This window comes from Brachybacterium hainanense, from assembly GCF_042434575.1.
In the GTDB taxonomy this organism is placed as follows: domain Bacteria; phylum Actinomycetota; class Actinomycetes; order Actinomycetales; family Dermabacteraceae; genus Brachybacterium; species Brachybacterium hainanense.
This window is the reverse complement of sequence record NZ_JBHLSV010000011.1, coordinates 1-111,691: the sequence shown is the minus strand read 5'-3', so window position 1 is coordinate 111,691 and position 111,691 is coordinate 1. Positions and strand designations below refer to the sequence as shown.

The 111,691-nt window shown below is 72.6% G+C and carries 97 protein-coding genes and 1 pseudogene (1 of these 98 cut by a window edge); 42 read left to right on the top strand and 56 right to left on the bottom strand.

The features are described 5' to 3' along the window. Window positions 1-457, bottom strand: the 5' end (the start) of a protein-coding gene (locus ACFFF6_RS10900) for a sensor histidine kinase (RefSeq protein WP_376980579.1). Its footprint begins 908 nt before the window's first position; only the first 457 of its 1,365 coding nucleotides appear in the window; the start codon lies at window positions 455-457; its stop codon lies beyond the left edge, outside the window. Between the two features lie 130 nt (window positions 458-587). Here ACFFF6_RS10900 and ACFFF6_RS10895 point away from each other — a divergent pair, with 130 nt between their 5' ends. Continuing rightward, window positions 588-1,664, top strand: coding sequence for an ABC transporter permease (locus ACFFF6_RS10895; RefSeq protein WP_376980577.1), 1,077 nt, complete (start codon window positions 588-590; stop codon window positions 1,662-1,664). Between the two features lies 1 nt (window position 1,665). After that, window positions 1,666-2,427: an ABC transporter ATP-binding protein gene (locus tag ACFFF6_RS10890; RefSeq protein WP_376980575.1), complete on the top strand. Its 762-nt coding sequence runs from the start codon at window positions 1,666-1,668 to the stop codon at window positions 2,425-2,427. Between the two features lie 117 nt (window positions 2,428-2,544). On the opposite strand, the gene ACFFF6_RS10885 is transcribed toward ACFFF6_RS10890, so the two are convergent. The 6 genes from ACFFF6_RS10885 to ACFFF6_RS10860 form a co-directional block, all read right to left on the bottom strand. Further along, on the bottom strand, window positions 2,545-4,191 hold the full coding sequence (locus ACFFF6_RS10885; RefSeq protein WP_376980573.1) for a cation:proton antiporter: 1,647 nt from the start codon (window positions 4,189-4,191) through the stop codon (window positions 2,545-2,547). A 197-nt stretch (window positions 4,192-4,388) separates the two neighbouring features. Continuing rightward, window positions 4,389-6,215, bottom strand: a complete 1,827-nt coding sequence (locus tag ACFFF6_RS10880) for an ABC transporter ATP-binding protein (RefSeq protein WP_376980571.1) — start codon at window positions 6,213-6,215, stop codon at window positions 4,389-4,391. Further along, on the bottom strand, window positions 6,212-8,047 hold the full coding sequence (locus ACFFF6_RS10875) for an ABC transporter ATP-binding protein (protein WP_376980569.1): 1,836 nt from the start codon (window positions 8,045-8,047) through the stop codon (window positions 6,212-6,214). Before ACFFF6_RS10875 ends, ACFFF6_RS10880 begins: the two co-directional genes overlap by 4 nt. 294 nt (window positions 8,048-8,341) lie before the next feature. Continuing rightward, window positions 8,342-8,701: a hypothetical protein gene (locus ACFFF6_RS10870; protein WP_376980567.1), complete on the bottom strand. Its 360-nt coding sequence runs from the start codon at window positions 8,699-8,701 to the stop codon at window positions 8,342-8,344. Window positions 8,702-8,710: 9 nt separating this feature from the next. Continuing rightward, entirely contained in the window at window positions 8,711-9,439 is a 729-nt protein-coding gene (locus tag ACFFF6_RS10865; protein WP_376980566.1) for a Fic family protein, read from the bottom strand. A 225-nt stretch (window positions 9,440-9,664) separates the two neighbouring features. Next, window positions 9,665-11,050 carry an alpha-amylase family glycosyl hydrolase gene (locus ACFFF6_RS10860; RefSeq protein ID WP_376980564.1) on the bottom strand — a complete coding sequence of 462 codons (1,386 nt, stop codon included), beginning with the start codon at window positions 11,048-11,050 and terminating at the stop codon, window positions 9,665-9,667. Window positions 11,051-11,166: 116 nt separating this feature from the next. Here ACFFF6_RS10860 and ACFFF6_RS10855 point away from each other — a divergent pair, with 116 nt between their 5' ends. Together ACFFF6_RS10855 and ACFFF6_RS10850 are read left to right on the top strand one after the other, a co-directional pair. Further along, entirely contained in the window at window positions 11,167-11,946 is a 780-nt protein-coding gene (locus ACFFF6_RS10855; protein WP_376980562.1) for an alpha/beta hydrolase, read from the top strand. Window positions 11,947-12,234: 288 nt separating this feature from the next. Beyond that, window positions 12,235-13,326 (top strand): 3-deoxy-7-phosphoheptulonate synthase, encoded by a 1,092-nt coding sequence (locus ACFFF6_RS10850; RefSeq protein ID WP_376980560.1) that lies wholly within the window; start codon window positions 12,235-12,237, stop codon window positions 13,324-13,326. A 124-nt stretch (window positions 13,327-13,450) separates the two neighbouring features. Here ACFFF6_RS10850 and ACFFF6_RS10845 read toward each other — a convergent pair whose 3' ends face one another. From ACFFF6_RS10845 to ACFFF6_RS10795, 11 genes are all read right to left on the bottom strand, one after another. Continuing rightward, complete coding sequence (locus tag ACFFF6_RS10845) at window positions 13,451-13,834, bottom strand: hypothetical protein (protein ID WP_376980558.1); 384 nt, start codon at window positions 13,832-13,834, stop codon at window positions 13,451-13,453. Continuing rightward, window positions 13,831-14,979, bottom strand: a complete 1,149-nt coding sequence (locus ACFFF6_RS10840; RefSeq protein WP_376980556.1) for a serine hydrolase domain-containing protein — start codon at window positions 14,977-14,979, stop codon at window positions 13,831-13,833. Before ACFFF6_RS10840 ends, ACFFF6_RS10845 begins: the two co-directional genes overlap by 4 nt. A 10-nt stretch (window positions 14,980-14,989) precedes the next feature. Then, complete coding sequence (locus ACFFF6_RS10835; protein ID WP_376980554.1) at window positions 14,990-15,613, bottom strand: ArsR family transcriptional regulator; 624 nt, start codon at window positions 15,611-15,613, stop codon at window positions 14,990-14,992. 220 nt (window positions 15,614-15,833) lie between these two features. Next, a complete protein-coding gene (gene dhaM, locus ACFFF6_RS10830) occupies window positions 15,834-16,250 on the bottom strand; it encodes a dihydroxyacetone kinase phosphoryl donor subunit DhaM (RefSeq protein WP_376980552.1) in 417 nt (138 codons plus the stop codon). Continuing rightward, entirely contained in the window at window positions 16,247-16,945 is a 699-nt protein-coding gene (gene dhaL / locus ACFFF6_RS10825) for a dihydroxyacetone kinase subunit DhaL (RefSeq protein ID WP_376980550.1), read from the bottom strand. The genes dhaM and dhaL overlap by 4 nt, the downstream gene beginning before the upstream one ends. Before the next feature lie 5 nt (window positions 16,946-16,950). After that, complete coding sequence (gene dhaK, locus ACFFF6_RS10820; protein WP_376980548.1) at window positions 16,951-17,949, bottom strand: dihydroxyacetone kinase subunit DhaK; 999 nt, start codon at window positions 17,947-17,949, stop codon at window positions 16,951-16,953. A 78-nt stretch (window positions 17,950-18,027) separates the two neighbouring features. Next, complete coding sequence (locus ACFFF6_RS10815; RefSeq protein ID WP_376980546.1) at window positions 18,028-19,407, bottom strand: sulfatase-like hydrolase/transferase; 1,380 nt, start codon at window positions 19,405-19,407, stop codon at window positions 18,028-18,030. A gap of 56 nt (window positions 19,408-19,463) precedes the next feature. Next, window positions 19,464-20,912 carry a sulfatase family protein gene (locus ACFFF6_RS10810; protein WP_376980544.1) on the bottom strand — a complete coding sequence of 483 codons (1,449 nt, stop codon included), beginning with the start codon at window positions 20,910-20,912 and terminating at the stop codon, window positions 19,464-19,466. A 74-nt stretch (window positions 20,913-20,986) separates the two neighbouring features. Next, window positions 20,987-21,907 carry a carbohydrate ABC transporter permease gene (locus ACFFF6_RS10805; protein ID WP_376980542.1) on the bottom strand — a complete coding sequence of 307 codons (921 nt, stop codon included), beginning with the start codon at window positions 21,905-21,907 and terminating at the stop codon, window positions 20,987-20,989. 11 nt (window positions 21,908-21,918) lie between these two features. Beyond that, complete coding sequence (locus ACFFF6_RS10800; RefSeq protein WP_376980540.1) at window positions 21,919-22,914, bottom strand: carbohydrate ABC transporter permease; 996 nt, start codon at window positions 22,912-22,914, stop codon at window positions 21,919-21,921. After that, a complete protein-coding gene (locus ACFFF6_RS10795; protein ID WP_376980537.1) occupies window positions 22,911-24,521 on the bottom strand; it encodes an ABC transporter substrate-binding protein in 1,611 nt (536 codons plus the stop codon). Before ACFFF6_RS10795 ends, ACFFF6_RS10800 begins: the two co-directional genes overlap by 4 nt. A 277-nt stretch (window positions 24,522-24,798) precedes the next feature. On the opposite strand from ACFFF6_RS10795, the gene ACFFF6_RS10790 reads away from it, so the two are divergent. After that, window positions 24,799-25,593, top strand: coding sequence for a GntR family transcriptional regulator (locus tag ACFFF6_RS10790; RefSeq protein ID WP_376980535.1), 795 nt, complete (start codon window positions 24,799-24,801; stop codon window positions 25,591-25,593). Window positions 25,594-25,618: 25 nt separating this feature from the next. On the opposite strand, the gene ACFFF6_RS10785 is transcribed toward ACFFF6_RS10790, so the two are convergent. The 6 genes from ACFFF6_RS10785 to ACFFF6_RS10760 form a co-directional block, all read right to left on the bottom strand. Continuing rightward, on the bottom strand, window positions 25,619-26,023 hold the full coding sequence (locus ACFFF6_RS10785; protein ID WP_376980533.1) for a Rid family detoxifying hydrolase: 405 nt from the start codon (window positions 26,021-26,023) through the stop codon (window positions 25,619-25,621). A 100-nt stretch (window positions 26,024-26,123) separates the two neighbouring features. Next, window positions 26,124-28,838: a sugar-binding protein gene (locus ACFFF6_RS10780; protein ID WP_376980531.1), complete on the bottom strand. Its 2,715-nt coding sequence runs from the start codon at window positions 28,836-28,838 to the stop codon at window positions 26,124-26,126. A gap of 86 nt (window positions 28,839-28,924) precedes the next feature. Continuing rightward, window positions 28,925-30,121 (bottom strand): carbohydrate kinase family protein, encoded by a 1,197-nt coding sequence (locus tag ACFFF6_RS10775; RefSeq protein ID WP_376980529.1) that lies wholly within the window; start codon window positions 30,119-30,121, stop codon window positions 28,925-28,927. After that, complete coding sequence (locus ACFFF6_RS10770; protein ID WP_376980527.1) at window positions 30,118-30,924, bottom strand: carbohydrate ABC transporter permease; 807 nt, start codon at window positions 30,922-30,924, stop codon at window positions 30,118-30,120. The genes ACFFF6_RS10775 and ACFFF6_RS10770 overlap by 4 nt, the downstream gene beginning before the upstream one ends. Further along, on the bottom strand, window positions 30,921-31,847 hold the full coding sequence (locus tag ACFFF6_RS10765; protein WP_376980525.1) for a carbohydrate ABC transporter permease: 927 nt from the start codon (window positions 31,845-31,847) through the stop codon (window positions 30,921-30,923). The genes ACFFF6_RS10770 and ACFFF6_RS10765 overlap by 4 nt, the downstream gene beginning before the upstream one ends. Before the next feature lies 1 nt (window position 31,848). Further along, window positions 31,849-33,222 carry a sugar ABC transporter substrate-binding protein gene (locus ACFFF6_RS10760; protein ID WP_376980524.1) on the bottom strand — a complete coding sequence of 458 codons (1,374 nt, stop codon included), beginning with the start codon at window positions 33,220-33,222 and terminating at the stop codon, window positions 31,849-31,851. Between the two features lie 130 nt (window positions 33,223-33,352). On the opposite strand from ACFFF6_RS10760, the gene ACFFF6_RS10755 reads away from it, so the two are divergent. Together ACFFF6_RS10755 and ACFFF6_RS10750 are read left to right on the top strand one after the other, a co-directional pair. Continuing rightward, window positions 33,353-34,123, top strand: a complete 771-nt coding sequence (locus tag ACFFF6_RS10755) for a DeoR/GlpR family DNA-binding transcription regulator (protein ID WP_376980522.1) — start codon at window positions 33,353-33,355, stop codon at window positions 34,121-34,123. After that, on the top strand, window positions 34,120-35,625 hold the full coding sequence (locus tag ACFFF6_RS10750; protein WP_376980520.1) for a family 4 glycosyl hydrolase: 1,506 nt from the start codon (window positions 34,120-34,122) through the stop codon (window positions 35,623-35,625). Before ACFFF6_RS10755 ends, ACFFF6_RS10750 begins: the two co-directional genes overlap by 4 nt. A gap of 28 nt (window positions 35,626-35,653) precedes the next feature. On the opposite strand, the gene ACFFF6_RS10745 is transcribed toward ACFFF6_RS10750, so the two are convergent. Continuing rightward, window positions 35,654-37,063, bottom strand: coding sequence for an alpha-L-fucosidase (locus ACFFF6_RS10745; protein WP_376980518.1), 1,410 nt, complete (start codon window positions 37,061-37,063; stop codon window positions 35,654-35,656). A gap of 230 nt (window positions 37,064-37,293) precedes the next feature. On the opposite strand from ACFFF6_RS10745, the gene ACFFF6_RS10740 reads away from it, so the two are divergent. Then, window positions 37,294-38,823 carry a M81 family metallopeptidase gene (locus ACFFF6_RS10740; RefSeq protein ID WP_376980516.1) on the top strand — a complete coding sequence of 510 codons (1,530 nt, stop codon included), beginning with the start codon at window positions 37,294-37,296 and terminating at the stop codon, window positions 38,821-38,823. A gap of 162 nt (window positions 38,824-38,985) precedes the next feature. Next, on the top strand, window positions 38,986-39,273 hold the full coding sequence (locus tag ACFFF6_RS10735; protein WP_376980514.1) for a YciI family protein: 288 nt from the start codon (window positions 38,986-38,988) through the stop codon (window positions 39,271-39,273). A gap of 79 nt (window positions 39,274-39,352) precedes the next feature. Here ACFFF6_RS10735 and ACFFF6_RS10730 read toward each other — a convergent pair whose 3' ends face one another. Further along, window positions 39,353-39,925 (bottom strand): hypothetical protein, encoded by a 573-nt coding sequence (locus ACFFF6_RS10730; protein WP_376980512.1) that lies wholly within the window; start codon window positions 39,923-39,925, stop codon window positions 39,353-39,355. Further along, window positions 39,925-40,839, bottom strand: coding sequence for a LysR family transcriptional regulator (locus tag ACFFF6_RS10725; protein WP_376980510.1), 915 nt, complete (start codon window positions 40,837-40,839; stop codon window positions 39,925-39,927). Before ACFFF6_RS10725 ends, ACFFF6_RS10730 begins: the two co-directional genes overlap by 1 nt. Before the next feature lie 581 nt (window positions 40,840-41,420). On the opposite strand from ACFFF6_RS10725, the gene ACFFF6_RS10720 reads away from it, so the two are divergent. Next, on the top strand, window positions 41,421-43,349 hold the full coding sequence (locus tag ACFFF6_RS10720) for an HNH endonuclease signature motif containing protein (protein ID WP_376980508.1): 1,929 nt from the start codon (window positions 41,421-41,423) through the stop codon (window positions 43,347-43,349). A 33-nt stretch (window positions 43,350-43,382) separates the two neighbouring features. On the opposite strand, the gene ACFFF6_RS10715 is transcribed toward ACFFF6_RS10720, so the two are convergent. The 5 genes from ACFFF6_RS10715 to ACFFF6_RS10695 are packed head-to-tail and all read right to left on the bottom strand — an operon-like array spanning window position 43,383 to window position 48,730. Further along, window positions 43,383-44,741, bottom strand: coding sequence for an LLM class flavin-dependent oxidoreductase (locus ACFFF6_RS10715; RefSeq protein WP_376980506.1), 1,359 nt, complete (start codon window positions 44,739-44,741; stop codon window positions 43,383-43,385). Continuing rightward, window positions 44,738-45,835 (bottom strand): LLM class flavin-dependent oxidoreductase, encoded by a 1,098-nt coding sequence (locus ACFFF6_RS10710; protein WP_376980504.1) that lies wholly within the window; start codon window positions 45,833-45,835, stop codon window positions 44,738-44,740. Before ACFFF6_RS10710 ends, ACFFF6_RS10715 begins: the two co-directional genes overlap by 4 nt. Further along, complete coding sequence (locus ACFFF6_RS10705; protein ID WP_376980502.1) at window positions 45,832-46,827, bottom strand: transporter substrate-binding domain-containing protein; 996 nt, start codon at window positions 46,825-46,827, stop codon at window positions 45,832-45,834. The genes ACFFF6_RS10710 and ACFFF6_RS10705 overlap by 4 nt, the downstream gene beginning before the upstream one ends. Before the next feature lie 41 nt (window positions 46,828-46,868). Then, window positions 46,869-47,714 carry an amino acid ABC transporter ATP-binding protein gene (locus ACFFF6_RS10700; protein ID WP_376980500.1) on the bottom strand — a complete coding sequence of 282 codons (846 nt, stop codon included), beginning with the start codon at window positions 47,712-47,714 and terminating at the stop codon, window positions 46,869-46,871. Next, window positions 47,711-48,730 carry an amino acid ABC transporter permease gene (locus ACFFF6_RS10695; protein ID WP_376980498.1) on the bottom strand — a complete coding sequence of 340 codons (1,020 nt, stop codon included), beginning with the start codon at window positions 48,728-48,730 and terminating at the stop codon, window positions 47,711-47,713. The genes ACFFF6_RS10700 and ACFFF6_RS10695 overlap by 4 nt, the downstream gene beginning before the upstream one ends. A 148-nt stretch (window positions 48,731-48,878) precedes the next feature. Here ACFFF6_RS10695 and ACFFF6_RS10690 point away from each other — a divergent pair, with 148 nt between their 5' ends. Then, the gene (locus ACFFF6_RS10690) at window positions 48,879-51,452 is read left to right on the top strand and encodes an FAD/NAD(P)-binding protein (RefSeq protein WP_376980496.1); all 2,574 of its coding nucleotides are present in this window, start codon (window positions 48,879-48,881) and stop codon (window positions 51,450-51,452) included. Between the two features lie 30 nt (window positions 51,453-51,482). Here the strand turns inward: ACFFF6_RS10690 and ACFFF6_RS10685 are convergent, their stop codons facing one another. Then, window positions 51,483-51,692, bottom strand: a complete 210-nt coding sequence (locus ACFFF6_RS10685; RefSeq protein WP_376980494.1) for a hypothetical protein — start codon at window positions 51,690-51,692, stop codon at window positions 51,483-51,485. Window positions 51,693-51,872: 180 nt separating this feature from the next. Between ACFFF6_RS10685 and ACFFF6_RS10680 the strand changes: the two genes are divergently transcribed. The 5 genes from ACFFF6_RS10680 to crcB all read left to right on the top strand — a co-directional run bounded on the left by ACFFF6_RS10680 (window position 51,873) and on the right by crcB (window position 56,330). Next, window positions 51,873-53,867 (top strand): GMC oxidoreductase, encoded by a 1,995-nt coding sequence (locus ACFFF6_RS10680; RefSeq protein ID WP_376980492.1) that lies wholly within the window; start codon window positions 51,873-51,875, stop codon window positions 53,865-53,867. Window positions 53,868-53,997: 130 nt separating this feature from the next. After that, a complete protein-coding gene (locus tag ACFFF6_RS10675; protein WP_376980491.1) occupies window positions 53,998-54,864 on the top strand; it encodes a sigma-70 family RNA polymerase sigma factor in 867 nt (288 codons plus the stop codon). A gap of 191 nt (window positions 54,865-55,055) precedes the next feature. Then, window positions 55,056-55,292, top strand: a complete 237-nt coding sequence (locus ACFFF6_RS10670; protein ID WP_376980489.1) for a hypothetical protein — start codon at window positions 55,056-55,058, stop codon at window positions 55,290-55,292. Window positions 55,293-55,428: 136 nt separating this feature from the next. Continuing rightward, complete coding sequence (locus ACFFF6_RS10665) at window positions 55,429-55,950, top strand: CrcB family protein (RefSeq protein ID WP_376980487.1); 522 nt, start codon at window positions 55,429-55,431, stop codon at window positions 55,948-55,950. Beyond that, a complete protein-coding gene (gene crcB / locus ACFFF6_RS10660; RefSeq protein ID WP_376980485.1) occupies window positions 55,947-56,330 on the top strand; it encodes a fluoride efflux transporter CrcB in 384 nt (127 codons plus the stop codon). The genes ACFFF6_RS10665 and crcB overlap by 4 nt, the downstream gene beginning before the upstream one ends. 32 nt (window positions 56,331-56,362) lie before the next feature. Here the strand turns inward: crcB and ACFFF6_RS10655 are convergent, their stop codons facing one another. Together ACFFF6_RS10655 and ACFFF6_RS10650 are read right to left on the bottom strand one after the other, a co-directional pair. After that, window positions 56,363-56,623 carry a hypothetical protein gene (locus tag ACFFF6_RS10655; RefSeq protein ID WP_376980483.1) on the bottom strand — a complete coding sequence of 87 codons (261 nt, stop codon included), beginning with the start codon at window positions 56,621-56,623 and terminating at the stop codon, window positions 56,363-56,365. 505 nt (window positions 56,624-57,128) lie between these two features. Then, window positions 57,129-57,410 (bottom strand): hypothetical protein, encoded by a 282-nt coding sequence (locus ACFFF6_RS10650; protein WP_376980481.1) that lies wholly within the window; start codon window positions 57,408-57,410, stop codon window positions 57,129-57,131. 334 nt (window positions 57,411-57,744) lie between these two features. Here ACFFF6_RS10650 and ACFFF6_RS10645 point away from each other — a divergent pair, with 334 nt between their 5' ends. Next, complete coding sequence (locus tag ACFFF6_RS10645; RefSeq protein ID WP_376980479.1) at window positions 57,745-58,665, top strand: hypothetical protein; 921 nt, start codon at window positions 57,745-57,747, stop codon at window positions 58,663-58,665. Here ACFFF6_RS10645 and ACFFF6_RS10640 read toward each other — a convergent pair. Continuing rightward, on the bottom strand, window positions 58,644-59,219 hold the full coding sequence (locus ACFFF6_RS10640; RefSeq protein WP_376980477.1) for an AAA family ATPase: 576 nt from the start codon (window positions 59,217-59,219) through the stop codon (window positions 58,644-58,646). The genes ACFFF6_RS10645 and ACFFF6_RS10640 overlap by 22 nt on opposite strands. Before the next feature lie 41 nt (window positions 59,220-59,260). Here ACFFF6_RS10640 and ACFFF6_RS10635 point away from each other — a divergent pair, with 41 nt between their 5' ends. The 3 genes from ACFFF6_RS10635 (at window position 59,261) to ACFFF6_RS10625 (ending at window position 61,644) form a co-directional block, all read left to right on the top strand. Next, the gene (locus tag ACFFF6_RS10635) at window positions 59,261-59,407 is read left to right on the top strand and encodes a hypothetical protein (protein ID WP_376980475.1); all 147 of its coding nucleotides are present in this window, start codon (window positions 59,261-59,263) and stop codon (window positions 59,405-59,407) included. Window positions 59,408-59,977: 570 nt separating this feature from the next. Further along, the gene (locus ACFFF6_RS10630; protein ID WP_376980473.1) at window positions 59,978-60,322 is read left to right on the top strand and encodes a VOC family protein; all 345 of its coding nucleotides are present in this window, start codon (window positions 59,978-59,980) and stop codon (window positions 60,320-60,322) included. A gap of 203 nt (window positions 60,323-60,525) precedes the next feature. Next, window positions 60,526-61,644: a DUF1266 domain-containing protein gene (locus ACFFF6_RS10625; RefSeq protein ID WP_376980472.1), complete on the top strand. Its 1,119-nt coding sequence runs from the start codon at window positions 60,526-60,528 to the stop codon at window positions 61,642-61,644. A 55-nt stretch (window positions 61,645-61,699) separates the two neighbouring features. On the opposite strand, the gene ACFFF6_RS10620 is transcribed toward ACFFF6_RS10625, so the two are convergent. The 8 genes from ACFFF6_RS10620 to ACFFF6_RS10585 form a co-directional block, all read right to left on the bottom strand. Next, a complete protein-coding gene (locus ACFFF6_RS10620) occupies window positions 61,700-62,461 on the bottom strand; it encodes a TVP38/TMEM64 family protein (protein ID WP_376980470.1) in 762 nt (253 codons plus the stop codon). A 25-nt stretch (window positions 62,462-62,486) separates the two neighbouring features. Further along, window positions 62,487-63,527, bottom strand: a complete 1,041-nt coding sequence (locus ACFFF6_RS10615; RefSeq protein ID WP_376980468.1) for a LacI family DNA-binding transcriptional regulator — start codon at window positions 63,525-63,527, stop codon at window positions 62,487-62,489. A gap of 31 nt (window positions 63,528-63,558) precedes the next feature. Then, window positions 63,559-64,839, bottom strand: a complete 1,281-nt coding sequence (locus tag ACFFF6_RS10610) for an ABC transporter substrate-binding protein (RefSeq protein ID WP_376980466.1) — start codon at window positions 64,837-64,839, stop codon at window positions 63,559-63,561. Between the two features lie 69 nt (window positions 64,840-64,908). Beyond that, complete coding sequence (locus ACFFF6_RS10605; RefSeq protein ID WP_376980464.1) at window positions 64,909-66,459, bottom strand: sulfatase-like hydrolase/transferase; 1,551 nt, start codon at window positions 66,457-66,459, stop codon at window positions 64,909-64,911. Window positions 66,460-66,519: 60 nt separating this feature from the next. Further along, a complete protein-coding gene (locus ACFFF6_RS10600; RefSeq protein WP_376980462.1) occupies window positions 66,520-68,490 on the bottom strand; it encodes an inositol polyphosphate kinase family protein in 1,971 nt (656 codons plus the stop codon). A 50-nt stretch (window positions 68,491-68,540) separates the two neighbouring features. Beyond that, window positions 68,541-70,190, bottom strand: a complete 1,650-nt coding sequence (locus tag ACFFF6_RS10595) for an extracellular solute-binding protein (RefSeq protein ID WP_376980460.1) — start codon at window positions 70,188-70,190, stop codon at window positions 68,541-68,543. Between the two features lie 82 nt (window positions 70,191-70,272). Beyond that, window positions 70,273-71,154: a carbohydrate ABC transporter permease gene (locus tag ACFFF6_RS10590; protein WP_376980458.1), complete on the bottom strand. Its 882-nt coding sequence runs from the start codon at window positions 71,152-71,154 to the stop codon at window positions 70,273-70,275. An 80-nt stretch (window positions 71,155-71,234) separates the two neighbouring features. Further along, window positions 71,235-72,242: an ABC transporter permease gene (locus ACFFF6_RS10585; RefSeq protein WP_376980456.1), complete on the bottom strand. Its 1,008-nt coding sequence runs from the start codon at window positions 72,240-72,242 to the stop codon at window positions 71,235-71,237. Between the two features lie 842 nt (window positions 72,243-73,084). Here ACFFF6_RS10585 and ACFFF6_RS10580 point away from each other — a divergent pair. The 6 genes from ACFFF6_RS10580 (at window position 73,085) to ACFFF6_RS10555 (ending at window position 80,189) form a co-directional block, all read left to right on the top strand. Then, on the top strand, window positions 73,085-74,110 hold the full coding sequence (locus ACFFF6_RS10580) for a class II glutamine amidotransferase (protein ID WP_376980454.1): 1,026 nt from the start codon (window positions 73,085-73,087) through the stop codon (window positions 74,108-74,110). Beyond that, window positions 74,107-75,147 (top strand): CPBP family glutamic-type intramembrane protease, encoded by a 1,041-nt coding sequence (locus ACFFF6_RS10575; protein WP_376980452.1) that lies wholly within the window; start codon window positions 74,107-74,109, stop codon window positions 75,145-75,147. The genes ACFFF6_RS10580 and ACFFF6_RS10575 overlap by 4 nt, the downstream gene beginning before the upstream one ends. A 764-nt stretch (window positions 75,148-75,911) precedes the next feature. Next, the gene (locus tag ACFFF6_RS10570) at window positions 75,912-76,862 is read left to right on the top strand and encodes a sugar phosphate isomerase/epimerase family protein (RefSeq protein WP_376980450.1); all 951 of its coding nucleotides are present in this window, start codon (window positions 75,912-75,914) and stop codon (window positions 76,860-76,862) included. Further along, window positions 76,859-77,611, top strand: coding sequence for a TIM barrel protein (locus tag ACFFF6_RS10565; protein WP_376980448.1), 753 nt, complete (start codon window positions 76,859-76,861; stop codon window positions 77,609-77,611). The genes ACFFF6_RS10570 and ACFFF6_RS10565 overlap by 4 nt, the downstream gene beginning before the upstream one ends. A gap of 84 nt (window positions 77,612-77,695) precedes the next feature. After that, on the top strand, window positions 77,696-78,748 hold the full coding sequence (locus ACFFF6_RS10560) for a zinc-dependent alcohol dehydrogenase (protein ID WP_376980446.1): 1,053 nt from the start codon (window positions 77,696-77,698) through the stop codon (window positions 78,746-78,748). A gap of 28 nt (window positions 78,749-78,776) precedes the next feature. Beyond that, window positions 78,777-80,189, top strand: coding sequence for an Nramp family divalent metal transporter (locus ACFFF6_RS10555; protein ID WP_376980444.1), 1,413 nt, complete (start codon window positions 78,777-78,779; stop codon window positions 80,187-80,189). A gap of 56 nt (window positions 80,190-80,245) precedes the next feature. On the opposite strand, the gene ACFFF6_RS10550 is transcribed toward ACFFF6_RS10555, so the two are convergent. After that, window positions 80,246-80,980 carry a GntR family transcriptional regulator gene (locus tag ACFFF6_RS10550; protein WP_376980443.1) on the bottom strand — a complete coding sequence of 245 codons (735 nt, stop codon included), beginning with the start codon at window positions 80,978-80,980 and terminating at the stop codon, window positions 80,246-80,248. Window positions 80,981-81,140: 160 nt separating this feature from the next. Between ACFFF6_RS10550 and ACFFF6_RS10545 the strand changes: the two genes are divergently transcribed. Beyond that, the gene (locus ACFFF6_RS10545) at window positions 81,141-83,321 is read left to right on the top strand and encodes an MMPL family transporter (RefSeq protein WP_376980441.1); all 2,181 of its coding nucleotides are present in this window, start codon (window positions 81,141-81,143) and stop codon (window positions 83,319-83,321) included. Then, the gene (locus ACFFF6_RS10540; protein WP_376980439.1) at window positions 83,302-83,793 is read left to right on the top strand and encodes a TspO/MBR family protein; all 492 of its coding nucleotides are present in this window, start codon (window positions 83,302-83,304) and stop codon (window positions 83,791-83,793) included. Before ACFFF6_RS10545 ends, ACFFF6_RS10540 begins: the two co-directional genes overlap by 20 nt. A 43-nt stretch (window positions 83,794-83,836) precedes the next feature. Here ACFFF6_RS10540 and ACFFF6_RS10535 read toward each other — a convergent pair whose 3' ends face one another. Then, window positions 83,837-85,390: an SDR family oxidoreductase gene (locus ACFFF6_RS10535; RefSeq protein ID WP_376980437.1), complete on the bottom strand. Its 1,554-nt coding sequence runs from the start codon at window positions 85,388-85,390 to the stop codon at window positions 83,837-83,839. Next, window positions 85,387-86,667 carry a ferrochelatase gene (locus ACFFF6_RS10530; RefSeq protein WP_376980435.1) on the bottom strand — a complete coding sequence of 427 codons (1,281 nt, stop codon included), beginning with the start codon at window positions 86,665-86,667 and terminating at the stop codon, window positions 85,387-85,389. The genes ACFFF6_RS10535 and ACFFF6_RS10530 overlap by 4 nt, the downstream gene beginning before the upstream one ends. 112 nt (window positions 86,668-86,779) lie before the next feature. Here ACFFF6_RS10530 and ACFFF6_RS10525 point away from each other — a divergent pair, with 112 nt between their 5' ends. The 3 genes from ACFFF6_RS10525 (at window position 86,780) to crtI (ending at window position 89,999) form a co-directional block, all read left to right on the top strand. After that, the gene (locus ACFFF6_RS10525) at window positions 86,780-87,289 is read left to right on the top strand and encodes a MarR family winged helix-turn-helix transcriptional regulator (protein WP_376980433.1); all 510 of its coding nucleotides are present in this window, start codon (window positions 86,780-86,782) and stop codon (window positions 87,287-87,289) included. Window positions 87,290-87,360: 71 nt separating this feature from the next. Further along, the gene (locus ACFFF6_RS10520) at window positions 87,361-88,266 is read left to right on the top strand and encodes a phytoene/squalene synthase family protein (protein WP_376980431.1); all 906 of its coding nucleotides are present in this window, start codon (window positions 87,361-87,363) and stop codon (window positions 88,264-88,266) included. After that, entirely contained in the window at window positions 88,263-89,999 is a 1,737-nt protein-coding gene (gene crtI, locus ACFFF6_RS10515; RefSeq protein WP_376980429.1) for a phytoene desaturase family protein, read from the top strand. The genes ACFFF6_RS10520 and crtI overlap by 4 nt, the downstream gene beginning before the upstream one ends. Before the next feature lie 28 nt (window positions 90,000-90,027). On the opposite strand, the pseudogene ACFFF6_RS10510 reads toward crtI, so the two are convergent. From ACFFF6_RS10510 to ACFFF6_RS10495, 4 genes and pseudogenes are all read right to left on the bottom strand, one after another. Then, window positions 90,028-91,401, bottom strand: a pseudogene (locus ACFFF6_RS10510) (FAD-dependent oxidoreductase); the annotation flags it as partial. Further along, complete coding sequence (locus ACFFF6_RS10505; protein ID WP_376980427.1) at window positions 91,398-91,745, bottom strand: lycopene cyclase domain-containing protein; 348 nt, start codon at window positions 91,743-91,745, stop codon at window positions 91,398-91,400. The gene ACFFF6_RS10505 and the pseudogene ACFFF6_RS10510, both read right to left, overlap by 4 nt. Beyond that, complete coding sequence (locus ACFFF6_RS10500; protein ID WP_376980425.1) at window positions 91,738-92,112, bottom strand: lycopene cyclase domain-containing protein; 375 nt, start codon at window positions 92,110-92,112, stop codon at window positions 91,738-91,740. Before ACFFF6_RS10500 ends, ACFFF6_RS10505 begins: the two co-directional genes overlap by 8 nt. Then, window positions 92,102-92,692, bottom strand: a complete 591-nt coding sequence (locus tag ACFFF6_RS10495; protein ID WP_376980423.1) for a MarR family winged helix-turn-helix transcriptional regulator — start codon at window positions 92,690-92,692, stop codon at window positions 92,102-92,104. Before ACFFF6_RS10495 ends, ACFFF6_RS10500 begins: the two co-directional genes overlap by 11 nt. A gap of 77 nt (window positions 92,693-92,769) precedes the next feature. Between ACFFF6_RS10495 and ACFFF6_RS10490 the strand changes: the two genes are divergently transcribed. After that, a complete protein-coding gene (locus ACFFF6_RS10490; protein WP_376980421.1) occupies window positions 92,770-93,879 on the top strand; it encodes a polyprenyl synthetase family protein in 1,110 nt (369 codons plus the stop codon). Continuing rightward, entirely contained in the window at window positions 93,876-95,096 is a 1,221-nt protein-coding gene (locus tag ACFFF6_RS10485; RefSeq protein WP_376980419.1) for a cytochrome P450, read from the top strand. Before ACFFF6_RS10490 ends, ACFFF6_RS10485 begins: the two co-directional genes overlap by 4 nt. Here the strand turns inward: ACFFF6_RS10485 and ACFFF6_RS10480 are convergent. The 4 genes from ACFFF6_RS10480 to ACFFF6_RS10465 form a co-directional block, all read right to left on the bottom strand. Then, a complete protein-coding gene (locus tag ACFFF6_RS10480) occupies window positions 95,065-95,589 on the bottom strand; it encodes a Dps family protein (protein WP_376980418.1) in 525 nt (174 codons plus the stop codon). The genes ACFFF6_RS10485 and ACFFF6_RS10480 overlap by 32 nt on opposite strands. Window positions 95,590-95,751: 162 nt before the next feature. Then, window positions 95,752-96,957, bottom strand: a complete 1,206-nt coding sequence (locus tag ACFFF6_RS10475; RefSeq protein WP_376980416.1) for an ABC transporter permease — start codon at window positions 96,955-96,957, stop codon at window positions 95,752-95,754. Next, window positions 96,954-97,802, bottom strand: a complete 849-nt coding sequence (locus tag ACFFF6_RS10470) for an ABC transporter ATP-binding protein (RefSeq protein ID WP_376980414.1) — start codon at window positions 97,800-97,802, stop codon at window positions 96,954-96,956. The genes ACFFF6_RS10475 and ACFFF6_RS10470 overlap by 4 nt, the downstream gene beginning before the upstream one ends. Next, window positions 97,799-98,881, bottom strand: coding sequence for an efflux RND transporter periplasmic adaptor subunit (locus ACFFF6_RS10465; RefSeq protein WP_376980412.1), 1,083 nt, complete (start codon window positions 98,879-98,881; stop codon window positions 97,799-97,801). Before ACFFF6_RS10465 ends, ACFFF6_RS10470 begins: the two co-directional genes overlap by 4 nt. Before the next feature lie 123 nt (window positions 98,882-99,004). On the opposite strand from ACFFF6_RS10465, the gene ACFFF6_RS10460 reads away from it, so the two are divergent. Continuing rightward, window positions 99,005-99,991 (top strand): serine hydrolase domain-containing protein, encoded by a 987-nt coding sequence (locus tag ACFFF6_RS10460; protein ID WP_376980410.1) that lies wholly within the window; start codon window positions 99,005-99,007, stop codon window positions 99,989-99,991. 97 nt (window positions 99,992-100,088) lie between these two features. On the opposite strand, the gene ACFFF6_RS10455 is transcribed toward ACFFF6_RS10460, so the two are convergent. Further along, a complete protein-coding gene (locus tag ACFFF6_RS10455; protein WP_376980408.1) occupies window positions 100,089-101,204 on the bottom strand; it encodes a PLP-dependent cysteine synthase family protein in 1,116 nt (371 codons plus the stop codon). A 208-nt stretch (window positions 101,205-101,412) separates the two neighbouring features. On the opposite strand from ACFFF6_RS10455, the gene ACFFF6_RS10450 reads away from it, so the two are divergent. The 8 genes from ACFFF6_RS10450 to ACFFF6_RS10415 all read left to right on the top strand — a co-directional run. After that, complete coding sequence (locus ACFFF6_RS10450; protein ID WP_376980406.1) at window positions 101,413-103,155, top strand: pyruvate dehydrogenase; 1,743 nt, start codon at window positions 101,413-101,415, stop codon at window positions 103,153-103,155. Window positions 103,156-103,369: 214 nt separating this feature from the next. Continuing rightward, window positions 103,370-104,431 (top strand): transglycosylase family protein, encoded by a 1,062-nt coding sequence (locus ACFFF6_RS10445; RefSeq protein WP_376980404.1) that lies wholly within the window; start codon window positions 103,370-103,372, stop codon window positions 104,429-104,431. 542 nt (window positions 104,432-104,973) lie between these two features. Beyond that, entirely contained in the window at window positions 104,974-105,399 is a 426-nt protein-coding gene (locus ACFFF6_RS10440; protein ID WP_376980402.1) for a TOBE domain-containing protein, read from the top strand. Next, window positions 105,396-106,298 (top strand): molybdate ABC transporter substrate-binding protein, encoded by a 903-nt coding sequence (gene modA, locus ACFFF6_RS10435; RefSeq protein ID WP_376980400.1) that lies wholly within the window; start codon window positions 105,396-105,398, stop codon window positions 106,296-106,298. Before ACFFF6_RS10440 ends, modA begins: the two co-directional genes overlap by 4 nt. A gap of 1 nt (window position 106,299) precedes the next feature. After that, window positions 106,300-107,070, top strand: a complete 771-nt coding sequence (locus ACFFF6_RS10430) for an ABC transporter permease (protein WP_376980398.1) — start codon at window positions 106,300-106,302, stop codon at window positions 107,068-107,070. Beyond that, the gene (locus tag ACFFF6_RS10425; RefSeq protein WP_376980396.1) at window positions 107,067-108,149 is read left to right on the top strand and encodes a sulfate/molybdate ABC transporter ATP-binding protein; all 1,083 of its coding nucleotides are present in this window, start codon (window positions 107,067-107,069) and stop codon (window positions 108,147-108,149) included. The genes ACFFF6_RS10430 and ACFFF6_RS10425 overlap by 4 nt, the downstream gene beginning before the upstream one ends. 235 nt (window positions 108,150-108,384) lie before the next feature. Continuing rightward, window positions 108,385-109,863: a phosphohexomutase domain-containing protein gene (locus ACFFF6_RS10420; protein ID WP_376980394.1), complete on the top strand. Its 1,479-nt coding sequence runs from the start codon at window positions 108,385-108,387 to the stop codon at window positions 109,861-109,863. Window positions 109,864-110,110: 247 nt separating this feature from the next. Continuing rightward, on the top strand, window positions 110,111-111,691 hold a 1,581-nt coding region (locus ACFFF6_RS10415; RefSeq protein WP_376980392.1), incomplete at its 3' end, for a tyrosine-protein kinase domain-containing protein.

Genomic DNA, 111,691 nt, shown 5'->3' with positions numbered 1-111,691 from the left:
GCGTGAGGATCGCCCAGACCGCGACCGCGGCCAGCATCAGCGAGCCCGCCGGAGCGCGCAGAGCGAACAGCGCGAGGAAGAACAGCGGGAAGGCGAGCCAGACGAAGGACGCCGAGACCAGGCACGCCGCCGCCCACGCGAGGGCGATGGCGAGCACCCAGGGGCCGCTCGGCAGCAGCAGCGCGAGCGGGGAACGGGATCGGCCCTCCGCCGAGTCCTCCGATCCGCCGCGCGCTGCGCGCAGGGCCCGCCACGATCCCGCCGCATACAGCGCGAGGATCAGCGCCGCCGCCCCGATCGTCGCCGCGACCGAGGAGCCGTCCGACGCGGTCGCCCGCGTGACGGCGAGCACGGGCAGCAGCACGAACGCTCCATGCATCGCCCAGCGCAGGGACATGGCCAGTGCCCGCGGCCCCGGATCGGCGTCCGGCGGGAAGGGCGGGCGTGCGGGGTGCATCCCGCCACTGTAGAGGCGTGCCGGCGTGCCGGGCATCGTCCGAAAGGACCGTCCGGGATGGTCCGTGCGGTCCGGGAGCCGGTCCGGCGGGGCCGATGCGTCCCGTGCCCGTCCGCGATGCCATGGAGCCATGTTCGTCGCACTTCGAGACATCGTCCGCGCCAAGGGCCGCTTCGCCCTCATGATCGGGGTGATCGCCCTGCTCACCCTGCTGCTGGTGCTGCTGACCGGGCTCACCCGGGGCCTCGCCCACCAGAACATCTCCGCGATCTCGGGCCTGCCGGCGGATCGGATCGTCCTCGCCCCCACCCTGGGCGAGGACGTGTCCTGGTCCGATTCCCAGATCGACGCCGCCCAGGCCGCTGCGATCGCCGCCGTCCCCGGGATCGCCTCGGAACCCCTCTCCGTCGCCCAGATGCGCATCGAGGCAGGTGGATCCGTCACCTCCCTCGCCGTGCTCGGGATCGAGCCGGGCGGCGAGGTCGCCCGCGGCCTCGCGGCCGTGCCCGCGGCCGGGCAGGTCGTGCTGCCCGCCGACACCGCGACCGACCTGGGCGTCCGTGCGGGGGACACGGTCACCATGAACGGGCAGGACCTGACCGTCGCCGGCACCGCGCCCGTGGACTGGTACTCGCACTCCCCGGTCGGCTACGTCGTGCAGGATACCTTCGCGGACCTCGCCCACCAGGCGGAGGGCGCCGCCGGGTCCGCCCTCCTGCTGCGCGGGGACGAGGCGGCGCTGCAGGCCGCCGCTGCGACCGCCGCGGACACCGGCACCCGCGCCCTCACCGTCCGCGCATCTCTCGCGGGCCTGCCGTCCTATTCCTCGGAGAACGGCTCCCTCAGCCTCATCCAGGCCTTCCTGTACGGGATCTCCGCCCTGGTCACCATCGCGTTCCTGTCCGTGTGGACGATCCAGCGCACCCGCGACCTCGCGGTGCTGCGCGCCCTCGGAGCGAGCTCCCGCTACGTCCTCGCCGACACCGTCGGCCAGGCCGCCGTGCTGCTCGGCGCGGGCGTCCTGCTGGGCGGGGTCCTCGGCGGCGGCGGAGGGGCCGCGCTCGCCGCGGTCGCGCCCTTCGACGTCTCCGCCCTCACCGTCGCCGGGCCCGTCGTCGGCGTCCTTGCGATCGGCCTGATCGGCTCCCTCGCGGCGACCGCCCGCGTCACCCGCATCGACCCTCTCCTCGCCCTCGGAGGCAACTGACATGACCAGCACGCGCACCGCCGCCGCCCCCGCGCCCGCCGATTCCCGTCCCCCGGGCGAGGTCCTCCGCCTGGACGGGGTGCGGGTCACCTACCCCGACGGCCGCGAGGCCGACGGCACGCCCCGCACCGCCACCGTCCTGGACGCGGCGAGCGCGGACATCGGCCGCGGCGAGCTCGCCGCGGTGCTGGGCCCCTCCGGGTCCGGGAAGTCGACGCTGCTGAGCGTCGCCGCCGGCCTCGTCGTCCCCGATGCCGGCACGGTCCGCGTCGACGGCAGAGAGCTGACGGGCCTGCCCGAGGCGGAGCGGACGCGTCTGCGCCGGGAGACGATCGGCATCGTCTTCCAGCAGCCGAACCTGCTGCCGTCCCTGCGCGTCGCCGAGCAGTTGCTGGTCACCGCGCATCTCGCGGGCGTGCGGGGACGTGCGCTGCGGGCACAGCGCGAGGGTGCCGCGGAGATGCTGGAGCGCGTGGGGATGGGCGCCTACGCCCGGCGTCTCCCGCACGAGCTGTCCGGCGGGCAGCGCCAGCGCGTGAACATCGCTCGTGCCCTGGTCGCGAGACCGGCGGTGCTGCTGGTGGATGAGCCCACCAGCGCTCTGGACCGCGAGCGCTCCCGCGCCGTCGTCGACCTCCTGCTCGCCGTCACCCGGGAGCTGCGGGTCGCGACGGTCATGGTCACTCACGACACGGAGTTCGCGGAGGACGCCGACCAGGTGATCCGCCTCCGCGACGGGCGGATCCAGGAGGCCATGGAATGAACAGCGCCGGAAGCGTCCTGTCGTCCGGGCGGGATGGCACGGCGCGACGTGCCGGTCCCTGCCCGCGAAGGACGGGTGATTCCGGCCTGCCGCCCAGCGCGCACGGCCCGTCCGTCCTCAGTGCTTCCGCGCCCGGGTCCGCGGCGCCGCGGCCATGATCTGCAGGTCCAGCTGCCGCAGCACGTGGTCGGCGGCCTCGGGGTCGATGCCCGGCTCGGAGCGGGCCGCGAGGATCTCCGTGCGCGCCGCGTCCAGGCCCACGGTCTGCGCGACGACCATGAGCTCGCGGCCCCTAGCGATCTTCTTCCGGGCCGCGGCCTGCTTCCGGGCGGCCTCCGGATCGACCGGCTGCCCCTCCGCATCGACGGCGATCATCGCCTGCGTCGAGGTGTCCAGCTCCTTGCGCAGCCCCTGGAAGCGCTTCTTGAGCAGACGGATCTGGTCCTCGGACAGCTCCCCGGACTCCCCGAATCGCTCCCGGATCGCGTCCATCGAGGCGGCCCGCGCCCGCTCGGTCAGCTCGTGGATCTCCGCCGCGGTGACCGAGCCGTCGTCCTGCAGGCCCAGCAGGCGCAGCAGGGCGCCGACCGCGAGGCCCGTGGGCACGAGGGTCGCCAGCAGCGCCGCGCAGGCCAGCACGATCACCAGCCCCCGATGCTCCACGATCGCCCCGCTCGTCTCCGTCGCCGGGACCGACAGCGCGAGCGCGAGGGTCGCGAGCCCTCGCATCCCGCACCAGGTCAGGACGACGCTCTCGCGCCAGTCGCGCGGGATCGGATCGGAGCGGCGGGTCGCGGCGGCGAGCACCGTCATCCCCAGGAACCGCACGAGGATCACGACGATGCACACGACGACCGCGGGGATCACGTAGTCCAGGACCGCGGGCCCCTCCTCGAGCATCACCGAGCGCAGCTCGATGCCCATCAGCCCGAAGGCCAGACCGGTCAGCCCCAGGTTCACGACGTCCCAGAACGCCGTGCGGGTGATGCGGGCCTCGCCGTCGGCCACCCGGGCGTTCCGGTTGGTCTCGAGCGCGGTGACGACGACGGCGATGACGCCGGAGGCGTGCACCTCCTCGGCGAGGATGTAGGCGGCGAAGGGCGCGACGACGCTGATGACCGTGCGCGCCCCGATCGAGGTGACCGCCCGGTCCGCGACCCGGTACAGGAATCCGACGAGGAAGCCGATCCCGACCGCGAGCGCGGCACCGCCGACGAAGCTCAGCACGATCCCCGGGCCGATGGACGGCTCATGCGCGAGCACCGCCGCAAGGGCCGTCTGGAACAGGACGATCGCGACCGCATCGTTGAACAGGCCCTCCGTCTGCAGGACCGTGAGCAGGCGTCGCGGCATCTTCGCCGGCCCCGCGACCGACTCGACCGCGACGGGGTCCGGCGGGGCGACCATGGCGCCCAGCATGATCGCGAGCGGCAGCCCGATCCCGGGCACGATCCACAGGACGGTCCCGGCGACCGCGGCCGCCGTCACCGCCGTCAGTCCCACCGCGAGCAGCAGCAGCGTCCGCCAGCGGGTGCGGAACACCGACCAGCTCGAGGTGCGCGCCGCCTGGAACAGCAGCGGCGGGAGGAAGAGGGGGAGGATCAGCTCGTCGTCGATCGCGATGTCCGGCACCCAGGGGAGCCAGGCGATCCCCGCCGTCGCGGCGAGCATGAGGATCGGGTACGGCAGCTTGAAGCGCTCGCCGAGCGCCACGCACGCGGCGGTCACGGCCAGCAGCCCGACGACGATGACGATGGTCTCCACGGACCGATGCTACCGGCGGGGGAAGGGGCCGATGCGCGGGCCGCGGCAGCAGCGGATCCGCCACCCGTGGGAATGAGCCTGTTGCCGCCCCGCTCCTGCGCCCGGAGATATGACGATGGCGAACCAGAATCCGCGGATCCTGGTTCGCCATCGTCATATCTCGGCTGGCACGGCTCGCGGCCGCCGCCGCGCGGCGGTCAGAGGGAGTCCTGCCAGGCCTGGTAGAGGGCGGCGAAGCGGCCGCCGGCGGCCACCAGCTCGGCGGGTGAGCCGTCCTCGACGACCTCGCCGCCGTGGACCACGAGCACCCGGTCGGCGATCATGACCGTCGACAGGCGGTGGGCGATGATGAACGCCGTCCGCTGTCCCAGCAGCTTCGTGAGGCCCTCCTGGACCATCCGCTCCGAGGGGATGTCCAGAGAGCTGGTGGCCTCGTCGAGGATGAGCACCTTCGGGTCGGCGAGGAACGCGCGCGCGAAGGAGATCAGCTGCCGCTGGCCTGCGGAGACGCGCCCACCTCGCTTGTTCACATCGGTGTCGTAGCCGTAGGGGAGCGCCTCGATGAAGGAGTCCGCGCCGATCGCCCGGGCGGCGGCCTCGATCTCCTCGCGGGGTGCGCCGGGGCGGCCCAGCTCGATGTTGTCCGCCACGGTGCCGGAGAACAGGTACGCCTCCTGCGTGACCATGACGATGTTGCGTGTCAGGTCCGCCATGGAGATGTCGCGCAGGTCCACGCCGTCGAGCGTCACCTGTCCCTCGGTCGCGTCGTAGAAGCGGGAGATGAGCTTCGCGACCGTGGACTTGCCCGCGCCCGTCTGCCCCACGAGCGCGACCGTCTGCCCGGCGGGGATGTGCAGGCTCATCGGCTTCAGGACGAGGGGTCCCTCGGCGGTGTAGCGGAAGGACACGTCCTCGAAGTCGACCTGGCCGGTGGAGTCCGGCATCGGCACGGGGCGCGGGGACTCCTTGACGGCCGGCTGCTCGGCCAGCAGCTGCGCGATCTTCTCGAGCGCGGAGACGCCCGACTGGAAGGAGTTGTAGAAGTTCGCGAGCTCGTCGATCGGCTGGAAGAAGCGCCGCGCATACAGCACGAGCGCGATCAGGGCGCCGACCGCGAGGTCTCCCGACAGCACGCGCACGCCGCCGACCAGCAGCACCACGGCGACCGTCGCATTGGCGAGGATCCGCAGAGCCGGCTGGTAGATGCCGAACACGTTGATGGAGCGCAGGGAGGCGTCGCGGTAGTCCTGGGCGAGCCGGTCGAAGCGGTCCTGGTCGCGGTCCTCCTTGCGGAAGGCCTTGACCGCACGGATCCCGGCCATCGCCTCGACGAAGTGGACGATCAGCCGCGCCGAGTGGGTGCGGATCGCCCGGTACTCCTCCCGCGAGCGCCTCTGGAACCAGATGGTCAGCAGCACCCCGGGGATCAGCATGAGGAGCATGACCGCGCCGGTCACCCAGTCCATGCTGACCAGCAGCACGACGGTGAAGATCATCGACAAGGAGGAGCCGAAGATGATGTTCACGCCGAAGTCGAGCACCTCGCGCAGCGCCTCCATGTCGGAGGTCTGGCGCGAGACGATGCGCCCGGAGGTGTACCGCTCATGGAACTCGAGGTCCTGCTTCTGCGTGAAGCGGAAGACCTTCCGGCGCAGGGCGAGCAGCATCCGCTGCCCCACGACGGTGCCCTGGCGGACGTAGCCGAAGGTCAGCACGCCGCCGACGATCGCGGCCGAGATGTGCAGCGCCGCCGCCTGGATCGCGGGCATCGGATCGCCCTCGAGCAGGGCCGGCAGGCCGTGGTCGATGCCCCAGGCGATGATCGTGGGGCCGGCGACGACCGCCGCCTGCGCGACGATCACCATGAGCCCCATCAGCAGGAACTGCATCTTCACGGGGGACAGGAGCTCGCGCAGCAGGCCGAGGGAGCGGCGCCGGGCCGCCCGGTTCTCCTCCGCGGACAGGGTGCGCTGCTCGGCGTCCTCCTCGCGCTCGGCGGGCTCGCTCGCAGGTGCCTGGTTCATCGGACCTCCTCCCCGGCCTTGCGGATCGCGCTCAGCTCGAGCTCCCCGGTGAGGGTCTCGATGTCGCGGTCGCGACGGGCCTCCTCGGCCTGGTTGGCGATGACGTAGCGGTAGCGGGAGGAGCTCGCCATGAGCTCCTGGTGGGTGCCCACCGCGGTGATGCGGCCGCCGTCGATGAGGGCGACGCGGTCCGCGAGCGCGACCGTCGAGGTGCGGTGCGCGACGATCAGCGTCGTCGTGCCGGACAGCACCGAGCGCAGACGCTCGGTCACCCGCTCCTCCGTCTTGGTGTCCAGGGCGGACAGCGGGTCGTCCAGCAGCAGCACCGCCGGCTGGGCGGCGATCGCGCGGGCGAGGGCCAGGCGCTGGCGCTGCCCGCCGGAGAGGCTCATGCCCTCCTCGCCGATGCGCGTGTCCACGCCCAGCGGCAGGTCATGGGCGAAGCCCGCATCGGCCGTCTCGAGGGCCAGCTGGAGCAGGGCCTCGGCCTCCTCGGGCGACAGGGACTGGTCCGCGCCGATCAGCACGTTCGAGCGCACCGAGTCGGAGAAGAGCGTCGCGTCCTCGAAGGCGACCGCGGTGAGGGTGCGCAGGTCCGTGAGGGACATGTCGCGCACGTCGATCCCGTCGATCGTGATGCGGCCCTGCGTCGTGTCGTACAGGCGCGGGATGAGCTGCAGGAGCGTGGACTTGCCGCTGCCGGTCACACCGACCAGCGCCATCGTCTCGCCGGGGCGGACATGCAGGTCCACCCCGTCGATCACATCGCCCACGTGGGCGGGGGCGTCGGCGAAGCGGAAGTGGGCGCCGGTGAGGCGGATCTCGCCGCGAGCGGCCCCGGGCGTGAGAGCCGTCGGCGCCTCCGGCGAGGTGATGGTGTTCTCCTCGTCCATCACCTCGTAGTGGCGGTCCAGCGCGGTCATCGTGTTCACCGCCTGGCCCAGCAGGTTCCCGAGCTGACGGACAGGTCCGATGACCAGGGTGGCGGTCGCGAAGTACGAGGCCAGCTGTCCGGTGTTCATGTTGCCCTCGGCGGTCTGGAACAGCCCCACCAGGAGGGCGGTGCCGAGGGCGAGCTCCGGCAGCATGAACATGAACATGTCGAAGCGGGCCATCGAGGTGGCCTTGCGGACCTCGGTGCGGCGCAGCTCGTCGGCCTGCTCGGTGAAGCCCTCGAGGGCCGTGGGGCCGCGGCCGAAGGCCTTGAGCACGCGGATGCCCTGCACGGACTGCTCGATGGTGGTGGCGAGGTCGCCGTTCTGGTCCTGGGAGAGGCGGGACAGGGTCGCGTAGCGGCGGTTGAACCCGTAGGCGATGATCGTCACGGGGATCGCCGCGACGAGGAAGATCAGCGCGAGCAGCACGCTCGAGCGGAAGAGCAGGACGAGTCCCACGGCGATGGTCACGGCGTTGGTGACCACCATGATCATGCCGAAGGCGATCCACCGGCGGATCAGGGAGATGTCGCTCATCATGCGCGAGAGCAGCTGGCCGGAGCCCCACGCGTCGTGGAAGGCGACCGGCATGTGCTGGACCTTGCGGTAGAAGTCGACGCGGATGCCCTTCTCGACCGAGGTCGAGGGGGCGACGGCGAAGGTGCGGCGCAGGTAGATGAGGGCGGCCTCGACGAGGCCGAGCCCGAGGGCGATCGCCGCGCCGGTCCACACGGCGGCGGCGGTCGGCGAGACGTCGAGGCGGTTCACCACCATCTCGAGCACCTGCGGGATCAGGAGGGCGACGAGGGAGGCGACGAGGGCGCTGAGCAGGCCCAGGAAGAGACGGAATCGGATGGGGCGGACCGTGTGCCACAGACGGGCGAGGGTCGCAATCATGGAGGGAGACCTCGATCGAGGAAGCGCGAAGTGCGCGAAGGGTGGGGTTTTCGGTGTGGTCCGCCACGCAGACCCTGGGAGCCAGCCTAGTGCGAAGGTCCGACGTCTGAAAGAGTCCTGACAGGATTTCTGCACACGATGCAGACTTCTCCGGAGCCGGGATCCGTCGGGAGGCGAGCTCCCCGAGGGGATGCGTGAAGGGCGGAGGGTGCCGGGAGGCCGAACGGTCTTCCGCGACCGCTGCGGCGGGCAGGACGAGGCGCGCAGGATCCCGCGGACGCGGGACTGCGAGGATCAGGGCTGCGGGTTCTCCGGGAACCAGTCCTGCTCTGCGGCATCGCAGAGCACGGCGGCGGCGCCGGTCGCGACCGCGGCGACGGTCAGCACGGCCGGCCAGGAGCCGATCTTCTTGGCGAGCGGATGCGACAGGCCGAAGCCCAGCACATAGGTCGCCCCGAGCACGGCGGTGGTCGCCGGACCGCGCCGGGCCAGCCAGGTGCGGCCCGCGTAGATCCCGGCGGCTGCGAGCACGACGCCGCCCAGCGGACGGATCCCCGTCTCCCGCGCGGTGAGCCAGCCTCCGACCAGTCCGACGGCGACGACGGGGGCGGTGGCGACGGTCCGGGCGGGCTTCAGGGTCATCGCGGTGCTCATGGGACGAGCCTACGCTCCTCGGGGTGCCCGATGTGAAGCGCTTCCCACGGGGCGGGACGGCGGATCCTGGAGGATCGCGGGGGCCATGCCCAGCGCGTCGAGCTCGGCGAAGACGAAGGGGGTCAGGTCGTTCGGCGAGAGGCGGACACGGTACACGCGTCCGCCCTCGTGGACCCGTTCGATGAGACGCCGGTCCAGGAGGCCGGCGATGAGGCGGGAGCGTCCGGACGGATCCATGCCGATGGCTCCGGCGAGGTCGCCGGCCTTGAAGGCCGTGCCGTCTGCGACTCTGGTCAGGGCGCGGGCGGCGACGTCGTCGAGCATCGCGGACCGCCGTGCACGATCGACGGCGCGGGCTACCAGATCCTCCAGGGCCCCAGCCCGCGTGAGCCGATGCATGGCGTCCATGTCGCGCTGCAGCCCGCCGAGGACGAAGTCGACCCACTCCACGAGCCCATCGTCCTCCAGCGAGTCCGCTGCTGCGAGGCGTGCGTAGTACTGCTCCCTGTCGGCTCCGAAGACCGTCGTCGGGTTCACGGTCTGGTACTCGATATCCGGGGCGAAGCCGTAGGAGCGGATCATCGCGTACGAGAACAGGCGCGCGACGCGCCCGTTGCCGTTCGTGAACGGGTGGATCCAGACGAAGCGGTGATGGGCGACCGCCATGCGGGTCAGCTGCATGTGGGGGGCTGTCCGCTGGTTCGCGAAATCCAGGAGATCGCTCATCTGCGCGTGCACGGTCGACGCGAGGGGTCCTCGAGGCGCAGGATCTCCTGCACGATGCGTGCGGAGACGATGCTCGACATGAGTCGGTGCAGCTCGCCCCGGGATTTGTCGAGGGCTACCGTGAGTCTTGCATCATCTCCCGCGAATCCGCAGGTCACGTGGTCACCAGAGGAATCGTCGAGCGTGCATGATTTGCGGCTTGCGGCCGACGCACGTGCACAGGGCGGTGCCGCGCCGTCAGCGCAGCACGGCCGCACCGTGGGCGGGGACCGTCCCGGGGGCGGGGGCGGGGAGCCCGTCGATGATGGCCGCCCCGGAGAGGACCTCGACCACCTCGCCCGCAGCGGGTGCGTCCTCCTCTCCCAGGTTCAGGGCGAGCGTGAGCGGCGGGATCGGCAGCCGTGCGGAGGGGGAGAGCACGATCTCCGCGTAGGTGCTGGTCAGCGTCTCCTCGCGCACCTCGATCCGGGCATCGGCCAGCCAGGGCTCCCGGCGGCGCAGGGCGAGCATCCGCCGATGCGCCTCGAGGATCCGCGGAGCCGCGGCCTCCTTCAGCAGCGCGAGGGTGGTCGGCGCATCCGCCGGGTCGTCGGGGAAGACCGGACGCACCGCGTCGTCGCCGCCCGCCCGCTGCTCCTTCACGCCCACGGCGCCCAGCTCGTCCCCCGCGTAGACGGCCGGGATCCCCGGCAGCAGCGCGAGCAGGCAGATCGCGGCGGCGAGGTCGCGGCTGTCCGGGAGCTGCGAGGCGATCCGGGTCGTGTCGTGGTTGCCGAGGAAGATGAGCGGGAACCGGCCACCGGCCTGCTCCCGGAAGGCCTGGTGGCGTCCCAGCGCATGCGCGAGCTCGAAGAGGTTGTGGTCGTGCAGCGAGGACCAGATCCCCTTCCACAGCTCGTACTGGGTGACGGAATCGGCGCCCGATGCCGCTGCGAAGGCCGGGTAGTCCCCGTGGATCACCTCGCCCAGGATCCACGCCTCCGGATGCCGGTCGCGCAGTCGGGCGAGGATCGGCGCCCATGCCTGCGGGCCCGCCGCGTACATGGCATCCAGCCGCCACCCGTCCGCCCCGCGCTGCAGCCAGGAGCTCATCACCTCGAGCACGGCCTCCTGGACGCCCTCGTCGGCGAGGTCCATCTCGACCAGGTCGGCATTGCCCTCGAAGCCGTAGGGGTGCTCGCCCGCCCAGCGGATCCGGCCGCCCTCGACCGTGCCGGGGCCTGCGGCGACGGCGGCACGCGCGACCGCATGATGCTCGCTGACGTGGTTGAACACGCCGTCCAGCACGATCCGGATGCCTCGCTCATGGCAGGCGGTCACGAGCGCCTGGAAGTCGTGCTGGTCCCCCAGCCGCGGGTCCACGCGCTGATGATCGAGGGTGTCGTAGCCGTGGCTGACCGAATCCGCGATGGGGTTCAGGATCAGCACGTTCGCGCCCAGGGAGACCAGGTGGTCGAGCCAGCCCATGAGCCGACCCAGCCGGTGGACGACGTTCTCCCCCGCACCCTCCCCGTAGGACTGGCCCACGAGGTCCTCCCGGCGCCGCGGCGCCCCGCAGAATCCGAGCGGGTAGACCTGCCAGCAGATCGCGTCCCGCACCCATGCCGGTGTGCTCGCCCTCATGGGCCCATCGTAGGCGGGCCTGGTCCCGCCCGGGTCCGATGCGGTTCAATGTCAGCGGCGGCATCGCTGCCGCCTGCTCGTGCTCCGCCCCGCCGCCCCGTCTTCTGGAGGCCCCCGTGATCCGCCTGCGCACCGACTTCTTCGCCGAATCCCTCGGGATGGGCACCAGCATGAACGTCCTCATGCCGCAGGCTGCGGCCGGGATCGGGATGGTCGGCGGGGGCCCGGACACAGGGCCGGGCGACGGCGTGCCCGTCCTGTACCTGCTGCACGGGCTCAGCGACGACTGCACCATCTGGGAGCGGCGCACCGCGATCGAGCGGTATGCGAGCGAGAAGGGCATCGCGGTCGTCATGCCGGAGGTGCGCCGCTCCTTCTACTGCGACGAGGTCTACGGCGAGGCGTACTGGACGTTCATCTCCGAAGAGCTTCCCCAGCTGCTCGCGCGCACCTTCCGCGTGTCCACGGCCCGCGAGGACACCTTCGTCGCAGGTCTGTCGATGGGCGGCTTCGGCGCCTTCAAGCTCGCGCTGAACCGGCCGGATCGCTTCGCCGCCGCGGCCAGCCTCTCCGGAGCGGTGGACATGCTGGGCGACCGGATCTTCGAGGCCGAGGATCCTCTGGCCCAGCGGATCTGGGGCGGCCGCGAGCTCGCCGGAACCGCCGATGACCTGGTGGGCCTGGTCCGCGCCGCGGATCCGCGGACCCTCCCGCAGCTGTTCCTGGACTGCGGCACCGAGGACTTCCTCGTGAACCAGAACCGGGCCTTCCTGGCCGCGGCGGAGGAGTCGGGCGTGGCCGTGACGTCCCGCCTGCGCCCCGGCGACCACGCCTGGGAGTTCTGGGACACGGGCATCCAGGACGTCCTGGACTGGCTGCCGATCCGCACCGCCTGAGCGGGCCCCGCAGGTCCGGTGCGCGAGCGCCTGCTCACGGGCCGGGGGCGCGCGGACGGCTCATGAGGCGGCGCTCGCGGACGGGACGCGGGGGCGGCTGCGGGCCTGTGCTATCTTCTGCGGCATGATCACCCGTCGATATGCGTATGACTGCTCGGCTCTGGAGGGGCCGCTGCGGGCATAGGCGCACGTCGACTTCCAGAGCCAGAGGGCAGAGCGAGAGCTCTGCCCTTCGCCGTTCCCGGCGGGCTCTGCACAGGGGTCCGCCTCCCCCGAAGGAGCAGACCCATGACCGCCATCGCCCCCGAATCCTTGCTCGGCACCACTGCTGACCTGCATGTCTCCTCGTTCACGCGGCTGCCGAGCCCTGCGGACGTGCACGCCGAGCTCCCTGCCGAACCGACCGACGCGGCTCTCGTCCGCCGCAGCCGCGCCGAGGTCCGCGCCGTCCTCGACGGGCGCGACGACCGCCTGCTGGTCATCGTCGGCCCCTGCTCGATCCACGATCCCGATGCGGCCCTCGACTACGCCCGTCACCTGCTGGGCGAGGCGATCCGCCATCGCGGGGACCTGCTGGTGGTCATGCGCGCCTACTTCGAGAAGCCCCGCACGACCATCGGCTGGAAGGGGCTCATCAACGATCCGCACCTCGACGGCAGCCATGACATCGCCACGGGTCTGCGCCGGGCCCGCGCGCTGCTGCGCGACGTCGTCGGGATGGGTCTGCCGTGCGCGACCGAGTTCCTCGAGCCCATCAGCCCCCAGTACATCGCGGACCTCGTGACCTGGGGCGCGATCGGTGCCCGTACCGCGGAGAGCCAGATCCACCGCCAGCTCGCCTCGGGGCTCTCGATGCCCATCGGGATCAAGAACGGCACCGACGGCTCGCTGCAGGTCGCCCTCGACGCGGCATCCGCGGCGCGGCAGGCGCAGGCCTTCCTCGGCATCGGCGCGGACGGCCGGGCGAGCCTGGTCGCCTCGACGGGGAACCCCGATGTCGGCGTGATCCTGCGCGGCGGCGCCGACGGCCCCAACCACGGACCCGCCCCGGTCGCCGGCGCCGCGGCCCGCCTCGCCGCCGCCGGGCTGCCCCCGCGGCTGATCATCGACGCGAGCCACGACAACAGCGGCAAGGATCATGTGCGCCAGGCCGTCGTCGCCGAGGAGATCGCACAGCAGGTGGCGGATGGCTCGGCGGCGATCGCGGGGGTCATGCTCGAGAGCAACCTCGTCGCCGGTGCGCAGCGCCTCGACGTCGCGGCCGGGCCCGCGGGCCTCGTCCGGGGGCAGAGCGTGACGGACGCCTGCATGGGCTGGGAGGCGAGCGTCCGGGCCCTCGACACGCTCGCCGCCGCGGTCCGAGCACGGCGCGGCTCCTGAGGTGAGGCCGGAGCGGACGGGGCGTGGCCTCTGAGGCGCGGCGGGAGCAGGAGGGAGCAGAGCGGCGTCCCGCGTGCCCCTGCGCATGCGGGATGCCGCTCTGCGCCCGTCCGCTCCCGGGCCCTCAGCCGGCCAGCAGCGCGAGCACGAGGACCCCTGCCCACAGGAGGGCCTCGAGCACGAGCGTCGGTCGGCTCGGGGGTCGCATCCTGATGGCGCCCGGGCCGGCCGCCGCCGCGGGGGCGGCCGTGGGCGCGCCCGCGGACAGGCTGCGCCGCAGGGACGCACCGAGGCCCAGCAGCGTGAGGACGAGCACCGCCCACCAGGCGAGTCCCCACCAGCCCGGAAGGCCGATCACTCCGCCGACGACCAGCAGCAGGAAGCCGGAGCTGAGCGCCTCGGACAGCAGGCGCAGCGGATGCGCGGGCCCGCGCATCTGCCGGATCGCCGGGACGGCCGCGCTGACCAGCAGCAGGAGCGGGATGCCCAGGGAGACCACGGTGCTCACGCCGCCACCGCCCCGGTGAGGACGCCGGCCGCGAGCTCGTCGAGGCTGCGGGCCGTGTCGGAGAGCAGCACGACGCCGCGGCCGGTCTCCGGCAGCCAGCCGCAGAAGGAGGAGAAGCCGCCGGTCATGCCGTTGTGCCAGATCATCTCGCCGGCCCCGTCGGGGAGCGGGGAGCGCACCCAGACGACCGCGGTCGAGGACCCGCCCTCCTCGGCGGGGGTCGAGATCGGGTCGAGCCCCGCGGCTCCCGGGTTGGTGCCGGAGACCATGGACTCGAGCCATCGGCCCATGTCCGCGATGGTCGACCGCATCCCGCCGGCGGGGGCGAAGCCGTCCATCGCCCAGGGCTGGGCGGGCAGGCCTGCCGCCGTCCGCCCGCGCGGCGCATCGGCGGGGAGCTGTGCGGCGGTGACCGGGGCACTGCTCGCGGAGAGCCTCAGCGGGGCGAGGAGACGCGCATCCAGCAGCTCCTGCCAGGTCGTCCCGGCCGCCCGGGCGAGGAGCTGCCCCAGCAGCGCGACCCCGAGGTTCGAGTAGGCCTCCTCGCCGCGGCCCGACGGCTCCGCGGTGAGCGCGGCATCGACGACGTCCTGCGGGGACCAGCCGCGGTAGGGGTCCCTGCGCAGGAGGTTCGCGCCGATCGAGGGGAGCGTCATGGCCGCGGGCAGGCGCGGCAGCCCCGAGGTGTGGGAGGCGAGCTCGTCCAGGCGCACGTCCGCGATCGGCGAGCCCTCCGCCTGCGTGCCCAGCACCTCCGCCACGGTCGAGCCGAGCGTCAGCTCGCCTCGGGCCGCGCCCTCCATGAGCAGGGCCCCCGTGAAGGTCTTGGTGAGCGATCCGATCTCGAACGCGGTGTTCTCGTCCGCGCCGAACCCGGCGGTACGGTGCGTGCCGTCCGCCTCGCGCAGCACGGCCGCGACCCGCCGATGCTCGCGGAGATGCGGGGCGAGGGCGGTGCCGAGCTCGGCATCGCCCCCGGCCTCCCGCAGCCAGCCGGGGCGGGGGGCGGCCACGGCCGCGGTCAGCCCCAGCACGCCGATCCCCGCGAGCGCCGCGGTGATCGCGGCGCGTCGGGAGGGCGGGCGGACAGGTGCTCCGGGCGGGGGAGCGGCGGTGATCGGGTCATCCGGTGCGTCAGCGGCCACGGCGGTCTCCTCAGGCGTCCTCGAGGGCGGTGATGATCGCGAGCAGGGGGATCACGCGGCGCGGCGGGATGGTCCAGCGTCCGCGCTGCGGGCTGCTCGCCCAGCCGGCGCCCTGCAGCTGATGCAGGTGGTGGTAGGCGATGCCGGTCGAGGCGAGCTCCAGCTCGTCGACGAGCTGCGCGACCGTGCGCTCGCCGTCCAGGAGCAGGCGCAGGATCGCCAGGCGCAGCGGATGGCCGAGCGCGCCGATCGGCTCGGCCCGCTCCGCCCAGTCCGCGCGCAGCAGGTCTTCGGTGGTCCGTCCCCACTGGTACTCGACCTGGCCGAGCCCCACCGCGACCGTCCCGGCGTAGACGACCGCACCGGGCGGCGGCGCCTGGCGGCGCAGCTCGGTGATCGCCCACAGCTCCGGGGGGAGGTCGGGGAGGGCGGCGGCGGGACCGGCTGTCGTGGGGCCGGAGGCGGCGGGCGCGGCTGCGGTGGCCGGGGCCGCGGGTTCCGTCGCCGGATCGGTCAGCGCCGCGAGCTGCTGCTGCACGGCCGCGAGCGCCTCCTCCACCCTGCCCAGGCGTTCCGCGAGCTGCTCGGCTCCGCCCGGCTCCGGCGGGGTCCCGTCCCGGTGGGGCGTCTGCATGACCCGTCCCTCCTCCATAGTCCGATGCTACGGATCTACGAAATACCGTAACAAAGGGTGAGAGGGAGCGGGATCCGACCTTCGTCGGAGATGCGCGGGTCGGAGCGGGACATCGCCCGCCGTCCCCGCCCGCGCGGGAAGCCCGGCCCGCCCCCGGCGGCCGGGGAGCCCCGCGGACGGCGGGCGCCCGGGAGCCCCCGGGGCCGGGAGGCGCGGCGGCTCAGATGCCCAGCTGAAGGCGTTTGGCCTCGACCGCGATCTCCGCCTGGCCGGCGACCTCGTCGGCGTCCGCTCCCGCGGCGGCCGCGACGACGGCGCCCACCATCCCCTCGACCAGCGGCGCGCAGCTGAGGTGCACGCGGCCGGCGAGGTCCGGGTCGAGGAACTCGAGGGCCGTCTGCGCGGACAGGACCGCGGAGCCGAGGTCCATGAGCACGACGACGCCCTGCGCATCGGCGACCTCGTCGATCGCCCCGGCGATCGCCGCCGCATCCGTGCCGATCGCGACCGCGCCCTCGTCCTCGATGCCGGCGGCGATCGCGAGGGGCGGTGCCCCGTCGCGGACCATCTCGAGGGCCAGGTCCACCGCGGCGTGGGCGAGCGGCCGGGAATGGGAGACGACGACGATGCCGGTCATGCGAGGACCTCCCGCAGCGCCTGCCACAGGATGGCGGTCGAGGCGGCGCCCGGGTCGATGTGCCCGATCGAGCGCTCGCCCAGGTAGGAGGCACGGCCCTTCGAGGCCTGCAGCGGCTCGGTCGCATCGCGGCCCTCCGCGGCGGCCCGTGCGCCGGCGTCGACCGCGGCGGCGAGGGCGCGGCGCCCGGTGACGAGAGCATCGGTCCCCTCGGCCGGGGAGGCGGGGCTCTCGAGGTCGTCGAGCTCCTCGCGGTAGGCCTCGAGCGCGGGCAGCCAGGCGTCCAGCATCGTCTTCTCCCCGGCGACGGCCCTGCCGCGCTGCGCGATGCCCTCGACCCCGGCTTCGAGGGCCGCGAGCAGGGCATCGGCCCCGAGCTCCGTCTCCCCGGCCTGCGAGGTGCCCAGACGCAGGAAGAACGTGCCGTACAGGGGCCCGGAGGCGCCGCCCACGCTCGAGACGAGGGTCATGCCGACCTTCTTCATGAGCGCGGCGACGTCGGGGAACTCGCCGGCGTCCAGGGCCGCCTCGACGGCTGCGAAGCCGCGGCGCATGTTCGAGCCGTGATCGGCGTCGCCGATCGCGGCGTCCAGCTCGTTCAGGTGCCCGCTCGCCTCGGCGAGCAGGGTGCTCGCGCGGCGCAGCCAGGTCCCGAGCTCGGCGAGGGTCAGGTTCTGGGAGGTCGGATGCGTCATCGCGCTCACCGCCCCTTCCGCAGCGCCGGGGTGTGCACGGGCGCGTCCCAGAGCCGGGTCAGCTCCTCGTCCAGCCGCAGCAGGGTGAGGGAGGCCCCGGCCATGTCCAGGCTCGTGATCCAGTTGCCGACCAGGTGCCGGGAGACCTCGATGCCGTGCTCGGCGAGGATCTCCTGCGCATCGGCGAGCAGGATGTACAGCTCGAGCAGGGGCGTGCCACCCAGCCCGTTGACCAGCAGCAGGGCAGGGCCCTCGCCCGGCAGCTCGGCGAGGATCGGCTCGAGCATGGTGCGGGCGAGCTCCTTCGCGGGGGCGATCTTCTCGCGGCGTCGTCCCGGCTCGCCGTGGATGCCCACGCCGATCTCGACCTCGTCCTCGCCCAGCTCGAAGGAGGGCTTCCCGTTCGCGGGGACGGTCGCGCTGGTCAGGGCGACTCCCAGGGAGCGGGAGCCGTCGCTGACGCGCTGCGCGAGGGCGGTCACGGCCGCGAGGTCCCGGCCCTCCTCGGCGGCGGCGCCCGCGATCTTCTCGACGAGGATCGTGCCGCCGACGCCGCGGCGCCCCGCCGTGTAGGTGGAGTCCTCGACGGCGACGTCGTCCTGCGTGAGGACGGAGGTGACCTGCGTGCCGGATTCCGCCTCCGCGAGCTCCGCCGCCATCTCGAAGTTCATGACGTCGCCGGTGTAGTTCTTGACGATCTGCAGGACCCCGGCGCCCCGGTCGACCCGCGTGATCGCGGCGGCGATCTGATCGGGCACGGGAGAGGTGAAGACCTCGCCGGCGCAGGCGGCGTCCAGCATGCCGTGGCCGACGAAGCCGCCGTGCAGGGGCTCGTGCCCGCTGCCGCCGCCGGAGATGATCGCGACCTTCCCGTCGTCCTTGGGGCGGGCGCGCAGCACGATCCGGTGCTCGAGATCCACGTGCAGGGTGTCGGGGTGGGCGAGGGACATGCCGCGCAGGGCGTCGACGACGACGTCGTCGACCGCGTCGATGATCTTCTTCATGCCCCCGACGCTACCCCTCCGCGTGAGCCGCGTCACCGGTTCGCGCGGAGGGGCGGGGACGGTCTCCGGGGCCGATGCTCAGGCCGTCGGCGCGAACGGGTCGCCGCTCGTGCGCTGCCAGGCGCCCAGGGAGGCGGACAACCGCCCGATGATCTGCGCGGAGCCCTCCGCGGCGGCGATGTCCGTGGTCTCGCCGGGGTCCGCGACCAGGTCGTACAGCTCGTCGCGGCGGATCGGGTCGAGGTGGCGGATGAGCTTGTGCCGTCCGTCCGAGGCCATGCGGGCGCGGTGCACGTAGGCGGCGTGCACGATCTCGCGAGGCCCCTGCCGGGCCGCGCCCTCGAGCACGGGGGCCTCGAGCACGGATGCGAGGTCGCGGCCCTCGGCCGTCGCGGGGACCGGTGCCCCGGCCAGGCCCAGCAGGGTCGGCATGAGATCGGCGTGCAGGGTCAGCGGATCCCGCCGCTGCCCGGCGGGCACGCCCGGCCCCGCGAGGATCAGAGGAACGCGGATCGAGTGGTCGTACAGGCTCTGCTTGCCCATCATCCCGTGCTGTCCGATCGCGAGGCCGTGGTCCGCGGTGTAGACGACGATCGTGTCCTCCGCCAGGCCCGTCTGCTCGAGGTGCGCGAGGATCCGGCCGATCCCGGCGTCGAGGTGGCTGATCATCCCGTAGTAGTCGGCGAGGTGGCCGCGCACCTCCGCGGGATCGCGGGGGAGGGCGGCGAGGTTCTCGTCCCGCTCGCCGAGGTTGATGGTGTCCACCGGGTCGGCGCGGAAGTTCGCGGGCAGGTCCAGCTGCTCGGGGTCGTACAGGTCCGCGAACTCGGCCGGTGGGGTGCGCGGGTCGTGCGGGGCGGTGAAGGCGGCCCACAGGAAGAACGGCTCGTCCTGCCCGTCCTCCGCGAGGCGGCCGGTCCGGCGCTCGCGGTGCCGGTCCAGCAGTCCGATCGCGGCATCGGCGAAGACGTCCGTGGAGAAGCCGTCCGCGGTGCGGATCGCGGAGGCGGGGTAGGCGCCGGTGGGGTCGAAGTCGTGGACGGGGACGGCGGTGTGCTCGCTCATGCCGCCGAAGAAGATGTCCGCGCCGTCGTCGAAGGAGCGGTGGAAGGCGGCGGTGCCGTTGTGCCACTTGCCCACGCCGTAGGTGCGGTAGCCCTGGGAGCGCAGCGCCTGCGGGAGGGTGATCGCGTCGGGTGCGAGGTCATGGGCCTCCGGCGTGCCGATCCCGAGCCCGGCGGTGGCCCGCAGCACCTCCCGGCCGGCGAGGATGCTGGCCCGGCTGGGGGCGCAGATCGCCCCGGTCATCCCGCCCTGGCAGTGGTGGCGGGTCAGGTGCGTCCCGCGGGACGCGAGCGCGTCCAGGTGCGGGGTGCGCACCTCGCTCGCGCCGACGAGGCCCAGCAGGTCGTGGCGGTGGTCATCGGCGATGAGGAACAGGATGTTGGGGCGGGGCATGGCGGCCTTCCGGGATGCGGGCGGTGCGGGACGGGATCGGCGGATCGGGTGCGGGGTCAGGACGCCCGGCCGGCGGGGGCGACGTACGGCTCGTCGCGGTAGTGCGCCTGCAGGCGGGCGAGCTCCGCCTCGAGCTCGCGGCGCAGCGGGGCATGCGCGGGGTCGTCCGCGATGTTGTGCAGCTCGTGCGGGTCGGCCTCGAGGTCGTACATCTCCCACTCCGGCGGATAGGCGGTGTCCGCGGCGGCATCGGTGCCGAGCCCCGCGTTGTAGAAGTACACCAGCTTGTGGCGCGTGGTGCGGACGCCGTAGTGGGACCACACGTGGTGCGGCTCGCTGTCGTGCTCCCAGTAGCGGTAGTACATCGACTGCGGCCAGGACTCGTCCTGCTCGCCCGCGAGCAGGTGCAGGAAGCTGCGTCCCTGCTGCTGGGGCAGCTCCTCCGCGAGGGCGTCGGCGCCGATGCCGCAGGCGTCCAGAAGCGTCGCCGCGAGGTCCACGTTGGTGAGGATCTCGCCGAGCTCCGTACCGGCGGGCAGGCGCGCGGGCCAGCGGATCAGCAGCGGCATCTGCAGCGACTCGTCGTAGATGAAGCGCTTGTCGTACCAGCCGTGATCGCCCAGGAAGAAGCCCTGGTCGGAGGTGTAGACGACGATCGTGTTCTCCGCGCGGCCGGTCCGCTCGAGGTGGTCCAGGAGGCGTCCCACGTTGTCGTCGATCGACTGCACGCACTGCAGGTAGTCGCGCAGGTAGCGCTGGTACACCCAGCGGATCCGGGCCTCGCGGTTCTCCGGGCCCTGCAGGTGCTCGGGGACGGGCTCCTTGATGTCGACGGCGATGTCGAGGTCGTCGGCGAGGGTCATGGTCGCCTCGCGGACGGCGCGGGAGCGGGTCGCGTAGTCGTCCAGCAGCGTCTCCGGCTCCGGGATCGAGCCGACCGGGTACAGATCGGCGTGCTTCGGGTCGGGCTGCCAGGGCCGATGCGGCGCCTTGTGGTGCACGAGCGCGCAGAAGGGCTGATCGGCGTCCTGCGCGTCGATCCAGTCCAGGCTCATGTCGGTGACGACGTCCGTCGCGTAGCCGGGCACGCGCTCCTCGCCCGCGGGGGTGATCATCATCGGATCGTGGTACTCGCCCTGGCCGGGGAAGACGCACCAGGCATCGAAGTCCTGGGGCAGGGATACCCCGGACTCGCCCAGGTGCCATTTGCCGAACATCCCGGTCGCGTAGCCGTGCTCGCGCAGCACCGCCGGGAAGGTGCGGGTGGCGTGGTCGAAGCGGGAGACGATCGAGGTGACGCCGTTGACGTGGCTGTAGGTGCCGGTGAGGATGCTGGCCCGGGAGGGGGAGCAGATCGAGTTGGTGCAGAAGGCGGCGTCGCAGCGGACCCCCTCGCGGGCGATCCGGTCCAGGTGCGGGGTCGTGTTCACGCGGCTGCCGTAGGCGGAGATGGCGTGGGCGGCGTGGTCGTCGGACATGATGAAGACGATGTTCGGGCGGGTCATGGGGCGGGGGCCTCGGATTCTTGCTCGGGACGGACGGGCCGACGGATGCGGGCGAGAGGGCGGGGGCGAGCGGGCTACTTCACGGCGCCGGCGATGCCTTCGACGAAGTAGCGCTGCAGGAACAGGAACAGGAGGGTGATGGGCAGCAGGCTGATGACGGAGGCGGCTGCGAGGGCGGACCAGTCGGTGCCGTACTCGCCCTGCAGCGCGTAGATGCCCACCGAGAGGGTGCGCAGCTCCGGCTTGCTGAGCGTCATCACCAGCGGCAGCAGGAAGTCGTTCCACGCCGCCATGAACTGCAGGATGATCGCGGTCGCGGTGACCGGCCGGGCCAGCGGAAGGTAGATCCGCCAGAAGATCCGCACGAAGGAGGCGCCGTCGAGGGTCGCGGCCTCCTCGAGCTCATCGGGCAGCTGGGCGAAGTAGCCGGCGAACAGCAGCAGGCTGATGATGTGGGCGCCGCCGGAGGAGGCGAGGGTGAGGCCCAGCAGGGAGTCGGCCAGGTGCAGGGTCTGCAGCAGGTCCACCACCGGGATGATCGTGTACCCCTCGGGCAGGAACACGGCCGCGGCGAGCACGCCGATGATGATCTTCCGGCCCGGGAAGCGGTAGCGCCCCAGGGCATAGCCCATGAGCGCGACCGTCCCGACGGTGATGATGATCGAGCCGACCGTGATGACCGCTGTGTTCAGGAAGTACTGGCCGATGTTCGCCTGCTGCCAGGCGCGCGCATAGTTCTCCAGGTGCAGGACGGGCGTGAAGATGTTCAGCCCGTCGAAGACGTCCTCGTTGGTCTTGAAGGACGCGCCCAGCATCCACAGGAAGGGGTAGATCCAGCCGATGCTGATCGGGATCAGCAGCGCCGACAGGCCGATCGCCGTGAGCATCCGGCGGGAGAGCAGACGCCGGCGGGGCCTCGTCGGGGTCCGGCGCGCGCCGGACCCGGCGGGCGGGGCGACAGGGGTGCGGGGAGCGTCGTCCGCGATGATGGTCATGCCTCGTCCTCTCACGCCTCGCCCAGATCGGAGCGCATGCTGCCGGCGCGGCGGGCCGCCCACAGCTGCACGGCCGCGATCACCATGACCGCGACGCCGAAGAACACGCCCGCCGCGGAGGCGTAGCCGAGCCGCGGCACGCCGCCGTTGACGTCCCCGGCGGAGAACGCGGTCTGGTAGATGTACGTCTCGATCACCTGCGTCGAGAAGTAGGGGCCGCCGCCGGTCATGGCCTGCACGATCCCGAACACGTGCAGGGTCCCGTTGACCGTGAGCAGCGTGATGATGAGGACGAACGGCAGGATGATCGGCAGCGTGATGTGCCGCAGGATCTCCCATCGCCCGGCGCCGTCGATCCGTGCGGCCTCGTAGTAGACGGTCGGCACGGTCTGCAGGGCGGCCAGCCAGTAGATCATCGTGATGCCGAAGTCCTTCCAGACCTGGACGGCGATCACGGCCCACAGGGCGGTGCCCGGATCGCCCAGGAAGTCGACGGGCGCGTCGATGATCCCGAGCGCCTGCAGCAGCCCGTTCATCGGCCCCTTGTAGCTGGACAGCACGAACTGCATGATCACGCCGGTGATCGCCGCGGACATGACCACGGGGATGAAGAAGAAGGTCCGGAAGGCGGAGGCCATGCGCAGGACGGGGCCGTTCAGCGCCATCGCGACCAGCAGCGACAGGCCGAGCCGGAGCGGCACCGCGACCGCGACGAACAGGAAGGAGCGGCCGAAGGCGGCCCAGAACATCGGGTCGTGGATCAGCTCGACGTAGTTGGCCAGCCCCACCCAGGTGCGTGCGCTCGTCACACCGGTCCAGTCCAGGAAGGAGTAGTACCAGGACATGACCATCGGGTAGAAGGTGAACATGCCGGCCAGCACGAGCGAGGGCAGGACGAACACGTAGCACCAGCGGTGCTTCAGGATCTCGCGGCGCAGCGAGCCCGGACGGGGGCGGAGCCGCGCCTCGGCCGGGGCGGCGGGGGATGCGGCGGCGGGGCTGCTCATGCGTCCGCCTCGTAGTCCGCGATCCCGAAGTCGACGCTCGGGTCCCAGGTGGGGAAGACGTAGTCCTCGCGGGAGACCTCCGCACCCTTGGCGCGGGCGGCCGCGATCGCGTCGTCGAGGGCCTGCTCGCTCGCGGAGTCCAGGTCCCGCAGAGCGGTGCGGATATCGCTGATCTGCCCGCTCATGATGCCGATCGCGATGTCGGACAGCGCCGGCTTGACGGCCTTCATCTCCATGACGACCTGGGCGATCTGCGGATTCCGGGTCTGCGGGATGGGGGCGATGCGCATGAGCTCGTTCGCGTGGCTCCGGGCGGCGATGCCCTGCTCGCTGATGTCGCCGCGCTCCTCCGCCAGGGTGTTGGCCTCGTCGATCACCGACATGAGGATGCCGCCGGAACCCGCCACGAGGTTCGCCTGGCCCTCCACGCTGCCGATGTAGGCGAACATGTCGCCGACGATCTCCGGATGCGCGCTGTCCGCGGAGAGGAAGAGGTGATCCGTCCCGAAGGGCTGGTAGCCCACGTGGTGGACGGCTCCGTCGTCGCCGGTGGGCGGGGCGGCCACGCCGAAGTCGAAGTCCGGGGAGTCCTTCTGCCACTGGGGGATGTAATAGGGCCCGGTGAAGAACATGCCGGCGGCGCGCTGGGCGAGCCGCGGCGCGGCGGTCGCCTCGGTCAGGCTCATGTAGTCGGGGAACAGGGAGCCGTCGTCCCGCATCGCGAGCATCAGCTCGAAGGCCGCGACCATCTCGTCGCTCTCGTAGGCGTACTGTCCGCTGCGGTAGTCCATGCCCCCGACGGTCCCCGCCCCGGCGAGGATCGCGAGGGCGGAGGTGAAGGAGGAGAGCTGGTCCTTGCCGATCAGGAGGCCGTAGTACTCGCCGGCGCCGGCCCGGGTGATGTCCGCGGCGACCTTGCGCAGACCGCTCCAGGTGAGGCGCTCGCCGACCGGGTCGACGCCGGCCTCCTCCATGCGCTGGACGTCGAAGAACATGGTGGGGTTCAGGCCGTTGGAGACGGACAGGGGGAAGGTGTAGGTCTTGCCGTCGAAGACCTCGACGCCGGGGATGAAGACGTCCTCGCCCAGCTGCTCCTTCCACTGCGCGAAGCCGGGGACCACGTCGTCCAGCGGGGCGATCCAGCCTTCGGCGACGGCGACCTGGCGCGGCACCGTGTTCGGCAGGAGGAACACGTCCGGCGCGGAGCCGTTGCGGATCGCGAGCGGGATCGACTCGTTGATCGTCGCCCATTTCGCCTCGGTGTAGTCGATCGTGACCTGGGGGTGCTTCTTCTGGTAGGCGGCGTGGAAGGCCTGGATGAAAGGGCCCTTGAGGTTGCCGTTGTCCATCCATCCGATGGTCGCGGCCGCCTCCGGGAGCGGGGTTGCCGGGTCGGGGATGTCGATGCTGAGGGGCGTCTGCGCGGCGGGGACGTCGCCGGGGGTGCCGGTCGAGACGGAGCAGGCGCCGAGCGCACCGATGCCGAGCAGACCCGCGCCGAGACTCAGGATCCCGCGGCGGCTGGGGCGTGTCTCCGGGCTCGTGCGGCGGGCGGTCTCGGCGGCGGGCGGGAGCGCTGCGGGCTGCGGGCTGTGCGGGGAGGTCATGGGTCCGTCCTTCCGGAGGGCGGCTCCGCGGCGGGGCGGGGCCGGGCGGGTCGGGGGAGGTCTGGCGCGGAGGGTGATGCGCAGGCCGGGACGTCGTCGTCGGCCCGCCGCACCGCCGCGATCAGAAATCTAGATCAATCAACAGAAGTTGTCTAGAGCGCTTCTCCTCGGCTCGTACACTGGGACCGGCTGCGCCCCGACGCCCTCGGGGACCGAGCCGCACCGGCGGCGAGGGTCGGGGAGCAGAACTGCCCTGCCGCGGACGAAGGAGGCCCATGTGGCGACGAGCGGGACCGGAGCGACGGGCGCATCGAGGGGACCCGCCGCCCACGAGCGGATCGAGGCGCATCTGCGCTCCCTGGTGCGCGCCGCCTCCCCGGGGGACCGCATGCCCGGGGACCGCGAGCTGAGCGAGCAGTTCGGCGTCAGCCGCATGACCGCCCGCCAGGCCGTCGGCAAGCTGGTCGCGGAGGGGCGTCTGCACCGGGTCACCGGCAGCGGCACCTTCGTCTCCGCGCATCGCGTGCACCGACGCATCGACCGCCTGCTCTCCTTCGCCGAGCACATGCGTCGGCACGGCATGGGGGCGAGCGCCCGCGTGCTCGAGGCACGGCTGCGCCCCGGCACCGACGGGGAGAACGCGGACCTGGGCCAGGCTCCCGGCGCGGAGGTGTGCGTGCTGCGGCGCGTGCTGCTGGGCGACGGATCGCCGATCGCGATCGAGAGCTGCCTGATCGCCGCGGACTGCGCCGACGTGCTCGCGGCCGACCTCGAGCACGGCTCCCTCTACGCGACGCTCGACGAGCTGGGCCGCGGACCGGCACGCTCCATGGGCACGCTGCGGGCCGAATCGGCCGATGCCGCGGCGGCGCGGCTGCTCGAGGTCGCCCTCGGCCAGGCGCTGCTCGTCCAGCGGCTGCGGATCCTCGACGCGCAGGACCGCCCCGTCCTGCTGGTCGCCACCCGCTACGTGGGAGAGAGGTTCATCCTCGACGTCGACCAGTCACGGCACGAGTACGCCGACCCCGCCCAGCGCGAGCGCGAGCCGCACTACGACGTGCCCTCGCTGTGAGCGATGGGCGGGGCCGGCGGACCGGTCAGTCGACGACGGCGAGCGCGTCGATCTCCACGAGCATGACCTCATGCGGCAGGTCCACGAACACGGTGGTGCGCGAGGGGAGCAGGCCGCTGGGCACGTTCTCCTGGATGAACTGCGAATACACCTCGTTCATGAGCGCGAAGTCGTCGCGCGTGGTGAGGTAGACGCGGAACATGAGGACGTCCTCGACGCTCGACCCGCCGGCCTCCAGGATCGCCTTGACGTTCTCGAGGGTGCGGCGGGTCTGCTCCTGGACATCGCCCGCGCCGATGTACTCCCTGGTCGCGGGATCCATCGGCCCCTGCCCGGAGACCTGCAGGATGTTCCCCTTGCGGATCCCCTGGGAGAAGGTGTGCGCGGCCGGCGGGGCCTGATCGGTGACGACGACGGACTTGCTGCTCATGGAGGCTCCTCGCGGTTCGGGTGCGGCGTCCGGGCATGCCCCGGACGTGCTCGGGCGCGACCAGACTACGGCCTGCCGAGCACGTCCGCGCAGGACCCGCTCACACCTCCGCGGACGCGGCCGCGGAGCCGGCCTCGGTCTCGAGGGACACGGCCAGGACCAGCTCGCCCGAGGCGCCTCCGGCATCCACGCGCAGCCGGTGCGTGCCCGCCGCGGCGTCCTCCAGGACCACGGCGGCGATGATCGCCTCCCCGTCCCACAGCAGGGCACGGATGGTGCCGGGGCGGTCGGTCGTGGCGGTCGCGGTGACCGCTCCGTCCGCGTGCTCCGCGCGGGACAGGGCGAGCGCCCGCTCCGGCAGCCGGGGCCGCCCGCCCAGGCCCACGCCGTCGCCGGAGGCCTGGATGATCGACTGCGCGGAGGCGGTCGATCGAGCGGCCGTCCGCGGGATCGTCGCCTCCCGCGGGGCGGGGGCGCCCTCCGGCAGATCCGGCAGCTCGAGCACGCCCCAGCGGTACGGATCGGCCTGGATCCCCGGATACGTGGACCAGCCGATCCGGGACTGCCCCGTGCGGTCCTGCGTGTCCGAGTCGTAGACCACCACGTTGAAGCCGACCCGGTCCGGGCGGATCCCGTCGGGCAGGTCGGCGAAGGGGATCCGCGCCTCGACCTCGTATCCGTTGTACGGGTCCGAGACGCGGGAGGCGATCACGGTCCCGGGCGCGGTCTGCGCGAGCGGGCCCTGCCAGTTGTCGTGATCGCGTCCCCCGCCCACGGTCTGCGAGCCGTCGGGGTGCACGACCGCGGGCAGCACCCCCAGGATGAAGGTGCTCGCGGTGTGCTGGGAGCCGCCCCGCGGGTCGATCATGATCTCGACGGAGTCGGTGCGGAAGCGCTGCTTGTCGTCATCGGCCCCCAGCACCGTGCCGAAGACGTCGTCGACGACGGCGACGTGCACGCACAGCGCCTCGTCGTCGTAGGTGACCCAGGTGCGGCCGGAGGCGTCCTCCGCCGTGACCGGCGAGCCCTCCCAGAGGTGGCCGATGTCGACCCCGTCGCCCGGGTACTCGCCGGGAGCGCGGCTCCCGTCGACGTCCACGCCCTCGGTGCGGCTCGCGACCAGGCGGGGGACCAGGCAGATGCCCTGGGCGGTGCTCGTGGTGAGCCCGCCGGCGCTGGCCGTGACGGTGACCGGGTACACGCCGCCGTCGGGACCGCGGTTCGCGACCGGCAGGGAGGAGTCCGGGTTCGCGACGGTCAGCGGCACCTGGCGCACCTCTCCCGGCGCGAGGCCCGTGACCTGGACGGTTCCGGGCCGGGCGGTGAAGCCCTCGGGCACCTGGACCTGGATCTCGGCGCTCTGCACGTCCTCGGCGTGGTTCGTGACCAGCAGGGTCAGCTCCTGGCTGCCGCCCGAGGCGAGGGCGCGGCGGGTCGGCACGAGCGCGTCGAGGTGCTGCATGCCCAGCTCCTGCGTCCACTCGAGGAAGTCGCGGACCTCCTCCCGGTTCTCGAGACCCGCCTCGACCGGGCCCACGACCCGCAGCGGCACCACGTTCCAGCCGCTCCCGCGGTTCTTCGTGGTCACGACGGCGCGCAGCAGGACGGCGGTGCCGGGGGCGGCATCGGCGGCGGGGGTCACCCGCACGGTCACGGTGCGGCTCTGCCCGGCAGGGATCGTGGGGAAGTCGACGGGGCCCTCCGCCCTCCACCCCGCCGGCGCCTCGATCTGCACGCTCGCCTGCGGGGTCGCGCGCTGCGGAGAGCTCAGCGAGACCTCGACCTCGAGGGGGACGCCGGGCTGGACCGCGAAGCGGGAGGCGCGGACCTCGAGGAGCGTGCCGAGGGCGAGGCCGTCCTCGATCGGAAGGCTGGCCCCGCGCAGGACGGCCTCGTCGCCGCTGGTCGGCTCCACGAGCGGGGAGCGCGAGGCGATGAGCGTGAACCAGGTGGCGGGGATCTTCGCCGGATCCGTCGTGGTCGGCGGGATCACGGACCAGCCCTGGGTCCGGTAGGACCAGATCGACGCATCGCGCAGCGTGCTCCACCGCTCGCCGTGGGTCTCGCTCAGGGTGCCGTTCCAGGTCCCGTAGACGAGGTCGCTCGCGACCGCGGGCGTGTATCCGGTGGCGACCGCATCGGGCCCGACGGGACCGGTCCCGTTGGAGCCGGAGCGCAGCAGGCGCCGGGGCGCCCAGGGCTCGAGGCCCTCCTCGAGATGCTCGGGGAAGGCGTCCCGGTCGCCGGCCAGCAGGTACGCCTCGACCGCGTACATGGCCGCCTGCTGGTGGTTGCCGTGGTTGCCCTCGATCGCGGAGGGGTTCATGGTGATGATGACGTCCGGCCGGGTCGCACGGATGACGCGGACGATGCGTCCCAGCACGTCCCTCCCGCCCCACACCTCGCGGGACAGGGGCGCGGACAGCGTGTAGAAGAAGTCGACGGCATCGAGGTTGAACACGTGCGAGATCCCGGCGTAGCCGACGGCCCGCCGCTCCTCCGCCTCCCGGATCAGGCCCAGCGGCGGACCCTCCTCGAGGCCGACGGCGTTGCCGCCGCCCTCCCCGCGCGTGATCGTGATGACCCCGGCCTGCTGGCCGTGGAACTCGTTCCACTGTCCGATCGCCGCGAGCGTCCACGCCTCGTCGTCCGGGTGGGCGCCGATGTAGAGCACGTCGAGGTCGGTGCCGCCGTCGGCGAGGGCGCGCTCCGCCGGGGTGAGCAGGCCCAGGTCGAGGGTCGCGGCGCCGGCGGCGAGGCCCAGCAGGCCGCCGGCCCGCAGCACGGAGCGGCGGGTGGGATGGGAAGCGGACATGACGTTCTCCTTCGAACGACGGGACCAGCGGGAGGGATCGGAGGGTCGGTGCGGGCGTGCGGTGCGGTCGGCGGGCTACCGGCGTCTCAGTGCGCGCCGGCGTCGGAGCGCAGCGCGAACGTGCCCTGGGCGCGGCGGCGCCCCAGCACGGGATGGTCGGGAACGATCCGCTCGAGGAAGCGATACCGGTCCCGGGTGTAGGCGGCGCGGAGGTCGCCCTCGCCGGCGGCGGAGCTGATCGCCCGCCACCAGTCGGAGATGTCGCCCCAGCCGGGGGCGGCGAGGGAGCCGCCGAACTGCTGGACCGCGAGGGCGGAGCAGAGCGAGGCGAACTTGAGACGCTCCACGAGCGGCCAGGCCCCGAGCGTCCCCAGCACGATCGCGGCCGCGAACACGTCCCCGGCCCCGGTCGTGTCCAGGGCCGTGACCGGCACGGCCGGGCAGTAGGCCTCCTCGCCGGTGGCGGCGTCGATCGCGTAGGAGCCGGAGGCCCCGTCGGTCACGACGGCCAGGGGCACGAGCTCCGCGAGCTTCCGCACGGCGCGGTCGGGGCTGTCGGTGCGGGTGTAGCCCATGGCCTCGACGGCATTGGGGGTGAAGGCATGGCAGTGCGCGAGCGGGGCGAGGTCCGCCGTGTCCCACCGCTCGGTCTCGTCGAAGCCGATGTCCGCGAAGATCCTCGTGCCGAGGGCGGCCAGGCGCGACCACCAGGCGGTCTCCCCGGCGAGGTCGACGACGGCGGCGCGGGCAGCGGGCGCCCGGTCGATGAGACCGGACAGCGGCTCCGGCAGCTCGTGGCCGTGGGTGACCATCGCCCGGTCCTCATGCGCGGCGATCGACACCGTCACGGGGGAGTGGAAGTCGGGGAAGCGCCGCGAGGCGCGCAGGTCGATGCCCTCGTCCTCGCTCATGGTCTGCCACATCCAGTCGGCATAGGCGTCGTCGCCGAAGCCGGCGACGAGACCGGTGCGCAGGCCCAGGCGCGCGGTGGCCGTGGCGAGGTTCGCGATGCCGCCGGGGCTCGAGCCGAGGCCCCTGGACCACAGCTCCTGGCCCGGCAGGGGCATCCTCTCGAGCCCCGTGAAGACGATGTCGAAGAACACGGTGCCGGACAGGAGCACGTCCAGCGGCGGATCGGTGTCGGCGCGGCTCTCGCGCAGCGGATCCCAGGAGTCGCCGGCATCGGGGCCGGGCGAGGGCGCCGGGGCCGTCGCGGCGTCCGCCTCGGGGGACGGATCGGAGATGGGGCGCGAGTCTTCGGGGTGGGCGGGTGTACGGGTCATTCCTTCGTGGCCCCTTCCAGCATTCCGCGGATGAAGTGACGCTGCAGGATCAGGAAGAGGATCACCATCGGCAGCGCGACGATGATGGCTCCGGCGGCGAGGAGCGCGTGCTCCGCCGTGTACTGGCCCTGGAAGTTCGCGAGCCCCAGGGGCGCGGTGCGCAGCGTGCCCGAGGGCGCCATCACCAGGGCGATGAGGAACTCGTTCCAGGTCCACATGAACGTGAGGACGACCAGGGTGAGGACCCCGGGCAGCGAGGCGGGCACGAGCACGCTCACCAGCGCCCGCAGCGGGCCGGCCCCGTCCAGGGCGGCGGCCTCGAGCAGGCTCGCCGGGAGGGAGCGGAACTGGGCGCGCAGCCAGAAGGTGCCGAACGCGATGGACTGCGCGATCTGGGGGAGGGCGATCGCGGCGTAGGTGTCGGTCAGACCCAGCGTGCGCAGGTCGAAGAAGAGGGGGATGACGATCGCCTCCGCCGGGATCATGAGCCCCAGCAGGAACAGCAGGAAGAGCGGCGTCGCCCCGCGGAAGCGCATCGTCCCGAAGGCGTAGCCCGCCCCGATCGACAGCACGACCGCGGTGGTCACGACGATCGCCGCGACCACCACCGAGTGCATCAGCGAGTTGGAGAACCCGCCGACCCGCCAGGCCTCGACGAGGTTCTCCAGATGGATGCCGGCGGGGGCGCCGATCCGCGGGGACACGGCCGTGGCGAGGATCGTGAGGATCGGCGTGATCGCAAAGAGGGCGAACAGTCCCAGGACCACGTAGTTCATGGCCTGCTCGGCGCGGGAGACCCTCATGCCGGGCGCTCCCCGATCCGGGTGACCACGAGGTTGATCGCGAACACGAGGGCCGTCAGGACGATCGCGACCGCGCTCGCGGAGCCGACCTCCTTCAGCGCGAAGGCGCGCCGGTACACCTCGAAGCTCGGCACGGTCGTCGCGGTGCCGGGACCGCCCGAGGTCGTGAGGTACACGAGGTCGAAGGTCTTCAGCGCCGCGATGATCGTGAGCACGAGGGCGACCACGATCTCCCCGCGCACCGAGGGCAGCGTGATCGCGAGGAACTCGCGGACCGGGCCGGCGCCGTCCAGCCGCGCCGCCTCGAAGAGGTCGTCGGGGATCCGGCTCATCCCGGCGAGTAGGAGCAGCATGACCAGGCCCATCTCGAGCCAGGTGCCGATGAAGCCGACTGCCGGCAGCGCCGCTCCCGGATCGCCCAGCCACCCGCGGGCGAGGGCGTCCAGCCCTGCCGCCCGCAGCCCCTGGTTGAGCAGTCCGTCCGGGGCGTAGATCTGCCGCCAGGCCACGGCGATCACGACGAGCGCGATCACCTGGGGCAGGAAGATGATCGTCCGGAACACGCCCATGCCGCGCACCTGCCCGCGTCGCAGGATCGCGGCGAGCACCAGCCCGATCCCGAGCGGCAGCAGAGAGAAGAATCCGATCAGCACGAGGGCGTGCCCGATCGCGGCCCGGAAGGCGGCATCGCCGGCGAGGTCGATGTAGTTGCGAAGGCCCACGAAGGTCGAGGGGCCGAAGCCGGACCACTCGTAGAGCGAGAACTGTGCGGCCCGCAGCAGCGGGTACAGGGAGAACGCCGCGTAGACGAGGAAGGCGGGCAGCAGGAACAGGTACGGCGTCCAGCCGCCGCGGGCCACGGCCGATGCCGCGCGGCGCCGACGCGGGGCCCGGGTGGCCCGGGAGGCGAGGGACGGAGTCATGTCAGCTGCCGGCGGTGAACTCGCTGTAGTCCTTCTGGAGCGCGTCCGCTCCCGCGGCGGCGTCCTTCTGCCCGCCGATCACCTCCTGCAGCGTGTTCGCCGCGGTGTCCGCGAAGGTCGGCGTCGCGTAGTCGAGGTAGGGCAGCAGGGTCCCGTCCGTCGAGACGGCGTCGAAGGCCTCGTAGATCTCCTTGTTGACCCCGGAGGCGGGCGCGAGGGATGCCGTGTCCAGGACCGGCATGCCGCCGTTCTCCGCGATGAGGGCCATGGCCTCCGAGGTGGTGATGAAGTCGATGTAGGCGGCCGCGGCCGCGGGGCTCTTCGCCTTCGCCGGGATCGCGAAGGGGAGCCCGGTGCCGCCGGTCGTGGCGACGGTGCCGTCCAGGCCGGCCGGAGGGGCCATGAAGCGCAGGTCCTCGCCCATCACCTTCTCCATGTCGGGGCCCAGCCAGGAGCCGCCGATCAGGAGCACGCCGGTGCCCTTCGTGAAGTCCGCCCAGGCGGCGTCGTAGTCCAGGCCGTTGGGGGAATCGCCGAAGGCGCCCGCCGCTCCCCAGTCCGCCATCTGCGCGAGAGCCTGCAGGTTCCCCTCGCTCGTCCAGTCGGCCCCGGCGTTGCCCATGCCGAGGGCGATGATCTCGTCGACGGGGACGGAGGCGGCCTGCAGCGGCCCGAACACGTGCAGGGCCGGCCAGCCCTCGATGTTGCCGAGGACGAGGGGCTGCTCCCCGGCCTTCTGCGCGGCCTCGACCAGGGCGAGCAGATCCTCCCAGGTGGCGGGCGGCTGCGCGGACAGCGCCGTCAGCTTCTTCGCGCTGTAGTAGATGCCGACGATCTCGCCGGTCTGGGGGAGCCCCCACAGGGAGCCCTCGCCGAAGGTGACGGCATCGGCCGAGTAGCGGGCCTTGGACAGGACCGAGGCCGGGAAGCGGTCCTCCCAGCCGTAGGCCTCCGCATAGCCGCTGAGGTCCGTGAGCTGACCGGCCTTGACGAACTCGCCCATGTCGGCGCGGGCGTTGTTGACCTGGAGGACGTCGGGGACGTCGTTGCCCGACAGGGCCAGGGCGGTCTGCTGCTGCAGGTCGTCGAAGGACTGGGTGACGCGCTCGATGGTGATGTTCGGGTACTTCTTCGTGAACTCGGCGCGCAGGGCCTCGATCGCCTCGTTCTGGGCGCCGCGCACCTCCTGGTCCCACACCGTGAGGGTCAGCTCGCCCATGCCGGCGACGTCCGTGTCGACCTCGTCCGCGGAGGGTCCGGCGGGCGCGCCGGGTTCCGGGGAGTCGGATCCGGGGGCGCAGGCGGCGAGGAGGCCCAGGCCTCCGACGGCGGTGGCCTGACCGAGGAACGTGCGACGGCGCATGATCTCCTCCATGTCTCCTCCATGAGCTGTGGGGGCGGGTGCGCCGGGGCTGGGCGCTGGATCCAGGATGCCACAGAATGATCGGAGATGAAAGGTTGCGCGTGATCTTGCAGGGAAATGCTCGGAGGGCTAGGGTGGCGGCATGCTCAGCGAGGAACGCCACCGGGAGATCCTGGCCGAGGTGCGCCGACGCGGCTCCGCCACGGTCACCCGCCTCAGCGCGGACTTCGCCGTCTCCGAGGCGACCATCCGCCGCGACCTCGACCAGCTCTCGGGGACCGGGATGCTCCGCCGCGTCCGCGGCGGCGTCGTCGACCCTCGCTCCGGCGAACGGCCCGAGGCCGACCCACGGGACTTCGACCTGGTCGCCTCGGCCGCCGCCGGCGCCAAGACCCGCATCGCCCGCCGTGCGGCCGGCCTCATCGAGGACGGCGAGGTCATCGCCCTCGACATCGGCACCACGGTCGCGGCCATGTGCCCCTTCCTGCGCGACCGCCCCATCACCGTGGTGACCTCCTCCCTCGCGGTGATCCGTGCGCTCGCCGGCGCCCCCGCGGTCGACGTGCTCGTCCTCGGCGGGATACTCCGGCCCACCTACCAGTCGATGGTCGGCTCCCTCACCGAGGCGGCCCTGCGCCAGGTCCGGGCGGACCGCGCCTTCCTCGGCGCCGCCGGGGTGCGCCCCGACGGAACCGTCCTGGACTCGACGGCCAGCGAGGTCCCCGTCAAGCGCGGCCTCCTCGACATCGCGACCTCCTCCTACCTGCTGGTCGATCATGAGAAGTTCCCCGGCAGCGGCTTCCTCGAGATCGGCCCGGCGAGCCGCTTCGCCGCCCTTGTCACCGACCGCGCCCTGTCCCCCGCCGATCTGAACCTCCCCGAGGGGGAGGAGCTGGAGGTCCTCCTGCCATGAAGCTCACGATCCTGGGCGGGGGCGGCTTCCGCGTGCCCCTCGTGTACGAGGCGGTCGCGACCCGCGCCACCGGACTCGCCGTGGACGAGGTCGCGCTGCACGACGTCGATCCCGGGCGCCTCGCGCGGATCGGCGCGGTCATCGAGCAGCTCGGCGCCGAGCTCACCGCCTCCGGTCGCGCGCCGCGGCCCCTGCCCGTCCTCGCCCCGACGACCGACCTGCGCGAAGCCGTGGCGGGGGCGGACTTCGTCTTCAGCGCCGTCCGCGTCGGCGGGGCCGAGGGGCGCACCGTCGACGAGCGGGTCGCCCTCGACCTGGGCCTGCTGGGCCAGGAGACCATCGGCCCCGGCGGGCTCGCCTACGCGCTGCGCACGATCCCCGTCGCCCTCGACATCGCCCGCACGATCCAGGAGCTCGCCCCCGATGCCTGGACCATCAACTTCACGAACCCCGCAGGCATCGTCACCGAGGCCATGCGCCGCATCCTGGGCGAGAGGGTCGTCGGGATCTGCGACACGCCCATCGGGCTGGTCCGCCGCGTCTCCCGCCTGCTGGGGGCCGACGTCGACGCCCTCGGCCCCGACGGCTCCCCGCTCATCGGTGTCGACTACGTGGGGCTGAACCACCTGGGCTGGCTGCGGGCCCTCACGGTCGACGGCGAGGACCGCCTGCCCGCGATCCTGGCCGACGACGCCGCCCTCGACGCGATCGAGGAGGCCCGGCTCATCGGCCCCGACTGGGTACGGACGATGCAGGCGCTGCCCAACGAATACCTCTTCTACTACCTGTTCACGCAGGAGGCCCGCCGCCGCATCGCCGCGGCGGACACCACCCGCGGCGAGTTCCTCGCCGCCCAGCAGCAGGGCTTCTACGCGGAGCGAGGGCCCGGCGGGACGGAATCCTCCCCCGGGGATGCGGAGGCGTGCTGCGCCGGCCCGCTCGCCCGCTGGCGCGCGACCCTGCATGAGCGCGAGGCCACCTACATGGCGGAGACCCGGGACGAGGCGCGGCGCGAGGAGGACGTGGCCGGCGGCGGCTACCAGGAGGTCGCCCTGCGGCTCATGACCGCCCTCGCCACCGGCCGGCCGGCCCGGATGATCCTCGACGTCGGCAACGCCGCTCCCGGGGCGGAGAACCCCTCCGCCCGCATCGTCCCGGAGCTGCCGGGGGGCCTCGTCCTCGAGGTGCCGTGCCTGGTCGACGGCACGGGGGTGCACCCGCAGGCGGTCGGCCCGCTCACCCTCGACCAGCTCGGCATGATGGCGCGGCTGCGCGCCTCCGAGCGCTGCATCCTCGAGGCCGCCGTCGCCGGGGACGAGGCGCGGCAGGCGGCGCGCGGGGAGCATCCGCAGGCGGCGGCGGAGCTGCGCGAACGGGCCGCCCGCAGCGCCTGGCAGGGGTTCGCGAGCCATCCCCTGGTCGGCTCCCCGGAGCTGGGCCGACGGCTGCTGGACGGCTACCGCGCCGGGCACCCGCAGATCGCCGCGCTCCTGGACGGCTGAACGACGGCCCCGGCGAAGGCCGGGCAGGTCAGCGCAGCGGGAGGCTCAGCACCTGCACATCCGTCGCGCCCGCGGCCGGGACGAGCACGAGGTCCTCGCCCTCGCGGCGCAGCGTCGGGACCGCCGCGGCCGCGCCATCGGCCGGCCCGCCGCCATCGGCCCCGGCGGCCGGGAGGACCGCGGCGTCCTCGAGCGCCGCGAGCACCGCCGCCCCGAGCCGCACCGGGCCCGTCGACGGATCCAGCAGCAGCACGTGCAGCGCCCCCGCGCCGTCCGCGTCCGCCGGGCTCAGGGTGAACCGCACCCCCGGCGGCGGCACCGTGACCGCCGGATCGAACCACGGCCGCGTCCCGTAGATCGCCCCGGCGTGGAGCGCCAGCCATCGGCCGAGGTGCTCGAGGGCGCGCGACTGGAGCGGTGGAATGCTGCCGTCGGCATGGGGGCCCACGTTGATCAGCAGGTTCCCGTTCTTCGAGACGACATCGGCCAGCAGGCGGATCAGCTGCGCGCCGTCCAGGGCATGGGCCTCCGACTCCTCCGCATTGACCCCGAAGGACAGCCCGAGGCCGCGCGTGGACTCGAAGACCTCCTCCTGCACCGCCTCGATGTCCTGGTACTCGCGGGTCAGCACGCCGTGCACCGGCACGCCCCACCGGTCGTTGACCATCCCCTCCGGGACCGCGGCGAGATGCCGCCGGAACAGCTCCTGCAGCGAGTCCGGGCCCGCGCCCTTGCCGGCGTCGGGCCAGTCGATGTCGTTCCACAGCAGGTCCGGGGCGAAGCCGTCGATCAGCTCCCGCAGCTGCGCCGCCGCGAAGGACGCGAAGCCGGCGTCGTTGCGCCGCAGCGCGAACAGGTCGGCGTTCGAGGTCATCGGCGGGAAGTCGGAGACGTGCCAGTCCAGCGCGCCCGAGTAGTACAGGCCCAGGCGCAGGCCCGCCGAGCGCACGGCGCGGGCGAAGGCCCCGATCAGGTCCTGCTGCGGACCGCGTCGGGCGGCTGTGAACGGCGTCGTCGCGCTGTCCCACAGGCAGAAGCCGTCGTGGTGCTTGGTCGTGGGCACGACGTACCGCGCGCCCGCCCGGACGGCGAGGTCCACGATCCCGTCCGCCGCCTCCGGACCCGGACGCCAGGAGTCGGCGAAGTCCTCGTAGACCAGGCCCTCGCCGTAGATCTCGCGGTGCCGTCGCTGCGTGGGGCTGCCCTCGATCCGGACCGTGTTCGCGTACCACTCCGCGTACTGGTGGCGGGCGTAGGCGTTCTCCGCCGTGACGTCGGAGCGGTCCAGGACATCGGCCCAGGCGGGTACCGAGTACAGGCCCCAGTGCACGAAGACCCCGAGTTTCGCATCGCGGTACCAGGCGGGGACGGCGAGCTCGGGATAGGCGCTGGCCGGGGCGGCGTCGGCCGGTCCGTGGCGGTCGTCGAAGCTGATCATGCGGGGGCTCCCTGGGGCGAAGATCGATCATCGGCAGAACCCTCATTGTGCCGCAGAACATCCGATGTGTGTGTGGGTGGTTGTCGCGATGCTGACGAGATCTGAGGAGAACCGGGATGGTCGATGGGCTTCCGCGCACAGACATCGGAGGACCGGTAGCATCGTCCTGCGTGCAGGCGGCACACCGCGCGGGCACCCGCCCGCCGCCGGGAGAACAGGAGCTCCACCCCATGACCACGACCCGACCCCGCATCGGCCTCGCCGGGATCGCCATCGAATCCTCGACCTTCACCCCCTACCGCTCCTCGGAGAAGGACTTCGAGGTGCGGCGCGGCACCGAGGAGATGCTCCAGAGGTTCCCGTTCTTCCAGGATGGCTCCGCGACCGGGACGGCGCTGCGCGAGGCCGCGGACTACGTCGGCGTCCTGCACGCCCGCGCGCTCCCCGGGGGCCAGCTGCTCGCCCCCACCTATGACGCCTGGAAGGCGGAGATCCTCGAGGGCCTTGCCGCCGCCCACGCCGAGGCGCCGCTGGACGGCTTGTTCTTCGACATCCACGGCGCCATGAGCGTCGAGGGCATGGACGACGCCGAGGGCGACCTGATCACCGCGATCCGCGGTGTGATCGGGCCCGACGTCGTCGTGGGCACCGCCATGGACCTGCACGGCAACGTGTCCGAGGCCCTGTTCGCGGGCTGCGACATCCTCACCTGCTACCGCCATGCCCCGCACATCGACGCCTGGGAGACCCGCGAGCGCGGCCTGCGCGATCTGGTCGAGACCGCGGCCGCCGTCGCCGGGGGCGCCCCGCGTCCCTACAAGGCGCTCGTGCATGTGCCGATCCTGCTGCCGGGGGAGAAGACCTCCACCCGCATCGAGCCCGCGAAGACGATCTACGCCGGCATCCCCGCGCTCACCGAGCGCGAGGGCGTCACGGACGTGTCCTACTGGATCGGCTTCGCCTGGGCCGACCAGCCCCGATGCAAGGCCGCGATCGTCGCCTTCGGGTCCGATGCGCAGGCCGTCGAGGACGCCGCCCTCGAGCTCGCGACCACCGTCTGGGAGGCTCGCCACGACTTCGAGTTCGTCGCCCCGACCGGCACCTTCGCCGCCTGCCTCGACGAGGCCGTCGCCTCCGAGGCCCGTCCCTTCTGGATCTCCGACTCCGGGGACAACCCGGGCGCCGGCGGCGCCGACGACACCACGTACGCCCTGGCCGAGCTGGTCGCCCGCGAGGAGATCCGCCGGAACGAGGTCAGCGCCCTCATGGTCTCCCTGGTGGACCCGGCCGCGACGGACATCGCCCATGAGCTGGGCGTCGGAGGACGCGGCGAGGTCGAGATCGGCGGGCACATCGATGCCACCGCTCCCGGCCCGCAGCAGCTGCGGGTCGAGGTGGCCGCGCTCGACGAGGACACGCCGACCGGGAGGTCCGCCGCGCTGCGGGTCCTCGACGGGGATGCCCCGACCGGGCTGACCGTCGTCATCACCGCTCGCCGCTCCCAGTGGCACAGCCGCGGCATGTACGAGCGCCTGGGGCTGAGCATGACCGGCTTCGACATCGTCACGGTGAAGATGGGCTACCTCGAGCCGGACCAGTACGAGGCGGCCGCGGACTGGCGACTCGCCCTCACCCCGGGCGGCGTCGACCAGGACCTCGTGCGCCTGGGCCACTCCCGGATCGACCGGCCGATGATCCCCTTCGACCCGGAGATCCCCGCCCCCGCCCGGGAGGAGATCCTGCGCGGCGGCGGAGCCTGAGCAGGGCCCCGGCACCTCCACAGCCGGTGCCGGGGGAGGTTCCCCGGCGCCGGGCCGGTGCCCGCTCCCCGCGTCCTGCTCGACCGAATCCGCTGATCGGGGGCAGAATCGGGGCAGGGCCGCCCGGTCCTGCCCCGCCCCGCCGTTTCGAGGAGCTCGCCGATGCCGATCTATGCCGTGACCTATCTGTACACCGATGACACCGAGGCGAAGGATCGCATCCGTCCCGAGCATCGCGCCTTCCTCGCCTCGCTGCTGGACGAGGGCGTCCTGCTGGCTTCGGGCCCGTATGTCGACGCCGACGGCGGTGCGCTGCTCATCCTGCAGGGCGAGGGCACAGCGGAGGAGGTCCTCTCCCGCCTCGATGCCGACCCCTTCCGTCGTGAGGGGCTCATCGCCGAGCGCTCCATCCGTCCCTGGGACGTCGTGATCGGCGGCTTCGCCTCCTGAGACGGGGACGGAGCACCGCTGCCGGTGACCCGGATCGCGGTGCCCGTCCCGGGGTGACGGCGGGACGTCGCCTCGTCGATCAGCGTTCGCCGGGCTCGTCCCGTTCTGCCTCCCCGCCGTCTCCGCCCGCGGCGGTCGCCTGTGCGGCGGCGCTCGCGTCGAGGAAGCGGCCCACGCTCGCGCGGCGCAGGACCCCTTCCCCGCCAGGCCCCTCCGCGAGCAGGACCAGCGGCAGCGCTGAGCGTCCCCCGTGCTCGGCGAGGACAGCCGTGGCCTGCGCATCCCGATACACGTTCACCCAGTGCACGTCCGTGCGGGTCGACCGGATCGCGGTCTGCAGCCGGGCCGACATCGGGTCCCCGGGAGCCCAGAGGATGATCGAGTCGCCGGGGCCGCGACGTTCGAGGGCCTCGGCCAGCGGCTCGTGCTGCCCGCCGCGCAGCGGTGACGTCCAGTAGCCCATGAGCAGGGCGAACAGCGCCATCGCGAGCGAGGCGAGGCGCTGGTCGACCAGGAGCAGCACCACGGCGACGGCGAGACCGCCTCCGAGAAGGAGCGCGGGCCGGATCCATGCCGCCGCGGGGGCCTGCAGGGGCGCGCCGTCGTCGCGGGGCGAGGAGCGCGGGCTCGGGTCGGAGCGAGGCCTGGTCATCAGATCATCAGCGCCGTGACGGAGCGCTTGTCGGCCTCGGCGGCCAGGGCGTCGCGCAGAGCGGCGACGGCGGGGATCTTGCATGCTCCGCGCCGGTTCACCAGGCCGATCGTGCGGTCCTGCAGGTCGGGCAGCGATCGCACCACCACGTCCTCGGAGGGGGAGGCCTCGAGCGCGATCTCCGGCAGCAGCGCGGCGCCGCCTCCATGGACGAGCAGACGCTGGACCACGGTCGCATCGTCCGTCGTATGGCGGATCTTCGGCGTGAAACCGGCCGCCCGCGTGTTGGCGAGGAGATTGGCGCGGCAGCGCTCGCAGCCGGCGACCCACTGCTCCTCGGCGAGGTCGGCGAGGGTGAGGGTCGGGTCCTCGGCTCGAGGGTGGTTCCGCGGGAGCACCGCGAGGATCCGGTCCTCGAGGAGGGGTGTCCATTCCAGGGCGCTCTCGCCGCCCGTGTCGGAGAGCGGGTAGCGGAACACGAGGGCGAGGTCGAGCTCCCCTTCCTGCAGGGCCGTGATCGCATCCGGCGGCTCGAGCTCGTCGAAGCTGACGTCGACGCCCGGCGCGGTCTCCTGCATCGTCGCGAGCGCCGGAGGCAGCAGCACCGCGGCCGCCGAGGGGAAGGTGCCGAAGCGGACCCGACCGCGTCGCAGCGCCGTGATGTCCGCGAGCTCCTCCGTCGCGGCGTCGAGCTGCGCCGCGATCGCCTCCGCGTGCTGGAACAGGCGCTGCCCGGCCTCGGTCGGGGTGACCCCGGTGGAGGAGCGCAGCAGCAGCGAGGTGCCGATCTCCTTCTCGAGGGCCGCCAGGTGCTGAGAGACGGCGGGCTGGGTCCAGCCGAGCTCCCGGGCGCCGGCGCCGATGGTGCCGTTGCGCACCACGGTGCGGAAGATGAGCAGTCGTCGGGGGTCCATGAGGACCATGGTACGAGCTGGTGCCAATCTCTGCTTATGGCTTGCGCGGGATGACAGCATCGTCGGGCGTGTTCGGCCGGAAGCGCATGCGCTCGGGGCTGCGCCGAGCCCGGCGGGGAGGCGCAGCCCGTGGTGCCGCGGGAGCGTATGCGCTCGGGTCTGCGCCCCCCGGGGCAGTGCCTGTCGGGGGCCGCGACGGTGCCTGCGGTGTCCTGGATTCCTGGACCAGGGGATCAAGAAAAGATGCTGTTCTCCAGATTGTACGGCGTTGACGATGGGGGGCGCTCGATGGTCGCGTCCATGTGGATAAAGCGTGCATGGGGAGGAGTGGTGGTGATTGGGGAGGAGAAGCGGGAAAGGAGAGAGAGTGCAGGCAGCGGGTGTATTCGAGGTGCGTGGGCTCGGGCGTGGATGAGGTTGGCCCGCGGATGCGATCCGCCAGAGAATGTTTTCCACAATCGCTCCCGGGGGTCTTGAGTCGGAGGGGGCGAGGGTGTAATCTAGATTTCGAACAGGATTTCGATACGCGGTGCTGGTCGGCGAGGAGATCATCCGCGCACAGGACGGAGGAGGTGGCAGGCATGGCTCAGGCGTACATCCCGGGGGCGGAAGGCTTCGGGTCTCCGGGCGGGGAGGGGCCGCGCCATCGGCTCGGCCTGGTCCGCTCCCGGACGGCGGGGGCCGAGGCTCCCGCTCCCGCTCCCGCTCCCGCTCCCACTCCGGGTCCGGACGAGGAGGCCTCCTCCTCATCGACGAGACCGGCACCGAAGCCCCCGGCTCCGGAGCGGCGCGATCCGGCGGTGCAGCGCGAGGTCGACCGGGTGCTGGCGAAGATCCCGGAGCGGCTGTCGGGCGGGGGACGGCGCGCTCGGAAGACGGTCACCCGCGACACTCTCGCGGAGGAGGCCTGCCTCACGGATGAACCGGAGCTCAGCGAGGTCGTACAGGACATCTGGGATGTCGTGGCGGAGGAGGGGCCGCTGCTGGGGAGGAAGCTGAGGGCGCTGTCGAAGCTCTGGGGCGGGGACGCCGAGTCGCCCTTCCCGGACCCGGACGGCGATATCGAGGCGCTCGCGGCAGCGACCGGGATGCGGGTGCCGGTGCGGCGTGCGGATCACGAGATCCGGGACGCGAGTCACGCGGTCTCCACCCTTCCCGCGTGCCTGGCGATGCTGGAGGAGGGCGTGTTCCCGGCGCCCTGGTTCACGCACCTGCTCCGCCGCTCCCGCCGACTGGAGGACACCTCGCGCCTGGCGCTGGACGAGGTCGTGCGGACCTGGAACATGCTGATGGGGGCAGAGGGGTTCTTCACGAAGGTGAACGCGCTGATCTGCTGGCTGCAGGAGCTCGAGCGCGAGGAGCAGGAGCAGGTCCCGGTGCGGCGCGATGTGCGGCTGCGTGCGGGAACCGACGGGCTCGCCTGCCTGGAGGTCACCGGTCCGGCCCCGGAGCTCCTGGCGACCTCGCATCGCCTCGACGTGACCGCCCGCGCGGTGCAGGCCGCGCAGCGCCTCGCGCTCGAGAAGGGGACGGACATCCCGTGGGACGTGGACGGGAGCGTGGCGGAGTCGGGGAAGCCGGCGGCGCTGGATGCGCTGCGGTATCTGCTGCTGACCCGGGCGGAGCTGGATCCGCAGGGCGTCGAGATCCCGGCGGAGCGGTTCCGGATCACCGTGACCGTGCCCGCCCTGACCCTTCTGGGCGCCGTGGAGGCGCCAGGGCTCGTCGATGGGCATGCGCCGATCCCGGCGGACCTCGCACGTCTGCTCGCGGCCGAGGAGCCGACCTGGTACCGAGTGCTGACCGACCCCTGCAGCGGAGCATTCCTCCCGATGCCGGCCGATGCGTACCGTCCCTCGCGAGCGATGCAGGAGCACCTGCGCCTGCGCAGCGGCCTGTGCGCAGTGCCGGGCTGTGAGCGATCCGCGCGGGTCGCGGTCGAGTGCGATCACATCCAGGAGTGGCTCGAGGGCGGGCCCACCGACATCGAGAACCTGCACTGGCTGTGCCGGTTCCACCACCAGGAGAAGACGGAGGGGCGGATCGACCCGGTGCGGCTGCACGGAGCCCGCATCGAGGCCGATGGGACGCACGTGCCCGGTCTGACCCGATGGAGGATCCGGACCGTCCGCGGCGACGAGGCGGTCGTGGATGCCTGGGACCAGACCGATCTCGTCGGCACCCTCGCCCTGGAACTGCTCGACGAACACTACCGGTATCACCCGAAGACCCTCTGCGACATCGACTGTCGGCATTTCGGTCAGCATCTCCCGCGGCCGCCGGGCGAGGACCCCGGAGGTGGGGCCGAAGACGGCGTCCAGGGAATGATCGGGACCGGTGACAGCCCCCGCGGGGCGGACTGGCCTGGCGGAGCTCTCGCATCGGCGCGGCAGGACGGATTCGGTGGCCTGGGACGCGAGGGCTCCAGAACCGGCACCATGGCGGCGTCCCCACCCCCGCCCCCATCCGTGCACGACCCGTTCGATTCCTATGGCGACCCTCCTTTCTGAGCTGCCCGCCCCCACCGGGCACATCGGTGAGGATCAGCCGGGGATCGGCAGACCCAGGTTCTCGCGCAGCGTCGACCCCGCGTACTCGGCGGGGTACACGCCGCGCTCCTGCAAGCGCGGCACGAGCTCGTCGACGATGTCGTCGATCCCGTGGGGCACCAGCCACGGCGTGATGTTCAGGCCGTCGATCGCGCCGACGGCCGCGAACTGCGCCAGATGATCGGCGACGCCGTCGTACCCGCCGATGAACGCGCCGCGCCGCGAGCCGGCCTTCTCCCGCGCGAACGCGAGGATCGACAGGCCTCTCTCCGCCGCCTCCGCGCGCCACGACTCCGTCAGCTCCTTCGCCTTCGCGAACTGGAACCCGGCCCCGCGCGTGACGCCGGACTCCACGACCTCCGGTTCCACATCGGGCAGCGGACCGTCCGGATCGAAGGCCGACAGGTCCCGCCCCCAGTACTGCTCCAGCAGCGCGATCGCCTGCTGTGGGCCCACCTGCAGGTCCCGGACCCAGCGGAACTTCTCCTCCGCCTCCCGGTCCGTCGGGGCGAGCACGAACACCGCCCCCGGGAAGATCTGCACGTCGTTCGCGCTGCGCCCGGCCGCGACCGCCCGCTCGGCCAGATCCCGGCGGAACTCGATCGCCCCCGGCAGGTCCCCGAAGGGGGAGAAGATGACATCCGCGGTGCGGGCCGCGAAGTCACGCCCCTGCGGCGACACGCCCGCCTGGAACAGCACCGGCTCGCCCTGCGGCGACCGCGGCAGCGTCCCCCTCGCCCGGATCGCGTAGTGCGCCCCGTCGTGGACGACCTCCTCGCCCCGCCACACCTGCTGGGCGACCTTCACGAACGCCTCCGCATGCGTGTACCGGTCCGCATGGTCCAGATAGCCGCCGCGACGGAAGTTCTCGCCCGTCCACGCGTTGTCCGTGGTGACGATGTTCCAGGCAGCCCGCCCGCCGGAGAGCAGGTCCAGGCTCTGCAGCCGCCGCGCCAGGTCCACCGGATCGTTGTAGGTCGTGTTCTGCGTCGCGACCAGGCCGATCCTCTGCGTGATCGTCGACAGCGCTGCGAGCAGGGTCTGCGCATCGGGCCTCCCCGCCACATCCAGCTCGAGCGGCACCTCCCGATGCTCCCGCAGCCGCAGCCCCTCGCCCAGGAAGAAGGCCGCGAACCTCCCGCGCTCGGCCGTGCGGATCAGCGTCTCGAAGGACTCCCACGCCACCTGGTCGCCGCTCTGGGGAAGGCGCCACACCGTCGAGGAGTTCACCCCCTGGAAGAAGACGCCCAGGCGCAGCTGCCCGGTGGGCCGATGCGCCGGATGGATCGGATGCTCCGCCGGGCCGGTCGTGAGGGTGGAGAGGTCGTGGGAATGCAGGGCGGTCGTGGTCATCGGATCTCCTCCACGTGGGGTTCGGGGGCGGGCGGAGCGGGCGCCGCAGCGGGCGCGGTGGCGGGGGCGGGCTGCCGGGGAGCGACATGGTCGGTGAACAGGCTGGTCTCGCCGCGGGCGATGCGCGCGCGGTCGGAGCGTCGCGCCGGATCGATCACCACGTCATGGCGCGGCAGGCCCAGCTGCTCGCGCAGGCTCGCGCCCTCCGTGGGCGCCGCCGTGATCAGGCCCTGGTCCCGCAGCGCCTGCGCGACTTCGGCGAGAACCGCCGCGAGGTCCGCATCGGGGATGAGCCCCACCAGGCGCACCAGGCGGATGCGACCGACCTCGGCGCCGGGGGTCGCCCCCGCGGTCTCCTCCGCAAGCGCGGTCGCGACGAGCTCGACGATCCTCTGCGGCGGCAGGCCCGCGACGGGGACGTCGAGGGCGCGACCGTCGGCCGCGGCGGCGACCTCCTCGCCGACGACCGCGCGATCCGCATCGGCCACCAGCACCGGGACCTGCCCCTGCGGCGAGCGAGGCGTGATCGCCGGGCCGCGCACCGAGAAGGTCCTGCCCTCGAAGTCCGCGTACTGCAGGCGGGCGGCGGCGACGTACACCCCGGAGCCGATGTCCCGCACGACCGCGTCATCGGTCCAGGAGTCCCAGATCAGCCGGCTCGCCTCGAGCACGTCGGCGGCCTCCTGCGCGGTCTGCTCGGCGTCCAGCTGCGGACGGCCCACGGCGGCGGGGACCGCCGGGTCGGTCGCAGCCGTGACCAGCCAGCCGGAGCGGCCGTGGGCGATGTGGTCCAGGCTCGCCAGCTGCGTGGCCAGGTGGAAGGGCTCCACGTGCACGGCATCGGTGCGGGCGAGCACGCTCGCGCGACGAGTCGCGGGGGCGAGGGCGGAGGCCGCGTGGATCGGGTGCAGTCCGCCATCGGAGAGGACGATCGCACCGATCCCGGCGGCGTCGATCCCGCGGCCCAGCTCCGCCAGCGACGGGGCGAGCGCCGGATCCGTGACGAGGTCGACCGCGAGGACGGGCAGGGCGGGCTCCGCATCCGCGGGATGCGGCGCAGGGATCGGAGAGGACAGGGTGGATGTGCTGGTCACGGGTGCTCCTTGGTGTGGGCGCGGGATTCGGTGAGGGCTTCGGCGGTCAGGCCCCAGCGGGCGAGGACCTGCCCGTAGGTGCCCTCGGCGATCAGGGCGTTCAGGGCGGCGGCATACGCCTCGACGAGGCCGCTGCCGCCCAGGAAGGTCGCGGCCACGAGCGTCTGATCGGGCCACCCGGCATCGATGCGACCCTGGATCTCCATGTCCTCGCGGCGCGCGGCGATGAAGGACAGCGTCGCGAAGGGGGCGATGTACGCGTCGATCCGGCCGGACCCCAGCGCGAGCAGCGTGTCCGCCTCCGTCGAGTAGTTCTTCAGCTCCGCGGGCGCCTTCCCCTCCTTCGTCAGCTGCGCGTTCCAGTCGGTGAGGATCCGCTCCTGGTTGGTCGCCGCGCCGACGGCGATGATGCGACCGCTGATCGACTCCGGGGACTCGAGGAAGAAGTCCGCACCCTTCTTCGCGAGGAAGGCCATGTAGGCGGCGCGATACGAGGCGAAGTCGAACTTCTGCAGCCGCTCCTCGTTGATGCCGATGTTCGCGTGGACCACGTCGAAGTCGCCCGAGCCCAGCTTGAGCGGCCAGTTCTCCCAGGTCGTCAGCAGGATCTCGAACTCGAGGCCCAGCTTGTCCGCGACCAGGCGGGCCACGTCGATCTCGGAGCCGATGTAGGTGGTGTTGTCGTCGGCCAGGAACGACAGGGGAGCGGAGCTGGTGCCGTTGATGCCGACGCGCAGCACGCCGGATGCGCTGACCTCCGCGGGCAGGAGGGCGGCGACGGAGGCATCGGCCGTGGAGCGGATCAGCTCCTGGGTGCCGCTCGTGTCGACGGCCGCGGGCGACTCGGTGCCGCCGCCGTCCGAGGCGGCCGAGCCGCCCACGGCGGGCGCGGCCGCCTTCGAGGTCGGGTCCGCGCAGGCGGCGAGGCCCAGCAGCGGCAGGGCGAGGAGCGACGCGGCGACGGAGCGTCGGCGGGGGAGGCGAGAGGTCATGGGGACTCCAGGGTCGGGGACGGCGACGGGACGGGGGTGGGTCATGCGGCGCTGACCCGGCGCAGGAAGGAGCGGGTGCGCTCGTGCTGGGGGGCGTCGATGACGCGGGAGGGCGGGCCCTGCTCGAGGATCTCTCCGCCGTCCATGAAGACGACCTCATCGGCGACGGAGCGGGCGAAGGCGATCTCATGCGTGACGATCACGAGGGTGCGGCCCTCGCGAGCGAGGTCGCGGATCACGGCGAGGACCTCCTCGACGAGCTCCGGGTCCAGGGCGGAGGTCGGCTCGTCGAACAGGAGCACCGCCGGCTCGAGGGCGAGGGCACGGGCGATCGCGACCCGCTGCTGCTGCCCGCCGGAGAGCTGGCGGGGGTACGCATCGGCCCGATCGGCGAGGCCTACGAGGGCGAGCAGCTCCCGGGCACGGGCCTCTGCCTGCCGGCGCGGCACCTTCAGGGCGCGGCGCGGGGCCTCGGCGATGTTCGCCAGCGCCGTCATGTGCGCGAAGAGGTGGAAGCTCTGGAACACCATGCCGATCCCGGTGCGCTGGCGCAGGACCTCCTTCTCCGGCAGCTCGTGGAGCACGTCGCCCTCGCGGCGGTAGCCGATGATCTCGCCGTCGACGCTGACCAGGCCCGCGTCGACGGTCTCCAGATGGTTGATGGTGCGCAGCAGCGTCGACTTCCCCGAGCCGGAGGGGCCGAGGATCGCGGTGACCGTTCCCGGACGGACGGTGAGGTCCACGCCGCGCAGCACCTCGAGGGTGCCGAAGGACTTCCGGATGCCGCGCAGCTCGACGAGGCCGCGGCCGGACCGAGCGGGAGCGGCGGTCCCGGTGGCGGCGGAGGCTGCGACCGTGGTCGGGGCGGACGGGAGCGCGGCGCTCATGCGCGGACCTCCTGGGCGGTGGGTCGCGGCGCGGAGAGCCGGGCGCGCAGGCGCTGCAGCGGGGTGGGCGGGAGGGTGCGGACGGCGCCGCGGGCGTAGTGCCGTTCGATGTAGTACTGGCCGATGCTCAGCGCCGAGGTGATCACGACGTACCAGAGGGTCGCCACCAGCAGCATCGGCAGCACCTCCTGCGTGCGGCCGTAGATGAGCTGGACGGTGAAGAACAGCTCCGCATGGGCGAGGACGTAGACGATGCTCGTGCCCTTGACCAGGCCGATGACCTCGTTGAACGCGGACGGGAGGATCGCCCGCATCGCCTGCGGGAGGACGATGCGCGCGGAGCGGTCGCGAGCGGGGATGCCCAGCGCGCTCGCGGCCTCGAGCTGTCCCTGGTCCACGGACAGGATGCCGCCGCGGATGAGCTCGGCCGCGTAGGCGGCCTGGTGCAGGCCGAGGCCCAGGATCGCGGCGAGCATCGGCGTCATGAGGTCGCTCGTGCGGGCGTCGACGAGCGTCACGCCCGTGAAGGGGATCCCCAGGACGACCCGCTCGTACAGGTAGCCCAGGTTGTACCAGAGCAGCAGCTGGACCAGCAGCGGCGTCGAGCGGAAGACCCAGGAGAACGTCCAGGCCACTCCGGACACGAGGGTCGAGCTGGACAGGCGCATGAGCGCGAGCATGAGGCCGAGGCCGAAGCCGACGACGCCGGCGGCGACGGTGAGCTTCAGGGTCTCGGCGAGGCCGCGGAGGATCGACTCGGCGAAGAACCAGCTGCCCACGACGCCCCATTCCCAGCGCGGGTTGGTGATGAAGGACCAGGCGACGGCGCTGAGGACGAGGGCGACCGCGATCGTGAGCACGATCCGGCCCGGGCGGCGCGCGGGCACCACGCGGAAGGCGGGGAGCCCCGGCGCCTGCTCGGATGGGGAGGGCGGGGGCGCGGAGGCGGCGGGCGCGGGGACGGCCGAGGTGCGCGTCGCCGGCGCCGGGGGGACGGCGGTCGTGGTGTGGCTCATGGCGGATGCTCCGTGACGAGGTGTGAACCGGAGGGGATCGGTGGCTTGCGGGGATCTGATCCATAGGTGACTCTAATGAGTGTTCAAGGGTCACGCTATGAGTGATCCATAGTGCGTCACATGCGCACGTCGGAGGGAGAAACCAGCGATGACCTCGCATCTCGTCATCATCGGCGGAGGCCCCCGCGCGATCGGCGTGCTCGACCGCATCGCGGCCCACGCCACCGTCTCCGCGCAGGCGCAGAGGCTGGAGCGGCACGGGCTGAGCATCGACATCGTCGACCCCCACATGCCCGGCGCCGGCCGCATCTGGCGATCCGACGAGAGCCCCCTGCTCCTGATGAACTCCCGCGCCCGCGACGTCACGATCTTCACCGACGACTCCGTGCAGGCAGACGGCCCCGCCCACCCCGGCCCATCGCTCGCCCAGTGGGCCGCCGCGATCCGCGACGGCGAGATCCCCGCGCCCACGGCGGGAACCGCCCGCCTCGCCGAGATCCGCGCCCTCACCCCCGACTCCTTCGCGAGCCGCCGCGTCCAGGCCCTGTACCTCGAATGGTTCTTCGGGCAGGTGCTCGCCCGGCTCCCGCAGACCGTGGAGGTGCGCGTGCACCGGACCGTCGCCACCGCCGTCCACCGCGACGAGTCCTCCGCCCGCCGCGAGGACGATGATCCCGGATGGCTCGTCGAGCTCGACGGTCGGGCTCCGCTGCGCGCCGACCTCCTGCTGCTCGCCGCCGGCCACACCGACGCCCGACCGAGCGCGGCCCGCTACGAGCTCGCCGCCTTCGCGCGCCGCCACGGCGGCACCTACCTGCCGCCCTCCCAGGCCCGCGATGCAGACCTCGAGAGCCTCGGCGCCGGCCAGGACGTGATCGTCCGCGGCATGGGACTGGGCTTCATCGACCTCATGGCCCTGCTCACCGAGGGACGCGGCGGCACCTTCCGCGCCGATCCCCGCCCCGACGACCCCGACCGCCTGCGCTACACGCCCTCGGGCCGCGAGCCGCAGCTGTGGCTCGGCTCCCGGCGCGGCGTTCCGTACCACTCCAAGGTCGCAGGCGAGGGCGTGCCCGCCGCCCCCGCGCAGCTGGTCCACGTCACCCCCGAGAACCTCCGCGCCCGCGAGGACGCGCAGGGCAGGCTCGGCTTCGTCGAGGACGTGCTGCCGCTGATCGCCCGCGAGATCGCGCGCGCCGTCCCCGGCGCGCCCTGGCCCGCGGACGGGGACCCGCAGCCGCTGGCCTGGCTCGATGACCCGCTGGCCTCCCTTCCCGCCGGCGCCGGACCCGAGGCGGTGCGCGCCGCCGTCGTCGAGCACATCGAGCAGGACCTCCGGGAACGCCAGGGAACCGGTGGCACCGATGTCGTCCCCGCCCGCGCCCTGTTCCAGGTGCTGCTGCGCCTGAGCGGCGTGCTCGTGGACCAGCTGCCCGCCCACCGCCTGCGTGAGGACTTCCACGGCGCCTACCCCCGCTGGTGGCACTCCCTGTTCAGCTTCATCGACTCGGGGCCGCCGCCGCACCGCCTCCACCAGCTCCTCGCCCTCGAGCGCGCGGGCGTGGTCGCCTTCCTCGGCCCGGACCTGCAGGTGCGGGCCGACGCCGAGCTCGGCGCCTTCGTCGCCCGGGGCCGCGGCGGCGTCGAGGTCTCCGCCTCCGCGCTCGTGGACGCCTTCCTGCCCGAGGCCTCCCTCGCCGACTCCACCGACCCGCTCCTGCGATCCCTCGTCGGCGCAGGCGGCACCGAACCGCTCGGCCGGGAGTCCGACGCCGCCCCCGGGAAGCTCGAGGTCGACGCGCAGCACCGCGTCCTCGCCCCCGACGGCACCCCGCAGCCGGGTCTGTGGGCGATCGGGGCCTGGACCTCGGAGCTCCCCATCGGCGCCTTCGCCCGGCCCGGCACGAACGCGCCCTGCTTCCGTCTGGGGGATGCGCTGGCCGCCCGTCTGCTCGACGCGGCAGCGGAGCACGCCCGCCTCCGCCAGAGGCGACGGGCAGCCCCCGCCCCTCGCCCCGCCGCTCCGAGGAAGGGCGGAGCGGATGCGGAGACGGGTGCGGCGGCGGAGGATCCCCGGCAGGTGCGGCGCCGGCTGCTCGCCGCGCCGCGCGTGGGCATCCTCGGGCCGGGACGGATCGGCACGGCGCTGGGCCGCGCGGCGCTCCGGGCCGGACTCGAGGTCCACGTCGCCGCGCGCCACGGCGGCGCGCCGCTCATGACCCGGCTTCCCGGCGCGCGCCACGTCCCCGTCCGGCACCTGGGGCGCGGCGTGGACATCGTCCTGCTCACCGTGCCGCTGCACGTCGCCCTGCAGATCGCGCCGGAGGCGCTGCGCGGCACGATCGTCGTGGACGCCACCAACCCCTGGGGCGAGGAGGACCGGCGCGCCGTCGAGGCGGCCCGCGCCCGGCTGGGCGCAGCGGCCTCGACGAGCGAGCTGCTGGCCGCGCACCTCGTCGGCGCACGGGTCGTGAAGTCGCTGAACCACATCGGCTACCACGACGTGGAGGACGCGGGACGGCCCGCCGGGGATCCCGAGCGGCGGGCGCTCGCCGTCGCCGCCGATGATCCGCACGCCGCCGACGCCGTGGGAGTGCTGCTGAACCGCCTCGGCTTCGACGCCGTCCCCATCGGCCCTCTCGCCGAGGGGCGCCGCCTCGAGCCCGGGGCCGGTCTCTTCGCCGGCTGGAGCACCCGCAGCGAGCTGATCCGCGCCGTCTGAGCGCTCCTGTGCGGGGCTCCGCCCGCCCGATCAGCCGGTGATCGTCGAGATGATGCCGGTCGTGGGCGTGCTCGGCTGCGCCTGGGCGGTGATGCCGAGGGAGGCGCCCGTGTTGGCGGCGACCAGAGCCACCGTCGCCATGCCCATGCTCGAGGCGATCATGATCCGTCGCAGGGCCGTCATCGTCGGCGACTCCGCGGCACGAGCCTGCGCGGGCTGGCCGGCGTCGTTCGTCTCCATCTGCGCTCCTTTCGTGCGCCCGGTCGGGATTCCTCCCGCCCGGATGTGACCCCAGCCTCGTGCCCGATGCTGTGATGCGCCTGTGCGGCGCACGTGATTCGGCTCGGATCCGCGACCTCCCGCCGCACCGCGCGCTCCCGGCGCACAATGGGGCGGTCCCGTCGCCGAGATCGGAGTTCCATGACCACTCCCGCGCCGACCGATGCCCGCACCGCCGCCGTCCGCGAGCGCATCGCCGCCGTCCTCGACTCCCCGCTCCGACGTCCCGCGCTCCGGGACGAGCTCGCCGCGCGCCTCCTCGATCTCGCTGATGCCCACGCGATGACCTGGGCCGATGCCCCTCTCGACCCGGTCGCCGAGCGGGCGCTCGTCGGCGACCTGCTGTACGCGCACGGTCTCGCGGCCGACCGGGTCTCCCCGGTGCTCGCCCCGCACGTCGGCGCCTGGTCGCCGCCGCCGCTGTCGGAGGAGCCGCCCGCGCTCCTGCGACCGGAGGACCTCGCCCGCCCCGAGGACGTGCAGGACGTCTATGACGCGGTCGTCGTCGGCTCCGGTGCCGGCGGCGGCATGGCCGCCCAGGCCCTCGCCGAGGCTGGGCTGCGCATCCTCGTGCTCGAGCGCGGCGGCTATCCGCGGTCGCGGGAGCTCCTGCGGGACCACCTGCGCACCCCGCGCGCCTCGACCGGCCTGTTCCCCCTGACGGGTCCCGGACCCGATGCCGAGACCCGCGGCGTCGCGATCGGGCAGGGCCCCTTCCGCGACGTGCCCGCACGCGACTGGCTGTGGAACGGCAACGCGATGACCCTGGGCGGCGGGACCCGCGCGTACGGGGCGCAGGCCTGGCGCTTCGCTCCCCGCGACTTCGCCATGGCCAGCACCTACGGGGTGCCGGAGGGCAGCTCTCTCGCCGACTGGCCCCTTCGCTACGAGGACCTCGAGCCGTTCTACACGCGCGTCGAGCAGCAGCTGGGGGTGAGCGGCGGGCCCTTCACCGACCCGTGGGCCGGGCCGCGCAGCGCCCCCGTGCCGATGCCGGCCCTGCCCGTCTCCCCGATCTCCGAGCGCCTCTCCGCCGCCGCGGCCCGCCTCGGCTTCGGCGTCCAGCCGGTGCCGCTGCTGGTGAACTCCCGTCCCTATGGCGGGCGCGGCGCCTGCATCCGCTGCTCCCAGTGCATCGGTTTCGAATGCCCTGTCGCCGCCCGCGCCGGCAGCCACTCGACCACGCTGCCGCGCGCCCTCGCCAGCGGGAACGCGACGATCCTGGCCTCCGCGCAGGCGAGCCGGGTCCTCGTCGACGGCGCCGGACGGGCCCGCGGCGTCGCGGTGGTCGGGGAGACGGCCGAGGGCCGTCTGTGGCGGCGCGAGATCATCGCCGGCGTCGTCGTCCTCGCCGCCGGAGCGATCGAGTCGGCGCGCCTGCTGCTGGACAGCGCGACCGATGCGTTCCCCGGAGGCCTCGGCAACGCCGCCGACCAGGTGGGTCGCCATCTGCAGGGCCACTCGTACGGCGGGGCGTCCGCGCTCTTCGCCGAGGAGGTCGTCGATCTGCGCGGCCCCGGCCCCCGCACCTCCACCGCCGACTTCCGTCATGGCAACGACGGGATCATCGGCGGTGGCATCCTCGCCGACGAATTCGTGCCCACCCCCGCCTCGACCCAGCGGGCCCTGCGCGAGACCGGGCTGATCGCGGCCGAGGAGCCCGTCGGCTCGCCCGTGATCGAACGGGCCATGCTCCGCTTCGCCCGTGTCATGGGCCCCATCCAGGAGGTCACGACCGCGGATTCCCGGGTGCGCCTGGATCCAGGGCGGCGCGACCGCTTCGGCCGCACGCAGGTGCGGCTCTCCGGCAGTCTCCACGCGGAGGACCTGCGCGGACGCGACATGCTCATCGCCCGCGCGGCCGCCTGGCTCGAGGAGGCCGGGGCACAGCGGGTCGTGCCGATGCGCCCCATGTCCCTTCCCGTGCCCGTGAGCGCCGGCCAGCACCAGGCCGGGACCCTGCGCATGGGCGAGGATCCCGCGACCTCCGCGACCCGTCCCGACGGGCAGGTGTGGGGGCACGAGGGCCTGTTCGTCGCCGACGGCTCCACCCATGTCACCAACGGCGGGGTGAACCCGGTCCTCACGATCCTCGCGAACGCGCTGCGCATCAGCGAGGGCATCGCCGCGCGCTGAGAGCGGCGGCCCTGGGGAGGAGACCCTGCCGCGGCGGGAGCGTCCGCGGTCACATCGGCGCCCGCGCGTGCGTCAGGGAAGGAGAGTCCGGCGGATCGGCCGGGCCGGAGGGAAGGATGAGGAGATGGGCATGAGGGAACCAGCGGAACCGTCGCGGCATGCGGATCTGCTCGCGGAGCGGTTCGAGCAGGAGCGACCCCGGCTGACGGGGCTCGCGACGAGGATCCTCGGCGATGCGGTGGAAGCCCAGGACATCGTCCAGCAGGCCTGGCTGCGGCTGGACGGGACGGCCGAGCCGATCGACTCGCTGCCCGCCTGGCTGACGACGGTCACCACCCGGCTGTGCCTGGACCGCCTGCGCCGCCTCACCCCGGTCCCCGCCGAGGAGGTCGAGCCGGACGAGCAGGTCCCGGACCCGGCCGAGGACGTGGCCCTCGCCGATGCGGTGGGTGTCGCGCTGCAGGTCGTGCTGGACCGGCTGAGCCCGCAGGAGCGGGTCGCCTTCATCATGCACGACTCCTTCGGCTTCGAGTTCAGGGCGATCGCCGCGGTCCTGGAGACCACGCCGGTCGCGGCCCGCAAGCTCGCCTCCCGGGCGCGCGCCAAGGTGGCGCAGCCGCGCGCGGAGGATCCGCTCGCGGACTGGGAGGTCGTCGACGCGTTCATGGATGCCGCCCGGGGAGGCGACTTCCGCCGGCTCATGGAGCTGCTCGCCCCCGATGCGCGGATCGGTGCCGATGAGCAGGCGATCCTGACCGGGACGCCGTCCCGCATCGAGGGAGCGGAGGCGATCGCGACCTTCTTCGACGGCTCGGCGCATGCGGCGCTGCCGGTCAGCGTCGACGGGCGGGCGGGAGCGGCCTGGTTCCACCGCGGCGAGGCGAAGGTGCTGTTCGACATCACCGTCGTGGACGGCCGGATCCAGAGCATCGACTTCCGTGCGGATCCCGCCGTGCTCGCCCGCGTGGTGCGTCGTGACGGCCCGGAGGCACGATGACCAGGTTCGATGCGTGCCGGGCGGCGGGACCGTCCGCATCTGTCACATCCCGGACCGCCCGCGCGTCATGAGAAGTGACGGCGATATCGAGGGTCCGGAGGGTCCGCGGCATCGTCACCGGACGATCGGGCGCACGAGCGCCCGGCGACCACCAGCCCGTGAAGAAGACCATCCCATGAAGGAGCACGACCATGAAGACCATGACCTGCCAGCAGCTCGGCGGCCCCTGCGATCTCGCCCATCAGGGCGCGACCGCGGATGACGTCATCCACGCCCAGGACGCCCATCTCAAGGCCGCGGTGAAGGACGGCGACACGACCCACCAGCAGGCTCGCCAGGAGATGAAGTTCCGCTGGCTCCACCCCAAGCAGTCTCTGACCTGGTACAACGACGTGAAGGCGGCCTTCGCCGCGCTGCCGGAGGACTGACGGGGCGGGGGTGTGGGAGCATCGACGGGTCGCTGCGGCGGCGGGGCTCGCGACGCAAGGCCCGGGACCGTCCACCGCAGCCCCCGCCTCGCCGGTGCACGGCAGGCTCCGTGCACCCGGACGGGAGGAGAGACCCATGGCCGATCCTGCGCCCGCACCGTCACCGCGGCGCGCACCCCGGCCGCTGCACCTGCGGCCCGGTGCGATGCTGCTGGTCCTGCTCGGCGGGAGCCTCGGCGTCGCGGCGCGTGAGGGCCTGATCCTCGCCGTCCCCGCATCCGGGATGATCCCGTGGACGATCCTCGGGATCAATCTCGCCGGCGCCTTCCTGCTGGGAGCGCTGCTGGAGGGCCTGGTCCGCGCCGGCCCCGAGACGCCGTCGCGGCGCTCCCTGCGACTCCTGCTGGGCACCGGGCTGTTGGGCGGCTTCACCACCTACTCGACCCTCGCCGTCGGCGTCGCCTCCCTGCTGGGCGCCGGGACCGGTGCGACCGGGGCGGTCGGTGGAGGGACGGGCGTCGCGGCCGGGATCGGCTACGGCCTCGCGACCGTCGTCCTCGGCGCGGTCGCGACCGGGGCAGGGGTCCTCGCCTCCTCCTCCGGACACCGGCGCCTCCTCGGCGAGGAGCAGACCGGTCCGGGGAGGACGGGCCGATGACCCCGCTGCTGTTCTGCGCGATCGCTCTCGCCGGCGGCCTGGGCTGCGTCGCCCGCCTCGTCCTCGACGGCGTGCTCCGCTCCCGGCTCGTGGGCGTGCTGCCCTGGGCGACGATCCTCATCAACGTGAGCGGCTCCTTCCTGCTGGGGCTGGTCGCCGCACTCGCCGGCGGTGCTGTGCTTCCCCCGGGGGTGCAGCTCGCCGTCGGCACCGGCTTCCTGGGCGGGTACACGACCTTCTCCACCGCGAGTCTCGAGACGGTCCGGCTCCTGCAGGAGAGGCGGTGGACCGCCGCGCTGCTCAACGGCCTGGGCGTCCTCGCCCTCGCGACTGCGGCGGCGGTCCTCGGCCTCGGAACGGGCATGCTCCTCAGCGGGTGAGGGGCCGATGGGTGCCTGGGGTCCTCCCCGGCTCAGCCGCGGGCATCGCCCTCCGCCGTCATCGCTGCCTTCTGCGCGGCGAGCCACAGAGCCCATTCCTCCGCCTCGGTCATCTGCGGTGCGGTGTAGTCCACCCCCTCCAGGGCGAGCGCCGCGCGGGCGTACCAGGCGGGAGAGACGACGATCGCGGACTCCGCCGTCCCCCGGCACAGCACACGGATCGGTTCGATCTGCGATCTGGCCAGCAGCGAGCGGAGGTTCGCGCGGAAGTCTGCGGTGGTGACGTTCTGCATTCCTCGAGGCTACGGCGCTCTCGTGATCGGCCCGGGGCCGATGTGGACGGCTTCGGACTGGGGAGGAGGAGCGCACACGCCCGCGGCCCGAGCCGTGGTTCCGACGTCCCGGATCCGCGGTGCCCCGGCGTCGGAGCGGAGGCGCAGCGGGGGAGAGGCGGGCAGGACGCACAGGCTGAAGCGGGTGCAGGAGGACGAGCCGAGAGACGAGAGAGGTGCGCGGACAGGGGCGAGCCGCGGGGGAAGGCGCGGAGGCTGAGGGGGACACGAGGAACGGGGGGCGAGCGAGAGGGAAAGGGAAAGGGGATGTCCGTTCGGAGAACACGTACATCATGTACATGATGTACATGTTCTCCGGCAGCACCTCCCCTCTCCGGGGCTGATCGAGCTCGGGATGACGGCGGACGCGAGCTCGCCCGCGAGCGGTCCCGTGCTCACCGTGCGCCTGTCGCCTGTCGCCTGTCGCCTGTCGCCTGTCGCCTGTCGTGCGGATGCGCCCCGTCGCTCAGCTGAGCGGGCCGCCGCCAGGGGTTCCGCCGCCGGCCGCTCCGCCACCCGTCCCCGAGCTCGTCACCTCGCCCGCGGTCGCCGTCGCGACCGTCGAACCATCGACGCCGACCAGCGAGCACGTCTGCCCGTCGATGATGCCGTCCCTGGTCCTGACCACGTTGGCGCTCACGTCCGCGAGGGTGATGGTCGCGATCACCGTCCCGGAGGAGCCCTGCACCGCGACGGCGTCCCCGGCCGCAGCGCCGTCCAGAGCGCACTGGAGCGCGGCATCGGTCAAGCCCGCGCCGCGCGACGACCATACCGCCGGCATCGGCCGCGATCAGCGTGCCATCGGGGACCGTGTCGTCGCCGGTGACGTCGACGGAGCCGTTGCCGCTGCCGGCAGGTCCGGTCACCACGACCGAGCCCCCGGACCGGGTCGGCGAGCCGTGGCGGTCCAGCCCGTCGCCGCGCGCGTCCACGACGAACGTGCCGCCGCCATGCCCGCGCCGAGGTGCCCGCATGACCTGGCGCTGCTCTGCTCCGCCGCGGCCGTCCGGGCACCGCCGTAGACTCCCAGGAGGTGCGCAGGGGGACCCTCCCTCGGGACGCGCCGTCGAAGGAGAGCTCCGATGCAGACCAGCCGTGTCCTCGCCCGCCTTCTCACGGGTCTGTATGCCCTGATCGTCACTCCGCTCGCCACCGGGCTGCTGTCCTGGGGCGGCAGCGCCTGGCTGATGCTCGTCCAGCAGTACGGCTATGTCGGCGTGCCCCTGGGGGATGTCCCGCCCGGCATGATGGTGCAGGCCCTGGGCGCCCCAGTGGTCGGGATCGCCCTGCTCGCCTCGGTGGTCGCCACCGGGATCGCCAGCAGCGCGGGCCTGCTCGTCGTCGGCGTGATATCGCTGTTCAGCGTGGTCATGGCGCTGTTCCCGGCGCTGCTGTTCCATGCCTACGACCTGAGCCGCGAGCTGCTTCCCCTGCAGGTCGTCGACGGGCTGGTCCACGGGCTGCCCGCGGTGCTGCATCCGGCGATCGGCGGGTTCGGCCTCGCCTTGCTGCTGGCGCGCCGAGGACCGCGCGCACCGATCGCCTTCTCGGTGATCGGGCTCGTGCTGGTACCGGCCGTGCTGCTGATCGGCGGCGGCCTGCTGTTCGCGGGCCTCGCCCGCGGCCAGTACGAGGCGATGATCTATTTCCAGCTGGACCCGGAACCGGTGTCGATGCTGCTGGTGCTGGTGGGTCTTGCGCTGGTCGTCGCGGCCCTCGCCGGGACCCGCTGGTCGCCGTACTCGCTGGTCGCTCCCGCGCTCGTGCTGCTCGCGTTCGCGCTGGTCATGGTGCTGCCGATCGGCTGGACGATGTTCGCCGACCTCTGGCGCCTCCGGGAGACGGCGACCCTGTTCTCCTTCACCTCCATGGGCGGCACGGCGGCGCTCGGAGTGCTCATGCTCGTGTTCACCGGTGTCCTCGCGATCGTCCGCGGCCGTGCGCGGCGGCGTCTGCAGGCGCCCCCGAGCACGGCAGCGGATCAGCCGGCTGCGGGGTCCTGACCGCTTCCGCCGACGATCAGCTCGCGCACGGCTGCGACGAGCTCCGGCAGCGGGGCGGCGGCATCGAGGTGGTGGACGCTGTCGTCCCCCTGCGTCATCGCGGTGATCCGCTCCGCGTAGACCAGGACCTCCTCGAGGTCGAGGTCCGCATCGACCGCGGCCTGGGCGGCGGTGACGGGTGCGGCGCGCCGCAGCTCGAGGCGCCGCAGGAGCTCCTCGGCCCGCAGATGCAGCACCACGTGCACGAACCGCGCCCGATGATGCGCGGCGAGGTCCGCGAGCGCGGCCGGGAACTCGGGCCGGGCCAGCAGCTGCCCGATCACGACGGCGCGGCCGGCCGCGAGCTCCTGCCCGGTCTCCGCGAGCGCGACCTCGCGCGCGACGAGCCCCGCCGCCTCCGGGTCATCCGGCCACAGCGGCAGATCGTGCTTGATCGCGTCGATGTCCACGGGAGTGACGAGAGGATCATGCGCGGCGAGCTCCCGGGCGAGCGCGGACTTCCCAGCCCCGGGCGGGCCGTTGACGAGGAGGAGGACGGGATGCGAGGAGGTCATGTGCACATCATGACCTCTTCGGGACGGCTGTGGCATGCAGGATGCGGCGCGTCGGCGTCAGGGAGCTCGTCATCACCGGCGGCTCTGCCGCTCAGGTCTACGACCGGCTCTTCCGGCAGGAGCCCGCGGTCACCGAGGCGTTCGTGCAGGAGGAGGCGGCCAGAGTTGCCTCCGTCATGCTGCTGTAGGGCGGGCATGTCAGCAGAACTCTGGGCCGAGGCCGGGAACGGGCCACGAGCGGCGTCCTGGACGTGACCGGGCGAGCGCCATGACCATCGACGACGAGACATGCCCAAGCGCGAGTGCCAGCGGGGATCCCCGGAGGTGAGGTGTGTCCGAGAGAGGCGTACATGACGTACAGGTGAGGTAGAGACACGTAGGCCTCCGATGAATCGAGGACGCGCGGGATCGCGTCGGAAGACGACAGCGCCCCGGGTCAGCACCTTCCGGGTGGTCTTCCTGATCACCGTGCCTGTCGATTCTTGGTCATCGTGCCGGGTGATTCCTGGTCATCTCGCCGGAAATACTGGGGTGTCTCGGTGTCCGTGCTCTGCCCCGGAGGCGACGAGCGCATCGCAGCAGAGGGACGGCTCTCACTGTCATGCTTTCGTCGTGAAGGTGCCGGGCGCTGCTGTCCGAGCGAGCGTTCCGGATCGTCCGGCCGCGGAACAACCCGGACAGGTCGAGAAGCCCCGATCCGGCGCCTCCGTGCGATGACTTGATACCGTCGTCGTCAACCACGGACGAGGAGCTCAGACATGGCGGTCCAGGCGATCGATCTTCAGGTGGACGATGTTCCGGCGGCGACGCGGATGCTGTCCGCGGCGTACGGCTGGCGCATCGTCGCGGATGATCCGAACTTCGGCGAGCTGGATGCGGGTGGCCTGCGGGTCATGCTCTCGCGGGAGGCGATGGTGCCGTGGGGAGCGCTGGACGGGCTGATCCTCCATGAGTACGTCGAGGATGTCGAGGCATCCGCGCGCCGCGCCGTCGACGCCGGCGCGGAGCTGCTCTCCGGCCCGCTCACGACGGATTGGGGCACCGAGGCCGCCTACCTGCGCGGACCCGGCGGACTCATCGTCGACCTCTGTCGCGACGTCTGATCGAGGGCCCGGGCGACCGTCGGGGAGGTCTGAGGGCTGACGCCGGGTCAGGACGCGTCGGGTTCCGGGACCGGTCCACCCCGTCGCCGCCCATCACGTACCCTCTGCCCGAGGACCATCTGCCGCGTGGCCGGGGCCGCGCGCACGGAGCCCCGGGCGATCGGGCCGGAACGGGCGCGGCACCTGAGCGAGGAGCACGGCCGATGCCCCACCCCCTGCAGAACCATCCCGGGAGTGCGTCCCGGCGCGAGTTCCCGGTGCGCGCGACCATGCGAAACCTCCAGCTCGACCGTCGCTACGGCGGACGGATGTACACGGCCGTGGTCACCTGGGCGCTGCTGGGCGTGCTGATCCTCGTCTTCCTGGGCCGCATGGAGGTGGGGCCGCTGGTCCGGCTGCGCGAGGCCGGCTGGGACCTCGGCACCGTCCTCTCGAGCACTGCGCCGGGCATGCTGCTGTTCTGGGTGATCGCGCTGGCCGCGGGCCTGGGATGCCTTGTCCTCGCGGTGCAGCTGGTGCGGGGCGCGCGCCTGCGACCCCTGCGCGAGCAGCACCGCTACTATCGCATCCGCGGACTGGCCGCCCCCGATGATCGGCTGCGCCGCGCCCTGCGCATCGGCGGGCACTGGATGCATCAGCGCAGCGCCTGGCCCCTCACGATCGAGGTCTTTCCCACCAGCGCGGGCATGACCCCGCGACAGGTGAGGTCCTTCCGGACGCTGCCCCTGGAGACGCCCGAGTCGGAGCGCGATGGGCTCGCCGAGGACTGGGGCATCCTCGATGCGCAGCAGGCCCGCGCCATGATCGACCAGTACCTCCAGGCGGGTGTGCACTCCTACGCCCTGGCGGCGACGCTGGCCGGCGGCGACCTCGAGGAGCTCGAGGCGACTGCGGCGCTCGCCGATGTCCCCCTCAGCCGTCTGCTCGAGCTCGGCGAGACCCGCGACGGGCATCCGCCGCAGCTGCTGTGGGGATGGGATCTGGTGCGCACCGCGATCATCGTCCGGTTCAGCGTCATCGGCGGATACCTGGGCCGTGAGGAGGGCATCGATCGTCTCGAGGAGATCACCGACCTCGCGGCCGCCCTGTTCCCCACGGAGCAGGAGCTGGTCGAGAACTGCGAGATCGGGTTCGCGCTGTGGGCCGGGACCGGTGGTCGAGCTGAGCTTCGTCAGCGCCGGGCCGCTGACGCCGAGTACCTCGCGGGGGAGTGGCCCTGCGCCCTCGGCCCCTGGCCTCGTCCCTCGGGACGTCCGCTGCCGCAGGCGATGGCCGACGGCTTCGCCTCGTTGCTGCGCGAGGACGAGGGCGAGCCGCGCTGAGGCGGTCTGCCTCCTCGACCTCCTCCATCTGCCGCCTCCGGTCCCGGCGGTGGTCTCAGCCGGCGAGGGCCTCGTCCTGCGTGCCGTCCGCCCCGCCCTCGCCGCGCCTCAGGCCCCGCCACCTCTTCAGCGAGTAGATCGTCAGCGCGATCACGAGCGCCCAGCAGCAGATCACGGCGATGCCCGTGGGCCATCCCGGATCGCCCAGGTATGCGCCGACGGCGACGAGCGACAGCTGACCGGGAAGGCAGGAGATCGCGGTCGCGACGAGGTATTCGCGCTGATGGACGCCCAGGGCGCCGCTGCCGTAGTTGACGGGCCAGTACGGGATGCCGGGCATGAGCCGCAGCGTGCACACGGCGAGGAATCCGCCCCCGGCCAGCTTGTCCTCGATCGTCTCGGCATGGGAGCCCAGGAGCTTCATGACCGTCTCACGGCCCACCGCGAGCGCGAGCCAGTACGCGAGCATGCAGCCGATCAGCACGCCGATCATCGACAGGGCGGTCCCGATGCCGAGGCCGAACAGCATCCCCCCGGCCAGGGCCATGACCGTCACCGGGATGGGGGTGACCGCGACCACCGCGTACGTGAGGATGAACCCGATGTAGGCCCACGGGCCGAGGGCCTCGAAATCGTCCCGCAGCGTCTCCATCGGCGGCAGGCGCACGTTCAGCATGAGCCATACCATCCCCAGCATCACCGCGACCAGCGCGACGTTGCGCAGGATCGTCCCCCAGGGCGGGAGCCGGCGATCCCGGGGCGCGGCACCGGCAGGGACCGCCGGATCCGAGGGCCGGGGCGCGGACGAAGAGGGCATGGGTCGATCGTACGGCCCCGGCGGCTCAGGGGCGTGCCGTGGACTCGCGGGGGACCAGGGCGAACGGTGCGAACCGCTGCGCTGTGCGGGCGGGGGAGTCCATGGCCGAGCCCTGCTGCTCCTCGAGGAGGGCGACGGCGTGGTCCGCGATGCATGCACGGTCCGCGGCTATCGTGCTGAGCGTGGGCAGCGAGGAGGTGGCGTAGGGGATGTCGTCGAAGCCGATGACGGCGACGTCCGCGGGGACCGCCAGGCCGGAACGATGCAGCGCCCGCAGCGCCCCCATCGCGACCCAGTCGGTCACCGCGAAGACGCCGTCGGGCGGGGGCGCCCCGGCGGCCCGAAGCTCGGCGAGCATCTCGGTGACGACTCGCTCGCCCTCCTCTCCCGTGTTCGCGGCGATGGGGCGCAGCAGCTCCGGCAGCACCGGAAGGCCGGCCTCGCGCAGACCGGCGGCGACACCGGCCGTCCGATCGCGGCGGGTCGTGCCGATCCCGGCACCGATCATCGCCACCCGCCGACAGCCGACCCCGGCCAGGTGCACGGCGGCGGCGCGTCCGGCGGCCCAGTTGTCGATGCCGACGTGGGCGATCGCCCCGTGGGGTTCCAGATCGCCCAGCAGGACGAGGGGCACCGCATCGGTCCGGTGCACCTCCACGGCCCGCAGATGCTGGGTCGAGACGATCATGCCGTCGAGCCGCTGCGACGGCTCCTCCTCGAGCACGGCCCGCTCGCCCTCGGCCGTTCCATCGGTCTGGTGCAGCAGCACCGTCCAGCCGCGCGTCGCGGCTGCCGTGACGATGTGTCCTGCCAACGATGCGAAATAGGGCAGCTCCAGACGAGGAACGGCCAGCAGGATCGTGCCGGAGCGGCCGCGCGCGAGGTTGCGCGCGGAGAGGTTCGGCCGGTAGCCGGTCTCGGCGATCGCGGCGAGGACCTTCTCGCGCGTCCTGTCGGAGACAGGCGCATACCCTCCGACGACGTTGGAGACGGTCTTCATCGACACGCCTGCGCGTTCGGCGACGTCGGTCAGGCGTGGACGAGGAGATCGTCTGTCCTTGACCACGCTGTCATTCTAGGGATCCTGCTCTGGGCGCTCAGCCGCCGAGCGCCGCTGCGGCGGCCTCGGCGACCGCACCTGCCGCCTCCGTCGGAGTCATCGCGCCGAAGGCGACCTCCTGGTGGATGCGGCTGAAGTCCGTGCCCTGCAGGGTGCCGTAGCCTGCCGGCCAGGGCGCCGGCGGCGGCCCGGTGCGTCCGGTGACGGATTCGACGTAGGCGAGGGCCTTCCCTGCGGCCGAATCCGGATCCGCGGCCAGAGCGTCTCGGGAGGATCGGGCAGGAGGTACGCCGAGCGAGAGGCCGAGGGACCGGACGGCCGCTTCATCGGACAGCAGGAAGGAGATGAGCTCGGCGGAATCGTCTGCCCGCTGCGACGTCGCGAGCACGCTCCAGAAGTCGAGAGCGGTGACGAACTGTCCTCCCAGATCACCGGCCGTGGTCCCCGGCACATCCGTGATCTCGAGGGGATGGTCGGGCAGGAGCGGCTGGTAGAACGTGACCTGCTGGACCCATCCGAAGGTGAGGGCGGCGTGCAGCACGGACAGCTGGTTGGTCTCGAAGTCCCCGGATTCCATGGACACGTCGGGCGGCGGTGCGGCGCCGTCCTCGCGCAGCCCCTGCCACAGGGCGAACCATTCCTCCAGGACGTCCGCGCCGACGGCGAGGGACTGCCCCTCGAACAGCTCCGTGCCCCGCTGGCGGGCGAAGACCTCGAAGAGCTGCAGGTCGCCGCCGGCGTCGGTCGTGCCGTACATGCCGGGGCCGGCCTCCGTGGCGAAGCCTCGGACGAGATCTCCGAAGTCGTCCCAGGACCAGGTGGCGGGGAAGCGGATCCCGCGCTCGGCGGCGAGCGCCGGGTTCCGGAAACATGCCTGCGTGATCGAGGACTGTCCGATGCCGACGCGTCCGTGGTCGGTGGAGCCGGCCGCGGCGGTGTCCCCGTCGAGGCCTGACAGATCGATCGGTCCGGAGGCGCCGACGAGGCCCGAGAGATCCATCAGCGCTCCGCGCCGAGAGTACTCCGACAGCCAGGTCATCGACATACGGACGACATCAGGCCCTTGACGACCGGCGATCTGGGTCGCGAGCTTGTCCCAGTAGTCGGCGAACGGTGCCTTCTCCTCGGCGATGCCGAGGTCGGGGCGCGCGGCGCGGAACGCGGCGAGCGCCCCTTCCACACCGTCGTGTACGGGCTGCCCGCCGTACCAGGAGACGCGCAGATCGGCCGTGGGATCCGCGGTCGATCCCGACCTGTTGGGTCCGCAGGCGGCGAGAGGCAGCGCGGCGGCACCGGCGATCAGCGCACGACGAGGCATGGAGCGGACGGAAACGGGGCGATGCGTGCTGGGCACGGGGCCTCCCTGGTGCGGCGGAGAGCGGACGGATCAGGCCCAGCGCCAGTTGTGGGCGCTGGTGCGGGGCGTGTAGGCCCCGACGGGGAGGTCATCGGCGACGCGCATCATCCAGCGGACGAGCTGCCGGTGCAGCATGTCGCGGAGCTCCTGGTGCTCGGCGGAGCCCGACAGGTCCTGCAGCTCCATCGGATCGGCGTCGAGGTCGTGCAGGGTGTCGTTCCCGCGATCGTCGACGACGAGCTTGTGCCTGCCCGAGACGAGCATGCGCATCTCCCCGCCGAGGGTCACGGAGTTCAGCTCGTCGAAGGTGGGGCCCGCGTAGGGGAAGTGGAGCTCCGGGCGCGACCTCTCGTCGTAGCTGATGCCGCCGTAGCCGAGCTCGCCGAGGATCGTCGAGAACTCGTCCTCCGGCGCGTACTCTCCGCGCAGCAGGGGCAGCAGCGAGCGACCCTGGACGCCAGGAGGGATCTCGCCGGTCACGAGCTCCGCGAGGGTCGGCATGAGATCCACGATCGAGACGAGCTCCTCGCGCTGCTGGGGCACGATGATCATGTGACCGGCACCCGCGGCTCCGGGCTCGTCGACGGCTCCGAGCATCGCCAGGCCCAGCGGGATCCGCATGAGCGCGTCCGGCATGGCGGCCCCTTTGCGCTGCAGCCCGTACTCGCCCAGGAAGTCGCCGTGATCGGAGAGGAAGACCACGAGGGTCTCGCGGCCGCGGGCGGCCACGGCGTCCAGGAGCCGGCCGATCTGGTCGTCGATCAGCCGCAGCATCCCCAGATAGTTCGCCCGGTAGCGGCGCCATTGCGCATCGGCGCCCGGACGCTTGTCGTCGATGAGCCGGTGCAGCCAGCGGAACCGCCAGTCCAGTCCGTCGAGGACGCTCGCGTCGGTCAGCCTCTCGGGGACCTCGTCCTCGAACATCGAGAAGTACGGCTCGGGCGCCTGATAGGGGTTGTGGGGCTCGGGGAAGGAGACCCACAGGAGCTGGGGCTGCTCGACCGGGGTTGAGGCGAGAGCCGCGAGCGCGCCCTCGACGATCCGGTGCGGGAACTGGTCCTCGATCGGGAAGGGGGTGGGCACGGCCGACGCCGCGTGATCCAGCTCCTGGAGCCACTGCTCGAAGCCCGCGTGATCGGCCTTCGGAGCGCCGGTGCGGTGGCCGGTGCCGGGACCGCTGTCATGGAAGAACGGGCCCGTGTAGGAGTCGAAGTCCGCGGGGCGCGGGTGCATGTGCGGCTTGCCGCTGAAGTGCAGCGCGTAGCCCGCGCCGCGCAGCACGTCGAGCAGGTCCGTGTCGTAGAGCGCGTGCTGAGCGGTGCTGTTCTGCCGGACCCGATGAGCGCTCGGGAAGCGACCGGTGAGAAAGCTGGTCCGCGCGGGTACGCAGACGGGGGAGACGGTGCGTGCCTGCGTGAACCGGCACCCGCGCTCGAGCAGAGCATCGACGCGGGGCATCGTGTCGGGACCGCCTTCGGAGGCGAGGCATCCGACCTTCTGCTGATCCGTCATGAGGACGAGGACGTCGGGGAGGGAGGTGGGCGCGGCGGCGCCGACGATGCTCTGATGCGCGGGGGGCATGGCGGGAAGCCTCCGGGGGATCGATCTGGCGGATGGGGTGAGCGCGGGGCAGACGGCCTGTCAGGGCAGCCGACCCGCGGAGGCTCCGCCGACGACCGGCAGGTGCTCCGCTGTGCGGAATCGGGCGGCGACGGTCATGGACCGAGCGACGACCCGGATGATGACGATGCCGAGCGGTAGACCGGAAGGGTTCGCCTCACCCAGCGCCGCGTAGGCGGCGCCGCCCGGTGGAAGCGGCAGCATGAGCTCCGGCGCTCCGGGAACGTCCCAGGTCAGACGCACCACGCCGTCAGCATCGTGAGCCAGTCGTCGAACATTCCGGTAGCACTCGACCCCGGGAAGGCGGCCGAGGTCGACGGGGCGGGCCTCGGGCTCCGGAGTGCCGGCCGCGACGACCGTGCCGTCTCCGTGGAACGTCCACTGGAGCGGCCCGGGATCCTCGGCGCCCAGCTCCATCGTGTCGGTCCAGCCGTCCTCGACGAGGCGGATGCTCCGGTGGAGCCGTCGATCCCGCCAGGCGGCCCGCGCGGAGACATGCGTCGAGGACCACTCGTCGAGGACCCCGTCGACAGCAGGCTGCGTCTCGTCGTGAACGGAGCCGATGCTGTGCGCCGCCGGCGAACGCATCCAGCGGGTCTGCGCTGCGCCGTAGCCGCCGGATCCCAGATCGAGGCTCGACCAGACCCCGGGGATCTCGACATCCACGGCCAGTCTGTCGTGGTGATCGTGCATGCCGACGTCCCTGCCGAACCGCAGGGTCACGCGGGCCTGTGCGGAGGCCAGCACTCCGATGCCCGCATCGGGCCACAGGAAGGAGCTCGGGGCAGCGGAGCCGGGGGCGACGGCCCCCTCGGACCGGGTCTCGTCGCCTGCGGGGTGCGGTGAGAGCGACCCTGGCCCGAAGACCAGAGCGGCGAGGCTCGAGAGCCCCGGGGCGGACCGTGAGCACGGGGTCTCCCACCGCGATCCGATCCACAGATCCACCGGACGCTCCTCGGGGCGGCGGTCCCTGTACGGGGCTGCGTCGATCGTGCATTCGGGCAGCACCGCGGCGGCGACCGCGACGTGCGTCCCGAAGTCCTCGAGACGTCCCAGGGGCCAGCAATCACCGTAGGCCGGGAGCCTGCCGTCGCTGTAGGCGAGCTGCACCGGGGCCTGGATCGCCTGACCGAGCACGCGCGCTCCGGCGGTGGACAGCCCGTCCACCCCCGATGCCTCGCGATAGGACAGCAGCGCCGCCAGCGCGTAGAAGTGGTAGAAGGCGCTCGTCTCGTACCACAGACCCTCGGCCCGGAACCCCTCGCGGATCTGCTGCTCGGCGCCGTGGGGCCCGGAGCGCACCCGCTCCTGCAGCGCACGGTCCCCGATGGCGGCCGCGCACTCCGCGAGGGCTGCGACGATCCAGCAGTGGATGTTGTGGACCATGCCGAGCTGCGGCTCCAGCAGCACGGCGATGCTGCTGGCCAGATGCCGTACCCGGGCACGGGTCGAAGCGGGAAGGGCCTCGCCGGCCCACCGCACGGACCGCAGGAGCGCGATCGCCCAGATGGCCTCGTCCAAGCTCTGCGGCATGACTCGCCCCTGACCGACCTTGTCACCGTGGACGGGATGCTCCTCGTACGTGTCGGCATACTGCTCGAGGAGCCCGACCAGCGCCCTCCGGGCGTGCTCTCGCCGCTCCGGATCCTCGTCCAGCCGCATGAGCACGACGGCCCGCTGAGCCTGGGAGGCCGCAGCGTTGTGCATCATCGTCCGCCAGGCTCCGTCCAGCACCTCGCCGGTGCGGACCTCGCCGCATTCCGGACAGACGTGCCGGTGCGGAGACGCAGGGTCGAAGACCAGCCGGGCGCCGTCGTCGCAGAAGTAGTGGTGCGTCCACTCGGTGGGAGCGGTGGGTGATGGGATCCGCAGCATCGTCTCCCAGCGGGTGAAGTCCTCCTCGACCCGTTCGAGGATCCCGGCGGCCCACGGCTGCGTGCGCACGCGGGAGCGGGCCGCCTCCCAGTTCGGCTCGATCGAGCCCGTCCTCATGGGAGCGCCCAGGGGCATGCGGGCGTCAGGGGCCGGGCGTGCCTCACCGGTCAGCCCTCCGCCTTCTCGCCGAGCGCTTTCTGGAACTCGTCGCGGATCGCGTCGCCCCCGTTCTTCTTCCAGGTCGCGACCGCCTCGGACCAGGCGCTCACGGGCTTGCGCCCCTGGATGATGTCGGTCTCCAGGTCGCCGAGCGCGGTCCCGATCTGTCGGCCCTTCCGGCTCTGGGTCTCGCTGAAGAGCCCCTCGACCGGATTGCGCGTAGCCGTCGGCCCCAGCTCCATCGAGGCGTCGTACTGCGCCTGCGACACGGAGGAGTCCTTCGCGTTGAAGTGGACCCACGGGCCCTGGGCCATGTACTTCTGGCTCAGCTGCAGCTCGCTGCGCCCCGTCTCCGTGAGGACCGGGTTCGATCCTCGGAGCTCGTGATGGACCCCCTCCGTCCCGTATGCCAGGAACAGGTGCTCCGCGGTGCCGAAGGGAGCGGCGATGTAGTTCAGGACATCGAGGAGCGCTGCCGCGCGGTCCTCGGACTTCTTGCTGATCGAGGTGATGTTGTGCGTCGAAGGCCCCATGTGGACAGGGGCGACGCCGCCGCCCTCCGCCAGCGGCGGCTGGAGCACCTCGAGGAGGAACCCGTCCGGGAGCGGGAAGTTGCCGAAATCGGGCCAGGCGGACATCGTGTCGAAGATCAGCGGTGTCGTGCCGTTGGCGATCCACGTCTTCCGCTGAGGCTGGTCCACGGTGAAGGCGTCGGGGTGCGTGAGACCCTCCTGGACGAGGCGTCGGGCAGCTTCGAGCGCCGGCTCCTGCCCCTCGTGCTCGTGTGCGCTGGTGAGCCCGTCGGCGTCTCCGGACCATCCGTTCGGGACCTCGAACATCTGGCGGAGGAATCCGAGGGGGACCTGCGGGAGCGCCCACCTGTTTCCGCCTGTCAGCTCCTTGCAGGAGTCGAGGAAGCTCTCCAGCGAGCTCACGTCGACCTCAAGGCCCTCGGAGTCCAACAGGTCCCGGCGCGCGAACAGCACGGTCGTCTGCACGACGCCGCGGGGGACCGGGATCGCGAAGATCTTCCCGCCGTAGATGCAGGCGTCCCAGGCCTTCGGCGGTACGTTCGCGAGGAACGGGTAGTCGGCGACCGCGCCCCCGGAGAGCAGGTCGGTGAGGTCGGTCGCGCGCTCGGCGAGCATCGATGGGAGGCTCGGCACGTCTCCGGGGAAGAAGGAGAAGATGTCGGGCAGCCGGTCTCCGGCGATGGCCGTGTTGAACCGGTCGGCGAAGTCGCCGGTCGGGACCACGGAGATCGCGGTCGTGCATCCCAGCCGCTTGTCGAGCTCCTGCCAGAAGACGTTGCTGTCGTGTCCAGGAGGTGCCGGTGTATTGGTCGGCACGAAGAACCCGATGTCCTTCCCGTCGCCGGGCGTGCCCTCGTGAACCGGCTGCGGATCCTCCGGGTAGTTGAGCATCGCCCCGCTGATGCCTGCCTCCTCATCGCCCTCGAGATCCAGGGCGACTCCGTCGAAGGGGATGTAGTCCGGGCGGGTGACGCTGGCGTTGTCACCTGCGGCTGCTCCGCCGCGCCCTTCGTTGCTGCAGGAGGCGAGGCTCAGCGAGCCGATCCCGGCGGCTGCGCCGAGGCCGAGGCCGCTGCGGACGAGGCTGCGCCGCGTCAGACCGGGAGTGGGGGTCGAGGTGGTCATGATGACTGCTCCTTCACTCTTCATCGAGGGGTGATCAGCAGATCCCGACGTCGGCGTCGAGATCGAGGGGATGGAGGCGGCGTCAGCCCTTGACGGCGCCGGTGAGCATGCCCTTGGCGAAGTGCCGCTGCAGGAACGGATAGACGATCAGCACGGGCACGATGGAGATGACGAGGATCGCCATCTGAAGGGATGTCTGCGGGGGAAGGGACGAGGTGTCGATGCCGAGATCCTGGCCGCCCAGCTGGGTGCCCTGCACGACATAGGTGCGCAGCACCATCTGCAGCGGCCACTTGCTCGCATCGCTCAGGTACAGCAGGGCGTTGAAGAAGGCGTTCCAGTAGCCCACTCCGTAGAAGAGGCCGATCACCGCGAAGACGGGCTTCGACAGGGGCAGCCCGATGCGCAGGAAGAGCTGCAGCTCGCCGGCGCCGTCGACCTTGGCCGAGTCGAGGATCTCCTGCGGGAGCTGGACGAAGAAGGCACGGACGACGACCACGTTGAAGGCCGAGACGGACGTGGGGATGATCAGCGCCCAGAGGCTGTCGAGCAGTCCGAGCCGTTCCACGACGAGGTAGCTCGGGATGATCCCGGGCCCGAAGAGGAGACTGATCAGCACCAGGAGGAGCAGCGGTCGGTTCCCGAACGCTCCGCGGCGGCTCAGCGCCCAGCCGAGGGTCGCGGTCAGCACCAGGCTGAGAGCCGTCCCGACGAGCGTGACGAGCATGGTGACACCCAGCGCGCGGGTGACCACTCCACCGGAGAAGACCATCTGGTACGCGGTGAGGTCGATCCCGGTGGGGAAGAGGACGAACCCTCCCGCCGCGGTGACCTGCTCGGGGGAGGCGATGCTGGTCGAGAAGATGCCCAGGAACGGCAGGATCACCGCCGCGCATGCGATCGTCAGGATCACGCCCTTGATCACGGACTCGACCGGCCCGGGCGCTGCGATGCCGTCGATCATCCGCGGAGCCCTGCGACGCGGTGGCACGGTGCGGCTGACGCCGCGTGAGGCACGTGCGCTGCTCGGGGATCTCGTCGCCGTCATGCCTTGTACACCCCTTCTTCTCCGAACATGTGCGCGACCCGGTTGGCCAGCAGCACGAGCACGAGTCCGACGACGCCCTTGACGAGTCCGACCGCCGCGGCGACGCCCCAGTAGCCGCCCACCACGCCGTTGTTGTAGACGTAGGTGTCCAGCACCTGCGCCACTCCGGCGCCGACGGCGTCCTGCTGGAGGATCAGCTGCTCGAACCCGACGGACAGCGAGTCGCCCAGCTTCAGGATGAAGAGCATGATGATGATCGGCCGCATCCCGGGGAGCGTGACGTGCCAGGTCTGGTGCCATCGGGTGGCGCCGTCCACAGCCGCCGCTTCGTACAGGGACTTGTCGATCCCGGAGAGGACGGCGAGGAAGAGGATCGTGGCCCATCCCGTGTCCTTCCAGATGACCTGGGAGGTGATGAGCCCGTAGAAGACGTCGGCGTTGCCGATGATGTCGATCGGCTCCCACCCGTGGGAGCGCAGGAAGTTGTTCAGCAGTCCGGCGCCGCCGAGCATCTGCTGGAAGATCGCGACGACGATCACCCACGACAGGAAGTGGGGGAGGTACAGCACGGACTGGACCAGCTGGCGCAGCTTGTTGGAGACCAGGCTGTGCAGGATCAGCGCGAGGATGATCGGCGCCGGAAAGACGATGACAGTCTGCAGCGCGGTGATGATCAGGGTGTTGCGCAGGGCGTTCAGGAACTCGGGGTCGCCGTTGACCAGGATCTGGAAATTGTCGAACCCGACCCACAGGCTCTTCGAGATCCCGAGGTAGGGCTGGAAGTCCTGGAAGGCGATGACGTTCCCGCCCAGGGCGAGGTACTGGAAGACGATGATGACCGCCATACCGGGGGCCGCGAGCAGGAGCACCGTGCGGTCCCGCCACAGGCGTCGATACCACGGAGGGCGGGTGCGGACGCGGGGCGAGCCGCCGTCGGCGTCCGTCGTGCGGTCCGGGGCCTCGAGGGAGGCCGGCGGGTGGTCGGGGGCGGGGGGAGCGTGCATTCGATGCCTCCTCGTCGTCGTGGAAAGGCAAGGCGGGGAACTCATGCGGAGGATGCGGTCGGGATGGGGCAGGCTCCGGCGGGGAGGGGCGGCGTCGCTCCCTCGGGACCATGTCGTACGTGGTACGTCAGGCATTGGCTAAAAATCTCACGTTGCAATGGAAAACTACAGCGCTGCAGTGCCGCTGTCAACGCCAGGGAGCGAGGAGGTCTCCACTCGGTGCACGACCGGCGGTGCGGTGGTGGTCCCGGCTCAGGTGCGGGATGCACGAGTGCAGCCTTCCCTCGATGGCGGGTTCCCCGGTTGCTGGGACGAGGTCAACAGCCTTTCCACCTGCGGTTATGTTTGCATGGTGCGCGACCTGACACATGGGTTCCCCGGTGCTCCGGCGGATCTCCCGCCCGGGCGATATCTCGCTCACGGTCGCTCCGGTTGCTCGGGGGCATCCTGTGGGCTGCGGTGAGGCCCGGCCCCGGCGCGTCAGCCAGGCGCGCAAATTCTCACGTAAGAATCAGCGGGTGACGGGACAACGGGTGACGGGATGCTGCGCCGGGGCGATCCGGACAGAGGGCTCCGTCGCGCGCGCCGAGGCCGGCCGCTCCCCGAGAGGTCGAGGATCTCCCGTGGCAGGGGGCGCGACGTTCCGGCGAGTGCTGGACTCGGAGCCGGAGGCGCCTGCTCCGATGCCCGCGACCGATCCGCCTCCGCGAGACACCTCGCCGCTGCGGGCCAGCCGCCGAGGTCCGGCACCTCCGGCCGGGATGTCGAATCGCGGAGGGGGCTCGCTTCCCGCCCACCCCCTCGAGCTCTCCCCGCCGCGCGAGGCCTAGAATCGGCTCATCATGTGCCGCCTCTTCGCCCTCCATGCCGACGCCCCCGTCACCGCGGAGTTCTGGCTCCTCGATGCCCCGTACTCGCTGCGCGCGCAGTCCCGGTTCAACGCGGACGGCACGGGCCTGGGGCACATCGACGAGGAAGGGCGCTCGCACGTGCGCAAGCGACCCGTGGCGGCGTACGCCTCGGAGGCGTTCGCAAGGGCGGCGGAGACGGTCACGGCCCGCACGATCATCGCGCATCTGCGGCTGTCCAGCGGGACGGAGCACACGGCCCGCAACACGCACCCCTTCCTCATGGACGGGATCATCCTGGCCCACAACGGCGTCCTCGAGGTCACCCAGGAGATGCGCCGCCGTGTCGCGCGGCTCGGCGCGGCCCGCCATGTCCACGGTGCGACCGACAGCGAGTGGCTCGCGGCGCTGATCGCGGGAGAGACCGCGGCGCACGCCGGTGACCTGCACGCGGGCCTCGTCGCCGCGGTCCGATGGGTCGCCGCGCATGCGCCCGTCTATTCGCTGAACCTTCTCGCGGCCCGGGGCGAGGACCTGTTCGCCCTGCGCCTGCCCGCCGCGAACGAGCTCTGGGTCCTCGAGCGCCCCGCCCGCGAGGACCCGGCGCGCGGTCGGCCGGTTCCCGCCCCTCCCACGTCGGGGGAGCCTCGGGCGCTGCACGCGCCGCTGCGCGGCACGGTCGAACATCGCTCCGACGCCTTCGCCGCCCGCAGCGCGGACCTGGCAGGGACCCGCTCGGTGGTGATCGCCTCGGAGCCGATGGATGACGACCCGGCATGGCGCCTGCTGGAGGTGGGGGAGCTGCTGAGCATCGGCGCCGACGGCGTGCCGCGCAGCAGCCGCCCGTTCCCGCCGCTCGCGCATCCGCTCAGCATCGGCGACCTGAACCTCAGCGCCGCGACCTCGCAGATGCACGCCGCGCAGGACCGCGCCCACGCCGAGCGCCGAGCGCGCCTGGCCGCCGCCCGGCCGTCCTCCGCCCTCGCCGTCCCCGCGGAGACCCACGGGATCCCCGCATGACCGCGCCCGCGGAAGGAACCGCCTACCCGCGTCTCGCCCACCTCCGCGCGCCCTGGTCCCGCTGGTGGCGTCCGCTGCTCGCGATCGGCGTCGCGATCCTCGCCTACGTGGTGCTCGCACAGATCCTCGTGGTCGCGGTCGTGCTGGTGCTCCCCCTGCTGCCGGGCACGGATCCGGAGCTCGGCATGGCGCTCGGCGATCCGGCGAGCCCCCTCGACGTCACGATGGCGCTGCTCATGGGGGCGCTGTGGTGGCCCTCGGCGCTGCTCGGGGTCCGCGTGGGCGGCTGGCGGCCCGCCCGCTGGCTGTGGAGCGTCACCGGGGCCTTCCGGACCGGGCTGCTGCGTGCCGCCGCCCTGCCCGTCCTCGGCGCCTCGCTGCTGGGCACGGTGCTGGTGACGCTGCTCGTGGCGCTCCTGGACCCGTCCCCGGGCGCATCCCCGTCCGCGACGGGCCCGGCGCTGGCCGCTGCGGTGCTTGCCACGGTCCTGGGGACGGCGAAGGCGATCGGGGCGGAGCTCGCGCTGCGGGGTCTGGCCCTCCAGGCCGTCGGCACCTGGCTGCGCTCGCCGTGGCTGACGGTCCCGGTCGCGACCCTGCTGGCCCTGCCCGCGGCGGAGCCCACCGCGCCGGGTCTCCTGATCGCCGCCGCGATGGGCCTCGCCTGCGGATACCTGGCCTGGCGCTCGGGCGGTCTCGAGCTGCCGATCCTGCTGTCGGCCTCTCTCACCGTCAGCGGCGGCCTGGTCGCCGCGGTGATGCGGATCCTCGAGGGGTGGGTCAACCCGATCCTGTTCCCCGGCCCGGACCTGGCGATCGGCCTCCAGAAGGCGCAGCTGGGCAGCACCGCCTCCGGTGCGGCGGGGATCCCCGGCATCGCCTCCGCGACCGTCCTGGGCGCGGCAGGGATCGGGGTGCTCGCCCTGCTGATCGCCGCCGCCCTGGGGTGGTGGATCGGTCGCCGCGAGGGGCTGCGCCCCGGCGAGCCCGTGCGCCGCGCTGCGGACGCCCCCGCCCCGGAGCTCCTCGCCGTCTGATCGGCCGCGCTCTGCCCGGTGATGGGCCGAGGGGCAGGTGCGCCAGAGGTCGGTGCGTGGTCGATCGGGCACTCGCGTCCTGTCTGATCGGTTGCGCTCTGGCGGGAGGCGCACGTGTCGTGCGTGCCGGAGACTTCCGGTGCCGCAGTGAGGGGATCGGCGAGCGTCTCCGCGGCATGTGGCTCAGGCTCCAGAAGCCGCCGATGCGATCGCCGCAGTCGTGGCACCCGCCGAGCACGTGGGCGGGTCGCGGCTGCCTCCCGTTCCCACCGCCATCTCGGTCGGCGTTCCGTCGGCAGGGGAGCGAAGGGCTCGTCGCGTCCCGGCGGCGGGCATCCCCGGAGGATCCAGCGAAGAGTCTGCGCCGCTCCGAGCGCTGAGAACGGCACAGACTCCTCGCTCGAGATCCCGGAACGACCTCGAGACGTCGCTCGATCCACCGGGGATGACCGGTCGGGACCGGGCGAGGCGGGGGCGATCCGGGAGGGCCGGTCGGGGCTGGGATCGGATGGGACCGGCGCCGACATGACACGGGGATCGGCCAGGGCCGGGGTCAGGACCGGGATCGGTCGGTGTCGGGGTCGAGGGTGGGGGCGGGGCCGGCGGTCCGAGGTCCATGCCCGGGGTCGAGGTCCGGGCCCAGGGTCCGGCTCCTGCGCACTGCGTCCGGGACTCCCCTTCCTTCTCTTCTATATTTTCTATAGACTATCGTGACGGCGTCCGCTCGCAGCGCGCCGCCCCGCTCAGAGAAGAGGAACCGACCGATGTACTCCGCAGAAGACTGGCCGATCGCCGCCAAGATGAACTTCGGCAGCACCGCGCCGGACGGCACCCCCCTCGCCGAGGCACCCGTCTCCGTCTGGGACGAGCACGTCGAGCAGGTCACCGATCTCGGGTACCGCTGGATCGACCCCATCGACGACTGGATCAACATCGCGGAGCTGTCCGATGAGCGCTTCGCCGAGTTCACCGCGATGCTCGACCGGCACTCCGTCGCGGTCCCCGCGGTCTCCATCGGCCGCCGCAGCCCCGTCCACGCCGTTGACGGCGAGGCGAACATGGCGATGTTCCACCGGATGCTCGACCGCGGTGCCGAGATCGGAGCGAGCATCCTCAACCTCGGCTTCATGCAGCCCCTGCACCCGGCCCAGCAGGAGGCGCTCTGGTTCTGGCACGCCGACGGCCACGTCGACGACCCCGCGACGCGTCCGCTGGCGATCGCCCGCATCCGCGAGCTCGCGGACCATGCGCAGCGCAACGGCATGGAGCTCAGCCTCGAGATGTACGAGGACACCTTCACCGGAACCGCTGAGGACGCCGTCGCCTTCCTGCAGGACGTCGACCACCCCGCCGTCGGCCTGAACCCCGACGTCGGCAACATCATCCGGCTGCATCGCCCGATCGCGACCTACCAGTCGATGTTCGACCTCATGCTGCCCCACGCGAACTACTGGCACATCAAGAACTACACGCGCGACCTCGACCCGGCCACCGGTGCCTACAGCTCGGTCCCCGCGACCCTCGAGACCGGCCTCATCGACTACCGGTCGGTGATCCGGCAGGCGCTCCGCCTCGGCTATCGCGGCGCGTTCCAGACCGAGCACTACGGGGGCGACTGGCTGGGGGTCGGCGCAGCCAACGCCCGGTACATCCGGGGAGTCCTGCACTCCGCCCGGCGCCTGATCTCCGACGGCGGGGAGCAGGCCGCCTCATGAGCCGGGTCGTCAACCTCTCGACCGTCTTCCGCGGGCTCCCGCGCGACGAGCGGCCCGCCGCCGCGGCCGCCGCGGGATGGACCCGGGTCGAGTCATGGTGGGAGTTCGCGAGCGCCACCCCGGATCAGGACGACCTCGCACGGTTCCTGTCCGCGATCGAGGAGGCCGGGGTCGAGCTCGTCGCGATCAACGCGCACGGCGGCGACCGGGACGCCGGGGAGCGCGGCCTCGCCGGGCTGCTCGGCCGCGAGGAGGAGTTCCGGGCCTCGATCGAGGGCATCGCGAGCGTGCACGCGCGCACAGGCGCCCGATCCTTCAACGTCACCATCGGGAACGTCTCCCCGCAGGTGGACCGCGAGCAGCTGCTCGCCCTCGCCGCCGCGCGCTACCGCTGGGCGTGCGAGCGGGTGCGCTCCTTCGGCGGCACGCTGCTGCTCGAGCCGCTCACGGCGGACGGCAATCCCGACTACCCCTTCCGGACCGGCTACGACGTCGCCGAGTTCCTCGAGGAGCGCCTCGCCGGCGTGCCGAACATCGGCCTGCTGCTGGACACCTACCACCTCGCCTCGAACGGTGTGGATCCGGCGGCGGCCGCGCGGGACCTCGCGCCGATCATCCGGCACGTGCAGTTCGCCGACGCCCCCGGCAGGGGCGCCCCCGGCACGGGCGACATCGACTTCCCCGCCGTCGAACGGGCCCTCGCCGAGGCCGGCTACACGGGCGACATCGCGCACGAGCATCTCGGCTGAGCCGCCCCCGACCGTCCCGCCCCGAGCCCCGGTCCCCACCCCGGGACCGACATCACCCTCCACATCGAAGAACAGGACCGCATCATGAAGGCCATCATCAAGTCCGGGCCGCAGCCCGGCGCCGACCTCGTCACCGACTTCCCCGAGCCGACCGTCGCGGACGACCAGATCCTCATCGACATCAAGGCGACCTCCGTCTGCGGCTCCGACCGGAGCTTCTACAGCTGGGGCCCTGCCGCGCAGAGCTTCGACATGAGCTTCCCCTGCGTCCTCGGCCACGAGGGCTCCGGCGTCGTGATCGAGACCGGCAAGGCCGTGACCGGCTTCCGGGTCGGGGACCGCGTGGCACTGGACTCCCACGCCCCGTGCGGCTCCTGCTATCAGTGCCGCATCGGCAACGGGCACAACTGCAACAACGGCCTCCTGCTGGCGGCCGACATCGACGGCGTCTTCGCCGAGCGCGCCGCGGTCCCCGCGAGCATGGCCTTCCCGATCCCGGACGAGATGTCCTTCGACGTCGCGACCCTGCTCGAGCCCGCGGGCGTGGGCTGGCACGCGATCCAGCGCGCGGACAAGCAGATCGCGGGCAACGTCGTCGTCGTCTCGGGCTGCGGCCCGATCGGCCTGCTGATCATCACCTACGCGCAGCTCCTCGGCGCGGCGGAGATCATCGCGATCGAGCCGAACCCGTACCGCCGCGGACTCGCCGAGCAGCGCGGCGCGACCGTCTTCGCGCCGGGCGAGGACGCCCAGGCCTACGTCGACGAGGTCCACGGCTACCGCGGCGGCGCCGACCTCGTCTTCGAGGTCTCCGGCTTCGCCGGGGCGTACCCCGCCCTGTTCGAGATCCTCCGCCGCAACGGCACCTTCATCAGCGTCGGCCATGCGGGCGAGCCGGTCCCGGTCCATATCGCGAACGTGCTGAACAAGAAGGAGATCACGATGCGCGGCATCTACGGGCGCCTTCTGTGGGACACCTGGGAGGACCTCTCCCTGATGATCCGCACCGGAAAGCTCGACCTCGAATGGCTGATCACCGACCGCCTCGAGATGGGGGAGCTGGGTCCCGTCATCGACATGCTCAGCGGCGATTCGAACAAGATCATGATCTATCCGAACGGCATCCCTGCCCTCTGACCTGCCCGACACGACGTAGGAGACAATGATGTCGAATCCTCAGACCCATGATTCCGGCACCCTCGCCGGCGATGCATACACCCTCGATGCCCGCACCATCAAAGAACCGCCCAGAGGCTGGCGCCAGAGCCTGAAGTACTTCGGGCCGGGCCTCATCATGTCGGCGTCGATCGTCGGCTCCGGCGAGCTGATCGCGACGACGGCCGCGGGTGCCGAGGTCGGCTTCGCCCTCCTCTGGCTCGTGATCATCTCGACCTTCGTCAAGGTGAGCGTGCAGATCGAGCTGGCGAAGTGGTCGATCACGACCGGTCAGGCGGGCATGACCGGGTTCAACCGGGTTCCGCCGAGGATCGGCCGGACCGGATGGATCACCTGGGTGTGGCTGCTCATGGCGGTCGCGAAGATCCTGCAGCAGGGCGGCATCGTCGGGGGCGCCGCGGTCACGCTCAGCCTGCTCTTCCCGTTCGGCGGGGACCCGCTGAACATGCCCACGCTCATGATCTGGACCGGCGTCCTCGTGGCGGTGAGCATCGCGCTGCTCATGTCGAACAAGTACGGCATCATCGAGGGCATCTCGACGGTGCTCGTGGCCGCCCTCACCCTGATCACCGTCGTCATGGCGTTCGGTCTGACCTTCACGCCGTTCGCCTACGGCTGGGAGGAGATCGCGCTCGGGCTGAGCTTCACCCTGCCCGCCGTCGGCGTCGCCGTCGCGATGTTCGGGATCACCGGCGTCGGGGCGGACGAGATCGCGTTCTACACCTACTGGGTGGTCGAGAAGGGGTATGCGTCCTACACCGGCCCGAACGACGGCTCGGAGGAATGGAAGAAGCGGGCCGACGGCTGGATCACCGTGATGAAGCGCGACTCGTGGATCTCGTGGGTCGTCTACACGCTCGCGACGCTCGCGTTCTACATCATGGGCGCCGCCGTGCTCCACCCGCAGGGTCTGGTTCCCGAGGGCAACGACGTGATCATCACGCTGTCGCGCATGTACACCGATTCGATCGGCGAATGGGCGATGTACGCGTTCCTCATCGCAGCGTTCGCCGCGCTCGCCTCGACGATGTGGGCCGCCATCCCGAGCCATTCCCGGCTCTGGGCGAACTTCCTCGCGAACATCGGCGTCTTCGACTGGAAGGACGACGTCGCGAAGCGGACCTCGTGGATCCGCGTGTTCATGATCGTCCTCCCCATCGCCTGGGCGGTGGTCTACTTCCTCATCCAGTCGCCCGTGGTCATGGTCCAGATCGGCGGCATCGCCACGAGCATCTTCCTGCTCGCCGTGGTGATCGGCACCTGGTACCTGCGCCGGACCGAGACCGACCGGAGCGTGCTCGGCTCGAAGGCCTGGAGCGTGCTGCTGATGATCTCCAGCGTCGCGATCCTGCTGCTGAGCATCTACACCGCGCTCAAGGTGTTCGGCCTGACCCCGGGCTGAGCCCTGCGATCAGGCGCGAGCGGCCCTCCCGGGATCCCCTGGGGCGGCCGCTCGCGTCATTCCGGCGTCCGCGCGAAGGAGGGGGAGCGCTCGCGCTGGCGCACCTGCTCGACGTGCGCTCGCATGGCGGCTTCCGGGGCATCGGGGTCGCCGCTCGCGAATGCCTGCACGATCGCCTCGTGCTCGATGATCGACTCCTTCACGTCGCTCACCTCGCGCAGGACGATCTGGCGCATGCGATGGATCTGGGCGGCGAGGTTCTCCGACATCTCGAGGAGGTAGTCGTTGCCGCAGCCGCGGAAGATCACCTCGTGGAACGCGGTGTCGGCCGCGAGGTACTCGGCTGCCAGCTCGATGTCCAGGCTCCCTGCCGCGCGGCCCGCGATCAGGGCCTCGCCCGCGCGCCGGTGCACGTCCTCGGCGGCCTCGAGCTCGACCAGCAGGCGATCGGACGCAGAGGCGGCGAGCCTCGCCGCCGTGGTCTCGAGCATGATCCGGGCGTCGAAGAGCTGCTCCATCTGCGAGGCCTGCAGCGGCGGGGCGACGCGGTACCCCTTGCGCGCCTCGCGGGTCACGAGCCCGGTGCGCTCCAGCTGCACGAGCGCCTCACGGACCGGGGTCGGGGAGACCTCGAGCTCCTTCGCGATGCTCTCCGCCCGCAGCCTCGTGCCGGGTGGGACGGCGCCGCTCAGCAGCTGGCGGAAGATGCTGTCGTAGACCATGTCCCGCAGCCCGCGGCGCCTGATGCCGCCCCCCGCGGTCGCTGCCTCTGAATCTGCCCGATCGTTCATCGATCCGAGTCTACTGCGAGGTCGTGGGCCCGGACCGTGCCCCTCGGCCCCTCTGCGTCGCTGCGTGGCCGGTCCGGGCGCCTCCGCGCCCCGGCCCGTATCCCGACCCCTCGGAAGATTCTCGCTTCCCATTCTGCTTTCCAGGTGAGATGCTAACCGCATGAGTGCATCCCCGCCCCCGCCCGGCCGGCCCCCGGTCCTGCTGCGCCTGCTGGTCCCAGCGCTGCTCATCCTCGTCTGGATCGCCGTGTTCGGCCTGGGGGGCATGAGCTTCGGCCGCATCGGCGACGTCGCGACCGAGGACCGCTCCTCCTTCCTCCCCGCGAGCGCCGAGTCCACGCAGGTGCAGGATGTGATCACCGAGTTCACCGGCTCCGAGGCGATCCCCGCGATCGTGGTCGCCGAGCGGCCGGGCGGACTCTCCGAGGACGACCTCGCCGCCCTCGACGCCCTCGGGAAGGACGCCGCCACCGCCGTCGACGGTGCCGACGTCTCCCCGGTCATCCCCTCCGAGGACGGCGAGGCCGCGGAGATCGTGATCGCCATCCCGGAGGGCGCGGACGTGGGGGAGGCGGTCGCCGCCCTCGAGGCCGCCGCCGCGGACCTCCCCGCCGGACTGGACTCCTGGGTCAGCGGCCCCGCCGGGTTCACCGCCGACCTGCAGGCCGCCTTCGCCGGGATCGACGGCATCCTGCTGCTGGTCGCGCTCGCCGTCGTGCTGGTGATCCTCGTGGTCGTCTACCGCTCCCCGCTGCTGCCGATCCTCGTCCTGCTCAGCTCGATGACGGCGCTGTGCGCCGCGATCCTCGTGAACGTCGCCCTCGCCGAAGCCGGGATCGTCACCATCAACGGTCAGGTCCAGGGCATCCTGTTCATCCTCGTGATCGGCGCGGCGACCGACTACTCGCTGCTGCTGATCGCCCGCTACCGGGAGGAGCTGCGCGAGCACGCCTTCCCGGCCCGCGCCTCCTGGCGGGCCGTGCGCGGCGTGCTCGAGCCGATCGCCGCCTCCGGCGGCACCGTCATCGTCGGCCTGCTGTGCCTCATGCTCTCCGACCTCGGCTCCAACGCGGCGCTCGGCCCCGTGGCCTCCATCGGCATCCTGTGCGCGGTGCTGACCTCCCTCAGCTTCCTGCCGGCGCTGCTCGCCGTCACCGGCCGGGTCGCGTTCTGGCCGCGCGCTCCCCGTCTGGGCTCGCCGCACCCCGTGCTCACGGGGCCCGAGGCGACCGGGCCCTTCGCCCGCATCGGCCGCCTGGTCTCCTCGGCCCCGAAGCGCGTCGCCGGCGGCGTCGCGGCGCTGCTGGTGATCGGCTGCGGCGGCCTGGTGCTGCTGCAGGCCGACGGCGTACCGCAGAGCGAGTTCGTGCTGGGCGCGAGCCAGGCGCGCGAGGGCCAGGCCGTCATCGACGCGCACTTCCCCGGCGGATCCGGGTCGCCGACCTATGTGCTCGCCCCCGCCGATGCCCGGGCCGATGCCGCCCGCGCGATCAGCGGCACCGGCGGCGTCGACGAGCTCGCCCTCATCGCCCAGGACTCGCCCTCGGGGAGCATCCCGGTCGACGAGACCGGCGAGGTCCCCGCCGAGGCGGCGCGCGGCCCCTTCGCCGAGGCCCGGCCCACGGAGATCGACGGGAGCATCCTGTTCTCGGTCACCCTCGAGGACCCCGCGGACTCCCTCGAGGCGGAGCGGACCGTCGGCTCCCTGCGCGAGGCCGTCGGGCCGCTGGGCGCCCTCGTCGGCGGCTCCACGGCCGTGGACCTCGACACGAACGACACCTCCGTGCGCGATCGCACCCTCATCATCCCGATCGTCCTCGTCGCGATCACGGCGATGCTCGCCCTGCTCCTGCGCTCGCTGCTGGCCCCGCTCGTGCTCCTGGCCACGACCGTGCTGAGCTTCGGCACCGCGCTCGGGATCAGCGCCGGGATCTTCCACCTCATCGGACAGGAGCGCTCGGACCCCTCGGTGCCGCTGTACGCCTTCGTGTTCCTCGTGGCGCTCGGCATCGACTACAACATCTTCCTCATGACCCGGGTGCGGGAGGAGACGCTCGAGCACGGGACCCGTGAGGGGACGCTGCGGGCCCTGTCCGTGACCGGCGGCGTCATCACCAGCGCGGGCGTGGTGCTCGCGGCGACCTTCGCGGCGCTGCTGGTGATCCCCATCCAGTTCCTGCTGCAGCTGGCGATCATCGTCGCGCTCGGGGTGCTGCTGGACGCCCTGGTGGTGCGGACCTTCCTGGTGCCCGCGCTGGTGCGCCTGATCGGCGACCGGATCTGGTGGCCCTCCGCGCTCTCGAGAGGGAAGGATGGCGGGCATGACTCCTCGCGCCGATGACGCCCCGCCCCGGGCCGAGCGTCCGCTCCTCAGCCTGGTCGTCTTCCTCGCGGCGACCGCCCTCGCCGCCGTCGTGGGAGGCGTGGCCGCCTCCGGGGCGCAGGAGACCTACGCGGCGCTGGCCCTCCCTCCCTTCGCGCCCCCGGCCTGGCTCTTCGGACCCGCCTGGTCGGTGCTGTACGTGCTCATCGCCCTCGCGGGCTGGCTCGTGTGGCGGCGGGCGGGCTGGGGGCTGCCGATCGCGCTGTGGATCCTGCAGCTGGTGCTGAACGCCGCCTGGACCCCGCTGTTCTTCGGCGGAGGGCTGTACGGCTGGGCTCTGGCGGAGATCCTGGTGCTGTGGCTGGTCGTGCTGCTGTGCGTGTGGGTGTTCCGCGCATGGCGCCCGGTGGCGGCTCTCCTGCTGCTCCCGTACGCGGCATGGGTCGCCTACGCGGCGGCGCTGAACCTGGGCATCGTCGTGCTCAACTGATCGTCCTGCTCGCCTGGTCCTCTGGTGCATCGGGTCTTCTGGCTCAGCTGCTCGGCGCGACGTCCTCGCCGCGGCGCGCCGCCTCCAGGACGTTGCGCGCCATGGCCGGGAAGACCAGCGCGTGGAAGGGCGCGATGCCGAACCAGTACAGCCGCCCGGCGAGCCCGTCGGGGAAGTACACCGCCCGCTGGCTGTAGCGGACGCCGCCGCCCTCGCGCGGGGAGACCGACAGCTCCAGCCAGGCCCGCCCGCTCATCCGCATCTCCGCGCGCAGCAGGAGCGTCCGGGAGCCCTCGCCCCGGTCGATGCGCTCGACCCGCCACCAGTCCACGGCGTCCCCCACGCGCAGCGCCCGGGGATCGCGGCGCCCGCGGCGCAGCCCGGGCCCGCCGACCACCCGGTCGACCATTCCGCGCAGTGTCCACAGCAGCGGGGTCGAGTACCAGCCCGAGGCCCCGCCGATGCCCTCGATCACTCTCCAGGCGGCCTCGGGGGACACGTCCGCGGCCTCGAGCTCGCGCACGTCCGTGAAGACCGTGTGCCCTGCCCAGTCGGGGTCGGCGGGCAGGGGCGCCTCCGGGGAGGCGGCGAGGGAGGAGTCGTCATCCCAGGAGGAGGCGAGGTCCCCGGTCCGCTGCGCCTCGAGGGCGGCGCGGACCGCCTCCCGGTACGGCGTGGGCCCGTGGGGGAGCGGCGGGAGCACGTCCTGGGCCAGCGGCGGACGGGTCACGGCGTCATGCTGCATGGACTCCGCGAGCGGCCGCGCGAGGGAGGCGGGCACCGGGGTGATGAGGCTGATCCACAGTCCCGACAGCCGCGGGGCCGGGACGGGCAGGGCGAGCACTCGTCGCCGGCCGAGCCCCGCGACCTCGGCGTAGATCGTCAGGAGGTCGGCGAAGCGGAGGGTGGTCTCTCCGCTGCCCACGCCGACCGCTCCGGCGACGTCCTCGCGGCTCAGCACGGCCTGGGAGAGGTGGTGGAGGACGTCGGTGATCGCGACCGGCTCGATCCGATGGTGCACCCAGCGCGGCGCCGGCATGAGCGGCAGCCGCTCGGACAGATGGCGGATGATCTCGAAGCTCGCCGACCCGGCGCCGATGACCGTTCCGGCCTCCAGGATCAGGACGGGCACCTCGCCCCCGCGCAGGATCTCCCCGACCCGGCTGCGGGAGGACATGTGTGCGCTGAGCTGCTCTCCCTGCGGATGCAGCCCGGAGAGGTAGACGATGCGGCGGACCCCGGCGCGCGCCGCCTCCTCCGTCATGATCCGCGCCATCCGCGCCTCGCGCTCCTCGAAGCCGGAGCCGCCGGTCATGGCATGCACGAGGAAGACGACCACGTCCACGCCCGCGAGGGCCCTGCGCACGGCCATGCGGTCGGCGAGATCGGCCTCGACGAGCTCCGCCCGGGCGCTCCACGGCTGGGCCCGCAGACGATCGAGGCTGCGCCCGCTCGCGCGGACCCGGGCGCCGTGCTCGAGGAGGACGGGCACCAGACGCCCGCCGATATAGCCCGTGGCTCCCGTGATCAGGGCTCGCGGGCTTTCTGGCGCGGACCGGTCGATCGGAGGCGGGGTGCGCCCGCCGTCCGCGGTCATCGGCCCTCCTCCGCGCCCGCGCCGGTGCCGGCGTTCCCGGCCGCGCCCTCGTCCCGGACGGCCTCGAGGTCCTCCGCGGAGTCGAGCGCCGAGGTCGTCGGCGCGCGCCGCGTGCGCGCCGATCCGGCGAGGCAGCAGGCGGTCCCGCACACATCGGGCGTGGGGCCGAAGTCGGTGACCGCACGGCGCGGGGCGTCCGCGCGCAGCCGCTCCTCGACGAGATCCGCGAGCGCCGCGACGAAGCGGGGATCCGTGCCGGAGGTCGGGACGCGGCGGAAGGCGAGGCCGTGCTCCTGCGCGCTGCGCCGCGCCTCGGTGTCGAGGTCCCAGATCACCTCCACATGGTCCGAGATGAACCCCAGGGGCACGACGACCACCGCTTCCGCGCTGCGCTCGCCGGCGATGCGGGCGATGACGTCGTTGACGTCGGGCTCGAGCCAGGGGATGTGCGGGGCGCCCGAGCGGGACTGGAACACGAGCTCCCAGCCGATCTGCGGCGCGGCGTCGCCGATGCGCTCGCGGACCCGGTCCGCGATCCATCGGCAGGCGGCCTCGTGCTGGCGCACGTACCAGTGCGCGGGCCCGTCGCCGCGCTCCTCGGCGGGGCCGGAGGCCTCCGCCATGGCCACGGGGATCGAATGCGTCGAGAAGAGGATCCGCGTGCGATCGGGCCCGTGCCCCTCGGCCTCCAGCTGGGAGAGGGCCGTGAGCACGCCGTCGACCATCGGGGCGAGGAAGCCGGGGTGCGAGAACGCGGGGCGGACCTTGTCGATCCGCAGGGATCCCAGCAGTCCGGTCTCCACCAGGGCGTGGCCGATGTCCTCGCGGTACTGACGGCATGAGGAGTAGGACGAGTACACGCTCGTGGCGATCGCGAGGACCTCCCGGTGCCCGTCGGCGTGCAGCCCGCGCACGGCCTCGGCCATGCTCGGGTGCCAGTTCCGGTTCCCCCAGGCGATGGGGAGGTCGATCCCGCGGCCTGCGAGCTCCGCGCGCAGCGCCTCGATGAGCGCGAGGTTCTGCTCGTTGATGGGGGAGCGTCCTCCGAGCGCGTAATAGTGCTCGCCGACCTCGGCGAGGCGCTCGTCGGGCACGCCGCGGCCGCGGGTGACGTTGCGGAGGAAGGGGAGGACGTCCTGCGGGGACTCGGGCCCGCCGAAGGACGCCAGCAGGATCGCGTCGTAGCGGCGGGGGAGGGCGCGGCGCTCGCGCGGTTCCGCGGCGGTGGCCGGGTCCAGCGGAGCGCACAGCTCGAGCGGGGAGGACGGAGAGGACATGGGAGCTCCTGGAGGGCTGACGCGCAGACCGAGATAGCGGTAGACTGATGAACAGTTAGGAAAACTACATGTGTGCCGCTGCGCTGTCCAGCGGCCCCCGGGAGGTGCCCCCATGAGCGATGACCTGTCCGCGAGTCCGCACGCGAGCGGCTACTGGTTCCCCGCACGGGACCCGGAGTCCGCCTCGACCGTCGAGCTGCTCAACGAGCTGCGCCGATACCGGTCCTCGAACTCCCGCATGCGCTCGCGGGTCGGCGAGGACATGGACATGGGGGAGAAGGACCTCCTGGCCCTGCGCGCACTGCTCGAGGCGCAGGCCGAGGGCAGGGTGCTGCGTCAGCGGGACCTCGCCCGGCTGCTGGACATCCGCCCCGCCTCCGTCAGCGTGCTCGTGGACCGGCTGGTGCGCGACGGCCACGCGGAACGGACTCCCCACCCCGAGGACCGTCGCTCGATCGCGGTGGTCCCCACCTCCCATGGCGACGAGGAGGTGCGGGCCACCCTGCAGCGCATGCATGCCCGCATGTTCTCCGTCGCGCGGGCGCTGAGCGACGAGGAGCGGGCCGTGGTCATCCGCTTCCTGCGCGAGCTCAACCACGACGCGGACGACGCCTCGTCCTGAGGCGCGGTCCCCCGCCGGAACGTTCCATCTGCTCGCCCGACCGATCCGACCCTCGACCGGAAGGCACCCCCATGGTCTCCTCCCTCGACGCGACCGCCGCCGCCGACTACCGGGACGTCGCCCTCGCCGCCGCGGACTGCGTGATCCGCCGGTACTCCACCTCCTTCGCCCTGTCCACCCGCCTTCTGCGCGGCCCCGTGCGCAGCCGCGTGCGGTGCGTCTACGCCCTGGTGCGCGTCGCCGACGAGATCGTCGACGGCGCGGCCAGCGGCAGCGGGCTGGGCCCGGAGCAGATCGCCGTGAGCCTCGACGGCCTCGAGGCCCGGGTCGAGGCCGCCCTCGAGGACGGCTTCAGCAGCGATCTCGTGGTGCACGCCTTCGCCGACGCCGCCCGCCGCACCGGCATCGGCACCGAGCTCACCCGGCCGTTCTTCGCCTCGATGCGCATGGACCTCGAGCGCGCCGAGCACACCCCCGAGACCTACTCCCGGTACGTGCACGGCTCCGCGGAGGTCGTCGGCCTCATGTGCCTGAGCGTCTTCACGACCGATCGCAGCCCGGTCCCCGTGCCCCCCGACCCCCGACTCGCCGAGGGCGCCCGTCGCCTCGGGGCCGCCTTCCAGACCGTGAACTTCCTGCGTGACCTGCATGCCGATGCCGGATCCCGCGGACGCTCCTACCTGCCGGGCATCGACCCCTCCCGCCTCACCGACGCCCAGCGCGATCGCGTCCTGGCGAGCATCGATGCGGATCTCGCGGCCGCCCGCGCCGTCATCCCGATGCTTCCCGGATCCAGCAGGACGGCGGTCCTCGCGGCCCACTCCCTGTTCGCCGAGCTCGCCGACCGGCTGCGCGAGACCCCGGCCGCACAGCTGCGCTCCGGCCGCGTCCGGGTCCCGGACGGTCGCAAGGCGCGCCTTCTCGCCCGCGCGCTCGTCCAGGGCAGGACCGGATGCTCGACCCGGCGCGCCGCATGAGCCGGCCCGCACCGCAGCGCGCCCCTCGGCGCATCGTCGTGGTCGGCGCCGGCATCGCGGGCCTCGCCAGCGCCGCGCTGCTGGCCGCAGACGGCCATCAGGTCACCCTCCTCGAGCGCTCCGAGCAGCTCGGCGGCCGCGCCGGACGATGGGAGCAGGACGGCTTCGTCTTCGACACCGGGCCCTCCTGGTGGCTCATGCCGGAGTGCTTCGAGCACTTCTTCGGTCTGCTGGGCGAACGCCTCGAGGACCATGTCGAGCTGGTGCGGCTGGATCCCGGATACCGCGTGCTGGGCCAGCGGTACGCCCATCCGCTGGACCTGGGCGGGGGACGTGAGGCATCGATCGCCGCCTTCGAGCGGGAGGAGCCCGGGGCGGGGGCCGCGCTCGAGGCCTATCTGCGATCGGCACGGGAGGCCTACGAGCTCGCCACCGGCTCCTTCCTGTCCACGACGTTCTCCCGCGTCTCGGGTCGGACCCTGCGCGCCGTCCTGCCTCGTGCGGGAGCCCTGGTCCGGCTCCTCCGCGAGAGCCTCCACGACCGCGCCGCGCGCACCGTCGCCGACACCCGGCTGCGCCAGGTGCTGGGCTACCCGGCCGTCTTCCTGGGTGCGACGCCGCGCACCGCTCCGTCGCTCTACCACCTGATGAGCGCGATGGATCTCGGCGACGGGGTGCGCTACCCGATGGGCGGCTTCGCCCGCCTCGTCGAGGTGCTGCGGGACCTCGCGATCGCCCGGGGCGTCCGGATGCGCACCGGCGTCGAGGTGACGGCGATCCGCACCGCGCCGCGCCGGGCCCTGCCAGGCGGGCGGCGCAGCCGCGTCACCGGCGTGCTCCTCGCCCCCGCGGGAGCGGCCGACGATCCCGGGCCCGCGACCGAGCATCTCGCGGCGGACCTGGTCGTCTCCGCCGCGGACCTGCACCATACCGAGACCGCGCTCCTCCCCGCGGAGGCCCGCAGCTACCCGCAGCGCTGGTGGGACGGGCGCACCTCGGGGCCCGGGGCGGTGCTCGCCCTGCTCGGGGTCCGCGGGACCCTGCCCTCCCTCGCCCACCACACGCTGATGTTCACCGAGGACTGGGACCTCAACTTCGCACAGATCCTGGAGGGCCCGCCGCAGGCCCCGGACCCCGCGAGCATCTACGTGTGCCGTCCTTCCGCCACGGATCCCGGCACCGCGCCGCCCGGCCACGAGAACCTCTTCGTGCTGATCCCGGTCTCCCCCGATGCCCTGGACGGGAGCAGCGTCGGCGGCGGCGGACGCGACGGGAGCGGTGATGCGGACGTGGAGGCGGCGGTGGACCGCGCGATCGCGCAGATCTCGAGCTGGGCGGGGGAGGAGGACCTCGCCTCGCGGATCGTGCTGCGGCGCACCATCGGGCCCGCGGACTTCGCGCGGGACCTCCATTCCTGGCGCGGCAACGCGCTGGGCCCCGCGCACACGCTGCGCCAGTCCGCATTCCTGCGCGGGTCCCAGCGCAGCCGGCGCGTGGACGGGCTGCTCTATGCCGGCGGCACCACCGCGCCGGGGGTGGGCGTACCGATGTGCCTGATCAGCGCGGAGAACGTGCTCAAGCTCGTGCGGGGCGACCGCTCCGACGCGCCCCTGCCCGAGGTGCCCCTGCCCGGCGCCGAGGAGCCAGAACCCCGGACATCGGCACCGTCCACAGATCGTGCCCGGCCCCGCCCCAGCCCGCCAGCAGCGCATCGGCGGCGCGCACGCCCGTGAGCGCCGCCCGCTCCATGAGGGCGACCGGCTCGTCCGTGCGCAGCCAGTCCCCGGCCAGCACGATCCGCGGGTCCGGGGTCCCGACGCCGGGGCGGTCCGCCCACGCCCCGGTCCCGATCAACGGGCAGTCGTCGTGGACGAGCCACTCCTCGTTGACCGGCGCGGCGCCGCGCAGCTCGGGGTGCAGCCGCTCGAGCTGCGCCCGCAGCTCCCGTCGCAGGGCCGGGTCCTCCGCGGTGCGGTGACCGGTGAGCGCATAGGCGTGCAGCTCGCTGACCCCTCCTCCGTGCTCCGCGGCCCAGCGGCCGGCGGTCGCCTCGAAGCGGTCCACGGCGCTCACGTTGTCCAGCGGCCCGTAGCCGCTCGTCCCGAGGAAGGCAGGGGTGTCCGCGGCCAGCGGCCGGTCCCACCACTGCCGCCACACGGCGAACGGCGGGGCGTTGCGCTGGGCCGCGACGCGACGGGCCCACGGCTCCCAGCCGGGGGCGGCGACCTGTGCCCCGGCGACCAGGGCCCGGGCGCTGCGGGGATCCGCGGCGAGGACCACGGCATCGGCCCGGATTTCCTCGTCGTCGACCCGCAGCCGCACGGGGCCGCGGCCCGCGGAGCGCAGCGAGCGCACCTCGACCCCGGTGCGGGCCGTGCCGCCCAGGGCCCGCAGCTGCGCCACGAGCGGGTCCCAGAGGGTCGGGGAGTAGGAGTCCGCCGGGACGTCGAAGACGAGGCCCTCCGCCGAGCCCAGGAAATAGGCGTGGAACATGCCGAGCAGCTCGCCGGCGGAGAACTCCCCGGGATCCGCGAAGAACGAGCGGGCGAAGACCTCGAGGGCGAGGTGGCGCGCGGCGCCGGGGAAGCGGAGCCGGTCCAGGAAGGAGGCCGCGTCCTCGCCGTCGTGGGCCTCGAACGCCTCTGGGAACCGCGCGCGCAGCAGGCCCAGCGCAGCCCTGACGTCGACCCGCAGCAGCTCGCGCAGAGGGAAGCTCTCGCTGCGCAGGGCGAAGGCGGCGACGCTCCACGGAGGCGTGCGCGGGATGTCGCGGAAGCTGTCGCGCGGACCGCCCGCCCGCTGCAGGGGGTAGTCGCCGACGTCCGCGAGCAACGAGAGCGCGGGGTCGGTGCGACGCAGGAGCCCGCGCAGCGTGTAGTACTGGCGGAAGAAGGCGTGGAAGCCGCGGCTCATCGACCGGCCGTCCCCGAGGTCCCACGACCGCGCGCGTCCGCCCCACGTGGCCTCGCGCTCGAGGAGGTGGACCTCGACCCCGCGATCGGCCAGGGCGAGGGCCGCACCGAGCCCGGCGATCCCTCCGCCGATCACGACCGCGGTGCGGCCCCGGAGGTGCGAGATGCCCGCGGCGCCGCGGTGGAGGAGGGCGCGGGGGTCCCGGCCGGGCCTGCGGATCATCCGGCGGCCTCCGGGTCCTCGGCGTCCGCATCGCGGGGGTCCGCCGCGGGGCGGGCGCGCCGCCAGAGCATCATCGTGAGGGTCACCATCGCGAAGCCGAAGCCGAAATCCTCGATCGGGATGTCCCACGGCGCCCGGATGCCGGTGGTCATCGCGTCGTCGTAGAGCACGATCGGATCCGAGAGCTTGGTCAGCCAGCCGTCGACGAGGATCTGGAAGCCCATCACGATCGTCATCGCGATCCAGTAGGCGCCGCTGCGCAGCAGCCCCGTCCGCAGCACGCGCAGCTCGAGCAGCAGCACCAATGCGATGGCGAGCACGGTGAGGATCGTGTACTCAGGCATCGTCCCCCTCCTCCGACCGGGCGGCCGGAACCGGGCCGCGGGAGCCGCGCAGACGGCGCAGGCGGGCCAGCACGGTCTCGACCCCCTCGAGGGTCAGGAGTCCGCAGACCGGAATGACCAGGAAGAACAGCAGCTCTTCGAGCGGGAGCCCGCCGGGGAGCGTGATCCCGGTGATCTTGCCCGGGGCGTACCACCAGTGGCCGCGGTGCACCCCGAGGAGGTCCCAGGCCACGAAGACGAGGACCACGGGGGCGAGGGCGCGCAGCAGCCTGCGGGGGCTGCGGTAGACCCGCGCCCCCAGGACGAGCTCGAGGGGAAGGGTGATCGCGACGCAGGCTGCGAGCAGGATCAGGTACTCAGCCGGCATCGGCCGGACCCGGATGCGCGGCCCACTCGGCGTCCTCGACCGAGAGCTCCCGTGACATGTCGGTCAGGAAGCGGGTGACGATGTCCCTCTCCTGGCTCGTGAGGCGCGCCGCGGCCCGGAACCGGCCTGCCTGCTGACGGCCCATCGTCGACATGGCAGCATCGCGGGTCCCGGGGCGCACCGAGAGCACGGAGCTGCGTCGGTCGCGGGGGTGGGGGCGGCGCTCGATGTGCCCGGCCGCCTCGAGCCGGTCGAGCATCTTCGTCGTCGCTCCGGAGGAGAGGCCCAGATGGGCGCCGAGCGAGCCGGCGGTCGCGAGCTCGTCGCGGTGCGCGCTGATGATGAGGAAGTGCAGGGCCCGCATATCGGTCGAGTTCAGGCGCATGTACGCCTGCGAGGCCCGCGAGAGCTCCTCCTCGACCCGCCGCAGGCCCACGAGCGCCTGCATGAGCGCATCGATCTCCGCGACGGACCGCGCGTCGAGCGCGGAGCGGTCCACGAGCTCGCCGCGAGGGTCGTTCGAATCGATGTCGAAGGCGTGCCACGGCTGCCTCGGGGCCGGGTCGGGGGCTGCATGCATGGTCATAGTGTACTCGGGCTGATACTCTCCGAGAGGTATTCTCACCCGGAAAGCTTCCCCCGAGGATCGGAGGACCCATGATCGTGCACTGCGAGGAGCGCACCGTCAGCCCGGATCGTGCGTCGGTGCTGGCGGAGGTCCAGGTCCTGCTGGATGCTCGGATCGCGGGGTCGGACCGGTACGGCGGCGCGATCCGGGAGCTCTGGGAGCTCGCGGCGCGGCGCGTCGGGGGCGGGAAGCTGCTGCGGCCGATCCTGCTCCTGGACACCTGTGCGGCGCTGCGCCGCGCCGGGCAGCTCGGCGCGGAGGCCCCGGTCGGTGCGGCCGATGCCGCGGTCGTGCTGCGGTGCGCGGCCGCCCTCGAGCTCCTCCACTTCGCCTTCCTGCTGCACGACGACGTCATCGACCACGATCTCGTCCGCCGCGGCGAGGAGAACCTCGTCGGCGAGCTCCACCGCCGGGGGAGCGCGCGCGGCGGGACGCAGAGGAGCCTCCACTGGGCGCGCAGCGCCGGCCTGCTCCTGGGAGATCAGCTGCTCGCGCTCGTGCATCAGGAGGTCGCCCGACTCCGCGTGCCGGAGCGTCGGCGGACGATGCTGCTGGACCTCCTCGACGATGCGGTCGCCGAATCCGCCGCCGGGGAGCTCCTGGACGTCGGCCTCGCCGACGGCATGATCCCGCCGGAGCGGACCGCGGTGATGACGATGACCCGCAGCAAGACCGCGGCCTACAGCTTCGAGCTCCCGCTGGGCATGGCGGCCGTCCTCGCCGGAGCGGATTCCGGGACGACGGACGCCCTGCGCCACGCGGGGCGGTGCGCCGGGACGGCCTTCCAGCTCCAGGACGACCTCCTCTCCGCCTTCGGGGACGAGCGCCTCCACGGCAAGGATCCCTGGAGCGACATCCGCGAAGGGAAGCGGACCCTGCTGATCGAGGCCGCACGAGGGACTCCCGCCTGGCCGCGGATCCAGGAGGCGCTGGGAGGGCAGGAGTCCGGTCCCCGGGACGGCGAGCGCCTGCGCATGCTGCTCGAGCAGTGCGGGGCGCGGGCGCGGGTCGAGGAGGAGATCCGGGCGCAGCTCGCCGCTGCGCGCCGCGCCCTCGCCCCGGCCTCCTCGCCCGTGCCGGCAGAGGTCGCGCAGGTGATCGACCAGCACCTCCGACGGCTCGAGGGGAGATCCCGGTGACCGCCCGCGGAGATCGAGGGACGGACGAGCGACGTGCCCCGCGCCCGCATCCCTGCCCCTGGGCAGGAGCGGAGCCGGGATCGGGGCTGCGCCACGTGGGCGGCTACGAGGCCGCGAGGACGGTGCTGCGCAGCCGCGGCGCCACCACCCAGGCGGGCTTCACGGCCGAGTCGATCCCGCAGGGCCTCCTCGCGCGGCACCCCATCCTGCTGTCCGACGGGCCCGAGCACGACGCCCAGCGTCGCGCGGCCGGGCGGTTCTTCTCCCCATCCCGGGTCGATGCGCAGTACGCGCGGCTCATGGACGATCTGGCGGACCGGCTGGTGGGTGACGCCGTCCGGAAGGGCGGCTGCCGGCCGGAGGAGCTGGCCCTCCACTACGCCGTCGGGGTGACCCGGGAGGCCGTGGGGCTCACGCACGCCCCGCTCCCGGCGATGTCGCGGCGCCTGGAGGGCTTCCTGCGCCAGCCGCCCTTCGACCTCGCCCGCCCCGGTCTGGGACGGACCCGGGTGCAGTGGGCCGCCGCGGCCTGGCGGGGGCTCGTGCCGCTCGCGCGCTTCCACGTGTGCGACGTCCTACCCGCGGTGCGCTCCCGGCGCCGACACCCGAGGGCGGACCTCGTGAGCCACCTGATCGCCGAGGGCTGCTCGCGCACGGAGATCCTCGTCGAATGCGTGACCTATGCGACCGCGGGCATGATCACGACCCGGGAGTTCGCCGTTATGGCGCTGTGGCATCTGCTCGAGCGCCCCGAGCTCGCCGATCGCTTCCGGCGGGCGGACCGGACCGGTCGCCTCGCGATCCTGCGGGAGATCATCCGGCTCGAGCCCGTGGTCGGGCACCTCTACCGGCGGGTGCGCCGCCCGATCCACCTCCCCGAGGGGCCGGACCTCGCCCCCGGCGACCTCGTGGACCTGTGCGTCGCCGAGGCCAATCTCGACCCCGCGCTGGGGCCGCGCACGACGGGGCTCGAACCGTGCCGCCCCCTGCCGCGGGGAGCGGCAGGGGGCGGGCTGAGCTTCGGGGCGGGGGAGCACCGGTGCCCCGGAGAGCACCTCGCCCTCGTCGAGACGGCAGTGCTCCTGGGCAGGATCCTCCAGGAGGGGCCGCGGCTGCGGACCCCGCCCCGCGTCTCTTGGGACCAGCTCGTCGCCGGGTACCGGCTGCGCGGCGCGGTGCTGGGCTTCAGCCCTTCGGGGTCCGCGTCTCCGCGCTGATGAACCAGGCCTGCTGCTCGAGCTTCTCGATGATGCCGTGCAGGATGTCGGCCGAGGTCGGATCGGCCTCGTCGACCTCGTCGTGCACCGCGCGCATGGTCGCGACCGTCGCCTCGATCGCGGCGGTCATGCGGTCGATCGCGTCGTGCGTGAGGATCTCGCCCTCGGGGAACTCGGCGATCGAGGTCTGCTCCGCGATGGTGGCGGGCCGGCCGTCCGGGACGGCGTGCAGGGCGCGCATGCGCTCGGCCACGTCGTCGCCGCCGGCGCGTGCGATGTCCACGACCTCGTCGAGGTTCAGATGGAGGTCGCGGAAGTTCGGGCCCACGATGTTCCAGTGCGCCTGCTTGCCGACCAGCTGCAGTGCCGTGAGGTCCACGAGCACGCTCTGCAGGTTCTTCGCAAGCGCATCGGTCGCGAGGAAGCCGTTCTCGGCGTTCTCCGGCTGCGTGGTCGCGGCGCCTGCGGGATCCGGGATGGTGGTGTCGGACATGGGACTCCTCCTCGTCGTGACGACCCCGGGCCGGAGGATCTCTCCGCCCGGACGGGCCGTGGGATGCGAACTCCTCGTACGTCACAGGACGGTAACGACATCGTGCGGGCTCGGCAAGCGCGGCCGACCCGCCGGTCGGCACCGTCGATGTCCGGATCGCGTCTACGACCGGATCGCGTCGATGACCTTGATCCGGGTCGCGATGAGCGCGGGCAGCGCCCCGGCGAGGATGCCGACCGCCGTCGCCGCGACCAGCCCGATGACCACCGCGGAGACGGGGAAGGGCGGCAGGTCCACCAGCCCCATGGTCCGGAACGCGTCCTGCGTGAACGGCGCCCGGACCAGGGCGACCGCCCCGCCCACGCCGACCGCCCCGGCGAGCACGGTCGCGACCACGGACTCCATCAGCACGCCCATGAACACGCGCGCGCCCGTCGCCCCGTAGGAGCGGCGGATCCCGATCTCCCGCACCCGGTACCGCACCGTCACCAGGGAGATGTTCACCAGGCCCAGGGCGCCCAGCAGCAGGATCACCAGGGCGATCACGATGATCGCCGTCTTCAGCGCGTCGAAGGCGGACATGTCGTCGAAGCCCATGCTGTACACCTCGAAGCTGCCGACCGGGGTCTCGCGCAGGGCGGAGCCCAGCCGCGCGGTGACCGCATCGGCCGACTCCGGGGGAACCCAGATCCGGTACTCGCCGTAGGCGAGATCGCTCTCCTGCAGGCCGGGCAGCTCGAGCGCCGACTCCCGGGGCGTGTACAGCATCGCGCCCTCCATGCCGACCCCCTCCGGGGCGGGCAGGACGCCGACGACGAGCACCTCCGCGCTCTCCTGGCCGACCTGGGCGAGCAGGGTGATGGTGGAGCCGCCCACCTCCGGCCGGCCCAGCAGCTCCCACATCTCGGCGTTGATGACCACCGCGGGCGCCAGGCGCCGGGAATCGGAGTCCGCGAGCCAGCGGCCCTGCTCCGGTCGGAGCCGGTACATGGTCGCGTAGGCCGGATCCACGGCCGTGACCTGCACGCTGCGCACCCCGGAGGTTGTCTGGTACCGCAGGCCGAGATTCGTGTAGCGGGTGCGCTGGTCGATGCCGAGCCGGTCGATCTCGCCGAGCACGTGCGCATCCTTCTCCTGCGCGGTCACCTCCTCGCCGCCGCTGGTCGACATCACCGACAGCACGGTGGGGCGCCCGGCATAGGTCTCCACGGACTGCTCGACGGAGGCCGACAGCATCCCGCCCGCGCCCAGCACCGCGGTCAGCGCGAACACGCTGAAGGCCACGCCGATGAGGGAGAGCATGATGCGCCCCTTGTTGACGCGCAGCTCGCCGTAGGCCTCGACGACCGAGGCGATCAGCCCGGTCATGCGATCGCCTCCCGGGGGCCCGCCGATGCGGACGCACCGGCTCCCGTCCTCGCATCGGCGGCGGCCCCCTCCCCGGCGACGGCCTCGCGGCCCTCGCGGATCCCGGAGGTCGCCAGCAGCGCCTCGCGGGCGTGGGCGGAGTCGACGTCGTGCAGCACCCCCGCGTCCAGCAGGTAGGAGCGCTGGGAGCGGGCGGCGACCTGCAGGTCGTGGGTGATGGTCACGAGAGCGGCCTCGGAGTCCTTCGCGATCTCGTCGAGCAGGCCCATCACGGCCTCGCCGGTGGTGACGTCGAGGGCGCCGGTGGGCTCATCGGCCAGGATCAGGCGGGGGCGGCGGACCAGAGCGCGGGCCACGGCCACGCGCTGCTGCTCGCCGCCGGAGAGGCGTCCGGGCTTCTGGTGGGCGCGATCGGCGAGCCCTACCCGGTCGAGCATCTCGAGGGCGGTCCGCTCGCGGCGCCAGAACTGGCCGGCGGTCCCGTACATCAGCGGCATCATCACGTTCTCCAGCGCGGTGCGCCCCTCGAGCAGGTTGAACTGCTGGAAGACGAAGCCGATGGAGCGTCCTCGCATGCGGGCGCGGCGACGGTCGGACAGGCGGGTCGTCTCGACGCCGTCGAAGAGGATCTGCCCGGTGGTCTGCCGGTCGATGAGGCCCAGCAGGTTCAGCAGGGTCGACTTCCCGGAGCCGGAGCGGCCCACGACCGCCACGTGCTCGCCCACGTCGACGGTGAGGTCGACGCCCCGCAGGATGTGGAGGTCCTCGCGGCTGGGGAGGCGGACGGTGCGGGTGACGGCGTGCAGCTGCAGAAGGGTGGACCGGTCGGCGGGCGCGGCGCTCACCAGACCTCCATCCCCTCGCCGTACATCCCGTCCTCGGGGTTGTCGACGCCCGGCACGAACTGGAGGACCTCCTGGCCCTCCTCGAGCCCCTCGGCGATCTCCACGATCCCGTCGCCGCGCAGGCCCAGCACCACCTCGGTGCGCACCGGTTCCCCGGTGGCCGGATCGAGCAGGTAGACCGCGCCGTCCGCCAGCTCGCCCTCCACCGCGGTGGTGGGCACCGTGAGCACGCCGGTGCGCGACCCCAGGTCGACGCTCACGTCGACCGACAGGCCGGGCACGATCTTCGTGCCGTCCGGCACGGGGCACAGCAGCTGCGCGGAGGCGGCGGCGGGGGTCTCGGCCGCGGGATCGATCTCTCCCATGCCCTCCTCGCCGCCCGTGGGCCGGGGGCTCTCGCCGCCGCCCTGCTTCTCGTCGATGCTCGAGCCCTCGCAGACGATCGGCTCCGCGGCCGTGGGCAGGGCCGCGGTCGCCTTCACCTCGAGGTCCAGCAGGCTGAGCTGCTGCTCCGGGGTGAGGTCCGCGACGATCGAGTAGGTGCCGGGGGACAGCATGCCGACCTGGTCGCCGACGCTCAGCTGCTGGCCCACGGTGACGCCCAGGTCCTCGACGGTGCCGGAGTCCTTCGCGTGCAGCGTGTAGTAGCGGTACTTCGTCTCCTGCTCCTCGGGCTCCGGGGCCGGCAGCGGCTGCCCGTTCTCGTCGAGCTCGGGCGCGGCCGGGGCGGGGGCCTCGGGCTCCTGGGCGACGCGGACCTGGAGGACGCGGGCGCCCTCCTCGATCCTGTCCCCGTCCTCGACCCAGATCTTGTTGATCTCACCGGCATCGGCCGCGACGATCTTCTCCCCCTCGTCGGCGCGGACCGTCCCGGCCAGCTCGAGCACGGAGGCGATGTCGCCGCGCTGCGCGGGCACCATCGCGTACTCGTCGAAGGACACGTTCGGGGTGATCTCGTCGCCGGGCTGGGCGATGCCCTCCCCGCCGGAGAAGAAGGCCATCTTCCCCAGCGCCAGGGCGATGAGCGCGAAGATCGCCATCCAGACGATCGGGAAGACGTAGCGGCGGATCGTTTCCATGAGTCCCCTTCATCGACGCCCAGGTCAGCCGGGGCGCGGTGCCGTGCCCGGAGGTCCCCCGCGGGCTGAGCCGACCCTATGACACCGGTGTGGCCTGCGCCATCCGCCCGTAGGCTGATGTCCATGAGCGGAACGTCGAGACATCCGGACGGTGATGGCACCCAGGTCCACCTCGGACCCCTCGTGGAGGCGGTCGGGCGACAGGGCCTGGGGGTGCGGGCGATCCACGTGCACCGCGCCGGCACGCCGGAGAAGGCCGATGCGGTCCACCGATTCGTCGAGGACACCGTCGAGAACGTCTACTCGGTCTCGAAGACGGTCACCGCGCTGGGCGTCGGGATCGCCGCGGAGGAGGGCCTGCTCGCTCCCGACGACCTGCTGGTCGATCATCTCGACGGGATGAGCGATCTGCCGCGGGAGGCGCTGGGCGAGGGCGTGGACAGGATCCGGCTGCGGCATCTGCTGAGCATGACCGGAGGTAGCCCCGTGCTCATGTTCGAGCAGGAGGAGCGCGACGACCCGGACCCGGCGGCCCTGTTCCTCGGGGCCGATGTCGAGCACGAGCCGGGCAGCCGCTTCGTGTATTCCAACGGCGGGGTGCACATGCTCGCCCGCGTCGTCGAGGCGCGGTCGGGCCTGACCCTGCGCGACTACCTGATGCCGCGCCTGTTCGAGCCGCTCGGGATCGTGAACCCGCAGTGGCACACGACCGTGGACGGGAGCACCTGGGGAGCGACCGGGCTGCATCTGCGCAGCGGGGATATGGCCCGGATCGGCGCGCTCCTGCTGGCGCGCGGTACGTGGAGCGGGGTCGGCGGTGGGGCCGACGGCGCGTCGCAGCAGCTGGTCCCCGGATCGTGGATCGACCGCCTGCACGCGGAGGCGGCGTGGGTGTCCACCGGAGACGCCGATCCGGAGAACCGTCAGTACGGCTGGGGCGTCTGGCGGTGTACTCCCGAGGGCGCCTGGCGGGCCGATGGCGCCTACGGCCAGTTCCTCGTCGTCCTGCCCGAGCAGGGCGCGGTGGTGACCGTCTCCTCCCGCCACGAGGACAGCCCCACCCAGGACATCCTCCGCGCGATCTGGGAGCACCTGCTGCCGCAGCTGTGACGACGCATTCGGGAGCGCCCTGCCTGCTGCCCGGCGGAGTCACGCCGCGCGCGGCGGGGCGGAGCTGTCCTGCCCCACCCACTGCGCGGGGACGGCTTCAGCGCGCCCCGATCGGCAGGGCGCGCTCGAGCGCCGCCCGCCACGGGTCGAGGTCCCAGCCCTGCTCGGCGACCCATCCGTCCTCGAAGTAGGTGTCCGTGTAGCGATCCCCGGGATCGCACAGCAGCGTGAGGACCGATCCGGTCTCGCCCCGCTCCCGCATGCGCGTGATCAGCTGTGCGGCCGCGACCAGGTTCGTCCCCGTGGACGCTCCCACCCGCCGGCCCAGGCGCTCGGAGAGGAAGCGGGCCGCCGCGACCGAGGCCGCGTCCGGGACCGAGATCATCCGGTCGACGACGCCGGGGACGAAGCTCGGCTCCACCCGTGGGCGACCGATCCCCTCGATCCGGGAGCCCCTGCCGGTGGTGACGGTCGCATCGCCGTGCACCCAGCCCTCGAAGAAGGCGGAGTTCTCGACGTCGGCGACGCACAGCGAGGTGGGGAGCCGGCGATAGCGCAGCAGGCGGCCGAAGGTCGCGCTCGTCCCGCCGGTGCCGGCGCCGACCACGATCCAGCGCGGCACGGGGTGCGGCTCGAGCTCCATCTGCGCCAGGGCGCTCACCGCGATCGAGTTGTTCCCGCGCCAGTCGGTGGCGCGCTCGGCATAGGTGAACTGGTCCATGAACAGCCCGCCCCGCTCTTGCGCCAGGCGCCGCGCCTCCGAGGCCATCGACGCGGCGTCCTCCACCACGTGGCAGCGGCCGCCCGCGGCCTCGATCAGCGCGATCTTGCGTGCGCTGGTGCCGCGGGGGACCACGGCGATGAAGGGGATGTCCAGCATCCGTGCCACGTGCGCCTCGCTCACCGCGGTGGAGCCGGAGCTCGCCTCGATCACCGGCATGCCGGGCCGCAGCGTCCCGCCCACCAGTGCGAACAGGAACAGCGAGCGGGCCAGGCGGTGCTTGAGGCTGCCGGAGGCGTGGGTGGACTCGTCCTTGAGGTACAGCTGGATGTCCCAGCTGGTCGGCAGGTCCAGACGCACGAGGTGCGTGTCCGCGCTGCGGCGGCCGTCCGCGTCGAGGCGGTGGATCCGCTCGGCGACCCAGGCGCGCAGGGCATCGTCGCTGCGATCCACGTCCCGCAGGGGTTCCGGCCACATCGTGCTCGCATCCATGGCGGAACCGTATCCGGTCCTGCCCGACGCCCGCCCGGGAACGATCCTCCTGCCCTGGAACGATCCATCGGCCCGCCTCGTGTCTGCTGGGTCTCGACGGCGCCGGCCGGGCCTCCCGCCGGTCTCCGGGGAGGCATAGCGTGGAGCCATCACGGGCGCTCCGCCCCCGGGGCGCCGGCTCGCACATCCTCATCCTCAGGAGGACCTCATGGCCCGGACCTCGCTCGCCCGACTGCTCGTCACCCAGCTGCGCGATATGGGGGTGGAGCGCATCTACGGCCTGGTCGGCGACTCGCTGAACCCGGTCGTCGACGCGGTCCGCACCACGGAGGGTATCGACTGGGTGCATGTGCGCAACGAAGAGGCCGCCGCGTTCGCCGCCGGTGCGGAGGCCCGGCTGACGGGGAAGCTCGCCGTCTGCGCGGGCTCCTGCGGCCCCGGGAACACGCATCTGATCCAGGGTCTGTTCGACGCGCACCGCGACGGGGCGCCCGTCCTCGCGATCGCCTCCCACATCCCGAGCTCCAAGATCGGCACCGGCTTCTTCCAGGAGACGCACCCGGAGATCCTCTTCCAGGAGTGCTCGCACTTCGCGGAGATGGTGAACTCCGGTCCGCACGGCGCGACCCTGCTGCATGTGGCCGCGCAGACCGCGATCGCGAAGAGGGGCGTGTCCGTCCTGGTCCTGCCCGGCGACGTGGCCGATGAGGAGGTCGAGGGCCCGCTGACCAAGGACCTCGCCCTCGAGCTGGGCCGGGTCCTCCCGGCGCAGTCCCGCATCGAGGAGCTCGCCCGGCTCATCGACCAGGCCCGCACCGTCACCCTCTTCGCCGGAGCCGGCGTCGAGGGCGCCCGCGAGGAGGTGCTCGAGCTCGCCGCGAAGATCAAGGCGCCCATCGGCCATGCCTTCGGCGGGAAGGAGTGGATCCAGTACGACAATCCCTTCGACGTGGGCATGAGCGGGCTGCTGGGCTACGGCGCCTGCTACGAGGCGATGCATGAGGCGGACCTGGTCCTGCTGCTGGGCACCGACTTCCCCTACACCGAGTTCCTGCCCGGCGGCGAGGGCGCGAAGATCGTGCAGGTCGACCAGGACGCCTCCCGGCTGGGACGCCGTGTGCCGCTGGACCTCGCGCTGCACGGCGACGTGGCCCTCACCCTGCAGCAGGTGCTGCCGCGGATCGCGGAGAAGCGCGACAACCGCTTCCTGGCCCGGCAGCTGAAGGCCCACCACAAGGCGCTCGCCGGGGTGGTCTCCGCGTACACGAAGAACGTCGAGAGGATGAAGCCCATCCATCCTGAGTTCGTGGCCGCGACCCTCGACGACCTCGCGGCCGAGGACGCGGTGTTCACGGTGGACACCGGGATGTGCAACGTGTGGGCGGCCCGCTACATCACCCCCAACGGGAAGCGCCGCGTGTTCGGCTCCTGGCACCACGGGACCATGGCGAACGCGCTGCCGCAGGCGATCGGCGCCTCCGCCTCGCACCCGGGCCGGCAGGTGATCTCTCTGTCCGGCGACGGGGGCCTCGGCATGCTCATGGGCGAGCTGCTCACGGTGCGCCTGCACGACCTGGACACGAAGATCATCGTCTTCAACAACTCGAGCCTGGGCATGGTGAAGCTCGAGATGCTGGTCGAGGGCATCCCCGACCACGAGACCGACCATGCACCCGTGGACTTCGCCGCGATCGCGCAGGGCGCCGGCATCCCCTCGGTGCGCATCACCGATCCGAAGCGGCTGCGCGGCGAGCTGGCGAAGGCGCTGAAGACGCCTGGACCGGTGCTCGTGGACGTCGTCACCGATCCTCATGCCCTGTCGATGCCGCCCAAGATCACCGCACAGCAGATCCGCGGCTTCGCGATGGCCTCGACCAAGGTGGTCCTCGCCGGCGGCGTGGGGAAGATGCTCGACATGGCCTCGACGAACCTGCGGAACATCCCCCGCTGATCCGCGCCGGGCGCTCCCGTGCGGCGACACGCCCGCCGCGGTCGCAAAGCTTCGGCAAAGCGCGGGGCTGGACTTCGCCGGATCGCGTGACGCGGCACGAGCGGTGCGTCACCGTGGGAACGCGCTGTCCGCCGTCGCGCGCGGGAGATCCCGTGCGCTCGGATACCTGGTCGGCGTGGCATCGGCCCTGTCCCCGCCCGACCGAGGAGTCCCCATGGCGATCACCGCCCCCCGCACGAACACCCACCGCGCCGAGGGCGGCGCCGTCCTGTTCCGCGGCGCCCGCGTGTTCTCGAAGCTCGCGGCCGTGACCGGCGGCGCCCTCGTCGCCGCCGGCCTGAGCGTCGCCGGCACCACGGCCGCCCAGGCCGATGGCACCGTCTGGGACAGGGTCGCCCAGTGCGAGTCCGGCGGCGACTGGTCGATCAACACGGGCAACGGCTACTACGGCGGCCTGCAGTTCTCGAAGTCGACCTGGCGGGCCTTCGGCGGCACCGAGTACGCCTCCACCGCCGACAAGGCGTCCAAGGCGGAGCAGATCGCCGTCGCCCAGCGCACCCTCGCCCAGCAGGGGCCGGGCGCCTGGCCGGTGTGCAGCAAGCGCGCAGGCCTGACGAAGGAGAACGGCGGCGCGGACCGCAACGCCCAGCCGGGCGGCTCCTCCTCCGGCGGCTCGAGCTCCGGCGGCTCGAGCAGCTCCGCGAAGCTCGCGGTCGACGGGAAGTTCGGCCCCGCCAGCACCCGCGCCCTGCAGAAGTGGGTGGGTGTCTCGCAGGACGGCTCGCTGTCGCGCTCGGACATCCGGGCGCTGCAGTCGAAGATCGGCGCGGATGCGGACGGGAAGATCGGCCCGGAGACGACCCGCAAGCTGCAGGCCGCGATCGGCGCCCCGCAGAACGGCGCCCGTGACTTCCGCACCAGCTCCTCGACCGTGAAGGCCCTGCAGACCTTCCTCAACACCGGGCAGAAGGGCTCCTCGACCGGCTCCTCCGGTGGTTCGAGCTCCTCTGCGGACCTCGCCGTGGATGGGAAGTTCGGGCCGAGGACCACGCGCGCCGTGCAGGCGTGGATCGGCGTCTCCCAGGACGGCTCGCTGTCGCGCTCGGACGTCCGCGCGCTGCAGTCGAAGGTCGGCGCCGGGGTCGACGGCAAGATCGGCCCGGAGACGACGCGGAAGGTGCAGGATGCGGTCGGTGCGCACCGCAACGGCGCCCGCGATTTCCGCGACGACTCCGCGACGGTCAAGCAGCTCCAGCGGTACCTCAACGCGCGCTGATCGGTCCGGCACATCGCCGCCGGGCATGGATCGGTCGGGTACCCGGGGCTCGGCCGATGCCTGCGATCGGACCGGGACGGAGAGGGAAGGTGCTTCGGCAGGACGCGTACATGATGTACGTCATGTACCAGTTCTCCGGAGGCCCCTTCGCTTCCCGGATCGGCGGGGGACGGGCTCGGTGGTCCGGAAGATCCTGAACGGGAGCCCCTTCGTTCCCGGGGCAGGTCCCGGCCTCCCTCTCGGCGCCGACTCGGGAAGCTCGTCGCCTCAGGGGATCTGCCCCGGGGAGGGACGCCGCTCCGGAGACCCTCGTCGGGAGAGGTGATCCTGCGGGGACCCTCGCCTCGTGCGCAGCCTCGTCGTCGCGGAACCGCGCCGTCATCGCGGAACCGCGCCGTCATTGCGCTCGCGCCGACAGCGCGCACCGGTCCGGGCGTTCCGGCCTTCCCTGCCGCCCCTTCCGCGGCGCCGCTCGTCACGCGTCCGCGCCCGAGGACCGAGGTCCCTTCCCTGCACGCATCTGCGTCTCTAGACTCAGCTTCGTGACGCAGATTCGGGTGAGAGATGCCGCGGCCTTCCTCGGGGTCAGCGATGACACCGTGCGCCGGTGGATCGAGAAGGGGCGGCTCGAGGCCGCGACCGACGCCTCCGGGCGGACCGTCCTCGAGGGCCTCGACGTGGCCCGACTGGCCCGGGAGAACGCGGTGACCCCGCAGCTGGACGGCGGCGGCCTGTCCTCCGCCCGCAACCAGTTCGTCGGCCTCGTGACGAGGGTCGTCCTGGACACGGTCATGGCGCAGGTCGAGATGCAGTGCGGCCCGCTGCGGGTCGTCTCGCTCATGAGCAGCGAGGCGGCGCGCGAGCTCGGGCTCGAGCCGGGCACGGTCGCGAGAGCCATGGTGAAGGCGACCCAGGTCGTCATCGAAGCGCCGGGCCCGGCCGTCGTCGAGTCCGGGAGCCGGGCATGAGAGCTGCGCTCTCCGCGAGGCAGGAGGGGCACCCGCCCGCCGCGCAGCTCCCCTCCGCCCGGCTCCGCGCCTTCCTCCGTCCCGTCGTCGTCCCTCGCGTCTCCGAGCGCCGCGGCGCTGCCGTCCGTCGTACCGCCGCCGCGCTGGCTCTCGTCCTCGGGGCCGCGGGCTGCGCCGGCCCCGGTGGTGAGGCGACGTCCGCATCGGACGGTCCCGGTCGCGCCGAGACCGTCCTCACCGTCTACGCGGCCGCCTCCCTCCAGGAGCCCTTCGAGGAGCTGGGGGAGGAGTTCGAGGCCTCGCACGACGGCGTCGAGGTCGAGTTCAGCTTCGCAGGATCCTCGACGCTCCTCGAGCAGATCCGGCAGGGCGCCCCGGCGGACGTGTTCGCCTCCGCGGACGCGAGGACCATGGACGCGCTGGCCGAGGAGGAGATGCAGGGCACCGATCCGGTGGACTTCACCTCCAACACGCTCATGATCGCCGTTCCCGCCGGGAATCCGGCCGGGGTCACGGGCCTCGCCTCCCTCGCAGGCCCGGGACTGAACCTGGTGATCTGCGCGCCGGAGGTCCCCTGCGGCGCCGCGACCGCGAAGGTCGAGGAGGCCGCGGGCGTGGACCTCGCCCCGGTCAGCGAGGAGCAGTCGGTGACCGACGTGCTGAACAAGGTCACCAGCGGCGAGGCCGATGCGGGCCTCGTCTACGTCACCGACGTGCAGAAGGCCGGCGACGCCGTCGAGGGGCTCGCCTTCCCCGAATCCGCCGCCGCCGTGAACACCTATCCGATCGTGACCCTCCGGGGAGCCGCGGACCCGGAGCTGGGCCAGGAGTTCGTGGATCTCGTGACCGGCGAGACAGGGCAGGCGGTGCTCGGCGAGCACGGCTTCACCAGGCCCTGAGATGAGGACGCTGCCTCGCTGGGTGCTGCTCCCTGCGCTGCTGGGTGCCCTGTTCGTGCTCGCCCCGCTCGCGGCGATGGCCTCGCGCGTGCGCTGGGCCGACTTCTGGGCGCTGATCTCGAGCGACTCCGCCCTCGCCGCGCTGCGGCTGAGCCTGCTCACCTCCGGGACCGCGGCGCTGCTGTGCGTGCTGCTCGGGGTCCCGATGGCGCTCGTCCTGGCGCGCACCCGCCTGCCCGGCCTGGGCCTGCTGCGCGCCCTGGTCCTGATCCCGCTCGTGCTCCCGCCCGTGGTCGGCGGCATCGCGCTGCTGTACACCTTCGGACGGCAGGGTCTGCTGGGCCGCCACCTGGAGGCCTTCGGCCTGCAGATCGCGTTCTCGAGCGCCGCGGTGGTGATCGCGCAGACCTTCGTGGCGCTGCCGTTCCTGGTGATCAGCCTCGAGGGAGCGCTGCAGACCGCAGGCACCCGGTACGAGGCCGCGGCGGCGTCCCTCGGGGCGAGTCCGTCGCGCGTGCTGATGCAGGTGACGCTGCCGCTCGTGCTGCCGGCGCTCGCCTCCGGCACGGTGCTGTCCTTCGCCCGGGCCCTCGGCGAGTTCGGCGCGACCATCACCTTCGCCGGCAGCCTGCAGGGCACCACCCGCACGCTGCCGCTGGAGATCTACCTCCAGCGCGAGGGCGATCCGCAGGCCGCGGTCGCGCTGTCCTTCGTGCTCATGGTCGTCGCGATGCTGGTCATCGCCCTCGCCCGCAGAAGGCTCCCGGCATGAGCCTGTCCGTGCGGGCCACGGTCCCCGAGCGGGGGCTGGACGTATCGCTCGAGGTCGCGACGGGGGAGACCCTCGCGGTCGTGGGCCCCAACGGCGCGGGGAAGTCGACGCTCCTGTCGCTCATCGCGGGGACGCTGCATCCCGTCGGGGGCCGGATCCTGCTGGACGGACGCCTCCTCGCCGCGGACGGCGTCCACGTCCCCCCGCATGCCCGGGGGGTGACGACCCTGACCCAGGATCCGGTGCTGTTCCCGCATCGGACCGTGCTGGGCAACATCATGTTCCCGCTGCGTGCGCAGGGGGTGCCGCGGGGACGGGCGCGAGCGGTCGCGGAGCATCGGCTCGAGGAGGTCGGCCTCGCCCCGCTCGCGCGGCGGCGTCCCGCGCAGCTCTCCGGCGGGCAGGCGCAGCGGGTCGCGATCGCCCGGGCGCTCGCGGCGGATCCGCGCCTGCTGCTGCTGGACGAGCCGATGGCCGCGCTCGACGTCGACGTGGCCCCTGCCCTGCGGGAGCTGCTGGGACGCTTCCTCGCCGGGCGCACCGCGGTGATCGTCACGCATGACGTGCTCGATGCGGTGACGCTCGCGGACCGGATCGCGGTGCTCGAGGACGGACGGCTGGTCCAGGAGGGCCCGACCGCGGAGCTCCTGGCCCGTCCGCGCAGCGTCTTCGCGGCGCGATTCGCGGGCCTGAACCTGCTGCGCGGCCGATGGGACGGCGGCGGGGTGCGGCTGAGCGGCGGGGAGCGGATCCCGGCGACCGCGGCCGAGGCGATCGGCGAAGGGGATGAGACGCACCTCGTGCTGCGGCCCTCCGCCGTGACGGTCCTCGCGGGCGGAGCGGCAGAGGGCGCCGCCGCGGGAGGCCGTGCCGGGAGCGAGCCTGCGGCAGAGCGCTCTGCGAGGCTGCCCCGGCGGGTCCTGGCCCTCGAGCCGCTGGGCGATCTGGTGCGGGTGCGCACCGAGGGGTTGTTCGCGGATGTCCTGCCGCACGCCGTGACGGAGCTCGGACTGCGGCCGGGCGCGGAGATCACCCTGGAGGTCGCCGCGGCGGAGGCGACGGCGTACCGCATCCGGTGAGGGGCTCGATGCCGCCTCGTGCACCGCGGCGCGGGGGGAGGCCCTGGCCCCTGCACGCCGGGTGCACGGGAATCCACCCCGTCGTTCACCCCGGCGCGCTCCCGCCGGCACCGGGTCCCCCCGGGATTCGTCGATAGCCTGGCGGAGCCGCGGCCGTCCCCTCCGGGATCTGCCGCATCTCTCGAGGGCTGTCGGGGAGAGGCCCGTCGCCACCAGCGTGTGATCAGGAGAATCCGTGCCCCACCTCGCCTCCGGTCCAGCCGATCTGTCCGGGATCGTCAAGGCCTATGACATCCGCGGCGTCGCCGGGGTCCAGCTGACCGAGGAGGTCGCCCGTGCCCTCGGTGCAGCAGCGGCGGACCACCTCGGTGCGACCAGGCTGATCCTCGCCCATGACATGCGGCTGTCCTCGCCGGCGCTGTCGGACGCGTTCGCCGACGGCGCCGCCCTGCGGGGCGCGGTGGTGGCCTTCAGCGGTCTGAGCTCGACGGATCAGCTGTACTGCGCGAGCGGCGTGCACCGGGCGGCGGGGGCGATGTTCACGGCCTCGCACAACCCGGCCCCCGACAACGGGATCAAGCTGTGCCGGGCGGGAGCGAAGCCGATCAGCCGGGATACCGGGCTCGCCGCGATCCAGGCCCGGGCCGAGGCGTACCTGGACGCGGGGGAGATCCCGGCGGTGCCCGGTGGGCGTCGCGAGGAGCTGGACACGCTCGAGGAGTACCTCGGGACCGTCCTCGGCCTGGTCCCGATCCCCGAGGGTCGCCCCCTGCGGGTGGTCGTCGATGCCGCCAACGCGATGGCCGGCCATACGGTGCCCCCGCTCGCGGAGCGTCTGAGCGGCATCGAGGTCATCGGCCTGTTCTTCGAGCTCGACGGCACGTTCCCGAACCATGAGGCGAATCCGCTGGACCCCGCGAACCTGCGGGACCTGCAGGCCGCCGTCGTGGCGGAGGGGGCGGATCTGGGGCTGGCGTTCGACGGAGACGCCGACCGCTGCTTCGTGGTGGACGAGACCGGTCGTGCGGTGCCGGCATCGACGATCACGGCGCTGATCGCCGAGCGGGAGATCGCCCGTGCCCGGGCGGCGGGGGAGGAGTCCCCGGCGGTGGTCGCGAACCTGGTGTCCTCCCGCCACGTGCAGGAAGCGATCGAGGAGGCCGGCGGGCGCCGGATCCGGTCGCAGGTGGGGCATTCGCTGATCAAAGAGCTCATGGCGCGGGAGAATGCGGTCTTCGGCGGGGAGCATTCGGCGCATTACTATTTCCGGGACTTCTTCTTCGCCGACTCCGGGATGCTGGCGGCGCTGCATGTGCTGGCGGCTCTGCGGGAGTTCGACGGTCCGGCGTCCGCGCTGGTGGCCCGGCACGATCCGTATGCCGCGAGCGGGGAGATCAACTCGAGGGTCGTCGATGCCGCCGCCTCGCGGGAGGCGGTGCGTGCGCACATGCTCGCCATGGCGGAGGCGGCGGGGGACGTCCTGGAGGTCGATGACCTCGACGGGATGACGGTGGCGTGCTGGGACGACGAGGCGCCGCCGGAGGAGCGATGGTGGTTCAGCCTGCGCTCCTCGAACACGGAGCCGCTGCTGCGCCTGAACGTGGAGGCCGCGGTCGCCTCGACCATGGAGCGCGTCCGGGACGAGGTCCTGGCCGTCATCCGCGCCGATGCCGCCGCTGCCGTGGACGCACCGGCTCCGGGGATGACATCATGATCGCGCCCGTGGATGCCCTGCGGGCGGCGGGGGGTGCCGTCGGGGGCTTCTGCGGCGTCCGGGGGAGGTTGCGATCTGGTCACGGGCGGGGCGTGGGAGGCGTCGAGCCGCGCGGCGGGGCCGTGACCAGCGTCGACGCCGGGCGAGGTGTGCACCGCTTTCTGACTTCTACTCATCGGTAACCCGCGCCCCCATCCTAGGATGACCATGACTGTGTTCTCTGCTGCCTCACGATCGGTGCTACTCGGTGACCATTGAAGACTTCCTCCGGATGCTGCTGCGCAATGCGCTGCTGATCATCGTGGTCGCCGTGATCGGCGCCGCCGCCGGCATCGGGCTCTCGTTCACGCAGCCCCGCGTCTACACCGCGAGCGCTCTGGGGTATGTGTCCGCGAGCGCCCAGATCGATGCAGAGGGCAACCCGATCACGCAGGCGAGCGGGAACATGGAGTTCCAGTACGCCAAGGCGCAGTCCTACCTTCCGCTGTTCAACACCCGCGCGGTGGGCCAGCGGGTCGTGGACCAGCTGGGGCTGTCGCAGAGCGCGGACGCGGTCGCCGGCTCCCTCCAGACCACCCTCGATCCGAACGCCCCGATCATCACGGTCACCGCCTCCGCGGGAAGTCCGCAGGAGGCCTCCGACATCGCCAACGCCGCGGTGGAGGCGACCGCGGAGGAGGCGCTCTCCCTCGAGACGGGCGGGAACTCCGACGCCGCCGTCACCGTCAAGCTCGTCCCGTATCAGAACGCGCTCGTGCCCGGTGCCCCGGTGTCCCCGGACCGGAAGGTGTACCTGGCCGCGGGCCTCGCCGCCGGCGTGCTGCTCGCCCTGGTGATCGCGTGGATCCGGGACCGCAACGACAGCCGGGTGCGCACGCTCAAGGACCTCGCCGCCGTCACCGACGCACCGCTGCTGGGCACCCTGCCCGAGGACAAGGACCTCTCCCGGAACAAGGACGGCCGGCTCGGCGAGCCCACGGGCTTCGCGGCCCGCGAGGCGATCCGCAAGCTGCGCACGAACCTGCGCTACGTCGACGTCGACAACCCGCCCCGCTCGATCGTCGTGACCTCGAGCGCCCCCGGGGAGGGCAAGTCCACGGTGTCCGCGAACCTGGCCCGGGTGATGGCCCGCGCCGGACAGCCCACCCTGCTCATCGACGCCGATCTGCGTCGCCCCATGGTCGCGAAGGAGTTCGGGATCGACGGCTCCGTGGGCCTCGCCCAGGTGCTCGCCGGAGCGGTCACCCTCGAGGACGCGATGCAGGCGCTGAAGACCCGCGGCCTGTCGATCCTCCCAGCGGGACAGGTCCCTCCGAACCCCTCGGAGCTGCTGGGCTCGCGGCGCATGCACGAGCTCATCGCGGAGCTCTCCCGCCACTACTTCGTGATCATCGACGCCCCGCCGGTGCTGGCCGTGACCGATGCCCAGCTGCTCTCCCGCCATGTCGACGGCGCCATCATCGTCGCCGTCGCCGGCCGCACCCGTGTGATCGGGCTGGGCCGGGCGATCGACGCGATCCGCGGGGTGGACGGCAAGCTCTACGGCATCGTCTTCAACCGCACCTCGAACAGCCGCCTGAACCGCATCGCCTACGGCGACGCCGAGTACGGCTACGGCGGCTACGACCGCTACGGGTACAGCGGCTACGGCAAGGACGGGTACGGGGGCGCACAGGGCGACGTCGATCCCGAGGGCCTCGTCCCGGACGGTGCTCCCGAGCTCGAGCCCGCCTCCCCCGGCTCCGTCGGCGCGGCTCCCCTCAGCGGGCCGGCGCCCGCCGCCCCGTCCCCGGCGCTGCGACCGACCGCGCCGACCGCGGCGCCTGCT

What these genes read in the sequence shown, in the direction of transcription:
- ACFFF6_RS10760 (WP_376980524.1), bottom strand. Translation starts at nt 33,222, where the DNA reads ATGGAGGAGATCATGCGCCGTCGCACGTTCCTCGGTCAGGCCACCGCC.
- ACFFF6_RS10715 (WP_376980506.1), bottom strand. Translation starts at nt 44,741, where the DNA reads ATGACCACGACCGCCCTGCATTCCCACGACCTCTCCACCCTCACGACC.
- ACFFF6_RS10690 (WP_376980496.1), top strand. Translation starts at nt 48,879, where the DNA reads ATGACCTCGCATCTCGTCATCATCGGCGGAGGCCCCCGCGCGATCGGC.
- ACFFF6_RS10430 (WP_376980398.1), top strand. Translation starts at nt 106,300, where the DNA reads ATGAGGACGCTGCCTCGCTGGGTGCTGCTCCCTGCGCTGCTGGGTGCC.
- ACFFF6_RS10730 (WP_376980512.1), bottom strand. Translation starts at nt 39,925, where the DNA reads ATGACCAGGCCTCGCTCCGACCCGAGCCCGCGCTCCTCGCCCCGCGAC.
- ACFFF6_RS10835 (WP_376980554.1), bottom strand. Translation starts at nt 15,613, where the DNA reads ATGCAGACGCCCCACCGGGACGGGACCCCGCCGGAGCCGGGCGGAGCC.
- ACFFF6_RS10475 (WP_376980416.1), bottom strand. Translation starts at nt 96,957, where the DNA reads ATGACCGGGCTGATCGCCTCGGTCGTCGAGGCCTACGGCGAGCTGCGC.
- ACFFF6_RS10770 (WP_376980527.1), bottom strand. Translation starts at nt 30,924, where the DNA reads ATGAGGGTCTCCCGCGCCGAGCAGGCCATGAACTACGTGGTCCTGGGA.
- ACFFF6_RS10805 (WP_376980542.1), bottom strand. Translation starts at nt 21,907, where the DNA reads ATGACCATCATCGCGGACGACGCTCCCCGCACCCCTGTCGCCCCGCCC.
- ACFFF6_RS10785 (WP_376980533.1), bottom strand. Translation starts at nt 26,023, where the DNA reads ATGAGCAGCAAGTCCGTCGTCGTCACCGATCAGGCCCCGCCGGCCGCG.
- ACFFF6_RS10505 (WP_376980427.1), bottom strand. Translation starts at nt 91,745, where the DNA reads ATGCCTGAGTACACGATCCTCACCGTGCTCGCCATCGCATTGGTGCTG.
- ACFFF6_RS10550 (WP_376980443.1), bottom strand. Translation starts at nt 80,980, where the DNA reads ATGAACGATCGGGCAGATTCAGAGGCAGCGACCGCGGGGGGCGGCATC.
- ACFFF6_RS10655 (WP_376980483.1), bottom strand. Translation starts at nt 56,623, where the DNA reads ATGCAGAACGTCACCACCGCAGACTTCCGCGCGAACCTCCGCTCGCTG.
- ACFFF6_RS10600 (WP_376980462.1), bottom strand. Translation starts at nt 68,490, where the DNA reads ATGAGGACGGGCTCGATCGAGCCGAACTGGGAGGCGGCCCGCTCCCGC.
- ACFFF6_RS10520 (WP_376980431.1), top strand. Translation starts at nt 87,361, where the DNA reads ATGGTCTCCTCCCTCGACGCGACCGCCGCCGCCGACTACCGGGACGTC.
- ACFFF6_RS10780 (WP_376980531.1), bottom strand. Translation starts at nt 28,838, where the DNA reads ATGTCCGCTTCCCATCCCACCCGCCGCTCCGTGCTGCGGGCCGGCGGC.
- ACFFF6_RS10800 (WP_376980540.1), bottom strand. Translation starts at nt 22,914, where the DNA reads ATGAGCAGCCCCGCCGCCGCATCCCCCGCCGCCCCGGCCGAGGCGCGG.
- dhaM (WP_376980552.1), bottom strand. Translation starts at nt 16,250, where the DNA reads ATGACCGGCATCGTCGTCGTCTCCCATTCCCGGCCGCTCGCCCACGCC.
- ACFFF6_RS10725 (WP_376980510.1), bottom strand. Translation starts at nt 40,839, where the DNA reads ATGGACCCCCGACGACTGCTCATCTTCCGCACCGTGGTGCGCAACGGC.
- ACFFF6_RS10670 (WP_376980489.1), top strand. Translation starts at nt 55,056, where the DNA reads ATGAAGACCATGACCTGCCAGCAGCTCGGCGGCCCCTGCGATCTCGCC.
- ACFFF6_RS10560 (WP_376980446.1), top strand. Translation starts at nt 77,696, where the DNA reads ATGAAGGCCATCATCAAGTCCGGGCCGCAGCCCGGCGCCGACCTCGTC.
- ACFFF6_RS10610 (WP_376980466.1), bottom strand. Translation starts at nt 64,839, where the DNA reads ATGCCTCGTCGTGCGCTGATCGCCGGTGCCGCCGCGCTGCCTCTCGCC.
- ACFFF6_RS10695 (WP_376980498.1), bottom strand. Translation starts at nt 48,730, where the DNA reads ATGAGCCACACCACGACCGCCGTCCCCCCGGCGCCGGCGACGCGCACC.
- ACFFF6_RS10635 (WP_376980475.1), top strand. Translation starts at nt 59,261, where the DNA reads ATGCGGCGCGTCGGCGTCAGGGAGCTCGTCATCACCGGCGGCTCTGCC.
- ACFFF6_RS10745 (WP_376980518.1), bottom strand. Translation starts at nt 37,063, where the DNA reads ATGATCAGCTTCGACGACCGCCACGGACCGGCCGACGCCGCCCCGGCC.
- crtI (WP_376980429.1), top strand. Translation starts at nt 88,263, where the DNA reads ATGAGCCGGCCCGCACCGCAGCGCGCCCCTCGGCGCATCGTCGTGGTC.
- ACFFF6_RS10625 (WP_376980472.1), top strand. Translation starts at nt 60,526, where the DNA reads ATGCCCCACCCCCTGCAGAACCATCCCGGGAGTGCGTCCCGGCGCGAG.
- ACFFF6_RS10880 (WP_376980571.1), bottom strand. Translation starts at nt 6,215, where the DNA reads ATGAACCAGGCACCTGCGAGCGAGCCCGCCGAGCGCGAGGAGGACGCC.
- ACFFF6_RS10585 (WP_376980456.1), bottom strand. Translation starts at nt 72,242, where the DNA reads ATGCACGCTCCCCCCGCCCCCGACCACCCGCCGGCCTCCCTCGAGGCC.
- ACFFF6_RS10870 (WP_376980567.1), bottom strand. Translation starts at nt 8,701, where the DNA reads ATGAGCACCGCGATGACCCTGAAGCCCGCCCGGACCGTCGCCACCGCC.
- ACFFF6_RS10525 (WP_376980433.1), top strand. Translation starts at nt 86,780, where the DNA reads ATGAGCGATGACCTGTCCGCGAGTCCGCACGCGAGCGGCTACTGGTTC.
- ACFFF6_RS10620 (WP_376980470.1), bottom strand. Translation starts at nt 62,461, where the DNA reads ATGCCCTCTTCGTCCGCGCCCCGGCCCTCGGATCCGGCGGTCCCTGCC.
- ACFFF6_RS10755 (WP_376980522.1), top strand. Translation starts at nt 33,353, where the DNA reads ATGCTCAGCGAGGAACGCCACCGGGAGATCCTGGCCGAGGTGCGCCGA.
- ACFFF6_RS10895 (WP_376980577.1), top strand. Translation starts at nt 588, where the DNA reads ATGTTCGTCGCACTTCGAGACATCGTCCGCGCCAAGGGCCGCTTCGCC.
- ACFFF6_RS10810 (WP_376980544.1), bottom strand. Translation starts at nt 20,912, where the DNA reads ATGACCCGCCCGAACATCGTCTTCATCATGTCCGACGACCACGCCGCC.
- ACFFF6_RS10775 (WP_376980529.1), bottom strand. Translation starts at nt 30,121, where the DNA reads ATGACCCGTACACCCGCCCACCCCGAAGACTCGCGCCCCATCTCCGAT.
- ACFFF6_RS10445 (WP_376980404.1), top strand. Translation starts at nt 103,370, where the DNA reads ATGGCGATCACCGCCCCCCGCACGAACACCCACCGCGCCGAGGGCGGC.
- ACFFF6_RS10750 (WP_376980520.1), top strand. Translation starts at nt 34,120, where the DNA reads ATGAAGCTCACGATCCTGGGCGGGGGCGGCTTCCGCGTGCCCCTCGTG.
- ACFFF6_RS10575 (WP_376980452.1), top strand. Translation starts at nt 74,107, where the DNA reads ATGACCGCGCCCGCGGAAGGAACCGCCTACCCGCGTCTCGCCCACCTC.
- ACFFF6_RS10580 (WP_376980454.1), top strand. Translation starts at nt 73,085, where the DNA reads ATGTGCCGCCTCTTCGCCCTCCATGCCGACGCCCCCGTCACCGCGGAG.
- ACFFF6_RS10680 (WP_376980492.1), top strand. Translation starts at nt 51,873, where the DNA reads ATGACCACTCCCGCGCCGACCGATGCCCGCACCGCCGCCGTCCGCGAG.
- ACFFF6_RS10665 (WP_376980487.1), top strand. Translation starts at nt 55,429, where the DNA reads ATGGCCGATCCTGCGCCCGCACCGTCACCGCGGCGCGCACCCCGGCCG.
- ACFFF6_RS10450 (WP_376980406.1), top strand. Translation starts at nt 101,413, where the DNA reads ATGGCCCGGACCTCGCTCGCCCGACTGCTCGTCACCCAGCTGCGCGAT.
- ACFFF6_RS10765 (WP_376980525.1), bottom strand. Translation starts at nt 31,847, where the DNA reads ATGACTCCGTCCCTCGCCTCCCGGGCCACCCGGGCCCCGCGTCGGCGC.
- ACFFF6_RS10545 (WP_376980441.1), top strand. Translation starts at nt 81,141, where the DNA reads ATGAGTGCATCCCCGCCCCCGCCCGGCCGGCCCCCGGTCCTGCTGCGC.
- dhaL (WP_376980550.1), bottom strand. Translation starts at nt 16,945, where the DNA reads ATGACGCATCCGACCTCCCAGAACCTGACCCTCGCCGAGCTCGGGACC.
- ACFFF6_RS10425 (WP_376980396.1), top strand. Translation starts at nt 107,067, where the DNA reads ATGAGCCTGTCCGTGCGGGCCACGGTCCCCGAGCGGGGGCTGGACGTA.
- ACFFF6_RS10675 (WP_376980491.1), top strand. Translation starts at nt 53,998, where the DNA reads ATGAGGGAACCAGCGGAACCGTCGCGGCATGCGGATCTGCTCGCGGAG.
- ACFFF6_RS10535 (WP_376980437.1), bottom strand. Translation starts at nt 85,390, where the DNA reads ATGACCGCGGACGGCGGGCGCACCCCGCCTCCGATCGACCGGTCCGCG.
- ACFFF6_RS10735 (WP_376980514.1), top strand. Translation starts at nt 38,986, where the DNA reads ATGCCGATCTATGCCGTGACCTATCTGTACACCGATGACACCGAGGCG.
- ACFFF6_RS10685 (WP_376980494.1), bottom strand. Translation starts at nt 51,692, where the DNA reads ATGGAGACGAACGACGCCGGCCAGCCCGCGCAGGCTCGTGCCGCGGAG.
- ACFFF6_RS10465 (WP_376980412.1), bottom strand. Translation starts at nt 98,881, where the DNA reads ATGGAAACGATCCGCCGCTACGTCTTCCCGATCGTCTGGATGGCGATC.
- ACFFF6_RS10705 (WP_376980502.1), bottom strand. Translation starts at nt 46,827, where the DNA reads ATGACCTCTCGCCTCCCCCGCCGACGCTCCGTCGCCGCGTCGCTCCTC.
- ACFFF6_RS10640 (WP_376980477.1), bottom strand. Translation starts at nt 59,219, where the DNA reads ATGACCTCCTCGCATCCCGTCCTCCTCCTCGTCAACGGCCCGCCCGGG.
- ACFFF6_RS10490 (WP_376980421.1), top strand. Translation starts at nt 92,770, where the DNA reads ATGATCGTGCACTGCGAGGAGCGCACCGTCAGCCCGGATCGTGCGTCG.
- ACFFF6_RS10740 (WP_376980516.1), top strand. Translation starts at nt 37,294, where the DNA reads ATGACCACGACCCGACCCCGCATCGGCCTCGCCGGGATCGCCATCGAA.
- ACFFF6_RS10720 (WP_376980508.1), top strand. Translation starts at nt 41,421, where the DNA reads ATGGCTCAGGCGTACATCCCGGGGGCGGAAGGCTTCGGGTCTCCGGGC.
- ACFFF6_RS10460 (WP_376980410.1), top strand. Translation starts at nt 99,005, where the DNA reads ATGAGCGGAACGTCGAGACATCCGGACGGTGATGGCACCCAGGTCCAC.
- ACFFF6_RS10495 (WP_376980423.1), bottom strand. Translation starts at nt 92,692, where the DNA reads ATGCATGCAGCCCCCGACCCGGCCCCGAGGCAGCCGTGGCACGCCTTC.
- ACFFF6_RS10850 (WP_376980560.1), top strand. Translation starts at nt 12,235, where the DNA reads ATGACCGCCATCGCCCCCGAATCCTTGCTCGGCACCACTGCTGACCTG.
- ACFFF6_RS10555 (WP_376980444.1), top strand. Translation starts at nt 78,777, where the DNA reads ATGTCGAATCCTCAGACCCATGATTCCGGCACCCTCGCCGGCGATGCA.
- ACFFF6_RS10455 (WP_376980408.1), bottom strand. Translation starts at nt 101,204, where the DNA reads ATGGATGCGAGCACGATGTGGCCGGAACCCCTGCGGGACGTGGATCGC.
- ACFFF6_RS10815 (WP_376980546.1), bottom strand. Translation starts at nt 19,407, where the DNA reads ATGCCCCGCCCCAACATCCTGTTCCTCATCGCCGATGACCACCGCCAC.
- ACFFF6_RS10480 (WP_376980418.1), bottom strand. Translation starts at nt 95,589, where the DNA reads ATGTCCGACACCACCATCCCGGATCCCGCAGGCGCCGCGACCACGCAG.
- ACFFF6_RS10605 (WP_376980464.1), bottom strand. Translation starts at nt 66,459, where the DNA reads ATGCCCCCCGCGCATCAGAGCATCGTCGGCGCCGCCGCGCCCACCTCC.
- ACFFF6_RS10875 (WP_376980569.1), bottom strand. Translation starts at nt 8,047, where the DNA reads ATGATTGCGACCCTCGCCCGTCTGTGGCACACGGTCCGCCCCATCCGA.
- ACFFF6_RS10860 (WP_376980564.1), bottom strand. Translation starts at nt 11,050, where the DNA reads ATGAGGGCGAGCACACCGGCATGGGTGCGGGACGCGATCTGCTGGCAG.
- crcB (WP_376980485.1), top strand. Translation starts at nt 55,947, where the DNA reads ATGACCCCGCTGCTGTTCTGCGCGATCGCTCTCGCCGGCGGCCTGGGC.
- ACFFF6_RS10500 (WP_376980425.1), bottom strand. Translation starts at nt 92,112, where the DNA reads ATGCCGGCTGAGTACCTGATCCTGCTCGCAGCCTGCGTCGCGATCACC.
- ACFFF6_RS10630 (WP_376980473.1), top strand. Translation starts at nt 59,978, where the DNA reads ATGGCGGTCCAGGCGATCGATCTTCAGGTGGACGATGTTCCGGCGGCG.
- ACFFF6_RS10590 (WP_376980458.1), bottom strand. Translation starts at nt 71,154, where the DNA reads ATGATCGACGGCATCGCAGCGCCCGGGCCGGTCGAGTCCGTGATCAAG.
- ACFFF6_RS10595 (WP_376980460.1), bottom strand. Translation starts at nt 70,190, where the DNA reads ATGACCACCTCGACCCCCACTCCCGGTCTGACGCGGCGCAGCCTCGTC.
- ACFFF6_RS10570 (WP_376980450.1), top strand. Translation starts at nt 75,912, where the DNA reads ATGTACTCCGCAGAAGACTGGCCGATCGCCGCCAAGATGAACTTCGGC.
- ACFFF6_RS10540 (WP_376980439.1), top strand. Translation starts at nt 83,302, where the DNA reads ATGACTCCTCGCGCCGATGACGCCCCGCCCCGGGCCGAGCGTCCGCTC.
- dhaK (WP_376980548.1), bottom strand. Translation starts at nt 17,949, where the DNA reads ATGAAGAAGATCATCGACGCGGTCGACGACGTCGTCGTCGACGCCCTG.
- ACFFF6_RS10565 (WP_376980448.1), top strand. Translation starts at nt 76,859, where the DNA reads ATGAGCCGGGTCGTCAACCTCTCGACCGTCTTCCGCGGGCTCCCGCGC.
- modA (WP_376980400.1), top strand. Translation starts at nt 105,396, where the DNA reads ATGAGAGCTGCGCTCTCCGCGAGGCAGGAGGGGCACCCGCCCGCCGCG.
- ACFFF6_RS10700 (WP_376980500.1), bottom strand. Translation starts at nt 47,714, where the DNA reads ATGAGCGCCGCGCTCCCGTCCGCCCCGACCACGGTCGCAGCCTCCGCC.
- ACFFF6_RS10645 (WP_376980479.1), top strand. Translation starts at nt 57,745, where the DNA reads ATGCAGACCAGCCGTGTCCTCGCCCGCCTTCTCACGGGTCTGTATGCC.
- ACFFF6_RS10890 (WP_376980575.1), top strand. Translation starts at nt 1,666, where the DNA reads ATGACCAGCACGCGCACCGCCGCCGCCCCCGCGCCCGCCGATTCCCGT.
- ACFFF6_RS10530 (WP_376980435.1), bottom strand. Translation starts at nt 86,667, where the DNA reads ATGTCCTCTCCGTCCTCCCCGCTCGAGCTGTGCGCTCCGCTGGACCCG.
- ACFFF6_RS10795 (WP_376980537.1), bottom strand. Translation starts at nt 24,521, where the DNA reads ATGACCTCCCCGCACAGCCCGCAGCCCGCAGCGCTCCCGCCCGCCGCC.